Origin of the sequence: Desertivirga arenae (genome assembly GCF_017355785.1) — a bacterium.
GTDB lineage: Bacteria > Bacteroidota > Bacteroidia > Sphingobacteriales > Sphingobacteriaceae > Desertivirga > Desertivirga arenae.
In genome coordinates, this window is record NZ_JAFEWE010000009.1 from 57,672 (window position 1) to 173,014 (window position 115,343).

Below are 115,343 nucleotides of genomic sequence, written 5' to 3' on the forward strand. Positions count from 1 at the left end.
ACACAGGTATGGGCTAAAAAATCCCCCCCGGGAAAACTGTCCTCTGTTAAGATCTCATCCGCTCGATTTCCATAATAACCTACTCCGGATGCTGATATTACTGCTTCTACCCGATGATCAGTCATTTCCCTCATTAGGCCGTAAATTAACTTTATCGACTTTGTGCGGCTTTCAATTATTTCTTTTTTCTGTCTGTTGGTCCATGGACGGGACCCAATGCCTTCACCTGCCAGATGTATAATTGCACCGACGTTTTCCAGGCAGGCGGGGTCTATTCTATCCTCCTGGATATTCCATTCAAAGGTTTTGACTCCTTCAATACCAGAGCTTTTACTTCTACTAAGATGATGTACGCTATATCCCTTAGCAAGTAATGCTTTTGTAAGAGGCATTCCGATGAGGCCTGTCCCCCCTGTTATGAGAACTGTTTTATTCATTAGCTGTTCTGATAATATTCTTACTTTTGATATATGTTGTATAAGAAACACATTTTTATTTGCACTAATCAGCGACCAGAAGGTGCAAGGATGAGTTGCGGAGAAAGTCACGGACTAGCGTTAGTGGCCGCATTTAAAAAGCATATTAAAGATAAAAACTTAAACGCTGAAATAAGAGCGCAGAAAGCAGGCTGTTTAGAAGCATGTGAAGCTGGCCCAAGTATAGTCATATATCCAGAAGGCGTATTTTATGGTAATGTTCAAGTAACAGATGTGGAGGAAATTGTTTCGGAACATTTAGAAAATGACAGAGTTGTAGAACGCCTGGTTTTGGATTTTAACAAGCTTCCCTGGTATGCCAAGCTAAATAAATAAATAAATAGATTTACGACTTACGATTCCTTCTTTCTCGTATTTCGTAAATCTATGACTAACGGGTGGAAGAGGAAGTACATCTATCCGTAGATATAGTTCTCAAGATACTCAATAGTTGATTTTTGAGATTCTATAATATTCTTAACAACGTCACCAATAGAGATAATTCCCACAACTTCTCCGTTTTCAAGCACAGGAAGGTGACGAATGTGACTGTCTGTCATAACTTTCATACAATACTCAATTGTATCTTTCAGTGTTACGCTGAGTATGCTGGATGTCATTACGTCTTTTACCCGGGTTTCTTTTGAAGATCGTTCTTTCAAAATTATCTTTCTTGCATAATCACGCTCTGTAAAAATTCCGTGCAAGATCTTTCCATCCATCACCAATACAGAACTAATATTTTTCCTTTCCATTAATTCAAGCGCATTGTACACGTAGGTTTGAGGAGTAACGGAATAAATAGCATTGATCTTTCCTTGAAGGATTTGTTTTACTGTTTTCATAATTAGCTGGTTAGATAGTTAAAGATAGGTTTTTTTATTGAAGATAGCCAGTAAAAAAACCGAAATTACCGGGCTTTTTTGAATGTCTATTGCATGTAATTATTGGAAGTTAGAGGCCGCGTGACTATAATTTTATAGAAGAAAAATGAGTATTTTGCAAGATTTATAAAAAGGTTTTATGAGTGGGAAAACCATATTAGTTTGGTTTAGGAATGATTTAAGGGTTCACGATAATGAAATTCTACTTGAGGCGGTAAAACGGTCTGAACAAATTATACCAGTTTACTGCTTTGATCCACGCTACTTCGAGCTTTCAAGGTATGGTACCAGAAAGACGGGTGTTCTTAGAGCAAAGTTCCTTTTGGAAAGTGTACTCAGCTTGAGGGAATCATTGAAGCAATTGGGTGGAGACCTGGTCATTAAGACTGGTAAACCAGAAGAAATCCTTCCTGAGATCTGCAGTACTTACGATGTTTCTGAAGTTTATCACCATCGGGAAGTTGCTTCAATGGAAACAGATATTTCGGCTATTGTAGAAGAGGCTTTATGGAAGAAAAGGATCAATTTAAAGCATTTTATCGGCCATACCTTATATCATAAAGAGGACCTGCCTTTCCCTATTAAGAATATCCCTAACGACTTCGCTACTTTTCGAAAAAAAATTGAGCGAGACAGTACAGTAAAGCCTTGTTTTGATACTCCTAACGTAATTCGTGTTCCTCAGAATTTAGAAAGAGGAGAGTTACCCTCTCTGAATGATCTGAATGTTGACCCTGAAGACTTGAGCCATCATGAAGTGAATTTCACCGGGGGAGAGCAGGAAGGATTACAGCGATTAAATGAATTGGTGTTCAGTGACGAACCTAAGGGCAAAGCTGCCAAGAGCGGCATCCTGTCATCCAAGCTATCTCCATGGCTGTCACTGGGATGTTTATCTTCCCGGGAGGTCTATTGGGCAGTAAAGAAGCATAAGGTTAAACAGGCAGGGAACGATTCTGCCACCAGAATAATTACGGAACTGCAATGGAGAGATTTTTTCCGGTTTATGCTTAAGAAGTATGGCAATACGTCACTTAACGAAATAGAGCCGGAAAGAGAGCTTGAAAGTGCTGAACAGAAAGCATTTTTAAAGTGGCAAAAAGGAGAGACGGGTGTAGCCTTAGTTGATGCTTGCATGAGGGAATTAAACACTTCCGGCCTCCTTAGTGATAAAGTAAAACAATATGTTTCCTCTTTTCTTTATAAAGAATTAGGTGTAACCTGGCGAGCAGGAGCCGCTTACTTCGAAGAAAAATCAGTCGATTATTCACCTGCGAGCGATTGGGGTAACTGGGCTTACCTTGTTGGAGGGGAAATTATGTCTTCAAATCGTCCATTAACAGCTAAATCTGAAGAGATTATAGAAGATTTAAGTATTAGGAGATGGTTTTTGGAGCAAAGTGCTTTGAATTGATGTAAAAAGCATATTGTAGATCATACAAAATTCAATTAAAATAAAATAAGTGGCTTATTATAAGGTTAAACTTTTATTTTTGCCGCTACCTTTAGAATAATAAATACATGGATAGTTTGTCTTATCTTAGTAATGCAGATTCTGCTTATATAGATTCTCTTTACCAGTCGTACAAAGAAGATCCCGAATCGGTGGATTTTGGTTGGAGAAAATTTTTCGAAGGCTTTGATTTTGGGCAGGGAGCAGGTGGTCAGACTGTTTCAGTTAGCGAGAATCCGGAGCAATTATTAAAAGAAATCAAGGTTTTAAATATGATTAATGGCTATCGCGACAGAGGCCATTTGTTTACCAAAACAAATCCTGTTCGTGAACGCCGTAAGTACTACCCAGGCAAAGAGCTTGAAACTTTTGGCTTAGGCAATGGGGATTTAGAAACAGTATTTAATGCAGGTGTAGAGGTTGGTTTAGGGCCAGCAAAATTAAAAGATATCTTAGCACTTCTAGAGGAAACTTATTGTCAGTCTATTGGTGCTGAATTCACTTATATCCGTAACCCTGAGAAGGTTAAATGGTTTCAGGAGCGGTTGGAGAAAGAACGTACTAAGCCAAACTTCTCAATAGATACTAAAAAACGCATCCTTAAGAAATTAAATCAGGCTGTGGTTTTTGAAAACTTCCTTGGTACTAAGTTCTTAGGTCAGAAGCGTTTTTCTCTTGAAGGGGCTGAAGGTGTGATCCCAGCTCTTGACTCAGTTATTGAAAAAGGTGCTGAATCAGGAATTGAGGAGTTTGTGATTGGTATGGCTCACCGCGGTCGTTTGAACGTGCTGGCGAATATCATGGGCAAAACCTATAAGGACATTTTCGCTGAGTTTGAAGGTAAGGGTTATGATGAGTCTAAACCATTTGACGGGGATGTTAAATATCACTTAGGTTTCTCTACTGATGTAACTACTGAAACTGGTAAGAAAGTTCATTTAAGCCTTTGTCCTAATCCATCTCACCTTGAAACAGTAGATCCTATTGTTGAAGGTATCTGTCGTTCGAAGATTGATTTCAAGTACCAGGGAGATAACACTCGTCTTGCACCAATCCTGATCCACGGAGATGCTTCTGTTGCAGGACAAGGTGTAGTATATGAAGTATTGCAAATGGCGAAACTTGATGGTTACAAAACAGGTGGAACTATCCACTTAGTGATCAATAACCAGGTTGGTTTCACTACAAACTATAAAGACGCACGTTCGTCAACCTATTGTACAGATATTGCTAAAGTTACTTTATCGCCCGTGTTCCACGTGAACGGCGACGATGTGGAAGCATTAGTTTATGCTGTTAATATGGCGGTTGAGTATCGCCAACGGTACCATAACGACGTGTTCATTGACGTTCTTTGTTATCGTCGCTACGGACACAACGAGTCTGACGAGCCTAAGTTCACTCAACCCCTGCTATATAAAGCAATTGAGTCTCACCCGAATCCACGTGAGATCTATAACAAGAAATTGATGGAGCAGGGTAGTGTTGATGCAAACCTTGCTGTTGAGATGGAAAAAAGCTTCCGTGCATTATTGCAGGAACGCTTAAACGAATCTAAAGAGAGTAATGAGTATGCTCCAAACCCAATGTTCTCAGGAGCCTGGGCTGGTTTACGTCCGGGAACGGCTGAAGACTTCGAATTAAAATCGCAGACAGCTGTAACTGAGGAGGATTTACTTAAAGTTGCTGCAACCCTTACGCATCTTCCAGAAGGCAAGAAATTTTTCAAGAAGATTGAGAAGTTGTTCGAAGACCGTAAGAAAATGGTTGAGAACAGGAAGTTTGATTGGGCGATGGGCGAGTTGATGGCTTATGGTACTTTATTAAGCGAAGGACACCGGGTTCGCTTGAGCGGTCAGGATGTTGAACGCGGTACATTCTCTCATCGTCACGCTGTAGTGAAAATGGAGGATTCTGAAGAAGAGTACATCCCATTAGCACAAATCAAGAAAGGTGATGCACAAGCCAAATTTGATATCTATAACTCGCACTTATCTGAGTATGGTGTTTTAGGTTTTGAATATGGCTATGCCTTAGCAAATCCTCAATCTCTTACTATTTGGGAGGCTCAGTTTGGTGACTTCTTTAACGGTGCTCAAATTATTGTTGACCAGTATCTGGTAAGTGCTGAGACAAAGTGGCAACGTTCGAACGGTTTGGTAATGTTATTGCCACATGGTTATGAGGGACAAGGCCCAGAGCACTCCTCTGCCCGTCCGGAGCGTTTCCTTGAGCTATGTGCAAATTTCAATATCCAGGTAGCGAATATCACTACACCTGGTAACTACTTCCACTTATTACGCCGTCAGTTGAAGCGTGATTTCCGTAAGCCTTTGGTTGTATTTACTCCGAAGAGCTTACTACGCCACCCACTGTGTGTAAGTACTATTGATGAATTTACTCAAGGGGCGTTCCAAGAAGTTATTGATGATACTTACGCTACTGCAGAAGATGTTAAACGAGTATTATTCTGTACTGGTAAGATTTACTACGATCTATTAGAGAAACAACAAGCTGATCAGCGTAAAGATGTAGCTATTGTGCGGGTTGAGCAATTGTATCCTACTCCGATCACCCAGCTTCGCGAATTGAAAAATAAATACGTGAATGCCGAGTTCTTCTGGGTACAGGAAGAGCCTGAAAATATGGGAGCATGGCCATATATCTGCCGTAAGTTCAGGAAGTCTGAGCTAAATCTTGAAGTAATTTCAAGAAAAGAGGCAAGCAGTACAGCAACAGGTTACGCTAAACAACACATTTCCCAGCAACTTTACATTGTAGGAAAAGCATTTGAAGATGTAGCTGGAAAAGAGGTTAAGAAAGCAGTTGTTAAAACAACAAAGAAAGTAGTAAACGTAGATTAACAGAATTTAAAGAAGATAAAAAACTATGAGTTTAGAGATCAAGGTTCCGCCGGTAGGCGAATCAATTTCAGAAGTAACATTGTCCCGTTGGATTAAGAAGGATGGTGACCAGGTTGAAATGGATGAAGTTATCGCTGAACTTGAATCTGATAAAGCCACTTTTGAGCTAACAGCTGAAAAGGCAGGAACTTTAAAAACGATTGCTGCTGAAGGCGATACATTAGCAATTGGTGCCATTGTAGCATCAGTTGAAGAGAGTGGCGCTGCAGCTGCTGCGGCTCCTTCTTTGTCAGAAGAGGTAGTTGGTGGCCAGGAGCCTGTAGCTATGGAAAGCAGAGTTGTTGAAGTGAAAGTTCCGCCAGTGGGCGAATCAATCACTGAGGTTACTCTTTCAAGATGGTTAAAGGCTGAAGGTGAAGTTGTTGCAATGGATGAGCAGATTGCCGAACTGGAGTCTGACAAAGCTACATTTGAATTAACTGCAGAAGTTGCAGGTACTTTGAAGTATGTAGCTAAAGAAGGTGATACTTTAGAGATCGGTGCTATTGTTTGTCAGATTGCTTCTGGTGCTGCCGCTCCCGCTGCTAAGCCAGCAGCGAGTTCAGCTCCTGAGGCAAAAGCATCAACAGCAGCATCGTCTGCAAATTCTTACGCTGCGGGAACTCCGTCTCCTTCTGCTGCTAAAATTTTGGCTGAAAAAGGGGTAGATGCAGCTTCTGTTAGCGGAACAGGTGTTGGTGGCCGTATCACAAAGGACGATGCAGTAAACGCACAGGCACCTAAAGTTCAGGCTGCTGCTGCACCGGCACCTAAAGCTGCTGCACCTGCTGCTCCGGCTAGTTTTGGAGGAGCAAGAAACGAGCGTCCTGAAAAGATGTCGAACTTACGTAAGACTATCGCAAAACGTTTGGTTGCAGTTAAGAATGAAACGGCTATGCTTACCACTTTTAATGAAGTGGATATGAAGCCGATCATGGATATTCGCGCTAAGTACAAGGATAAGTTTAAAGAAACTCATGGCGTAGGCCTGGGCTTTATGTCTTTCTTTACTAAGGCAGTTTGCGAGGCAATGAAAGAGTTTCCTGCTGTTAATGCTCGCATTGACGGGGATTCGATCATTTACAGTGATTTCGTAGATGTATCCATTGCTGTATCTGCTCCAAAAGGTCTGGTTGTTCCAATTATTCGTAATGCAGAACAATTATCTCTAGCGGGTATCGAAAAAGCAGTGATAACACTGGCTGGAAAGGCGAGAGAGAACAAGCTTACTATTGATGAAATGACAGGAGGAACATTCACTATCACCAATGGCGGAGTGTTTGGATCAATGATGTCAACCCCAATCATCAATGCTCCACAATCAGCAATTTTAGGTATGCACAATATTGTTGAGCGTCCGGTGGCAATTGGTGGGCAGGTGGTTATTCGCCCGATGATGTACGTCGCTCTTTCTTATGATCACCGTATCATTGACGGTCGCGAATCGGTAGGGTTCCTTGTTAAAGTGAAACAACTTCTTGAAGATCCAACAAGATTATTGTTAGGAGTATAAAAAAGTTTAAATCATAAAAAAGTCCCGCTGGTAAACAGCGGGACTTTTTCTTTTAAAGCCGTATGAGTTAAACCTCGCTTCAATAGTTTAGCCTCCGAAAGTTACTTTACAGGCTTGACGCTGTTTTGGTTTGAAGTTTTGAACTTGTTAATGTTTGTTTCTCAAGCTCTTCTTTAAGCTTATTTAATCCCATCTGATAATCTTCCCCCACCATCTGGTCGTAGAAAAGGCTCTTCCACTTATCTAAAGTAGTCTTATTCTCTCCGCAGAATGCCCAGGTAACAATAATCCCCTTATAAGTTTTAGTAAAATACATGTAATTGAGGAAAGAGCCCTCAAAAGGTCTCTCGTAGGTTAACTTCTGATAAATTGCTTTGTAGCGTTCGTTTCCAACAAATTCGAATTTGCCGCTCCCTACTTCTTCCCCATGCCAGGAGAATGAATATCCTGCTGTGCCAGGGCTACCACTTATTTTATATCTGGCTTTGGGTTCTTTTTCGTAAAAGGGATTCCAGCTATTGAAGTGCTTATAATTAGAGGCATAATCAAATGCAGCAGTATCTGAAGCTTCAATAAAGACACTTCGTTGAATGAAGAAATTTTTGGCAATAAAGAAACTGCCCATGAAAAAGGCGGTAATAATAAGGATGCCTCCGGTTAATACCAATTTATAATATTTCATTTAGATAAGGGATCGTTGATGTTCTTTATACGCAGGTTAAGGAAATTGTTTACAAGTTTTTAATAATAGTTTTTGAAGTTAAAAAATTGAAGAATGAAAGTAATATTTTATACCTGCACTTGCTTGATTATGAGCATAGAACGTTCTGACTGTCCTATCATCTCAAGGATCTGTCGACCATCAGTTTTACTAAACAATAATTAAAATTCTACTTTTTTAAGCTATGTTTGCGCGATGAGCGTATTGATGTAGCTCAATCTACAATTTAAGCTTCAATGTCCAGGCTAGACGAGATCAAAAAACCGATAGAAAAGGAACTTGATGTATTTGAAGAGAAATTTAAATCTTCAATGAAGAGTTCTGTGCCTTTGCTCGACCGTATAACCCATTATATCGTTAAGAGGAAGGGGAAGCAGATCCGTCCAATGTTTGTGTTCTTCTCGGCCAGCTTATGCGGAACAATTGACGAGGCTACACATAGGGGAGCTGCTCTTGTGGAACTATTACATACCGCTACCCTTGTACATGATGACGTTGTTGACAATTCTTATGAGCGAAGAGGGTTCTTTTCGGTAAATGCCTTGTGGAAGAATAAAGTAGCTGTTCTGGTTGGTGACTTTTTACTTGCAAAAGGGATGCAGCTTTCGCTGGCCAATGATGACTTTGGTTTATTGAAGATCGTTAACGAAGCTGTTCAGCAGATGAGCGAAGGGGAGTTGTTACAGATGGAAAAGGCCCGGAAGCTGGATATTAATGAGAATATTTATTACGAAGTGATCAGGCAAAAGACTGCCTCTCTGATAGCGTCATGTTGTGCAGTAGGAGCCGCATCTGTTAATAAGGATGCAGTTGTGATAGAGAAAATGCGATCTTTTGGCGAGAAAGTGGGCATGGCTTTTCAAATAAAAGACGACTTGTTCGATTTTGGAACAGACGACGTAGGGAAGCCTTTAGGTATTGATATAAAAGAGAAAAAAATAACACTACCATTAATCTACGCGTTAAGTAAGTCTGGTAAGACTGAAAAACATCATATCATCAATCTTGTTAAGAATCATAATGAGAATTCGGCAAAGGTTGAAGAAGTAATTTCCTTTGTAAGAAACAGTGGGGGATTGGCCTATGCAGAAATGCAAATGCACCGCTTTCAGGATGAAGCCTTTGAGATACTAGGAAGCTTCCCGGAAAGTGAAGCAAGGACTGGCCTTGAGCAGTTAGTGCGTTTTACTACCGAACGTAAAAAGTAAGATCTATGTCCAATGAAGTTCTGTTTTTCGGAGGGTTCCTACTCTTCGTTGTCCTTATGTTAGCTATCGACCTTGGTCTGTTTAACCGAAAAGAGCATGCGGTTAAGCTTCGGGAAGCTGCAATTATGAGCGCCGTCTGGGTTGCTTTTGCTGTAGGGTTTTACTTTATTCTTAAATTTGAAGGAGACCAGTTGCATGGGATCACTTCTTTCGCACAACTGGAAGCAATAACCAGGGAGAACCTTCACAATATCAAAATTAATCCCGCCGATTATGAAGGTAGCTTAAGGATCTATAAAAATAACTTAGCTATAGAGTTTATTACAGGTTATGTAGTAGAGTATGCCTTATCCGTTGACAATATCTTTGTTATGGTGCTGGTCTTTTCAGCTTTTGGCGTTGAAGAAAAGTACTATCATAGAGTGCTGTTTTGGGGAATTGTGGGTGCAGTGCTGATGCGGTTCCTTTTTATTTTCCTGGGCGCTACATTAATTAGTGAGTTTGGCTGGATACTCTATTTGTTCGGAGCGTTCCTGGTTTACACCGGCATCATGATGTTCGTGAACAGGAATGTGGAAGATAAGATCGATCCTGAGAACCACGCGGTTGTTAAGTTTGCTTCAAAATTTGTTTCTGTATATCCGGAATTTGCCGGTAAGCGTTTCTTTATTCAGCGGAATGGTAAAAGGTTCGTAACCCCTTTATTTATTGTTCTACTGATTATTGAGTTTACAGATCTGATATTTGCTGTCGACTCCATCCCCGCGATTTTTGCAGTTACCAAAGATCCCTATATTGTTTTCTTCTCAAATATCTTTGCAATTTTAGGTTTACGGTCTATGTTCTTCCTATTGGTGAACATTATCCACAAATTCCATTATCTGAAAGTAGGACTCTCTTTTCTACTGGTGTTTATTGGATTGAAGATGCTGGCTCATCATTGGTTACAAACCTGGGGTTTCACTACTACCCACTCACTTTTTGTTATTCTGCTTATTCTTACCATCAGCGTGGTTGCGTCCTTATTATTTCCGAAAAAACTAGGTCATCCGGAGAACGAGAAGCATCTGTAGTAGTGTTTAAAGGAGTTGGAGGAAGGTCTTAACCAGTTGTGAGAGGAAGTCAGGTATAAATCAGCTCTAAAACAACTTTGAGTATTTTTAGAGCTGATCGGTTTTTATCAATTAAAAGCAGGGGAGCCTTCCCTCATTGCGAGGATCTCCTCCACGTATTTGCGTTCGTTTGCAAGTCTTGGGACCTTATGTTGTCCTCCAAGTTTTCCTTTTGTTTTAAGCCAATTGTAGAACGTGCCCTCCTGGGCCACGTGAATCAGCGGTCTTCGAAGAGCCATATCCTTAAAACGCTTCGCGTCATAATCTGAATTGATCTCCCTGAGCGTATTATCAAGAATGTCGGTGAACCTATCTATGTCACTTGGGTGTTGCTCGAATTCTATGATCCATTCATGCCCTCCGGCTTCGTTCTCATTGAAATAGATAGGACAGGCGGTATAGTCTTTGATAATGGCTCCAGTCTCGCCGCAAGCCTTCGTTAAAGCATTTTCAGCGTTGTCTATGATCACTTCTTCACCGAACGCATTGATGAAATGCTTCGTTCGCCCGGTTATCTGAATACGATAAGGAGAGAGAGATGTGAATTTGATAGTATCTCCGATCATGTAGCGCCATAGGCCTCCATTGGTAGAAATAATCAAAGCGTAATTCTTATTAACCTCCACTTCATGAAGCCCAAGTGTTTTGGGATTCTCCTGCCCGAAAGATTCCATCGGTAAAAACTCATAGAAGATGCCATAGTCCAGCATCAGGAGCATTTCGTCGGAATCTGACTGATCCTGGATGCCAAAGAAACCTTCAGAGGCATTGTAGGTTTCCAGGTAGTACATTGTACCGGATGGTATCAATTGCCTGAATTGCTCTTTGTAAGGAGTGAATTTGACAGCACCATGGATATATAGCTCCAGGTTTGGCCATACTTCGAGAAGGTTTTTCTTGCCTGTGATCTCCAGTAAATGTTTCGCTAATACAACCGTCCATGTAGGAACACCTGATATATTAGTTACGTTCACATCCATAGTAGCTCTGGCCATTTTCTCGATCTTTTCCTCGTAATTATCCATAAGAGTGATGGACATATCGGGAGTGCGATAGAATTCAGCCCAGATTGGAAGGTTTTTTATTAGAACTGCAGAAAGATCGCCATAGTAGATATCGCCGCTAGCCTGATTCACCTGATGACTTCCACCAAGTGCTAAAGACTTTCCGGTGAAGATCTGAGCATCCGGCCTGTTATTACAATAGATGGAAAGCATGTCTTTACCACCTTTGTAGTGGCATTCTTCCAATGATTCTTTACTAACTGGAATAAACTTGCTCCTGTCATTTGTAGTGCCGGAAGATTTGGCAAACCATTGTATCTCTGTTCCCCAAAGAACGTTCTGCTCTCCATTGAGCATGCGTTCTATATAAGGTTTTAATGTTTCGTACGTTTGAATAGGAACGCGTTCTTTAAACTGCTCCTGGTTATGTATGGAATTATAATCGTATAATTTACCCCACTCGGTATTGCGAGCTCCTGATAGCAAATTTCTGAAAACTTCATCCTGAACATCATGTGGGTACTTGATGAAAAGTTCAATCTGATGCATTCGCTTCTTCATGAACCAGGTGAATATGGAGTTTACAATGGTCATATCGGGTTAGTATCTGACTTTTTTTTGCGTAGTTCGAAGTGTTGACCGAGATAGAATTTACGAGCCATTTCATTGTTCGCAATTTCGGTCGGAGTGCCGGTAAGCATTATTTTTCCTTCAGTAAGTAAGTATGCCCTATCAGTAATTGAAAGGGTTTCCTGTACATTGTGGTCGGTGATCAGGATACCAATATTGCGGTGCTTTAATTTTCCTACAATAGACTGGATCTCTTCTACAGCGATGGGGTCTACACCGGCGAAAGGTTCATCAAGCAATATAAAACTTGGATCTGCTGCTAAAGCCCGGGCGATCTCCGTTCTCCTGCGTTCTCCACCTGAAAGCAGATCTCCGCGGTTTTTCCTTACCCGGTGCAAGCTAAATTCGGTTAAGAGCTCTTCCAATTTTTCATTTTGCTGCTCTTTACTCAATTTTCGCATCTCCAGCACAGCCAGGATATTGTCTTCAACAGAAAGTTTTCTGAAAACAGAGGCTTCCTGAGCCAGGTATCCAATTCCTTTTTGCGCGCGGCGAAACATCGCATCTTCTGTTATATCTTCATCTTCAAGGAACACATGACCCTCCGTTGGTTTTATCAGTCCGACGATCATATAGAAAGATGTGGTTTTTCCTGCACCGTTCGGCCCAAGTAATCCTACAATCTCGCCTTGTTCTACGTGAAAGGAAACGTTGTTAACAACAGTCCGTTGTTTATATTTCTTAACAAGATTTTCTGCTTTTAATATCATTCTGAATATGTTAAACCACGCTTCTTATCCCCTTAACACACAGTTGGATAGAGCGTTTTTCTTTCCAGATATTTTCTTCTATAGTGTAACAAATATCAAACGGATAACCATTGTTTATAAGTGGTACATACTGGCCTAGTCCAAATCCAATGCAGTCAAAGATAGGGGACTTTCCCTGGTAAATATTCATTTTGATATGATTATTTCCAACAAAACTAGCCTTTCCTGCTACCTTAACATTCTTTGATACGAATATTGGTGCAGGGTTTTGAGGCCCAAAAGGACCGAACTGGTTCAGTACCCGAAAAAACTTCGAATTGATCTTCTCCAGATTAAGCTCTGCATCAATACCTATTTCCTGTATTAATAATTCCTCAGGGATAGTTTGCGCTACTACTTCCTCAAAACGTTGTTGCAATGCTGGTATGTTTTCGGGCTTCAACGTAAGTCCCGCGGCATATTTATGCCCCCCAAACTGTTCCAGTAAATCGCTGCAAGAGCTTAGTGCTTCATAGAGATCAAAGCCGATAACAGAACGTGCAGAACCAGCAACATGACCGTTTGAACTAGTAAGAACGATGGTTGGACGGTAATATTTTTCCGTGAGTCGCGACGCAACAATGCCGATAACACCCTTGTGCCAGCCTTCATTATAAACCACGGTAGTTTTACGACTTTGGAGGTCTGGGTCTGAATCGATCATTGCAAGTGCCTGCTCAGTTATATTCAGATCGTGTTCTTTTCTTTCTGTATTTTTTAAATTGATCAGTAAACTTTGGTTTTTCGCAACTTCTTCATCGGAAGCGATCAACAAACTAACTGAGTGTTTCGCATCGTCAATACGTCCGGCTGCATTTATTCTCGGGCCGATCATAAAGACAATGTCTGATATGGTGTACTGTTTTTTTCCCGAGATCTCTATAAGAGCCGCTAGTCCGTTACATGGAGCTTCATTCAGCCTTTTCAATCCATACCAGGCCAGTACCCGGTTTTCTCCGGTTATTGGTACTATGTCTGATGCGATACTTACTGCTACCAGGTCCAGGTAACAACAAATGTCATCAAAAGCGATATCATTTTTCTGCGCATAGGCCTGAACAAGCTTGAAACCTATCCCGCAACCTGATAGTTCTTTATAGGGATAATGGCAGTCAGGTCTCTTAGGGTCAAGAACAGCAACTGCAGCAGGTAGAATGCTTCCGGGAAGGTGGTGATCGCAAATGATAAAGTCGATACCCAAGGAATTGGCATAATCGATCTTATCAACCGACTTAATACCGCAATCAAGAGCGATGATCAGCGAATATCCGTTTTGTTTGGCATGATCAATTCCCTGTATAGAAATTCCGTACCCTTCCTTATACCTGTCGGGAATATAATAGTCGATCGATGAGTGGAGCTTCTTGAAAAAGCTGTACACTAAAGACACAGCTGTGGTACCATCAACATCATAATCGCCATAGATAAGGATACTCTCCTTTCGGGCGATGGCTATTTCAATTCTGGAAATGGCTGTCGCCATGTCCTTCATCAGAAAAGGATCGTGCAAATGGCAAAGCTCGGGACGGAAAAAACAACGAGCGTCTTCAAAGGAGGTAATGCCGCGGTTAACAAGTAACGAAGCCAGCACCTCATCGATGTTAAGTTGACTTTTTAGATCTTCTACTGCTTCAATATTAGTAACAACCTGCTCTGCCCACCTTTTTTGCATATCTTTGTTAGGTTTTATACCCGCTTTGAATTCATTGTTTTACGGGTTTAAGGGGTAAATATAACACTAAATATAGTATTTGTCCGTACCTGCTTTTGTAAGCATTTCATTATCAGTGAACATTTTTATTAAGGTGACTGAACGATGAAGGAGCAAGTTATATTGTTAGTAAACACGCGTTAATTCAGCAAGACACATGAAGGTATTTCCATTATACGAGGGTTCTTATTCTGTAGACATATCTAAAAAATTCATTCCCTTCGACCCGAACATTCACGATTATAAAGACAGGCCCGGTTCGCTGTTTGTTTACGTGCAGCCCTTTCTTGTCGAAACGTCCAGCCATCTTATTGTTATTGATACTGGCTTGGGTTTTAAAACAGAACGCGGAGAATTGCTTATTCATGAGAATATAAAAAAAGCAGGCTATGATCCAAGTGATGTAGATCTTGTATTAATGTCTCATCTGCATTTTGACCATTCTGCAGGAATGGTATTTGAAGGGGATGGGAAATGGCAATTGAGCTTTCCCAATGCTGAATATGTAATTAACAGGGGTGAGTGGGAAAGTGCATACAGTAGCCCATCAAAGTCATACCGGACGGAGATCTTTGATATAGTGCAGAGAAGTGGAAGTGTTAATTTTATAGAAGGTGCCGGACGGCTAAATAACCAGGTGACCTATGAATTAACCGGAGGCCACTGCGAGTACCATCAGGTATTCTTAATCGAGGATGGGGACGAGAAAGTGTTTTTTGGAGGAGATATACTTCCAGAGCCTGAACAACTTCTAAGGAAATTTAAGGCGAAGTACGACTTCGATCCTACCAAGGCAATGGAGCTTCGTGATCACTACGGAAAATTAGCAGCTGAGAATAATTGGCTCTGCTTGTTTTATCATGCGAAAAGCCAGGCAACAGGAAGGGTAGAAATGAAGGGAGATGCCTTTAGGATCCTTTAGAAAAAGATTTACGAAGTACGAAAGAAGTTCGCTTCGTAAATCTTAACATGTAACACTCTATTTCCTACAAACGAGATTAATATTAAGTATGAACTCGTCGTCTATAGCTTTATCACCGATGTCACCGAAAAAGCTTTTGGAACGATAGCGGATATCATATTTTGTACGATCTACTTTTACATCTCTTGCCAGGGCAGTTAAGCCGTTCTTCTGCTTTTTCAAACTAGCCGGAAAGCTTATGCTGTTGGTAATTCCTTTAATGGTAAGATTGCCTGTAATAGTGGCTTTATCCGGAGCGTTTTGAGTTACCTTAGTAATTGTAAAAGATGATGCAGGGAATTTCTCAATAGCGAAGAAATCTTCACCGCGAAGGTGTCCCAATAGGTTCTGGGCTGAGCTGCCCTTCAAGTCGGTAACAGTCATTGATTTCATATCAATAGTAAAGGAACCGCCTTTTAGATTGGTATTATCCATAATTAAGGAGCCGTTGCTTAGCTTGACGAGTCCCCGGTGCTCGCCAGCTACCTTGCCTGCAATCCATTCGATGGAGCTTTTTTGCGTATCTGCTTTGAAAACATCTTCAGTTCTTCTTTTTTTAAAAGAGAAGGCAGTGATGGCCAATAACAGGATTAAAAGTGCTTTTATTTTCATCAGTGTTTTTTAGTGTAAAAGTAAGGATTAGAGCTTTTAAACTAAAAAAGGATTAAACTGTATGATAAAATATGAGAAACCTTCTTCTGCAATCTTTTATCGTATTCTCTTTATTGGTTTCTTGTAAAGAAACACCTCACCCTCAGGTTAGGCAAGATCCACCCCGGAATGTTTTTCCAGGCTTGTTTGACACCGTGCAACTTTCAGGGGTTTTTCCTGACAGCAAGACCTTTCCTGATTGTGTTCCTTTAAAGTCGCCACAGGAAATTATGGAAGCTTACCAAAGTAGTAAAGGTGCTGCAGCGTTTAATCTTAAAGATTTTGTTAGTCAAAACTTTCGTTTGCCAGCTGTTACTAACAAACCTTTCAAGACACTTAATAAATCAGATGTAGAAGGTCACATTAACGAGCTTTGGGAGGTATTGACGCGGAATCCCACGGAAGTGCCGGTTAATAGCTCTTTACTCCAATTACCCAAGCCGTATGTTGTTCCCGGAGGGCGTTTCAGGGAGATCTATTACTGGGATTCCTATTTCACTATGCTCGGTTTAGCTCATAGCGGCAGACATGACCTTATTGAAAATATGGTTAATAATTTCGCATCGCTGATCAGAACTTATGGCTTTATTCCCAATGGAAACCGCACCTATTACTTAACCCGCTCTCAACCTCCATTTTTCTCATTAATGGTACGCTTGCTGATGGAGGTAAAGAAGGAGAAAGCAGACTCTATCCTTAAAGCAAACCGGGACGCGTTGGAGAAAGAGTACAAATTCTGGATGGATGACCGGGGAATTAAAAAAGGGGCGGTTGGACATGTAGTGCATCTTCCGGATGGAAGTGTCTTGAACCGGTATTGCGATAAAGGCGACTGGCCAAGGGAGGAAGCATTTAAAGAGGATGTAAAAACTGCAAAAGAGAGCCAAAAAGTATCTGGCAAAGTTTACAGGGATTTAAGGTCGGGAGCTGAATCAGGCTGGGATTTCAGCAGCAGATGGTTCGCAGACGGAAAGAACTTGAGCACCATTCAAACTACCGATATTATTGCCGTCGATCTGAACTGTCTTCTTTATCATCTCGAACAAACCCTTGCTATGGCTTATACCAGGAAGAAAGATGATTTAAAACGGACTTACATGTTAGAGTTAGCAGAGAGACGAAAAATCGCGCTGGATCGATTCTGCTGGGACAGAGGCTTAGGTTATTTCCGAGATTATAATTGGAGAACCCTCACCCAAACACCCCAACTCTCCCTAGCCGGAATGTATCCTTTGTATTTCAAAATGGTTAAGCAAAACAGGGCAAACGCGATCGCAGTGCAATTGCAACGCACCTTCCTGCAGCCTGGCGGTTTGCTTACTACGCCAGTTAATACCGGCCAACAATGGGATGCACCCAATGGCTGGGCTCCCTTGCAATGGTTGGCTATTTCTGGCCTGAATAAGTATGGGAATAAAAAGCTGGCCATGGAAATCTCCAGAAGATGGGTAAGCTTAAATATTAAGGTGTTTAATAGATCTGGTAAGTTAATGGAAAAATATAATGTAGTAGACACTACCCAGGTGGCAGGAGGGGGAGAGTATCCAACGCAAGACGGATTCGGCTGGACCAATGGAGTTTTATTGAGCTTGTTGAAGACTGAGCTTAATGACTAACAATCCTCTATCTTGTGTCCCGAATACAAGTGAAGATTTGTTTAGCTCAGGTTAACAAAAAAGTTTGAGTAAACCACATTAATGGAAGCTTGTTGATAGTTAACCATGGTAGACGAAAATATTTTAATAATTGGAGCTGGCGCATCCGGACTGATGGCAGCCAGAGAACTTGCCAGAGAGGGCAGACGGGTTACGGTGCTGGAGGCAAAAGAAAAAACCGGAGGACGTATACTTGATATTCCGGCATCTGGCAGCACTATTCCTTTTATGCTTGGCGCGGAATTTATACATGGGAATGCTGAACTTACCTTTGAACTTTTAAAAGAGGCTGGAATAGAGTTTAGTAATATTTCGGGCAAAAGTTACTTTTCAAGGGATGGTAAGCTTGAGGATTATGGCTCAGACCAGGAGTTCTGGCCTGAGTTTAATGAAAAGCTAGACCTCCTTACGGAAGATATCACATTGACTGAGTTTTTAGATAGATATTTCAAAGAAGAACAGCACAAAGAGTTACGAGAATCCGTCATCCGCTTTGCCGAGGGCTACGATGCTGCAGACGCTAATAGAGTTAGTGTTTTGAGTCTAAAAAAAGAGTGGGAGCAGGATGATCAGGAGCATCAGTACCGGGTTGAAGGTGGATATAGTAAATTGATCGAGCACCTGGAAAATGAGTGTCTGGACGCTGGTGTTGTAATTGTTACAGGTAAAGTTGTCTCTCATTTCAACTGGTCCCGTGGTTTCGTAGAAGCTATAACCATTGACGGAGAGCGCTACGCTGCCCGTAAAGTTATCATCACCATTCCCTTAGGTGTCCTCCAGATTAAAGACGGCAGTGCAGGTGCTGTTAACTTTACTCCGCCCTTGCCTATAAGGATGGGAGCTGTTAGGGCCATGGGCTTTGGCTCTGTGATAAAAGTTGTCCTGGAATTTGATCAATGCTTTTGGCCAGAGGATGCAGGTTTTATTTTCTCAAATGAAATTATTCCTGTTTGGTGGACGCAAAATCCATCTCCTTCCAAAGTATTAACGGGCTGGCTTGCCGGACCTTCCGTGGAAAAGCTAAAGGATAAACCAGAAAGTGAGCTAATTGAGATAGCATTAGATGCTTTAAGTAAAATCTTCGAGTTGGATTCAAAGCTGTTAGGTGCGGGACTGAAGCATGCTCATGCCTGCAATTGGACCAATAATCCATTTTCAAGAGGGGCCTATACTTATACCACGGTAGAAGAACCTAATGCGGCAGCTGTTTTAGGGAATGCAGTTCAGGAAACGCTCTATTTTGCAGGAGAAGGAATTTATCACGGACCCCAGATTGGAACAGTGGAAGCTGCACTTATGAGTGGGCGAGAGGCTGCAAGAAGGGTGCTGAGCGGTTATTGAAATGACAGGGTGCGGAGCCTTATTCCCTCTGAATAAGCTATCTTTGTCAGATGCACTATCTGCGCCTGTTTTTGTATCCTTTATCTGTTCTATACGGAGTAATCGTCTTTCTCAGGAATTTGGCTTACGATGCTGGTGTTTTTAAGTCGAAGAAATATCCGGTTCCAGTGATTGGTATCGGTAATCTGGCTGTAGGAGGATCAGGCAAAAGTCCGATGGCCGAATATATCATCCGCTTACTAAAAGGCGAAAAAAGGGTAGCTGTTTTAAGTCGCGGTTACGGGCGAAAAACTCAAGGCTTTCGTTTTGTAGAGGTACAGGATTCACCAAAAGATGCGGGAGATGAACCTTTACAGTTCCGTAAAAAATTTAAGGATATCACCGTAGCTGTAGCAGAAAAGAGAGTGACCGGATTGGATATACTAGAGTGGGACCATGATGTAGTTATTCTGGATGACGCTTTTCAGCACCGGGCAGTAGAGGCGGGGCTTAACCTATTATTATTTGATTATTCCCGGCTGGACGAACCTTTTATTGTGTTTCCTGCAGGTAATTTTCGGGAGCCTTTCGCCGGTAGAAAACGTGCACAGGTTATTATTGTCACAAAAACCCCTAAAACCCTTGAGCAAGAGGAACGGGAGATCATTTTGAAGCGGATCAAACCCTTTTCTCATCAAAAAGTATTTTATTCATTTTTGGACTACGGAGATCTTATACCTGTATTCGGCGAAAATAAGCCAACAGCCCTGGCGTCACTGTCTTCGGAAACTGTCGTTTATCTTCTTTCCGGGATAGCTAATCCTGGTCCTCTGGTTGACAAGCTGGAAAGTCTTTTCAAGAATGTTAAACATCATGAATATCCCGACCATCACCCTTTTACAATAAAAAATATTACTAAACTTGTAGATGATTTCAAGTCGGGTGCAGGATTTGAAAAAATTATTATCACTACAGAGAAAGATGCTCAGCGATTACAGGAAGCTGGCCTTAAAGAACTTTTAAACGAGTTTCCGGTTTATTACCTGCCGGTAGCAGCAAGGATACATTCACCAGATGCTGACGGGTTTGACAATTTAATTAAGGAATATGTTGGTTGATATTTATAGTACTACGGAATATATAAAAAGGCGTATTGGAGATTTCGTTCCGGAAATCGGGATCATACTGGGAACCGGCTTAGGTGGGCTGGTATCAGAAATAGAGATTCAACATAAGTTGATGTACTCCAATATCCCAAATTTCCCTATTTCTACGCTTGAATTCCATTCAGGGCGGTTGATCTTTGGAACTTTAAAGGGGAAGAATGTAGTGGCAATGCAGGGACGCCTTCACCATTATGAGGGCTATGATATGAAGCAAATAACCTTCCCGGTGAGAGTAATGAAGATGCTTGGAATTAAACATTTGTTTGTATCAAATGCCAGCGGCGCTTTAAATCCTGATATTAAGACGGGAGATCTGATGATCATTGAGGATCATATCAATTTGCAGCACGACAATCCCTTAAGAGGAAGAAATTACGATGACCTGGGTCCTCGTTTTCCTGATATGAGTCAACCTTACAGCAAGGAAATGATTGCAAAAGCTGCACAAGTTGCTAAAGAAAATAACATCAGGTGCCATACAGGCGTTTACGTTTCTGTTGCCGGGCCGAACCTTGAAACGAAGGCGGAGTACAGGTTTTTAAGGATCATAGGGGGAGATGCAGTTGGAATGAGTACCGTGCCCGAAGTTATCGTTGCCAAGCATATGGGGCTTCCGGTCTTTGCTATATCAGTGATAACAGATGAAGGATATCATGACGAACTGGAACCTGTATCTGTTGAACAAATTTTAAAAGTAGCCGAAGAAGCAGAGCCGAAAATGACCCTTATATTAAAAGAACTGCTGTCCTCTTTATAATGAAATATTATTCGCTCCTCATAGGTTTAATTCTGACCTGCATAACCTCGGTATATGCTCAGGTTCGTCCTGCTAATCCACCAACAGGCCGGAGTGCCGACAAGGAACTTGACTCGCTGAGAAAGCGGGAGGAAGAGAAACTGGATACGGTTATTTTTACGGCAAAGTACATTCGGTACACGACTGTGGGTTTGCTAAAAGATAGCACGCGAACTGTTTTTCTAGATACATTATTGACCCATTTCCATCATTATAATCCGTTGATATCTCCGGAGCGACCTACTATAAATCTAGGGAATATAGGTCAGCCTGCAAGGGAAATGCTTTTTAATCCCAGGAAGACAATCGGTTTTGACCCTGGTTTCCATTCGCTGGATTTTTACCGGTTAAACCAGGATTCTATTCGATATTATAGAGCCCGTACTCCGTTTACCTCGTTATATTACGTGAACGGAACCTCAAGGGAACAGATCTTCAGAGTCACTCACTCTCAGAATATTAAACCAAACTGGAATTTTGGGGCAAATTATTTCAGGGTTAATAATGAAGGTTTTTACCTGAATCAAAATACGAGCAATTTAAATGCAAGTGTTTTTACCTGGTATGAAGGGCCTAAGAAGCGGTATAATTTACTGGTGAATGGTTTGTTTAATACGCTCAAAAATGCCGAGAACGGCTCAGTAGTGGATGAAAACATCTTTGAAGAGAAAGAGGATAATGGAATTTCATCTACCGTACGTTTGGGTGGAAACCCTCCCGTCAGGAACGTATGGAAGCAAAAGGAATACTTTATCAAGCAGTTTTACTATATAGGCAGGTTGGATACCGTTAAAACTGCTGATTCGGTGATTGCGAGTGTGCGACCTACTCAACGGTTCTCGCATCAGTTCACTTATGCTAATGATGCCTACACTTTTGATAAGCCTATAGCAGGCGCACAAAGTGTGTTTCCTTCTATGGTTGCTGATACACTTGCTTTTAAAGATTCAACTACAGTTAAAAGGATCAGTAATGAATTCAGGTATAGTTTCTATTTACGGGGACGATCTTTAAGCTTTGTGAAGAATGAGTTGAAGCTTGATGTTGGACTACAGCATGATCTGTATAAGTACCAGCAGTTACCGCTTGACAGAGAAGGTTTTCAAAACGTAACGTTGAAGGGGGATTTGGGCTATCGTTTCAGTGACAGGGTGTATGTGAATGGCTCAATTAACCAGATCACTGTTGGACGGAATGCTGGTGATTACCTTTACGAAGCACAAAGTGAGATCCAGTTAAGTAAATCAGTAGGAAGGGTGATAATAGGAGCATATATTCAAAATAAATCTCCGGAAGCTCTATATGAGAGATCAACGTATTTCTATCACAACTGGAATGAATCTTTCGATAATACAAAAATTAACAACCTGTCATTTACATACCTGAATCCAAAGTATAACTTCAGAGCGAAAGCTGAGTATTTCCTGATGTCGAAGTATCTGTACTATGAAAGATCTGATAGTAGTAGTTTGCAAATAAAGCCGATGCAGGCTGATAATCTTATCAACATGCTTAAGATCACCGGGCGTAAAGATTTCCACTTTGGTCGTTTCAATCTTGAGAGTTATCTTGTTCTCCAAAAATCAGATTTTCAAGATCTTCTGCAAACGCCTGAGATCTATACCTTCCATAGCTTCTATTATAAAAGGAGATTTTCTCCTTCAGTTGCAGCTCATGCCGGATTTGATCTGCGCTGGAATTCTCAATATAATGCTCCCTCCTACGCTATTAACGTTAGTCAGTTCTACGTTGGAAATGATGTTCGATTTTCATCCTATCCTATTGTAGACGTGTGGGGCGAATTTGCACTGAAAAGAGCAAATATATTCTTGAGGTACGACTATGCCAATCAGGGGCTCTTGTCGAAAGGTTACTATACTGTTAATCGTTATCCAATGCCCGGATCTCTGCTGAGATTTGGGGTACAATGGAATTTCTACGATTAGAAGCGGCATTTTAAATCGAATGGTTGTTTCTAATTCTGAGTTAGGTTTTTTGCTTCTTTTTCTTTGCTGCCGGAAACAGGACGTTGTTAAGGATTAAACGGTATCCAGGAGAATTAGGATGCAAACTCAGGTCTGTTTGGGGATCACCTACCGCATGTTGGTAATCCTCGGGATCGTGTCCACCATAAAAGGTCCATTGGCCTTTACCAAATTCCCCATGAATATAGCGGGCTTCGTTGGCCACCTTGGTTTCACCCATAACTAATACATCTGGTTTCAGCAGATCTTTTTTAAATGCAGTGGTTTGTCCCATAAAACCTTTAACTACTTTATCATGGCTCTGTGTAAGCATTGTTGGTACAATATCCCACTTCGCTGAAAAGTCGAACAAGGTAAAGAAGTCGTTCTGCTGGACAAGATTGCGGGTTGGAGTAGCATCTATATTCGAAAATTCATAATTGTAAGGATTCATGTCCAGTTTGAAATTTTGGAAGGCGAAGGTCTTACTGAAGTCGAGCTTAGATTGTGCAGAAGCATCAACTCCGTCTCCATCAAACATGCTTTCACAAATGTCTAAACCTTCAGCAGAAAGCGCTATATCAAAACTATCAGTTCCTGAACACATGGCAAAGAGAAAGCCACCGCCTGAACAAAAATCCCTGATGCTTTTGGCTACTGCTAATTTCATTTGAGATACCTTTTTAAAGCCCATTTTTCTCGCAGTAGCTTCCTGCAGTTTAACATCTTCCATGTACCAGCTGGCAGATCTGAAGGTTGACCAGAAGCGTCCATACTGGCCGGTAAAGTCTTCGTGGTGCAGGTGTAGCCAATCGTATTTCGGAAGGTTGCCTTTCAATACTTCTTCGTCATAAACAATATCATAGGGTATCTCGGCGTAGGTTAAGACCATGGTAACTGCATCATCCCAGGGAAGCTTATTTTTGGGAGAATAAACAGCGATCTTCGGAGCTTTTTCCAACTTGACCACATCCATATTAACGGATGGATCGGCAAGTTCTGTAAGGATGCTATTTACTTTTGTATCCGTGATCACTTCGTAAGAGACTCCTCTTACCTTACATTCGTTCTCCAATGATTGCGCGTATTTGATTAGAAAACTTCCCCCACGGTAGTTGAGGAGCCAGTCGGCTTCTGCTCCACTTTTTAGTGTCCAAAATGCGATTCCATAGGCTTTAAGATGGTTTTTCTGATCTTCGTCCATTGGAATAAGTATTGAGGCCGCCCGTGACAGCATCGATACCAGTAATAAAATAAGCGTAATACCTAATTTTGGCATGCTTAAATAACGCAAATAATCCTGAGAAGTTATAGGGGAGGGTGGAATGAAATAATTAACTTTGCCACCTTTAACATTAAACAGAAAGACATGAGCAAAGCGATTATAAAAACAGAGAAAGGCGACATGACCGTACAATTTTACGATAAAGATGCGCCTAATACCGTAGCTAACTTCCTTAAATTAGCTAAAGAGGGATTTTATGACGGCGTTACTTTTCATCGTGTAATTCCTGATTTCGTTATCCAGGGTGGAGATCCAACTGGTACTGGAGCAGGTGGTTCTGGCACTCGTATTAAGTGTGAATTAACAGGTGAAAATCAATATCATGACAGGGGCGTTTTGTCAATGGCTCATGCTGGCCGCGATACAGGAAGTTCCCAATTCTTTATTTGTCATAGCCGTAAAAATACAGCTCACCTTGATCGCAACCATACCTGCTTTGGTAAAGTAGTGGAGAATGTTGATGTTGTGGATGCAATCCGTCAGGGAGACAAGATTTTAGGTATTGATATTCTGGAAGAAGACGCGAAATAAGAAATAACAATGGGACGTTCCTGTCCCATTTTTATTTTGGTAATCGTAAATCTAAATTAAGATGAATTTAAGAGGAATAGTAGCAGTTTCCGGAAAACCGGGATTATACAAGGTGATAGGACAGAACAAGTCGGGATTCGTGCTTGAAAGCCTGGATGCTCAGAAGTTAAAGCTAGTAGTAAATCTAAGCACGGCTAAGCTTGCGTCACTTGAAGATATTACAGTTTTTGGTGAAGATGATGATCTGAAACTGGTAGAGATACTTGAAAAAATAAAAAATAGTGCCTCTGTGCCTGATGCCAAAGCTGACGGAAAAACATTACGTGAATTTTTCCGCGAAGTAGCGCCAACCCATGATGAGGATAGGGTGTATGGGTCAGATATGAAAAAGATCATTACCTGGTTTAATATTCTGAAAGACCTTCCTTTATTCAATGAGGAACCAGCAGTAGGGGAAGAAGGAACTCAAGAAGATGTGGTTGAAACCGAGCCTGTAGCGCAGGAAGAAAAACCCGCTGCAAAAGCGAAAAAATCTAAAAAGGCTGAGTAATCAGCCTTTCTTGTTTAGAAGAAATATATTATTATAGCCAGGAATGCAATCCCGATTAAAAATGCCAACCAAAAATGGTTTTTTTCGCTTCCCGTATCAGCTCCCTTGAAGCGGTAATTACGGGGTTTGAATCCTTCAATCATAATCTGAACGTTTATTATTAATAGTTAACGTTTTTCTATTCGTGGTGATATGGCTCTCCCTTCAAAATTGTGAAAGCCCTGTATAATTGCTCGACGAAAAATAACCTTACCATCTGGTGCGAGAATGTCATTTTAGAAAGAGACAATTTATCCTTGGCCAAGGTTTGCAAGGATTGATCAAAGCCGTAAGGACCGCCTACAATAAAAACAAGGTTGTGTACGCTACTGAGCATTTTTTTATTTATAAAACCAGCGAACTGGACCGAGGTGAATTCGTGCCCGTGTTCATCCAATAATATAACCTGATCCTGAGGACTTAAGAATTTATTTAGAAGCTCTGCTTCTTTAACCTTTTGCTGGTCTTCCGTCAGACTTTTCGTATTCTTCAATTCTGGTATTTCCTGTAGCTCAAATTTGATGTAATGCTTCAAGCGCTTGAGATATTTTTCAATACCTTCCTTCAGATATTTATCCTCGGTTTTACCAATAACAAGTAACGTAACTTTCATTAATTGTGCTTTACCTCTTTAGAAGCCTCTCTTTATGTTCAAAGTTATGGCTATTATTGATATCTGCTGTGATAATGATAATGTAAAAAATCCACTTGCGTCAAGCTTCCGTATATTCAGGTATCTTACAATAGCGTTATCTTTAATAAATATATGAAAACCTTAGGTATTTTAGGCTGTCTTCTGTTTGTCGCACTTACTTCTTGCGGACAGGAAAAGAAACAAGCACAGTCAACTGAAAACTCAAAGAACAAGATGGAATATAATAAATTAACACCTGAAGAAGAAAGAGTAATTGTTCACAAAGGAACGGAATATCCTGGTACGGGGAAGCTTTTGAATAATAAGGAAAAGGGCACTTACGTATGCCGCCGTTGTAATGCTCCGCTTTACCGTTCAGAAGATAAGTTTGATTCACACTGCGGCTGGCCAAGCTTTGATGATGAAATTCAGGGTGCAGTGAAACATGTACCTGATGTGGACGGCATGAGGACAGAGATAGTGTGCGCGAAATGTGGGGGACATTTAGGCCATGTGTTTCTAGGGGAAGGCTTTACTAATAAAAATACTCGTCACTGTGTCAATTCAGTTTCAATGGCTTTTATCCCAGCTGAAAAAAAGTAGCATGGTCGTAATTAATACATAAGGGTAGGGGTGTAACTTATAGACAATCTGTCCCTAATGTATTTTGAAAGCTCCACTATGTTTATATATTTGTGTATATGAAACGGACCGTTGGGATCATTAGTAATAAATATTTTCTTGTATCGGCATTCTTTGTTGCATGGATGCTGTTTTTTGACAGGAATGATTTATTTTCCCAATATGAGTATCGTAAGCAACTTCATAAGCTAGAGGAAGAAAGGGACTTTTATACTACTGAAACCGAAAGGGTTAAGACGGATTTAAAAGAGCTGACCACTAATCAGGAGATGCTTGAGAAATTTGCCCGGGAAAAGTATTTGATGAAAAAAGACAACGAGGACGTATATGTGATCATCAAAGAGAAGGAGAAAGAAAAGAGCTCATTCTTCTAATATATACTAATCTATAGCTGCCTGTGCGGAAATTATGCTTTTATAGCGTTTTGTTGTCAGTATTATTATATGCTGAATCTCCACTCGTTTTTGCCGGGCAGGAAATCCCTTTGCAAACAGACAGGATCGAGGAAAAGTTATCTTTTATTGGAGAGGTTAAAGGGCGTTCTTATATCAAGATTGAGCTTCGCCCCTTGAAAAAGGCAAACGAGTTTGTTTCAGAGAACGATACCTATTTAAGGTACCATGGCAGCTATTTCGAGTCAGTGAGCGGGAAAAAATATGTTATGACTGCCGATTTTAGTGCAGAAGAAAGGTCATGGATCTTTAGATGTTTTAATTCTTCCAACCGCTTAGTCTATATCCTGAAAGGTAAACAGAAACAGGACGGCGATATTGATGGCACTTGCAAAAGCAAGACAAAATCCTCTTCGTTTTATTTGCGGCCACAGTAGTTCATCACAGCTCTCCGTTCCTTTTTCTATTTAACCATTCCAGACTTAGTAGGAAAAGAATTACAAAGAAGAGCCATTTCAAATTGATCATGTCTTCGTACCGCCGGTTTTCATAGGAGATATTCTTGACCAGCTCATTGTTTTTAATTTTCTCCTTTAGAAGTCCGATCTGCTCGGGAAACACAAGTTCGCCATTGCTCTGCTTTGCAATATTATATAGTATCTGGTGATTTGCGGTTGTTTGTCGTAACTCTGTAAGTTCCCGGGTGATCATAAAACGTCCTGTTGATTTATACTTGTTGTTACCAAGCCGGGTTGTACCAGTAAAAGTATATTCACCAAAAGGCAAAGTTCCCGCATCCAATACGTAGGAATTACCAGTTCTTGAAAATTGAAATGAAAAAGTTTTTCCTTTATTGTTCACCAGATTAAGCGAGACTTCCGGGGAATTGATCAACTCATAGGCATTATTATATAATTCGGCATTTAAGATGATATGCTCATTCTCATCAAAAGTGTTTTTTGCTGCATAGACCCTGAACTTTCGTTTGTCTTCCTTGCTTGAGATAAATTGAACAGTTTTAGTAAGTAATTCATCTACTGCCTGATGTGAACCATTCTCTTTAAAGTCTTCCAAGCGCCAACGCCAAATTCCTTCTCCTGCAAGAACGGCCGACCGTTGTTCTCCTTCTTCCGAAAATATAAGCAATGGCCTGTCTGTTGCAACCTTACCAATTTGCTGGCTAAAAAGTGTTGTTGCATTAGTTTTAATGGTATAATTACCAAAGGGTGTAATTAATGGAGGAAAATGACTGATCTTTGTTTTTGAAGCTTCGCTTAAAACAAAGTCGTAAAAATTAGGATTGGCTTTTGCATAGGCCTCCTGACTATTTCCCGTGCTTACGATTGTTAAAAGATCTTGAACGGATGAGAAGGCGCTGATATTTGTTTGCTCTCCTACAATAAAAAGTGCGTTTTTACCATTGATCCACTGCTTTAAAATTGAAGGGGGAACAGCTTGTGAAGGCAGTTGATGAAGGATAAGAAGGTTACTTTTTGCTATATCCTCCCGATCGGGGCTTCCGGCGAATTGAACCTTTACCTCGTAATTCTTATTTGTTTCAATGCTTTGTTTAATAGCTGCAATATCAGGATGAGGGGAGTTGGCCAGAATCAACACTTTTTGGCGGCCATCTATAACTTCAACAAAAAAACTGTAGGTGTTATTCTCTTTTGATAGCTCTCCCTGTACAGGACTGAGGTTAACCGTATATTTTTGAATCCCTTTTTGTTTAGCAGATAGAGTAACTGGAACGCGTTGCTTGTATTCGGCTGTAGAGATAGGAAGAGATTTATCAAATACCTGACCTGATCTGTCAGTTATACTTATGCGAGTAGCGCTTCCTTTGCTTTGATAGGCCTCCAATTCCACCTCTATCTGAAAATCATTACCCAGGTAAACAATATTATTATAGTTTACATTAGCAATCAGGAGATCCTTTCTCGGTACGGTGTCGCCAAGCGCTATTGTATAAACGGGAGATTTTAGACTTTGAGCCTCGTACTGTGGGTTGCTTCCCCGGTTATAAATACCGTCACTGGCCAGGATCACAGCCCCAATATTTCTATTTGCAAAACGATCATTAATGTAACTTAAGGCCTCCCCAATATTTGTTACCTTATCAGTATAAGAAGGCTTATTGTATGGTTTTACAGCAGAACCAAAGGTCAGGGCTTTTACCTCGTAATTCTCTGATAATTCTTTGATCAATTGGCTTAAAGATCTATTATAATTATTGAGATTGAAGTTTGCCTGCTTTGAAGCTGTGATGGATGCTGAATTATCCAGCAATAAAAAAATTAAGGGTTTTTCTACTGTTTTATCTTCAGTTCTTATAAGAGGGGCGAGCAGGAGAAAGGTGATAAGAGCTACAGCTATTGTGCGTAAGGTGAACAGTAGTCGTTTTATTGGCTCTGGTAGCTGACTTTTTTTGGTATACAGTAAGAAGGCATAAGCTAAGCCAATCATTAGGCTAAGCAGAACCCAAATACCAGAGAGCGAAGTAAATTGTATTTGAAATAAAAATGGCATATGTACTGAAGGTAAATATGCCATTTTCATTTAATTATTTTGCTTTTTACAGGCAAAGAAGCTATCATGGATAAAACGATTATTTATTAAATAACGTAAAATCAGCACCTGATAGTTTTATATAATTAGGAATTCCTTTGATCTTAAAGCATACCGCCGTCAACGGCAATAACCTGGCCTGTGATGTAAGTTGCTAAATCAGAAGCAAGAAACACACATGCGTTTGCTACATCTTCTGTTTCTCCGGCACGTTTTAATGGAATTCCGGCTTCCCAGCCTTCCACTACCTTCGGATCCAGAACTTCAGTCATTTCTGTTTTAATAAATCCAGGAGCAACAACGTTCGTACGAATGTTTCTTGAACCTAGTTCTTTTGCCATAGATTTAGAGAAACCAATGATACCAGCTTTAGAGGCAGCATAATTACCCTGACCGGCATTACCCTGAACACCCACAACTGAACTCATATTGATAAAGACTCCTTTACGGTTTTTCATCATGATCTTAGAAGCAGCCTTAGTAACGTTGAAAATTGATTTCAGGTTCACCTCAAGTACTTCATCCCATTGTTGTTCCGTCATTCTAAGTAACAGACCATCTTTGGTAATTCCTGCATTATTAACAACGATATCAATAGTGCCAAAATCAGCAACAATATCAGTAATTAATTTCTCAGCTTCATCAAATTTAGATGCATCAGAACGATAGCCTTTAACTTTAGTGCCGGCAGCCTGAAGCTCTTGCTCTAAAGCCTGACCTTTTTCTACAGATGATAAATATGTAAAAGCAACATTAGCACCCTGCTCAGCAAATTTTTCAGCTATTTTACGGCCAATGCCTTTTGATGCTCCGGTAACTAAAGCGGTTTTTCCTTCAAGTAATTTCATTGTTATCTATTTGAGGTCGTGAAGTTATAGAAATTTACAGAAAGTAGAAATCGACAATATAGCATTACATAGTAGCCAATTACTGCTGTAATCCTAGTTTTTGCAAATGCTCAGTAATAGAAACAGGTTTCTTAGTAGCGGCATCAATGGCAACAAATGTTAAAACACCATGAATTGCTAAATCACGGCTTTCTTCATACATCTGCTCAATAAAAATGTCTACAGAGACCTTGACGCTTGTACGACCTACGTCTGTAACTTTCGCCACTACTTCCACGATAGTGCCTTCAGGGATAGGCTTGGTAAAGTTGATTCGATCAGAAGATACTGTAACCACAGGAAGCCTCGTGAAACGTGTTGCGGCAATGAAAGCCGTATCATCCATCAATTTCATTGCTACCCCTCCATGGAGGGTATTATAATGGTTCGTATCTGTAGCAAATACAGGTTTGAATATCTTAGTTTCTGATAAGGATTTTCGTTCTTCAAGAGTCATAGTCACCGTTTTCAATCAAAGTTAAGTATTCTTGTTTCAGCTCTGTTAAACAATTCGCACAAAGACAGCCCTCAAAACGCTCACTGACAAATTGGACTTCGTTTAAATTAAGATGAATGCTGCTGCATTGGCATTGCGTGAAGTTGTTAGCCTTGCACTCTATTCTCGTACGGCATCGTTCACAACTGATTATTTCATGCTTGGTCAAAATGATTGCAAGTTTACTATTTCAACAAAAATAGCTAAATAATCTTGATCGATGGCGGAGAGGTTGTATTCGGATAGTCTATTGTTTTAGTAGGATTTGTATTCTTTTTATTTTAACGTTACTTTTGCTCCTGGTTATGGAATACAATTATCTGGCTTTTGGATTACCAGCTTTCTTTCTTTTTGTGGGGCTGGAATATATAGCGGCGCTTAGAAAAAACAAGAAGCACCTTTTCAAGTACGATAGCTCCGTAGCAAATCTGAGTATCGGAATAGCAGAACGTTTGATGAACCTATTTATTTCTGGTAGTTTTTTCGAGCTTTTCAACTATATCTATGAACATCACTCCCTGACGCATATACCCAACGTATGGTATGTATGGGTTTTACTACTCCTGGCAACTGATTTCGTTTGGTATTGGTACCACCGGCTGGGGCATGAGATTAACTTGTTATGGGGAGCCCATATTGTACACCATCAAAGCGAAGAATTTAATTATACAGCTTCTGCCCGTATTACAACATTTCAAGCTTTAATACGAAATATTTTCTGGTGTGTACTTCCTTTTGTTGGCTTTCACCCCAGTTTAGTAATGACAATCCTGGTTGTTCATGGAGCCTATTCATTCTTCACGCACACCCAAATAATTGGTAAGCTTGGCTGGTTTGAATACATTTTTATAAGTCCGTCTTTACATGGTGTTCACCATGCCTCCAATGAAAAGTATCTCAATAAAAATTATGGTGATCTATTCGTGTTTTGGGATAAGTTATTCGGCACTTATATGGAGGAAGATGAAAAGCCGGTCTACGGTCTTACTCATCAACTAAATAGTTATAGTTTTATGTGGCAGCATTTTCATTATTTCATGGAACTTGCTGAGGCATGCAGGAGAGTTGATGGAATTTGGAATAAATTAAAGATTGTATTTGGCAGTCCTGAAGATCTTGATCAGGATATACGGCCAGAGTTGGAAAGACGGTTTCTTCCCAATAAAGGAACAAAAGAGCTTAGTGCCCGATTTAAGTTATATGTAAGTCTGCAAATCGTGCTCTCCATTGCACTCTTATTTCTAATAACTCTTTTATTTAAAAACCTTAATTTAGAAGACAAGGTATTCGGTTCCCTTTTTATAATGGTTACATTGATATATGTTGGGGCTTTGCTTGAACAGCGCAAATGGATATACTACCTGGAATATGTTAGATTCCTTATCCTTGGCGGATATCTTAGTTCAGTTTTTGATACTTATGGATTCCTTACCGCAGCAGTATTCGTGCTGTTTATTCTTAATAACACCGCTCCGCTGAAGGAATTATACTTGCGCCTGATCTATCAATCTGAATACGGCAGGTTTTCTCTTAAAAAGAAATAGATGATTTGCTAAGAGAAAGAGAGCATGTTTGGATAACCATGCTCTCTTTCTTTTAACAAAAATGACCCCTATAATGTGTAGTTAGTTCTTTTTGCGGTTCTTTGACCCTTTTCTATTGTCATAGACACCGTAATCGTCAAAATCGCGATCTCTATTCAAGTCAGGATAGTTGGGAGAATAAGACTGCTGCATCTTCTTCCTTTGTCCCGGCGGCATTCCATGAGGATGCTTTCCTGCCCAGCCTTTTTGTCCTTGACCGTACGGGCTATTCGGGTACCTGTTATAAACTTTAACCTGCTGGCTTCGTGTCTCATAATGACCTGGAATGGTTCTTCCGCCTACTCCGAAGATTCCGCCAACCCGTTGTTCCGGTACCCAAACTTGCTGGTCACGGGTTTCATAATGATATTCCCCTTGCTGATCCCGATATACTCCATCCTGAGCATTGGCGCTTACAAATCCGGTTGCAGCTACCAAAAGGGTTAATATTACCTTTTTCATTTGTGTGTGTTTAGTAATTGGAATACGAAGATGATTAAAGGTTTAGTCGGCATAATTTTGTAACTAAATTGAGCAGAGCTCGTATATCCCATTCCATTTAAAAGATAACATGCATTTTAAATCTTTTTCAGATGACGTTAAAATTAGCGGACAAGCCATTTTAGCCTCGCTTCAAGCTTTGTCCGAATATTCTCTTTCCATTAACGAACTCCTAGCAAAATATGGATTGGAGAATATTATTGAAGGGCAGTGGTATGATTTTCAGCGCTGGTTAGACGTTTTGAAAGACGTTTCCAATAAATACGGACCAAATACAATCTTCGCACTTGGAAAAGGTGTTGCCAATAATGTTCCCGATCTAAAGCTTGATTTTAAATCTCTACTAGCTAGTATTGACGGTGGGTACAAAATGAATCATGTTGGAGGGGACGTAGGATTTATCGAGCTCGAATCTTTTGATGAGAACGCACGATCTGCCCGTTTAAAAAATCGTACTCCTTATCCCGGAGTGTATGGAAGGGGAGTGTTAGTTGGTCTTATCAGGAAGTTCAGACCTGTACCAGGTGCTGTACCAAAAGTAGAGATAGAGACCACAGAGGATGAGGAAGTGGTTTATTTGAATGTCTACTGGTAGTTCGGCTTTCTAATAATATTCTTAGTAAAAAACCTGATGCACTGTTCAGATACAGTATCAGGTTTTTTTGTGATTGAACACCTCGTGTTTCAAATGCCAGAAAAAGTTTGAGTGAGCTTTTATTCCCTATCGTGGGTTTTAAACTAGCTAATCTGTTTTGTAGTTTTTGGGCTTTCCCCTGCGCTGTATCGAAGCAAGCTGTAACTAAAAGCTGTACATTTAGTATAAATTTTGTAACCATTTATCAAGCCTCAAGATGTTATTATGAGTAGAAAAGCTTCACTCAGTATGCATGCCTATCTATATATCCTGTTAATCCCGGCTATACTACTGGCCTATTCGGTGAAGGCTCAGGATTTCCAACGTTTGAGTAGCTTGGATGGATTGTCACAAAGTAATGTGACATCAGTTGTTCAGGATAAAAAGGGCTTCGTTTGGATAGGAACTTCTGATGGGCTTAATCAATACGACGGATATAAGTTTAAGGTATTTCGTCATGATAATACAAAGAAGGGTAGTCTAAGTAATAGCAGTATTGTTACCAGCTTTGTAGATAAAGCAGGGGTGGTTTATATAGGTACTCATGAAGGCGGATTAAATATTTATAGTTATGAAACTAATTCTTTTACTTCCTATCGTCACGATCCTAAAGTATCCTCCAGTATAAGTTCTGATCGCGTTACTGCCATATTTGAGGATCATAAGGGAGATTTGTGGGTTGGAACCGAAAGAGGCCTCGATATTTTTGACCGAAAGAAGAAAGCTTTTATTCACTTTAAAGGCAGGGTTGTCAGCAATCTTATCAGAGCGATTACTGAAGATAAAAGTAATAACCTTTGGATTGGGACAGAGGATGGAATATCTGTTTTAAATGCAGATCGTAATACTTCGACTAATTACAAAAATATTCCAGGGGATGAAAAGAGTTTAAGTGCTAATGGAATCAGAGCCCTGTTTACGGATAGCCGTGGCAATGTATGGATAGGCACTGCATTCGGAGGACTTAATGTATTAAGAAGGAAGTCAAAGAACTTTATTCATTATAAACACAGTAAAGACGATAGCTCGAGTTTACTAGGAGATTATGTACCAGGTATCTGTGAATCCAGAGATGGTAAGATCTGGGTGGCGACGAACTGGGGGGTTAGTGTTTTAAATGAGAACGAAAATTCTTTTGAAAATTACATCTCTGATCCATATGACAGCAAGTCGCTTATTGATAATGGATTGAATGGAATCTATTGCGATCTGGAGGGTAACATCTGGGTTAGTAGCATAGTAGGACTTTCAGTAAAAGACTTTCATCCACCCAAATTTGCACATTATAAGAACCTGCCGGGAAAAGCTAAGAGCCTTGGAAGTAAGGAAGTTTTTTGTTTTTACGAAGATTCGCAGCAAAGGATATGGATTGGACTAAGGGAAGGATTTGATCAGTTTGATCGCAAAACAAATACGTTCTCTCATCATAGGATCAAGCCAGGGGGGCAACGTGTTGGAACGGTCACATCTTTCCTGGAGGATAGCAGAAATAATTTTTGGATCGGAACTTTTGACGAAGGCTTGCAGCTTTATGATCGGGAAAAAGGGACTTACAAGTCTTTGAAAGCCTATCATTCAGTCACCAAACAGGAAATTCCGCTTCGAGATATATGGTATATAGTTGAGGGCACCAGAGGGGATATATACATTTCCACCTTTACCACAGGTGTATTCAAATACAATGTTAGAGACAATTGCTTTTATTCTTTATCCTGGCCTGGAAAAACCATACCTGAAAGAGGTGTGTCGGCTTTGCATATCGATAAGAACGAAACGCTTTTCATCGGAACAAACATAAACGGCCTTTATAAAATAAATTTACAGAAAGGGATCTATCAACAGTATTCTCATAATGCCAGCCGACGTTCGACTATTAGCAGTAATAATATTATTCATCTGCACGAGGACGTAAAGGGTAGATTGTGGATAGGGACAAATAATGGTCTTAATTTAATGAAGCCTTCGGGCGAGTTCGAAGTATTCCAAGAGCCCGAAGGTTTATCTAATAATACGATCAATAGTATTGAAGAAGATTATCAGGGAAGTTTGTGGTTAGGAACAAACAAAGGAATCACCCGCTTCAAACCCGATACCCGGTCGTTCAAAATTTTCAGCGTTAAAGACGGGTTGCAGCACAATGATTTTCTTCCACGGTCTTCTTTCGCTCTTTACAAAGGGGAACTGGTCTTTGGAGGCTTAAACGGCTTCAATTTATTTAATCCTGCGCGCATAAATGTTAATACGTCTGTTCCTCCTGTTTATATTACAAATTTTCAGTTATTTAATAAACCTGTCCCTTTAGGTGAAAAGGGATCGCCTTTGACAAAAAGCATGATCGAAACAAATAGGATTGTGCTTAAGTACTGGCAGTCTGTTTTCTCTTTCGAATTTGTCTCTCTGGATTTCAGTGGTATAAAGAACATACAGTACGCTTACAAGCTGGAGGGCTTTGAAAAGGACTGGAACTTTGTTGGAACAGAAAATAAAGCTTCATACACGAATTTGGATCCGGGAGAGTACACCTTTCTAGTAAAGTCTACTAATACTGATGGAGTTTGGAGTAAACATCCTACCCGACTAAGCATTGTAATTACTCCCCCTTTCTGGATGACATGGTGGTTCAAAGCTCTGGTATTTGTTGTGATAGCCGGGGGCATATATTCTATTTATCTCTACAGGATAAATAAGATAAAGGCACAAAAAGCTGAACTAGAAAAGCAGGTAGAGGAACGTACTGCAGAAGTGCGGCAGCAGGCGAGTGAACTTCAGAATATGAACGAGGAACTGCAGGTGCAGGCAGAAGAACTTACCGTTCAAACCGAAGAGCTGCAGAATCAATCTGAGCATTTGCACGTTTTGAATGAAGAACTGCATCTGCAAAGAGAAAATGAGCAAAAAGCCCGTGAGGAGGCTGAGAAAGCGAATTTGGCTAAAAGTACTTTCCTTGCCACGATGAGCCATGAAATCAGGACACCAATGAATGGAGTTCTTGGAATGGCGGCCCTATTGTCTGAGACTGACTTAAACGAGGAACAGCGCGAGTACACAGATACCATAAGAAATAGCGGCGACGCTTTACTAAGTGTGATCAACGACATCCTGGACTTTTCAAAAATTGAGTCAGGAAGCCTGGAAATAGATCCTCACGATTTTTCGCTTCGCCAGTGTGTAGAAGATGTAATGGATGTCTTTTCTGCCAAGGCTGCTACGATCGGTATTGACCTCGTAAGCTTTATCGATCCAGCTGTGCCGGCTCAGATAGTAGGAGATAGCATGCGATTAAGGCAGGTGCTTATTAATTTGATCGGTAATGCCATCAAGTTTACGCAGAAAGGTGAAGTGTACCTAAGCGTTAGCCTGAAGAAACAGGTTATCGGTAATTCTTACGAGCTGCTGTTTCAGGTTAGGGACACCGGTATAGGAATTCCAAAAGATAAGGTTAACAGACTTTTTAGAGCCTTTTCTCAGGTCGACTCGTCAACAACAAGAAAGTACGGTGGTACGGGCCTGGGTCTGGTAATAAGTCAGCGGTTGATCGAACTGATGGGCGGCGAAATCAGTGTGAGAAGCCATGAAGGCGAAGGAACAACTTTTGAGTTTTTTATAAATGTTGAAGGAAGTTCCGTTCCAATTGCTGCAGGTCCGGAGATATCTTTGGAAGAATGTGCAGGAAAAAAGGTATTGGTTATAGACGATAATCATACAAACCTCCGTATCCTGAAGCTTCAACTGGAACAGTGGAGGCTTGTTCCTGAAACCGTCGCTTCTGGTACAGAAGCCCTTCGGCTCTTGTCAGGAGACACGATATTCGATTTGGTCATCAGCGATATGCAGATGCCAGAAATGGATGGGGTAGAGTTGTGTCAGCAGATAAGGTCAAAGTTTCCAAAGGTTCCTATTATTTTACTTAGTTCGATTGGAGACGAGACAAAAAAGAAGTACCCTGATCTGTTTAATGCGATACTTACCAAGCCCATAAAGCAGCAGCAGTTAGGGAAGGTTGTTAAGGAAACACTTACCTCTGTTGTGCGGGAATCCTTATCTCAGCCCCAGGCTACTTTACTTAATTCAGATTTTGCTGGTAAACATCCCTTAAATATCCTTATAGCAGAGGATAATCTTATTAATCAAAAGCTGATAACGAGGGTACTTAATAAGCTAGGCTACGAACCCCAGCTGGTTGAGAATGGAGTGCAGGTAATAGAAAAGGCGCGGGAAATGAAACCTGATGTTATTTTCATGGATGTTCATATGCCGGAGATGGATGGACTGCAGGCAACCAGGGCAATAAGAGCAAGCTTTAAGGATCAGCCAATGATTGTAGCGATGACGGCCAATGCAATGGCAGAGGACAAAGAAGAGTGTTTGGCTTCAGGTATGGATGATTATATATCAAAACCTATAAAGATGGAGGAACTTCTGTCTATGCTGCAAAAGCTATCTTCAAAGGCATTGGATAAAAAATAAAGAGAACATTGACGAAAAAAAAGCTCCGCGTTTAAAACGGAGCTTTTCTTTTTAGATCTTATTTAAACAGTATCCTTAAAATAAGACCTGTAGGATTTATTCCTTATGCTTCTTCCAGATTAGCGCCAGTAACTGCTTCTCTGATCTTAGCTTCAAGTTCGTCCATTAAATCGGGATTATCGAGGATCAACTGTTTCACTGCATCACGTCCTTGTCCAAGTTTAGTATCATTATAGCTAAACCATGATCCTGATTTGCGTATGATCTCATACTCAACACCTAGGTCAATAATTTCACCTGCTTTTGAAATCCCTTCGCCAAACATTATATCAAATTCAGCCAGGCGGAAAGGAGGGGCGACCTTATTTTTGACAATCTTAACTTTCACACGGTTTCCGGAAACCTCGTCGGAGTCTTTGATCTGAGAGATACGACGAACATCCAAACGTACTGAAGAGTAAAATTTCAGCGCGTTACCACCTGTCGTTGTTTCAGGATTACCAAACATAACACCTATCTTATCACGTAATTGGTTGATGAAGATACAGCAACATCCTGTTTTTGAAATTGTACCGGTTAGCTTACGTAATGCTTGAGACATTAAGCGCGCCTGAAGACCCATTTTAGAATCTCCCATTTCTCCTTCAATTTCACCTTTTGGTACTAACGCTGCAACAGAGTCAATAACGATAATATCAATTGCACCTGAACGAATTAAGTTATCAGCAATTTCTAATGCCTGTTCTCCATTGTCTGGTTGAGAAATAAGTAAGTTTTCAATATCTACGCCAAGTTTTCTCGCGTAGAATCTGTCAAACGCATGTTCCGCATCAATAAAAGCAGCTATGCCGCCTTTCTTTTGTGCTTCAGCGATAGCGTGTATAGCTAAAGTAGTTTTACCGGAAGATTCAGGACCATAGATTTCTATTATACGACCCTTCGGCAAGCCACCGATTCCTAATGCAATGTCAAGACTGATCGATCCTGTTGAAATCGCATCAATAGGTTCTACGGCAGTATCTCCCAGCTTCATAATCGTGCCCTTACCGTATGATTTTTCTAATTTATCCAGCGTCAGCTGTAACGCTTTTAGTTTATCTGCGTTGCTCATTATTTTAGTTAATGTAGTTACGAAAGTAATGAAATAAGTTTAATTGCTAAAAATTTTATCAAAATAATTAAATCCCTTAGCGAGAATAAAATTATTCTTTTACTTCGTATTTTTTAAGTGTGAGGGAAAGTTTATTTGCTTTTTTTCGTTGTTGTACTTCCCGCTCTTTTTTTCTTAGTATTACCTCTGCTTTCTTCAGCGCAGTAGCAGTTTGCTGTTGTTCGTAGTACTTACAGAAATGAGTTATTGGACAAATATCACATTTCGGGCTCCTTGCAACACAGATATATCTACCATGTAAAATAAGCCAGTGGTGTGCATGCCTGATGGTTTCTTCTGGCAGGTATTGTACCAGTTGCTTTTCAACAGCGAGAGGGGTAGTGGCATTTCTGGTTAGGCCTAGGCGGTTTGCTACTCTAAATACATGAGTGTCAACAGCAAGTGCAGGAGCTTCAAAAACAATAGAAGTGATCACATTTGCTGTTTTTCTTCCAACACCCGGCAGTTTTTGCAGATCTTCCATAGATGAGGGGACCTCTCCGTTGAATTGTTCCACCAGGATCTTCGACATTCCTGCCAAATGCTTTGCCTTATTGTTTGGATAACTTACAGACCTAATATATTCAAAGATTTCCTCTACACTAGCTTTAGAAAGAGCAAAGGCATCGGGAAACCGTTCAAATAACTTTGGGGTAATTTGATTAATACGTTTGTCTGTACACTGCGCAGACAAACTAACCGCAACTAATAATTCGTAGGGGTTCGTATAATTAAGTTCGGTTTTAGCTTCGGGATTGTTTCTGGAGAAATAGTCCACGAATGCTTTAAAACGTTCTTTTCTAAGCATGAATGATTAAAGAGCAGATATTAAGCTACATATTTTTTGAGTAGGCCATAATCCTTTCGATCGTAGAAGGATGTGGATCCCGGGTTTCTTTATTCAACTCTTTTTTAATGGAGTTATAAAACTTTTCGTCCTCAGGGGAAAGAGAACAGATAGGCTCCTCTAAATTCTCAAGGAGTAAATGGTAATGGTCTTGTGTAGAAATTTGAATCATAAGCAACGCCGTTTTTTAATAAATATATCAAATAAACGGCGTTGCAAAACCTAATATTTTACTTATTCCAAATTATTTTTGAAATCAAGTAAGTCGAAGGCTTAATTCCTTAGTCTGCAACATCTTGCGTAAGTTGTTTAAGGCATAACGCATACGGCCAAGGGCAGTATTGATACTAACATTAGTTACATCTGCAATTTCCTTAAAGCTCATCTCGCCATAATGACGCATAATAAGCACTTCCTTTTGTTCTGAAGGTAGCAGTTGGATCAATGCTTTCAGATCTTTGTGTGTCTGTTCGCGCACTATTTTGTCTTCAATACTTTCATCGTAAAATCCAAGTACATCAAAGATGTCGAAACCGTCGCCGTTAGTGATTACCGGAGTACGTTTCTCCTTTCTAAAGAAATCGATTACCAGGTTGTGCGCAATACGTAAAACCCAAGGCAGAAATTTACCTTCCTCATTATACCGGCCCGATTTTAAAGTATTAATTACCTTGATGAAGGTATCCTGAAAAATATCTTCAGCAAGGAACTCGTCCTTAACGAGCATATAAATAGAAGTATAAATTTTGGTTTTATGGCGCCTGATGAGTTCTGACAGAGCGGCCTCTTTACCCGCAATGTAAAGCTCTACCAGTTCTTGATCATTTTTATTTTGAAACATCATAGGACTCTCTCGTTTAATTCCCTCTTAACTAATTCGTGTACAATAATTTGAGTAGAGTTTTAGCCTATAGTTTAATCTCCTTTAAAAAATAATTTATGAATGGAATGTGTGTGTGTTGCAATTCAAATTTAGCTACAAAAAAATTAATGTGCAAACATTTATCTAAAAATGTAAGCTTGATTGATAGTACTTTTGCGCTTCGTCCAAATCCATATCTAAAGTCAAAAATCAAAAAAATGGACAATCAGCGATAGTGCAGCGAGTAATTATGAAAACGTCATGCTACTTTTGCTGTTATATCGTTTACTTTACTTACGATATATAAAGCACTCCGGTTTTCAATGAGTACAGAAGCAGAAAAAGATCCCCAGAAGCATATAATAATTAAGGGAGCACGCGTTCATAATCTAAAGAATATAGACGTTGCAATCCCGAAGAACAAACTGGTAGTCATTACAGGAATGTCCGGATCGGGCAAATCGTCTTTGGCTTTTGATACCTTGTATGCTGAAGGACAGCGACGTTACGTTGAAAGTCTTTCTTCCTATGCCCGTCAGTTTATGGGAAGGATGAATAAGCCGGATGTTGATTATATAAAGGGGATAGCTCCGGCTATTGCTATTGAGCAAAAGGTAATTACAAGTAATCCCAGGTCGACCGTAGGTACTTCAACGGAGATTTACGATTACCTTAAATTGTTATTTTCAAGGATCGGTAAGACCTATTCCCCTGTATCTGGAAAAGAGGTGAAACGGGATAATGTTACCGATGTGGTTAACTTTATCACTGCCTTACCTGAAGACACCACCGTTACAGTATCATGCCCTTTGCATCCTCATAATAATCGTGCAGTTAAAGAGGAACTTGCTGTGCTTCTGCAGAAGGGCTTCCAACGCGTTTATTACAAGGGACAGCTGTCCAGGATAGAATCATTACTGGAGGACAAATCGATAAAGAACGATAAGCTTGAAGATTCTGAGACACTTCGCATTGTTATAGACCGGATATCTGTAAACCAGGAGGAGGAAACTTTGAGCCGCATGGCAGATTCTGTTCAGACTGCTTTTTTTGAAGGTAAGGGCGACTGCTATGTGGAAGAGAATGAGACGGAGCATTTCTTTTGTGATCGATTCGAGCTTGATGGAATGCGGTTTGAAGAGCCTAATCCTAATTTCTTCAGCTTCAATAATCCCTATGGTGCCTGTCGACGCTGTGAGGGATATGGGAAAGTGATCGGAATAGATGAAGATCTGGTTATTCCTGATAAAAGCAAATCGGTGTATGATGGAGCTATTGCTCCATGGCGCGGAGAGAAGATGCGGGAGTGGTTGCACGAGTTAATTAAAAGTGCTCTGAAATTTGATTTTCCTGTTCATCGTTCTTATAATCAGTTAACCGAGGATCAGAGAAATTTGGTTTGGACAGGGAACAAGTATTTCAGGGGCCTTGATGCATTTTTCAGGCATTTGGAAGAGCAAACCTATAAGATACAATACCGGGTAATGTTATCACGTTATCGAGGGAAAACAACCTGTCCCGATTGTAAGGGGAGTCGACTTCGAAAAGATGCTTCTTACGTTAAAGTAGCTGGAAAGTCTATCACAGATATTGTGCTGATGCCATTAGATGCTGCACTTGCATTTTTTCAGGCGCTGGAACTTACAGAAAGTGAAGCCAAGATATCCAAGCGGCTCTTGCTGGAAATTTCTAACCGCATCAAGTTTTTAACCGACGTGGGTTTGAGTTATCTGACACTAAATCGCCTAAGTAATACGCTGTCTGGTGGAGAATCTCAACGAATTAATCTTGCAACTTCGCTCGGTAGCTCGCTGGTTGGGTCTGTTTATGTCCTTGATGAGCCTAGTATTGGTTTGCATCCACGCGACACACACCGTCTTATAGGTGTGTTAAAATCTCTGAGGGATGTGGGTAATACTGTCCTCGTTGTGGAGCACGAGGAGGAAGTAATGAAAGCTGCCGACCATCTTATAGATATAGGGCCAGCAGCGGGAACACATGGCGGAGACCTGATCTTTACCGGAATTTATGAAGAGATTGTAAAGGATGATGCGAGTTTAACCGGTCAGTATCTGAGTGGAAAGGAAGAGATTGAAATTCCCAAAATCAGAAGAAAGTGGAATGACTTCATTGAGGTAAAGGGAGCTCGCGAGAATAATCTTAAAAATATTGATGTAAAATTCCCATTGAACGTTTTAACCTGCGTTACTGGTGTTTCGGGCTCAGGTAAGACGTCCCTTGTAAAACGGATCTTGCAACCCGCTATACAGAAAGCTATAGGAAATTATTCCGGCGAACAAACAGGAGCGTATGATGAACTTGTTGGTGATATAGATAAGATACAGCAGGTGGAATTGGTGGATCAGAATCCGATTGGCAGGTCTTCCCGTTCTAATCCGGTTACTTATGTGAAAGCCTGGGACGATATCCGGAACCTTTATGCCTCTCAAACCTCGGCAAAAGCGGCAGGATTGAAACCCGCAGCATTTTCATTTAATGTTGAGGGAGGCCGATGTGATGTCTGTCAGGGAGAAGGAGAGGTAAAAATAGAAATGCAGTTTATGGCCGATATCTTCCTTCCTTGTGAATCATGTAACGGAAAGCGATTCAAACAACATGTACTTGATGTTACATACAAAGAAAAAAGCGTATCAGAAGTACTCGATCTGACGATTGAGGAAGCGCTTGAATTTTTTAAGGATGAAACAAAGATAGTTAATAAACTTCAACCCCTGGCTGACGTTGGTCTTGGCTACGTTCATCTTGGCCAGTCTTCCAATACCTTATCAGGAGGAGAAGCGCAGCGAATTAAGCTTGCTTCCTTTCTTATCAAAGGAAATAATAGTAGTAAAACCTTGTTTATTTTTGATGAACCGACTACCGGACTTCATTTTCATGATATTAAAAAGTTATTGAAATCACTCAATGCGCTTCTTGACCAGGGAAACTCTATCCTTGTGATAGAACATAACATGGACGTAGTGAAGTGTGCAGACTGGGTAATTGATATTGGTCCTGAAGGGGGAGATAGAGGAGGTGATCTTGTATTCGAAGGCATTCCTGAAGAGTTAGTGAAGCATAAAGAGTCATACACTGGTACTTTTTTAAAAGATCATCTGAAATAGTTTAAAAATAAATCTATAGATGCTATATGCTTTGTATTTTTGCCCTCTTAACATAAGATAGCATTCATTATGAATAATGAAAATCCGGTTGAGGAGCCGGAAGTTTACACAGACGAGGATGTTACAGTAAATAAGAAGGAGCAATCAAAGCTTAGGATCGTTTTTAACTTTATTGGGTTATTGGTTATTTGCCTGGCTATAGGACTGCTATGGAACTATGTACCAGCCTTTAGATCAACGTTTACGGATATTTCTCCTACGTTTTATTATTTCCTTATTGCCGGTTTCATCTTCGCAATGATAGATGGTGCAATAGGGATGTCATACGGAGTTACCTCTACAGCTTTCAGTATATCTATGGGTATCCCTCCGGCATCTGCAAGTACAGCCGTTCACCTTTCCGAAATTTTAAGTAACGGAATAGCTGGTATAATGCATTATCGCATGGGTAATGTAAATAAAAAGCTCTTTTGGCTGCTTGTTATTCCAGGAATTGTAGGTTCTGTAAGTGGGGCTTACATTTTATCATCGTTAGAGCATTACAGTAAATATACTAAGCCCGTTGTATCCGTTTATACGCTAATTCTTGGTATTGTAATATTACGAAAAGCGTATGCCATGATCCAGAAAAAGAAGAAAACGGCAAGCGGAGAATCAAGCCAGAACAACGGGAAAATTAAAAATATAAGAGCTCTGGGATTATTTGGAGGGTTTGTTGATGCTGTTGGTGGTGGAGGATGGGGGTCTATTGTGCTTTCAACCCTTATAGCCGGAGGAAGGCACGCAAGGTTCTCTCTGGGAGCTGTTAAGGCCTCTCGCTTTTTCGTTGCCTTTATGAGTTCCCTTACGTTTATCACCATGTTAGAGCATTTGCATTGGGATGCAATTGGTGGTTTGATTTTAGGAAGCGCGGTTGCTTCTCCGATAGCAGCGAAGGTTGCTAATAAGATCTCGGCTAAATCTATCATGGTAGCAGTTGGGATTATTGTTATTTTGGTCAGCCTTAGGTCTATTTTAAAGTTTGTGCTGTCTGTAATCTAGGGAGAATCGTTATTTTGATCCAATTGATATTACCACCGGGTTCTCTAATGAACCCTAATACTATATTTTAATGAAAGAACAATCGAGATTAATACGTAATCAGGCAGAGCGCACCCATAACCGCGAGCACTCTGTTCCCTTGTATCTTACCTCAAGTTTCATATTTGACGATGCCGAGCAGGGCAGGGCTATCTTTGCTGACGAAATGGAGGGAAATATTTATTCCCGTTATTCCAACCCTAATACTACCGAGTTTATCAATAAAGTTTGTGATCTGGAAGGTGCAGAGGCAGGATTAGCGTTCTCTTCAGGTATGGCAGCTATTTTTGCTTCTTTCGCAGGCTTACTCAGAAGTGGTGATCATATTATAGCCTGTCGTTCTGTATTCGGTTCAACTCACCAGTTATTGAATCAGTTGTTCCCTCGCTGGGGAATCACCTACACCTATGTAGATGCAGGGAAACCAGAAGAATGGGAATCTGCAATCCGTTCGGAAACTAAAATGATATTCCTGGAAACGCCTTCAAATCCAGGATTGGAGTTAGTTGACCTTGAATGGTTAGGAGAACTGAAGAAGAAATATCCGCATATTATTTTTAATATCGATAACTGCTTTGCAACTCCTTATATTCAGAAGCCACTACAGTACGGAATCGACCTGGTAGTACACTCGGCAACGAAATATATGGATGGGCAGGGGCGTGTACTAGGCGGTGTAATTGCAGGAAAAGCCTCCATAATTAAAGAACTTATGTTCTTCATTCGGCATACTGGTCCGGCAATGTCGGCTTTTAATGCATGGTTGCTTTCTAAAAGTTTAGAAACACTTACCTTAAGGATGGACAGGCATTGTGGTAATGCACTGAAATTGGCAGAAATGTTAGAAGAGCATCCTGAAATTGAGTTAGTGCGTTATCCGCACTTACCGTCGCATCCCCAATATGCATTGGCGAAGAAGCAGATGAAGCTTGGAGGAGGTATCGTTACATTTATCGTTAAAGGCGGGTTTGAGAGAGCTAAACGGTTCCTGGACGCTTTGCAAATGATCTTATTCACATCGAACCTGGGAGATTCCCGTTCTATTGCTACCCATCCGGCATCTACAACTCATTCTAAGTTAACGGAAGAAGAGAGAGGATTATTAGGCATCCAGCCAAGTTCTATCCGTATATCTGTAGGGCTTGAAGACATCGACGATATTCTGGAAGATGTGCAACAGGCTTTGGAAAATTCTAAATAATTTACAGAAGATAAAGTATAAAGCTTTTACTTTTAACTTTGTGAAAGGGTAAATAAGACGTATGAAAGTAGAATTAAAAAGAGTTAATGACGCTGTGCACTTTGAAGCAAGCGGCATGACTGACGTAAAAGTAAGTATAGATGGTTCCCCTGAAATTGGTGGGCAAGGTTTGGGGGCGCGCCCAATGGAGCTGGTACTGATGGCTCTTGGCTCATGTAGCTCTCTTGATCTATTATCTATACTGAAAAAACAACGTCAGGATATTCAGGACGTAAATGTTTCTATAAATGGTGAAAGAGCGGATAAGATACCTGCTGTATTCACAAAGATCCATATGAACTTTGACCTTATCGGAAATATTGATGAGGCAAAAGCAGAAAAGGCAGCTGAACTGGCGGTGAAAAAGTATTGCTCTGTCCACGATATGCTTGCTGCAGGCGGGGTTGATATCACTTATTCGGTGAATGTAAAAGCTGTACAGGAAGCTGCAAAATAGTCTTAGTTAACAGAAATAATATTGAGAAAGGCGGATACTGGTTATTCGCCTTTTTTGTGAAAGTCCATAATAGAGGTTTTATTCCGCTAATTAGCTATCGTTCAGCTTTGCTGTTTCTGATTTTTTAGCTCCTTTTAAATTCCATATTCGCTCTGCGCGGCTCCCAATTAACCAAAATGATAGTGCAAGGATGGAAAAGAACAAAGCCTTGTTGGTAATATCCCAAAAATATTCGAAGTACCTCGTATAGATGTTGATCAGCAAGAAGCTGATACCGAATTCGCGGGCAATAGAATCGTTCTTTTTCAAACCATAGAACATTATGCCTAGAGAGAAGAGAGCAGATAATAGTCCCCAATAAAGAAGTTCCTTTTGCTTCACTTTCAGCCAGTCTTCCATATTTCCAAAGTTTCCAAAAATGGAAAGTAGCCAAAGGGATACGAAAAGATAGAACAAGCCTATAACGTAGGTTATGTTTTTAAAGAGAGTAAAGCGTGGGATGCGCGCCATCAAAATAGCCAGAGCCGATAGAAAAACTCCGAAGAAAACAAAACGGAGCGGATAGTTCATTCTTAAAAAATAGTCCCCCCAATGCGTTTGATACCCTGTTTCTGTTCCAAACCAACTCCCAAGCGAGAACAGCGCAAAAGCCCAAATGAGTTGTGAGCTGAACCTCAGAGCTAGTATCCCATAAATGAATACCGAAAGAAGGAAAAGCAGTGAGAAATGTCCCTTACCGTTATCTATTACTTTTCCAAGGAAAGCAATAGCACTTGCAGTAAACAGTACCCCAATAAACAAGATAGCTTCGTTGCTGAAAACTCGTTCCGGGTTAGAATTCTTACGTTTCTGTCCAATGAAATAAAAATAGGTGGCCAGAACAGCAGAAATAATACTGATGATAATGTCAGGAGTATCTGATAGTTTTGCTATCAAGTCTAATATAGCATCGTCTATAACCAGGGAAGCGAATGCGATCAGCCCGCATGCTAAAGCTATCCAGATGCTGTATTGAGCTAATCTCCTCCAGTCAAATTGTTTGACCTCATAGGATTGCAAAAGATTATTGCTGGTTGTTTCATCCAGCAATCCTTCTGTTTTCCAATGATGGATGGTTTGATTAAGGAAGTCGGCTTCTTGTTTATCCAGATTAAGTTTTGCCACCCTGTTGTTCTTTGGTTCCTTCCAAGATAACAAATTAGGACTCGCTTAGTTCTGATCCATGCCGCTTGTCTCAGTAAAGCAACTTTAGCACGGCCTGCTTATCCTTTTCGATTTGTTTCTGAAGCTCGTCCATATTGTTAAATCGCATATCATGACGAACGAAATTCTTGAAATGAACCCTGATATATTGCCGGTAGATCTCCTTGTCGAAATCAAATATGTTGACTTCGATATTGCGGGTCATCCCGTTAATAGTAGGCCTGTTACCTATGTAAGCCATACCTTTTAAAATACTTGCATTTTCAGATGGCTTAGGAGTTATCAAAGGCTGGTCGAGGGGATATGCACCCTGTTTTTCCAATATCTCCACTTCAACTGCGTAAATTCCATCTGAGGGAACTAGTTTGTAGCTTTCTTCAATGAGGAGATTAGCGGTAGGAAATCCCATCTGTCTTCCAAGACGATCTCCTTTGATCACCTTACCTGTCAGAAAAAATGGATATCCAAGAAAGTCTTCAGCAGTTTCAACATCACCACAGAGCAAAGACTCTCTGATCTGTGTAGAACTCACCTTCACCTCGTGAATATCCTGTTCCGGAATTTCTTCTACCTCATACTTATATTGAGGAGCATGCTTTTGTAATTCCGCCAGGTTCCCTTTACGATCTTTGCCAAAGCGATGATCAAAGCCTATAATGATCTTTTTGGTGCCGATCTTTTCTACAAGGATTTGTTGAATATACGTTTCTGCAGAAAGATTAGAAAAATCCCTTGTGAAGGGGGTTATAATAAGGTGATCAACACCCAGCTTCTCTATAAGTTCTGCTTTTTCGTCGATTGTAGTTATCAACTTAAGCGAAGAGTTCTCTGGTTGCAGGATCATCCTGGGATGCGGAAAAAAGGTAAGGATAACACTTTCGCCGCCTGACTGGGAAGCAACCTCGGTAAGGCGATTAATTATCTTACGATGTCCAAAGTGTACACCGTCGAAAGTGCCTATTGTTACAATCGCATTACTAAGTTTTTGAAATTCGTTAATGTGTCTGTAAACTTTCATCTGCGTTGTAAAAATATAAAAGATGCTTTATTTAAGGGCAGGTTCTTCTTTGTCTTTAAGCCCTCTGATATGGTTTACTAATTCCATCACTTCAAAGGCATCATCTACCTTAAAATCTCCGCTTCTAGTCCTTCTAAGCTTGGAAAGGTAGGCTCCAGAGTTCAACGCTTTTCCGAAGTCGAAAACCAGGGATCTGATATAAGTTCCTTTGCTGCAAACTACCCGGAAATCCACTTCAGGAAGTTCTATCCTGGTAATTTCAAACTCCGTAATGCTAACCTTACGCGATTTTAACTCAACATCTTCTCCACGGCGGGCTTTCTCGTATAACCGCTCACCGTTCACTTTAACTGCAGAGTGCGCAGGTGGAAATTGTTCAATGTCTCCAAGAAATAACTTACATGCTTCTGTAATAGTCTCATTATTCAGGTGACTAATATCAAAGGTCTGGTCAACTTCAGTCTCAAGGTCATAAGAAGGAGTAGTCGCACCAAGTACAAAAGTTCCTGTATATTCTTTTTCCTGGGCCTGAAAGTTATCAATTTGCTTAGTCATTTTGCCGGTGCAGATCACCAGTAGACCCGTGGCAAGAGGATCAAGAGTTCCTGCATGTCCCACCTTCAATTTTAGCGGCTTAAAAGAATTTCTGATTTTTACGACTACGTCGAAGCTTGTCCAATGATAGGGTTTGTTAACTAGCAGAAGTTCTCCCTCTGCAAAATTAAACTCCCTGAATTTTGTATCTCCCACAACTATATCCGTAGAATAAAAATGATCTTAAATGATTTCCAGGCTATGACCTGATAACAGGAAAGCCAGAATTACAAGTCCCACAACAATACGGTACCAGCCAAAGATTTGAAAGCCTCTCTTTTGAAGGAAGGTAATGAAGGATTTAATAGCTAGCATAGCTACGATAAAAGCAATTACATTGCCTATAGCTAAAAGCTTAATCTCTTCTCCGGTAATTACATATCCATCTTTATAAAAGTCATAGATCTTTTTGGCTGTTGCCCCGAACATGGTAGGAACCGCAAGAAAAAAAGAAAATTCTGCAGCGACTGTGCGGGTCATGTTCTGCGACATTCCCCCTACAATGGTAGAAGCAGAACGGGAGGTACCAGGAATCATTGCCAGGCATTGAAAAACGCCGGTAATAAATGCAGCCTTATAGTCAATATTCCTTGAATCACGAATACTATTGCGCTGGAAAAACTTGTCAATAAATAGAAGAATCACCCCTCCAACTACCAGTGCTATTGCAACAGTCGTTGGACTTTCCAATAGTTCGTCGATCTTATCGCTGAAAAGTAAACCTGCAATGGCTGAGGGGATAAAGGCTACTAAAAGCTTGAAGTAGAAATCAAGGGTTTGGAAAAAACGTTTCCAGTAAAGAACAAGCACTGAAAGGATCGCTCCCAATTGAATAACTACTGTATAAAGTTTTACGAAGTCGTTAGACTGGATTCCCATCAATGATGATCCTATGATCATATGGCCGGTTGAAGAAACGGGAAGAAACTCAGTAATACCTTCGATTATCGCGAGGATAATGGCCTGGATAATGCTCATTAATTATCGCGTTTTTTAAGGATAGAATAAAACCCGATACCAAAACCCACCAACACTACCACTGGAGCAAGTACAGTTTTTCGAAAATCGTAAATGTCCGTTTCTCCTATCATCAGAATAAATCCTAAGACAATCACTGCTATTGCCAGCAGCATTAGCCTGTAGTTGCTTTTACCGAATACAAATTGTACCGGTGTATTTGTAGACGAAGTTTTCTTTAATGCCATTATCTGTAAAGGTTATTAACTTTTAATCTTAAGTATTTGGTTACTGCAAAGTAGGTGCTCAACCCAGCGATCAGGATACCTATTGCCACCACACCTGCAAATACTAATGCAAATTCGTACCAATTTTTTAATATAACTAACTCTGGAATTTGCTGCTGTGCCAGGTACAGCGCGCCCAAGAGCAAAATAATAGCTATAAGCGATCCTAATAGTCCGTGTATAATTCCATATCCGATAAAAGGAGCGCGGATAAAGTTCTTTGTAGCGCCTACCAATTGCATTGATTTGATCAGGAAACGCTGGGAGTAAATTGCAAGACGTATGGTGTTATTGATAAGAGCAATTGCGATAATTAATAAGGTACCGGCAAAAGCCAGGATCACCAGACTTATAACTTTGATATTTTGATTCACCATATCTATCAGTGACTTCTGATAAATAACCTCTTTTACCAAAGGGTTTTTGGATAACTGACGGGTGAAATTTTCGATGCTGGCGTTATTGGCATATTCCTCCTTCATGTATACATCTATTGACGAGAGGAGGGGATTATAGCCAAGGAATTGTACGAACTCTTCTCCCAAGTCTTTCTGCAAGTTACGTGCAGCAATTTCTTTACTAACATATTGAGATCGGAGTACATAAGGGTGCGTATCTAATTGTTTTTGAAGCGCAAGCACGTCCACCTCTTTAGCGCCATCACTTACAATAATATTTAGAACAATATTTTCTTTAACGTATTTAGAAAGATTGCGAGCATGAACCATGATCAGTCCAAGCAGGCCAATCATTAACAAAACCAATGCAATACTAATCACAGTTGAAATATATACTGGTTTAGTTTTCTTTGCAGCGGTGCTTCCTTCAAATTCTTCCATAGCCTGTTTAATTACGCGAAAATAACTATTTAACTAAAGTCCTTAACGTAAAATTGAATATTTAGATATTTTTAACAAAGAAAGAGGGGGGGATTTGCGATTTACGAATTACGAATTACGATTTCCGGGATGCCAATGCGATACGTTGGTGGGTGGGGGGAGGCATAATAGAGTTACAGAATGTAATGTAAATGTCAGGCTTTATTAAAGCACTAAGTTTTCGTAACCTTCTGTTTTTTAGTGCGTAATAATCATCAAATACCAAATTGAAAAACATGAGAAAGCAAGCATCTATCCTGATTGAAGGAATATTAAATCAGATCTTTGGCTTAAAGCCGCAAGCAGTAGCAGTTTTGAAAAATGGAAGGCAAGTTGTTGTTCCGGTTCGGAGATAACTTGGTTGCAAAATATAGTTTAGAATAAGGGTTTAGTTTTATTTAGTGTATTTTTTAGGTTAAAGGTTGATTGTTAAGAGGCTGTTCCAGGAAAGAACAGCCTCTTTGTTATTAATGCCTATTCGAAGGACACTGTATAACTTGAGTTTAAAGCATTTTTTAATTGCTTATATAATTCGGTGTTCGAAGTAGGGCTGATTATAATCTTATTTCCAGTGGGGGTAGCCGTTGGTAGCTTAGAAAAATCCATTGCGGCAAAAAGTTTATTCACTTCCATCTTTACAACTGCAATGTAGTTATCTCGTCTGATCTTAGCCCATAGGTTTTTTACATTAATGTGCAGAGCAGCCTCGTCATTAAAGTAAAATTCAACTGGAACAACTGCTCCAGATGGAAGAGTTACCAAAGCTTTTAATGTAAGGGGAGGATGTTCTGCAGATGGTTTAAGGTACAGTATTCCATCAATTTCATCAAATTTATTGTAGGTCCTGAAAGTGATCGTAAATAAATCGTTATTATCTGCCAGCATATTCACGTTCCAAAGACCCTCCATCGCATTGCCTCCTACTACCGTTCCGCTGTTCTTCAATTTCACATCAAAGCTTGCCAGGTTCAGCCAGGCATACGTCCATTCAACAGACGGGACAGCAGAGGTGGTGGTACCCGACGATAGTGAAGTTTCAGCTTTAAATTTAAAGTCTATCGTCTGTTCTTCCTGTTGTTCTTCTTTCTTACAGCCGGAAAATGCAACAGCGCTCATTAGCAGAGCAAAAAAGCTAAGTTTTAAATGTTTTATCATGGTAGTAAAAGTTTTACATTTTATTAGTTAGTCAATCGTGATACCTAAAATCAAGTGAGAAGAGCTGAGAATTGTTTCTGGAAACTTGAAAATGTTGTTTGCCTCCTATTAATCCGAACCTTAACAATTACTAATCGGTGGGAATTTGTATTTTCGCACCCCAAGTATTAGTACAATGGATTACCAGTATAAAGAGATTGAGAAAAAATGGCAGGATTTCTGGGCTGAGAACCAGACTTACAAGGTTGAAAACAACTCTGAAAAGCCAAAATATTATGTCCTTGATATGTTCCCTTATCCTTCAGGTGCAGGTTTACATGTCGGACATCCGCTGGGATATATTGCGTCAGATATTTTTGCCAGATATAAGCGATTGAAAGGGTTTAATGTATTGCACCCAATGGGATATGATTCTTTCGGATTGCCCGCGGAACAATATGCTATCCAAACTGGGCAGCATCCTGCGCTTACTACAGAGCAGAACATATCTACCTATCGTCGCCAATTAGACCAGATCGGTTTCTCTTTTGATTGGAGTCGTGAAGTACGGACAAGCGATCCAGAGTATTATAAATGGACTCAATGGATCTTTATGCAGCTTTTCAACTCCTGGTATAATCTGGAAGCTGAAAAAGCGGAGCCAATTGAGGCTTTAGTCAAACGTTTTGAAGTAACAGGAAGCGCTGGGATTAAGGCTGTTTCAGATGAAGATGTACTTAGTTTTAGTGCAGAAGAATGGAATAGCTTTAGTGAAAGCCAGAAGCAGGAAGAACTGCTGAAATACCGTTTAACCTATCTGAAGGAAAGTACGGTGAACTGGTGTGCTGCCCTGGGAACTGTTTTAGCTAATGATGAAGTTAAAGACGGTGTTTCAGAACGTGGTGGTTATCCTGTGGAACAAAAGAAAATGATGCAATGGAGCATGCGTATCACTGCTTATGCAGATCGTTTGCTCCAGGGATTGGATACTATTGACTGGCCTGAGCCTCTAAAAGAAATGCAGAGGAACTGGATAGGGAAAAGTACCGGAGCCTCCGTTGTATTCCCTCTCGAAAATGGGGGGGGAAGTATTGAGGTGTTCACCACCCGTGTCGATACTATTTTCGGAGTTAGCTTTTTAGTGATTGCTCCTGAACATGAACTGGTAACATCTCTGACTACTTCTGAGCAAAAAGAGGAGATCGAATCCTATATCTCTCAAACTAAGAAGAAATCAGAGCTGGATAGAATGGCCGATACAAAAACAGTATCAGGTGCATTTACCGGTAGCTATGCCTTAAATCCTTTAGACGGAACTAAAATCCCCGTTTGGATTGCCGATTATGTATTGGCTGGTTATGGAACCGGTGCTGTGATGGCCGTTCCTTCCGGCGATCAGCGCGACTTCCTGTTTGCAAAACATTTCAACCTTCCAATTATTCAGATCCTCGACGGGCAACAAGATATCGAGCATCAGGCGGATCCAACCAAAGAAGGAAAATATATTAACTCTGGTTTTATCAACGGTCTTACTCACCAGGAAGCTATCCCTGCTTTGATCTCCAAATTAGAGGAATTGAATGCAGGAAAAGCGAAGATCCAATACCGGATGCGCGACGCTATTTTCGGACGCCAGCGTTATTGGGGAGAGCCCGTTCCCGTGTACTTCAAGGATGGACTTCCTCACCTAATCGAGGAAAGTGAACTGCCTTTGTTACTGCCGGAAGTAGATAAATATCTTCCGACTGAAACAGGAGAGCCTCCGCTGGGGCGTGCAACAGATTGGAAATATAATGGCGAAGCATCTTATGAGCTGAGCACTATGCCGGGCTGGGCTGGATCCAGTTGGTATTGGTACCGCTATATGGCTTCGGCAGAAGATCGTAAAGAAACTGCTTTCGCTCCAAAAACTGTCATAGAGTACTGGAAAGACGTCGACCTGTATATAGGAGGTTCAGAGCATGCTACAGGCCACTTGCTATACAGTCGTTTCTGGAATAAATTCCTCAAAGACCTTGGTTATGTAGTAGAGGAAGAACCATTCAAGAAGCTGATCAACCAAGGTATGATCCAGGGTCGGTCCAACTTCGTTTATCGTGTGTTGGATGAAGAAGGAAAAGGCACAAACAGGTTTGTTTCTTACAACCTGAAGGACGAGTACAAAACCACTCCCCTTCATGTAGATGTTAATATCGTGGAGAATGATGTGCTGGATCTTGATAGGTTTAAAAAATTCAGGGCAGAATTTGAAAATGCTGAGTTCATCCTGGAGAACGGGAAATACGTTTGCGGGGTGGAGGTAGAGAAGATGTCTAAATCCAAATTCAATGTTGTTAACCCTGATGACATCATTGAACGTTACGGTGCGGATACCCTTCGCCTGTACGAAATGTTCTTAGGACCTCTGGAACAAAGCAAGCCCTGGAATACTAATGGTATAGAAGGTGTGTTTAAGTTCCTACGTAAGTTCTGGAAGTTATTTCACAACGATAAATTCGAGCTTTCGATCTCAGACGAAGAGCCAACCAAAGCAGAGTACAAAGCTTTGCACAAAATCATCCGAAAGGTAGAAGAAGACATCGAGAGATTCTCTTTCAATACCTCGGTTTCAAGCTTTATGATCTGTGTGAACGAGCTTCAGGAACTGAAGTGTAACAAGCGCAAGATCCTTCAGGACCTTGTAATAGTACTTGCACCTTATGCTCCGCATATCACAGAAGAGCTATGGTCACTTTTAGGAAATCGTTCAGGGGCCTTGTCGTACGCCCAGTATCCTAAATTCAATCCGGACTACCTGGTGGAAGATGAGTTTGCGTATCCTATCTCGGTGAACGGTAAGATGAGAATGAACTTAAATATTTCTTTAACCTTAGAAGCGGCCGATATTGAGAAGCTTGTTCTTAGCAATGAGGACGTTCAAAAATATCTCGACGGCAAAAATCCTAAAAAGGTAGTAGTGGTAAAAGGAAGGATTGTAAATATCGTTATTTAATAAATTAGTAAATATCTTGATACAGAAAAAGGCGGAGACGAATGTTTTCCGCCTTTTTTCGCAGTTAGCAATGGGGTTCAATCGATTTCGGTAAGAAAAAAGTGACCCGAAGTGGTCTTCTCAAGGCTTTCAAAAAATGGATTAATTTCCACAGCACCTTGTAACAAAGGATATACCTTTGCGACTAATTAAAAAGTCTTATTCATCCATGTTTAAGGCTCTTAACAAATATATTCAATGAAACATTTATTCATAGCCTTATCAACATTCTTTCTTATTAATTCTGCTCTTGCGCAAGTGCCGGTAGGGGGGGCGACTATAACAGGCCGTATTTCAGGAACTGTACTCGATTCGCTGACTAAAAAGCCAGTTGACTACGCGTCAGTAGGACTGGGAAGAGCCAGCTCAAACAAAAGTACTAATGGCTCGATCACAGATTCAAAGGGCGTATTTAAAATAGATAATATTTCTCCAGGAAAGTACAAGTTAACAATAAGCTTTATCGGCTATCATACGAAGGTTATCACTGGTATTGAAACTACTCCTGGAAAGCCAGATGCCAATCTGGGAAGAATAATGCTTTCTCCTTCTGCTAATGCTCTAAAAGAGGTGACCGTAACCGGGCAGGCTGCTATTATTGAGAACCGGGTAGATAAAGTGGTTTACAATGCAGAAAAGGACGCGACGGTTTCAGGAGGGAATGCCGGTGATGTGCTGCGTAAAGTTCCAATGGTTACAGTAGATCAGGATGGTAATGTTGCATTACGTGGAAGTCAGAATGTTAGAGTTCTGATCAATGGAAAGCCTTCAGGAGCGGTTGCAAGTAGTTTAGCAGACGCGATGAAGATGCTTCCAGCCGACCAGATTAAGAACGTGGAAGTAATTACCAGTCCTTCTGCTAAATATGATGCTGAAGGTTCAGCTGGTATCATCAACATTATTACCAAGAAAAAGGAAATGTCTGGTGTAAGTGGTTCAGTGAGCGGAGGTTTGGGTACCAGGCAGAACAATGGTAATGCAAATCTTAACATCAATAAAAACCGCTTAAGTTTTACAGGGAATTTTGGAGGAAATCTTACCTGGCCTCAAACTTCTCTTACCGATATATTTATCGCTACAAATGATTCTACTCACAGTCAAGCCGGGGAGACTCGTTTGAAGCGTTATGGCTTTTCTACTTCAGGGAACTTGAGTTATGACTTTAATGCTAATAATAGCATTTCCTCCGGTATCAGATATAATCAGGGCGGCTTTTCTACAGACGGGGCTTCTACGAAGATCAGCAGTGCTATCGGAAGCTCATTAGCCCCAAATTCTGAAATTATCGATAATGAGAATGATAATAAGTTCCAGGGCTTTGACTGGAATGCTGACTTTACGCATAAATTTAAAAAGCCTGGTCATGAATGGAGCGTTGCAGGTCAGTGGACAGAACTGAAGTCAAATACTGATTTCGAAACTTTAAATAGCCGGATTATCAAGAATGATCAAATCGGTAAAAATACCGGGATAAATGATGAATATACAGCCCAATCCGATTATTCATTACCAGTTTCGGCTAAGGTGAAGCTGGAGCTAGGAGGTAAGGTGATTGCAAGAAGGATTGACAGTGATTACGATTTCGATAAAAGAGAGGGAGGGGATTTTGTCAGAAATAGTGCACTATCGAATATCTACCATTACAATCAGGATGTTTATTCCGGATATTCGGTTTGGACTTTTACTCTTAAGAACAACTGGGGCCTTCAAGCTGGAGGAAGATATGAGCATACCAAGATATCAGGGCAGGTGGAAAATGACGATCAGAACTTAGATCCACTAAACAACGATTACGATAATTTCATTCCGAGTTTATCTATATCCAAAAACATCAAGACTAATTCGTTCCGGCTAAGTTACAGTAAGCGAATTCAGCGCCCAAGCCTGCAATATCTTAATCCTTTCAGAAACACCAGTAATCCGCTAACGCACACTGTGGGAAATCCAGAACTTAGCCCGGAAGTTTCTCAAAGCGTAGAGTTTAATTTCTCTACTTTTATTAAGACTTCCGTGATCAATGCTTCGGTTTATTTCAGACATACTGATGATGTCATCGAGAATTTTGTGGAGCGTGAAGCTTATCAGTTTTCTGATGGAGTAACCAGAGATGTTTCTGTATCTACCTTCCAAAACATAGGAAACAATAATTCATTAGGAGCTTCATTTTTCGGCCAAATTCAGCCTGTTAAAAAGCTGACTTTAAGAGGAAATGTGAATCTTTATACCTATAAGCCAACTGTGAGTAGAACCTTTGCTTCAGCTGCGTCTAACAACAATGAAACTTATCTAATGTACAATGGATTCTTGGGGGGATCTTACACCATTGCTAAAGGATTTTTAATGGAAACGTTCGCTATTGTTAATGCACCTCGCCGTACAGCCCAGGGACGCAACCCTTCTTTCAACATGTGGCAGTTGTCTTTTAATAAGGAAATTCTGAACAAGAAAGGTAAGTTAGGCTTGAATATGGTCGATCCCTTTAATGAGCGAAAGAGTTTCAATAGCAGCTTTGTAGGTAACGGAATAACACAGCAAAGTTCTTTCTCTGTACCATTCCGTTCTATTGGGATAAACTTTAGTTATCAATTTGGTAAAATGAACTTTGCACCGCAGCAACCTAAAAAGAAACGCGGTGTGAATAATGATGATTTGAAACAAGACACTGGACAGGGAGGTCAGGGAACAGGAATGTAAGTCTTTTAAAATATAAGAATGAAAGACCGGTAATTTTCATTGCCGGTCTTTTTTTTGGCCCAACCGATTTATTAGGTTATTTTATTTACAATTGATATTAACTTTGGCGCCAAAATAAAAGCAATGTCCTCTAAAAAAATTGTATCGCTTCTGCCATCATCTACGGAAATCATTTATGCACTCGGCCTTGAAGAGCAGTTGGTAGGGCGATCGCACGAGTGCGATTTTCCAGAGGCGGTAAAGGCTCTGCCAGAATGTTCTTCAGCATTGATCGAAGAAGGAGGAACCAGCCGGGAAATTGATACGATAGTGAGGCAATCTGTAGCTGATGCATTATCCGTTTACAAGGTTGACGCAGATCTTCTTAGAAAACTAAGCCCTGATGTAATCATCACTCAAGCTCAATGTGAAGTCTGTGCGGTTAGCCTGACTGATGTTGAAAAGGCTATAGGAGATGATTTAAACAGAGCAGTTGAAGTGATCTCTTTAAGTCCTGAAACCTTAGACCAGATCCTGTCCGACATTGCAACAGTTGCCCAGAAACTTGAGGTTCAGGAGAGAGGTAAAAATCTGATCGAAGAACTGGAAGAGCGACGTGATCTGATTAAACATAAGTTGAAGTTTGTAGAGAGCAAGCCTAAGGTAGCCTGTATTGAGTGGTTAGATCCACTGATGACTGCAGGAAACTGGACGCCCGAGCTTATTGAAATAGCAGGAGGTGTGCCTGTTCTCGCTATTACTGGCTCTCATTCCCCATATATTAAACCAGAAGACCTTGTTGAAGCAAACCCTGATATTATTGTTGTAGCCGCTTGTGGGTTTTCCATTGAAAGAAGCCTCCAGGAAATTTCCCTGTTAATGCAGCTTCCCGGTTGGAATGAACTAGAGGCGGTGAAAAACAACAAGTTGTTCATCGCCGACGGAAACCATTATTTCAATCGTCCGGGTCCAAGGATCATTGATACTATTGAGATACTTGCGGAGATCATTAATCCTAAGCAGTTTATTTTTGGTTACGAGGGCCAGGGTTGGGTAAAGTTCGACTTGCTATAGTCAAATTACCTGAAAGCTGATCCATAAAAACAAAGGCTGAAGTGCTTTGTCTTTATCGCACAATAAATATCAGGTTATGAGCTTGCTTTTTAGTCCCTTGAGAATTAGGGAAGTTGAATTTAAAAATCGTATTGGTGTTTCACCTATGTGCCAGTATTCCAGCGAAGATGGCTATGTAAATGATTGGCATCTTGTTCACCTGGGGAGCAGGGCGGTAGGGGGAGCAGGTCTGATTATTATTGAGGCAGCGGCTATTGCACCAGAGGGCAGAATAACTCCAAAGGACCTGGGAATCTGGAGCGATGATCATATCAAAGGCTTAAAACAAATAGTGGATTTCATACATGGGCAGGGAAGCGTAGCTGGTATCCAGTTAGCCCATGCGGGTAGAAAGGCCAGCACAAGGGAACCCTGGAACGGAAGTGCGTCTATTCCGTTGGAGGAAGGTGGATGGCAGACATTGGCGCCTAGTGCAATTCCCTTTTCTGAAGATCACAATACACCCCGGTCATTATCTTCTGAAGATCTTGAACAAATTAAAATAGAATTTCAGTCTGCTGCTAAAAGGGCTTTTGATGCAGGATTTAAAGTTGTTGAGATACATGCTGCGCACGGATACCTTCTTCATGAATTCCTGTCGCCACTCTCCAATAACCGCGCGGATACCTATGGCGGCTCATTTGAGAACAGGATTAAATTTCTACTGGAAGTTGTGGAAACCGTAAGGCTAGTATGGCCGGCAGACCTGCCTTTATTTGTTAGGATATCGGCAACCGACTGGGTGCAGGGTGGTTGGACGAAGGAAGACTCGATAAGGCTTGGAGAGATCCTGAAAACAAAAGAAGTCGATCTGCTAGATTGCTCTACCGGAGGAAATGTTCCGAAAGCTGATATACCTGCAGGTCCGGGCTATCAGGTGGAGTTTTCAGAGGCAGTCAGAAAGACTGGTATTCTTACAGCAGCAGTAGGTATCATAACTTCCCCTGAACAAGCAGAATCTATTATCAGTAAAGGAAAAGCTGATCTTGTCCTGCTTGCACGTGAAATGCTTCGAGATCCTTATTTTCCATTGCATGCTGCTAAAGTATTAGGGGTAGATATCCCCTGGCCGGTACAATACGAAAGGGCGAAACGATAAAAATAAAAGACCTCTGAACATTTCGTCCAGAGGTCTCCTTTTGGTATATCTAGCTACTACTACTACTACTACTACTACTACTAAAATTTAATTCCTTTAGGGCTAAAGATACGTTCTACAGTCACTGTTAAAGATGCAACTTATAACACTGCATTTAGCTGAGTTTTATTTTTATTAAAAGTATTTACAGCTAATCCTTCATCAAGAAAAGTTGAAGCATATGCTTTAGATGAAGGGCCATTGATAAATAAGGTGGTCCCTCCTTTTATAGCTTCAATGATAGAAGGAGTTAGCTCAACCGGAACTGCCGGGCAACCATGGCTGCGACCTAAACGACCATGTTGATTTATGAAGCTTTGGCTTACATACTCAGCACCATGTACTACCACCGCTCTGTTTAGAGCATTAGTATTATAGCCATTGTCCATACCGTTCAACTTTAAAGACAATCCATGTTTTCCAAAATACGTATTGCTTGTAATGTAAAAACCAAGGCTGCTTTGATGAGAGTTCGTAAGGTTTGAAAAACTGGTAGCAAAATTATCTCCGCTTCCTTGTCCATGTGCCACTAAAGTATTGAATAATACTTTTCTAGATCCCAGATCAATAATCCAAAGACGTTTTTTAGTGCTGGCCCTTGTAAAATCTACAATAGATATCACTTCCTTCGAAGTAGATACCAGATTAGAGTTTTTAAAATTATAGTATCCTGTTACTGCCTTTTTGAACACATCGAAGTCAAGACCAGAATCATCTAATTGTGCAGCATCATAAATTTCAGAAATGTGTTTGTTAAAAAGCGTTGCAGCAGAAATTGTTTCTGTAGGAGCAACAGGCGACTCGATAACAGCGGTATCTTTGGCGATGGCAGCCTTAACATCAGTAGGATCGTTTAAACTCCATCCGATAGCAGGTAAACTTAATGCCAAAAGAGCTAAGCTTGCCCCGCGAAAAATCCTTTTCCTCATAATCTTTCCCTCAGTAAATTAAGTAGAGTTTATACGATAGATGTTGTTTTAAGTTTCTCTGGTTTTGTGCTACAAAGGTAACACCTTTTTATGGAATGTCAATGATTGAAGAATTTATATTTGTCATATTAGTTTAATTAATCTCTTATTACTACCTCTCCTTTAGGTGTGAAGTTATAGCGTATAAAAATTCGCCAGGTTTACAAAGGAAGATTTGCCAAAACCAAGGTAACTATACCGAGTTCAAAAATAGAGCCTTAATCAATCAATCTTATTTAGTTAAATACTTTTCTGAAAAATCTCCAACCCTATGAAACGACGTGTAAACTTGCTAATTCTACTTGGTTTTTGTGTTAGCATCTCTAATTGTAAGAATCAAATGAAAGAAGGAAATGCTGTGGAAGAAGCAGTAAGTTCCGAAAGAAAGATTTCATCTATTATGGATGAAGCCTTTGCCTGTACACCTAAACCTAAACTACATTATGTTTCAACCTATGCCGGAACGGCTCAGTCGGGTTCTCGGGATGGTCAAAGGCAAGTGGCAAGCTTTAATTACATTAAAGGTCTGGCTATAGATAAATATGGGAACTTAATTGTAGCTGATGCTCTTAATCATAAGATTCGAAAGATAAATACTTCAGGATTTGTAACAACTGTAGCTGGCAATGGAACGGAAGGAAGTATGGATGGTCCGGTTTCAATCGCGACATTTTATCAACCGGAGGGTGTTACGGTTGATCGCTATGGCAATATTTATGTTTCAGATCAAGGCAATAAGATCAGAAAGATAAGTACCACTGGCCATGTAACAACCTACGCAGGAAGTGGCAATTACGGATCGAATGATGGGCCCGCTAAGCAAGCAAGTTTTAAGTATGCAGGAGACATGGCATTTGATGCCGAAGGAAATTTATTTATAGCAGATGTTCAGGGATATAAAATCAGGAAAGTAAGCCCGGAGGGGATGGTTTCTACTTTTGCGGGAACAGGAGAACCGGGAGCGAAAGATGGCCCTGCAAACAAGGCCACTTTTCTGGAGCCTTTGGGGATCGCCGTAGATCAGGCAGGAAATGTCTATGTATCTGATGGGAATCACAAGATTAGGAAGATCACCAGGAAAGGGCTTGTTTCGACCTATGCCGGTACCGGCAAGCCCTTTTCTGCAGATGGTTCTGCCCATAGAGCTAGTTTTTATTTGCCGGGAAGTCTGGCTTTAGATGAGTATGGGAACCTTTATGTATCAGAAGGCGGTGCCTACAAAGTCAGGAAGGTGAGTCCTGAAGGTTTTGTATTTACAATAGCCGGAAGTGGTGAACGTGGAGATAAAGATGGGGCAGGCAACAAGGCTAATTTTGATGGCCCGACTGGAATTGCCTTCGACAGGTTCGGGAATATTTTTGTTGGGGATGGGTTTAATAATAAAGTGAAACTGGTAAGTCCTAAACGCCCGGCAAATGAGAGGGAGATCTTAACAAGTATCACAAATTGAACATACTCTTACTTGAGTAAGAACCTTCATTGTCGCTTCTCCCCTAATAAAGAAGGCGATACAGAGTTGAAAGGTGTAAATGAACAAAGCCGTTCTAATGAACGGCTTTGTTAGATTATGAACTGGGTTCCTGATTTTAACTGAGTAAATTTTTCCAGCTAACCATGTTTCCAATGATCTGATCCAATTGCTCAATAGCAACGCGTTCCTGTGCCATCGTATCGCGATGACGAATAGTAACGGTATTATCTTCCAAACTCTGGTGGTCAACGGTGATACAGAAAGGTGTTCCTATGGCATCCTGGCGACGATAACGTTTACCAATGGCATCTTTCTCCTCGTAAACTACATTATGATCAAGCTTCAGCCTGTTCATGATCTCACGGGCCTTTTCAGGCAGTCCGTCTTTTTTAGTCAGAGGGAATATCGCGGCTTTTACCGGAGCCAGGCAAGGATGCAGCCTCAAAACAGTACGACTGTCTTTTTTGTCGCCCTCACTCAGGTCTTCTTCCTCGAAGCAATTAATTAAGGTTAGTAGGAACATCCGGTCAAGACCGATCGACGTTTCGATAACGTAAGGCACATAATTCTGATTGATTTCAGGATCGAAATACTGAAGTTTTTTACCAGAAAATTTCTGATGCTGACTCAAATCAAAATCTCCACGGCTATGGATACCTTCCACCTCTTTAAATCCAAATGGGAATTCAAACTCAATATCTACTGCGGCATTTGCGTAGTGGGCTAACTTCGTATGATCATGGAAGCGATATTTCTCAGGGTTTGTACCCAGAGCTTTATGCCATTTTAAACGGGTTTGTTTCCAGTAATCGTACCATTCCATTTCCGTGCCAGGACGAACGAAGAATTGCAACTCCATCTGTTCAAACTCACGCATACGCATAATGAATTGGCGGGCAATTACCTCATTACGGAAAGCTTTACCTATTTGAGCAATCCCGAAAGGAATTTTCATCCTGCCGGTTTTTTGTACGTTAAGGTAGTTAACGAAAATACCTTGAGCTGTTTCCGGACGAAGATAGATCTTATCAGATTCTTCTGCGATAGCACCAATCTGTGTAGAGAACATCAGGTTGAACTGACGCACATCTGTCCAGTTGCGAGTTCCAGATACAGGGCAGGCAATCTCATGCTCCAGGATCAGATCCCGTAAAGCAGTAAGGTTATCACTTTTCAAAGCCTCGTCCATTGCCTGTTGGAGCTCTGCAGCCTTAGCAGTTTTTCCGTCTTTTTCGTAACGTGCTATCTTGTCTTCCAAAAGCTGGTCAGCACGATAACGTTTTTTGGAGTCCTTGTTATCGATCATCGGATCATTAAATCCGTCGACGTGTCCAGAGGCTTTCCAGGTGGTTGGGTGCATGAAAATTGCAGCATCGATACCCACAATGTTCTCGTGCATTTGCACCATTGATTTCCACCAATATGTTTTTATGTTGTTTTTTAATTCAGAACCGTTCTGTCCGTAGTCATACACGGCACTTAAGCCGTCGTAAATCTCACTGGATTGAAATACAAAGCCATACTCTTTAGCATGGGATATAACGTTTTTAAAAAGCTCGTCGTTATTTTTGCTCATGATGCTGCAAATATAAATTGATTTGTCAATTGTGAACAGGATTTACCGAATTTGTTCAATACACAATCTTCCTTGCAGTGGTCGAGTGGATACATGTTAAATAATAACTCACTGTTTGAGCTAATTCTGCTGTATAGGACCTCCCTGTCTTCCGACTCAAACACCTTCCTTTTATAAAATCTTTTTTAGCCTTATCCTTGTATTATATTTCAACCCTTTTAACTATGAGCGTAAAAGTAGAACAGCTTACCAAAATATACGGAGAGCAAAAGGCAATTGATACTATCTCTTTTTCTGCTGAGCCTGGTAAGATCCTCGGTTTCCTAGGTCCGAATGGTGCTGGTAAGTCTACTACAATGAAGATCGTCTCATGCTTTATTCCGCCGAGCTCAGGAAAGGCAAGCCTCTGCGGATACGATGTTGCTGAAAATCCTATAGAGGTTAGGCGCAACTTAGGTTACTTGCCAGAGCATAATCCACTATACCTGGATATGTATGTTAAAGAGACCTTAACCTTTATTGCTGACATTCATGGCCTATCAAACATTAAGAGACGTATTGACGAGGTGATAGAGCTAACAGGATTGGGTTTAGAGCAGCATAAGAAGGTTGGAGCCCTGTCAAAAGGATACCGTCAACGGGTGGGCATAGCTCAGGCGATCATTCATGATCCCCAGGTTCTGATCCTGGATGAACCTACTTCCGGTTTAGATCCGAATCAGTTGATAGAGATCCGCGGTCTGATCAAGGAGTTGGGTAAGAAAAAAACCGTCATCCTATCAACCCATATTATGCAGGAGGTGGAAGCCATCTGCGACAGTGTTGTTATAATCAATAGAGGTCAAATTGTTGCAGATAGCACTTTGAGTGACCTGCGTTACAAATTCTCAAATCAGTCTTTAGAACAGGTTTTTTTACAAGTAACAAGAGGTTAATTTTTAATATTGCGTAGCTCGTCAGTAACACTGATAAAAAGGGGACGTTGAATAGGTCAAAGATTACCTGATACTTTTAATTAAGGAGAAAAAGTAGGCAGCCTTGTCTATGTACTATTGTTGCCCAACCAGTATAAAACAGGGACATAACCCGGGATTAGCCCGGACTTAACCCGGTAATTTCCATGTGAAGACCAGGTTGTTTCCTGGTAGTCCTATTGTTAACTGTAAGTTAATGTTGGCGCGGGTAGGATACTATCCTCCTGCTTATAGAAACTATTTAGATGACCATTTTTTCAATATTAAATCAGAGGATTTAGGCGGAGTATACTGTTGCTCTGTAAACTTTCTTGGCTTTTTTCTGTCTTTTTATTTTTGATGTCAAATAGTAACGTTACACTTACCCAATTACATTTATGAAAAAACTACTATTATTGATAGCTATGGCTGGGACCTCATTTTCTTCATGGGCCCAAATTGAACCAATGAGAACCAGATACGGAATTGCTTTAGAAGCCGGCCTTCCTGTTGGAAAATCTGGAGATGTTTATAGTCTTGCCATTGGCGGGTCATTGTTTCTGGATTATCCTGTATCGCCAACATTTAACGTTTCGGGTTCAGCAGGGTTTACCAATCTAACTATAAAGGAAGAAATAAGCTGGCTAGGGGATAACCCAAGTTTTATTCCACTAAAAGTGGGAGCAAAATATTTTTTCCTTAACAATTTATTTGCTCAGGCTGAGGTTGGGGCTGCGGTTGCAGCCACTAAAGGTAGGTCTACTGCTGCTATTATTGCTCCTGGATTAGGTTTATCTTACCCTGTTTCAGGAAGAACTAATTTTGAAGCAGGCGTTCGTTATGAGAGCTGGGCAGCTGATGGAGGTTCTGTAGACCAGGTTGCCTTCAAGGCAGCGTTAAAATTCTAAAGCTGGTATCGATCATATTATTTAATTTTCACAATAGCTCAATCAAAAAAATAAATCTCCCGTTAGTCTAACTAGCGGGATTTTTATTGTAATCCTGCATGAACAAAAACTTTAGCATTATTTGTTTATGCTTTTAAAGCATTAGCTAGTACAGTTTTTGTTTAACGAAATATTTGTCACTAATTTCGGCAATCTATTATGCTTTCAGTTTTCAATAAAGAGATCGGTAGTTTTTTTAGTTCCCTTGTGGCTTATATTACCATAGGTGTCTTTTTATTGGTAATGGGTTTGTTCCTTTGGGTGTTTCCTGATTCGAGTATTCTTGAATACGGATATGCTGGATTGGACAGTCTTTTTAGCACGGCACCTTATATTTTCATGTTCCTTATACCAGCTATTACCATGCGTTCGCTGGCTGAAGAAAGGAAGGAAGGGACATTTGAACTGCTTGCAACAAGGCCCCTAACTGATTGGCAGATCGTTTTGGGAAAATACTTTGCCTGTCTCTTAATCGTACTTTTTGCCCTGCTGCCCACCCTGATCTATTATTTAACAGTTTACCAATTAGGCGTACCTAAAGGTAACATTGATACCGGAGCTGTTATTGGATCTTACATAGGTCTGTTTCTGCTTGGCGCATCGTTTGTTGCCATAGGTATTTTTGCCTCGTCACTTACAAAAAATCAGATCATAGCTTTTACTATCGCTGTTTTTTTAAGCTTCATTGCCTTCAGTGGCTTTGATTCAGTTAGCAGAATATTATCGCTGCAGTCCCTGGAGACTTATCTAACTGCAATTGGAATTAATGAACATTACGAATCGATTAGCAGGGGTGTATTGGATACCCGCGATCTGGTATATTTTCTGAGCTTCATTGCAGTCTTTCTGGTAATAACAAAAACGATCTTAGGAGGTAGAAAATGGTAAACAGAAGGAAAAAAGATTTAGGCTATCTGGCTGTATTCATTCTGGCCTTAATCTTACTGAATTTTCTGTCCTCTTTCTTTTTTACAAGGTTTGACTTTACTTTTGAAAAGAGGTATACCCTTTCCAACATTACCCGGAATGAACTTGATCATCTGGGTGATGATATCCTGGTTACGGTTTACCTGGAGGGAGACTTCCCTGCAGCGTTTAAGCGACTAAGGAATTCAACACGCGAGTTGCTCTCTGATTATAAATCCTATTCAAATGGAAGGCTTAGGTTTGATTTTGTAAATCCCCTGACTGGAAATGAACAAGAACAGCAGAGCGCTTATCAGGATCTTATAGCGAAGGGCCTTGAACCGACGAATCTAAGTGTGAAAACAGAGGATGGTCTGACACAAAAGATAATTTTTCCATCCGCTTTAATCACCTATCAGGGGCGACAAATGCCGGTTAGTCTTTTTCAGAACAGAGAGGGCCTGCCACCAGAACAAGTACTTAATAATTCTATCCAAAATCTGGAATATGCTTTTACAAGTGCAATAAAAAAGGTGACCAGCGGAGGAAAGCCTCGCATTGGATTTACAGAAGGGCATAATGAATTAAACGATCTGCAGCTGGCTGATGCTATGAACACCTTGCAGTCAGGATACGAAGTAGGCAGGGTAGATCTTAGAAGCATAACGTTTGAGGGCCTCTCGAAATTAAAGGTGTTGATAGTTCCTAAACCAGACAAAGAGTTTTCAGAAGCAGAAAAATATAAGATTGACTACTTACTGATGAATGGCTGCCGGGTTTTCTTTGCACTGGATAACGTTAACGCAGAATTAGACAGCCTGAGAGGTGCAGGAAGTCAGCTAGCCTTTCCGAAGAAGCTGAACCTGGACGATATGTTGTTTAAATATGGCGTTAGGATAAATTACGACCTGATAGCAGATATGAGTTGTTCTCAGATCCCCCTAAATGTTGGAAACGTTGGAGGGCAAGCACAAATGCAAATGGTTCCATGGTTGTTCTATCCCATCTTCGTTCCGGTATCTAAGCACCCTCTTGTGAAGAACCTGGACGGCATCAGGAGTGAATTCGCCAGTACGATAGATACTATTGCGTTAAAAGGGTTAAGGAAGACTGTTATATTAGCAAGTTCTCCTTTTAACCGGACGTTAAAAACGCCTAATGTGATCTCCCTTCAGATGGCAGCAGAGGAGCCTGATCCACGAGCATTCAGAAGTCAGCCGAAGCCGGTAGGAGTGTTGCTTGAGGGTTCATTCTCGTCGAACTTTGTCAACCGTCCTGTACCAGAAGGTATAGAAGCAGGACATAGCCTTCCCGAAAAAAGTAAACCGACAAAGATAGTTGTGGTTTCTGACGGCGACATTTTAAAAAATCAGGTCAGCTCGCAGGATGGTTCGCATTTTCCCTTGGGGTACGACCGATATTCACAAAAGCAATATGGGAACAAAAATTTTTTGTTGAACATTGCTGATTTCCTTACCGATGAAAGTGGAATTATTGAGCTACGTAATAAGGAGATCAAGGTTAGGTTACTTGACCGGGCCAAGATTAAATCTGAAAAAACCTTTTGGCAGGTAATTAATATTGTCCTTCCGATTGTTTTGCTGTTGATATTTGCTATTGGAGGGCAGTATTATCGCAAACGAAAGTATGCAAGCTAAGAATTTGTATTTCAAATACGATAAATCTTGCGGATTCTGCTTTTCCACACTATATTTTAGAATGTTAGGATTTTTCTTTCCTGTATGGTTCAGCTTTTTCTATTTTTGGTCTTTGCTGGCGTGTCCAATAAATGCCGGTCACATTATTCAGATTTTTAAGATATCAATTATATGAGATTCATCGTTTCGACGTCGACTTTATTAAAGCAGTTGCAGGCAGTTAACGGAGCATCAAGCAGTAGCACTGTTTTGCCGATACTCGAAAATTTTCTTTTTGAAATAAGAGATGGGATTTTAACTATTTCCGCGACCGACTTGCAGACTAGTATGACCACTTCCTTGCCTGTTGAATCAAAAGAAGAAGGTAAGATTGCTATACCTGCTAAGATCCTGATGGAAACCTTGAAGACCTTACCTGATCAGCCTATTGCTTTCAATATCGATGAAAACACTTTCGCTATAGAAATTAACGCGGGTGATGGAAAATATAAATTGAGCGGAGAGAATGGAGATGATTTTCCTAAGATTCCAACCGTTGAAAATGCTTCTGCTGTAAATCTTCCGGCATCTGTTCTTTCAGAGGCTATCAACAAAACGATCTTCGCTGTAAGTAATGATGAACTAAGACCTGCAATGACCGGGGTGTACTGCCAGTTAACTCCTCAGCATCTTACTTTTGTTTCTACAGATGCTCATAAATTGGTTCGTTACAGAAGAAAGGATGCAAGGTCTGAAACAAATACCTCTTTTATCCTTCCTAAAAAGGCATTGACCCTGTTAAAGTCTTCGCTTCCTTCAGATGATGTGAATGTTTCCGTAGAGTACAATTCAACAAGTGCATTCTTTCGTTTCGGGAATATTAACCTTATTTGTCGCTTAATCGACGAAAGGTACCCTGATTATGAAGCGGTAATTCCTCAGAATAATACGAACCAGTTAAGTATTGACAGAGCTTTGTTCTTAAACTCGCTACGCCGCGTGGTGATCTTTGCTAATAAAACCACCCATCAGGTGCGTTTAAAGATCACTGGAAGTGAATTGAATATTTCTTCTGAAGATATCGATTTCTCTAACGAAGCACATGAGCGTTTAAGCTGCCAGTATGAGGGCGAAGATATGGAAATAGGCTTCAACGCACGTTTTCTGATTGAGATGTTGAATAACCTGAGCGGGGAGGAAGTTACTTTGCAAATGAGTACTCCTAATCGTGCCGGACTATTAATTCCGCAAACGAATGACGAGCGAGAAGATGTACTTATGCTGGTAATGCCGGTGATGTTGAACAGCTACGCTTAGTGTGTAAGATTTAGTACGTTCTTTTAATAAAAATAAAAAGGAATCCCCGCGTTTATCAGTGCGGGGATTCCTTTTTAGCCTAATGTTAAACAATTGGAATGATAGTCGAGCCGAGAGTTATTAAAACGCAGATTTTGGCGGGACTTTTGTTAATACTAATCTCTCTAACTAATGCTTCAACACTATGAATAACATACCTTTACGATCTAGAAAAAATCAAGGATATTTTTTAGTAACTCTATTAGCACTGTTCTTTGTCTCTGTTCTTTCCTCCTGTAAGAAAGACGATGATGAAATGGTTAGTCCGGATGTTTCTTTTATTACCTTCATTCACTCTTCGCCCCAATATCCGGCAACACCTTTAGATTTTTATATCGGGGGAGTGAGAAGCACGTCGGCTTTAATGTTTACTGAGACCTCAGCCCGGTATACAGGAACTCCTTATTTCGGTATTTATTCAGGTTCTTATTATATTCAGGTGGGACTTGGTGGCACGACTACGCAAATTCTGGCAGGTAACATGGATTTCAAAGCGAATGAGACTTATTCCTTTTTCGTTACAACAAAAAGCCCTACCATAGACTCAGCTAGTGCAATTATAACTACTGATAATCTTTCTGCACCATCAACCGGTAAAGCTAAGGTTAGATTTGTAAACGTTTCAAGATCCGCGACGGCCCTTGATCTGGCTTTACAAGGAGGTCAGGCATTATTTACTAATAAGGCTTATAATTCTTATACAGATTTCATGGAGGTTAACCCGGGGTCTTTGACTTTCCAGGCTAAAGACACAGGTACAAGTAACGTACGCGCTACTTCTTCGGCTTTAAACATTGAAGCTGGCAAGATCTATACCATTTGGGCAAGCGGAGCTACCGGAGCTTACGAATTGCAGATGATGGTTAATAAATAATTAAAATTACAAATAGGAATGTCAGACTTGAACTGATATTCCTATTTTTGGGCGATACCAAAACAAATTGCCTTGGAAGTTATCCAATCTATCATCGACTTTATTCTACATATTGATAAACATCTTGTTGATATTGTAAGCGAATATAAAACCTGGACCTATTTAATTCTTTTCCTGATCATTTTTGCTGAAACAGGTTTTGTGGTAACTCCATTCCTTCCCGGAGATTCTTTGCTTTTCGCTGCGGGGGCTTTAATTGCAACTGGTGATACCGGACTTGACATATACCTTATGGGATTAATTTTAACTGTTGCGGCCATTTCCGGTGATTCAGTTAATTATTTTATGGGTAAGTCGATTGGTTTGAGGGTATTCAAGCCAGGTAATAAGATCCTTAAAGTTGAATATTATCAGCAGACCTCTGCTTTCTTCAATAAACATGGAGGAAAAGCGGTTATGTTCAGTAGGTTCCTGCCTATTATTCGTACCGTGGCTCCCTTTGTAGCGGGAGTAGGCCATATGCCCTTTCATCGTTTTACGATGTATAATATCATTGGCGGAATTTTTTGGATTATCAGCTTTTTGGGTTTGGGGTACGCCTTTGGTAACATACCTGTAGTGAAGGAAAACTTCACTCTTGTAGTGTTTGCTATTATAATAATTTCGGTGATCCCTCCGGTATATGCTGCTGTTTCCGCTAAGCTAAAAAAAGCGACGGTTTAATATTCAGGGCGTCCCATTGCTGCGTCTTCTTTGTAAAGAGCCTCAGCCTTTTCGAGGCTGTCTTTTTCTATAAGGCTTTCAGTGCTGAATTTGAATTTGGAAAGCTCCGGTTGTCCGGCGTCTACCCAGGCCGAATACCAATAGCTGCCTATAGAGAGTACAGAACTGCGCATCTGACGTTCTACCATGCCGTCAAGAAGTTTGTGATATTCTTCCGAGTATTCTTCGGAATACTGTTTAATTGCCTTTCCGTTATTATTGAAGTAGGAGTATTTCCGGTCAGAAGGAAAGGTCCTGAAGAGTTTCGCTTCTATTAAAAGCACTGAGTCTTTCAGGCTAAAGGTGTGTTTTATTATTTTCCAGGCTTCTTTCAATGGGTCTTCTATATAAACAGCTCTGCCGGTAAAAAAATCATAATCCTGCGAAAAGAGTACAGGTAATCTGGTTTCCCAGAATGCATGGATCCCCACTTGATTAGTAAGCTGGCCGTTATGATTCTGCGTGGTATGTAAAGGAACATGGGCATCAGCTATATAATGCCCAAGGTCTGAGGAATACCTAAGAATCTTTACTGAATCCCGATCTTTGAAAGCCTTAGTAAGTGAAGCGTAAGTTCTTTGAATTTGCCAAGGTAACAGACCATGTTGTTTTAAAGTATCGAGCGTGTATTTTTTTACTGCCTCGTTCCATTTCATGGGTAGGCTATCAAAAGGGGATGATCCGTAATGGTCCGAGTCAAGGTAATGGCGGGGAGCTTCGGAAGGATCAATATACCTGCGTTTATCCGGGTCGCTGGCATGTTCGGTGATATAGGAGATATTATTCTTATAGAACTTTATCATTGCTTGAGGTAAAGTGAAGACAGCCAGGTGACTTATTTTTCTATGAGCAAAAAATCCCCAGGAGCCGAAAAGTAAGGTCATTGTCGTAAGAGCTAGGAGGATTACTGTTTTCCTGTACATTGTTGTCGTAATAAGGTGCTTGAAGTTAATACATTAGCTGTAGAAATAAAGGAGAAAATTTTAAATAAAAGTTTTGTAGTTAAAATAGATCGTCCTATATTTGCAGTCCGAAAAATAGAAGTTAAAAAGCTTACAAATGGCAAATCATAAATCAGCGATTAAGAGAATCAGAGCGAATGCTACTAAGCGCTTACGTAACCGCTACCAGGCGAAAACTACACGTAACGCAATTAAAAAATTACGTGGAACTACATCTAAAGAAGAGGCAACTCCACTTTTAGCTAAAGTTTCGTCAATGCTTGATCGCCTTGCAAAGAAAAATGTAATCCACAAAAATAAAGCTGCTAACAACAAATCTAAGTTAACAAAATTTGTTAACGGCTTAGCTTAAGATATTTTTATTACAAGTAGGAAAGGGATGTATTGCATCCCTTTTTTGTTTTTTATAAAGGTTTTCATAGCTTTAAACCACTATGGAACCTTATAATCAAAAGATCACAATTAAATCCTGGGCGGAAGAAGATCGGCCTCGGGAGAAACTGCTTTCTCAAGGCAGGAGAAGTTTAACTGATGCTGAACTTATCGCTATCCTCATCGGTTCGGGTAGCAGAGATGAAACCGCGGTTGAGCTAAGTAAACGAATACTACACTCTTTAGATAATGATCTGGATAAACTTGGCAGGCTTTCGGTCTCAGAATTATCCAAGTTTAAGGGGATTGGTGAAGCAAAAGCGATAACGATCATTGCAGCCTTAGAGTTAGGCAGGAGGAGGCGTGATTCTGATAAACCTAAAAATCCTGCTATTACCTGTAGTAAGGATATTTTCAATTTGCTGCACCGGCAATTCCGGGATCTGAATCATGAAGAGTTTTGGATTCTTCTGCTCAACAGGGCTAATATTGTTATTTCTCAGCATTTGATCAGCAAGGGTGGTCAGGCCGGTACCATAGCTGATCCCAAGATCATTTATAAAACCGCTTTGGAAAACAACGCTGCTTCCATTATTCTTGCCCATAATCATCCCTCCGGAAATTTGAAGCCCAGTCAGGCAGATCTAAATTTGACCCGGAAACTTCGTGAAGGAGGAGGTTTGCTGGATATTACTGTTCTCGATCATTTGATCTTTACAGATTCTGCATATTTAAGCTTTGCCGACGAGGGAATAATTTAAAGTTATTCACTTTACATCTGTTGCTCGTTTTAAACTCTCCCCTTGAAAGGGTTGGGCAGGTTTATCTTTTTCCTATCTTTGCCGCTATTACCTTTATAGCATACAATGAAGATATCCTACAACTGGTTAACACAGTTTATAAATACTGAAAAAACTCCTGAGGAAATATCCCAGATCCTTACGGCCATTGGTCTTGAGGTGGAAAGCCTGGAGAAAGTTCAAACTATCCCAGGTGGATTAGAAGGTCTGGTGGTTGGTCTTGTTAAGGAATGTGCACAGCACCCAAATGCCGACCGGTTAAGGGTAACTAAAGTAGATATAGGTATAGGTCAGGATCTTGATGTTGTTTGCGGCGCACCAAACGTTGCTGCGGGACAGAAAGTTGTGGTAGCTACGGTTGGAACAACTGTACATCCTACTAATGGCGAGCCCTTTAAGATTAATAAATCAAAGATTAGAGGCGAGGTTTCAGAGGGAATGTTATGCGGAGAAGATGAAGTGGGTTTAGGTAATTCTCATGCGGGTATCCTGGTACTGGATGAGAATGCTGTAATAGGCACACCTGTAAAGGATTATTTTGGAGTAAAGGACGATTTTCTATTTGAAATTGGCCTGACTCCCAACCGTGCTGATGCAGCATCTCATTTAGGTGTTGCACGCGACCTGGCTGCTTACTTAAGAACTTCGATAAGTCTTCCTGAGGTTGCCGGTTTTAAACCAGATAATCTCCACAGACCTATTCCTGTTACTGTAGAAAACGAACAGGCTTGTCCACGGTATTCTTCTTTAACTATAAGCGGTGTTGAAGTCAAGGAATCACCCGATTGGTTGAAGGATAAATTGAAGGTGATCGGTGTTCGGACGATCAATAATATTGTCGATGTAACGAACTATGTACTTCACGAGTTGGGTCAGCCTTTACACGCTTTCGATGCAGACCAGATAGCCGGAGGAAAAGTAGTGGTTAAAAATTGCCCTGAAGGAACTCCTTTTACCACACTGGATGAGGTGGAGCGTAAGCTTTCATCAGAAGATCTGATGATCTGTAACGCTGAAGAAGCTATGTGCATTGCAGGTGTATTTGGAGGTACTAAGTCGGGTGTTACAGAAAACACGAAAGCAGTATTCCTGGAAAGTGCCTATTTTAATTCGGTCTCAGTGCGTAAAACGGCTAAGAGGCATGGTTTGAAAACAGATGCTTCATTCCGCTTTGAAAGAGGAACAGATCCTGAAATTACTGTTTTTGCCCTGAAGAGGGCTGCATTGCTGATTAAGGAAGTTGCCGGGGGAGAAATTTCTTCAGAGATCGCCGACTTTTATCCCGCTCCGATTGCTCCTTTCAATGTTTCTATCTCCTATGCTAATGTTAAGCGCCTTATCGGTGCTGAAATACCGGCAGAAACGATAAGAGAAATTGTGAAGGCTCTAGCAATTGAAGTACTAAGTGAAACATCAGAGGGTCTGGAACTGCAGGTTCCAACCTATAAGGTAGATGTTACCCGTGAAGTAGATGTTATCGAAGAGATCCTTCGTATTTACGGTTATAATAATATTGCTATTCCAACTCAGATACGTGCTTCTTTAAATTATGCGATTAAACCGGATAAAGAGGTGGTGATGAACCAGGTAGCAGATATGCTTTCTGCTAATGGATATTCCGAGATCTTATCCAACTCTCTAACCAAATCGGCTTATACAGAAGATCAGGCTACTGCTGTTAAAATATTGAATCCGTTAAGCAGTGATCTGGATACTATGCGTCAAAGCATGCTCTATTCAGGTCTTGAAGCTATTGCCTATAATCAGAACAGAAAAAATGCTGATTTGAAGTTGTACGAGTTTGGCAAGATCTATTCTACTACGGAGACAGGATATAATGAAAGTTCAAGGTTAGCAGTTTTTGTAAGTGGTGCAAAGCAATCACAGCAATGGAACCACGATAAGATACAAAGCTCTTTTTATAATCTTAAAGCCGCGGTAGATGCAATCGTTAAGCGACTGAATATTCCCGGATTGCTTCAGGAAGATTTCGAGGCTAAGGATTTCCAGCAGGCTGTACAGTATAAGAAGGGTTCGAAGACCCTGGTATACTTTGGAGCCGTTTCAAAGAGTGTTCTAAAGAAGCTGGATATAGACAAAGATGTTTTTTATGCAGATTTTGACTGGGACGAGGTCTTAAAAGCTATCCGGAAAAACAAAATCGTTTATCAGGAGGTTGCAAAAATTCCGGCAGTGAGGAGAGATCTGTCCATGTTGATCGATCAGAATGTAACATTCAATCAGTTGAAGCAGTTGGCTCAGAAGACTGAAAGAGGCCTACTGAAAGAAGTGAACGTGTTCGATGTTTATGAAGGTGATAAACTTCCGTCAGGAAAAAAATCCTACGCTTTAAGCTTTTTGCTGCAAGATGAGGAGAAAACGCTAACCGACAAACAGATCGATGCAGTAATGAGCAAATTAATTACTAATTTCGAAAAGGAACTCGGAGCGGAAGTTAGAAAATAAGAAAAGGAATGAATGAGTGAATGAGAGAATGAGAGAATAAATCATTCCTTCTATCCTTCAATCCTTCAATCATTAAAAAAAATGGCTGTAACTGATCAGTTAAATAACGTACTTGATAAGACACAACGACTGATAGCTTTATGCGAGGCTCTTAGAGAAGAGAATGATCTGCTTAGGCTTGAAAATCAGTCGCTCCAGGTAGCTGTAGACGCTGGGAAGTCGAAGGTTTCTGACCTTGAAGAGAAAGCAAGAGCGCTAAAATTAGCTCGTTCTTTAGAGGAAATCGCGGTTGCTAAACAGGGTACTAATGAAAAAGCTCTTGACATAAAGCAAAAAATTAGCGAATTTGTGCGTGAAATTGATAAGTGCATAGTATTACTGAAAAAGTAATACATTTGTGAAACTAAAGCTCAATAATGGGAGAAATCTCAATAAAAATAAATATTGCTGACCGTATTTACCCCTTAAAGGTTGATATGGAAGAGGAAGAGGTGATAAGAAGGGCAGCTAAACTGATTAATGACCGGATCAAGGAGTATCAGGAAAATTATGAGGTGAAGGATAAGCAGGATTTGCTGGCCATGAGTGTATTGCATTATGCCACTGCTGCACTAACCGCAGAGAAAAAACTGGTAGAAGACGATACGCATGTAGCAGATAAAGTTTACCAATTAGACCGAATGCTTGACGATTTCTTTAAGAAGTAATATACGTTCTTTTAAATATACATAAGAGCACTAAAGATTTAACCGCAGTTAAATTTTCAGGTTTCACTATTTTATAAAACTTAACGCTTCTATATCAGCAGAGTTAAAAAAATGCAAATCATCTGGCGTTGTCCACCTGATTATGATTAATACTCTAAACTTGTTTGCTGAAGTTTTAAAATACTGGGATCTGGATTTTTGACTGCGGTTTTTTTTTAAAATTTAATTTGTTGTTAATGGCCATTAAGAACTTGCAGGGAGTGTGTTATTGCTCGGATTGCAAGCTTCGCGGCAATTTTATTATAAATATATATGGAGGTAGTATTATACATTTTTGTTGGACTGGTTGTCGGGATACTGATAGGAAGGTATCTCTTGCAAAAGCTGCTTAAAAACCAGGAGATTGCAGCTCAGAATAAGGTAAAGAAAATTTTAAAAGACGCTGAAAATAATGCCGAGATCTTAAAGAAGAATAAACTTCTTGAAGCGAAGGAGAAATTCCTTCAAATGAAGGCTGAACACGAGCAGGAAGTAAGCGCCAAGAATAATACGCTTAACCAACGCGAGAACACGATCAAGCAGAAAGAACAATCGCTGAATCAGCGTATGGAGAATGTTAACCGTAAGGAGCAGGATCTGGATAATCAGAAAAAGAACCTTGAAAAGCAACTGGACCTTACGCAAAAGAAACAGGATGAGATCGAACACCTGAAGAATCAGCATATCCAGCAACTGGAGACGATTGCAGGCCTTTCTGCAGAAGAAGCAAAAAATCAACTGGTTGATTCCCTTAGAGAAGAGGCCAGAAGTAAAGCAATGATGCAGATAAAGGACATCGTTGACGAGGCTAAACTTACAGCTACGAAAGAAGCTAAAAAGGTAGTTATCCAAACGATTCAGCGTACAGCTACAGAGTCGGCCATTGAAAACACAGTATCTATTTTCAATATAGAAAATGATGAGATCAAAGGACGTGTGATCGGTCGCGAAGGACGGAATATCCGTGCTCTTGAGGCTGCAACAGGTGTTGAAATCATTGTTGATGATACACCAGAAGCGATCATTTTATCTGGATTCGATCCTGTAAGACGTGAAATTGCACGTTTGGCATTGCATCGTCTTGTTACGGATGGCCGTATTCACCCTGCTCGTATTGAGGAAGTAGTGGCTAAAACCAAGAAGCAGATTGAGGAAGAGATCGTAGAGATCGGTGAACGTACTGTTATCGACCTTGGTATCCATGGTCTGCATCCTGAGCTTATTCGTATGGTAGGTCGTATGCGTTATCGGTCTTCCTATGGGCAGAACTTGTTACAGCACTCTCGTGAAGTAGCTAACTTCTGTGCGGTAATGGCTTCCGAACTTGGATTAAATGTAAAACTTGCAAAACGCGCGGGTCTTTTACATGATATTGGTAAGGTGCCAGACGATAATCCTGAACTTCCACACGCTATTCTGGGAATGCAGTTAGCTGAAAAGTATAAAGAGCACCCTGAAGTATGTAATGCAATTGGAGCACACCACGACGAGATAGAGATGACTTCAATGATCTCTCCGATCGTTCAGGCTTGTGATGCCATTTCAGGTGCGCGTCCAGGTGCACGTCGTGAAGTTGTGGAGAGCTATATCAAACGCTTGAAAGAGCTGGAAGAATTGGCCCTGTCTTATCCAGGCGTAGAGAAAACCTTTGCAATCCAGGCTGGGCGTGAGTTACGTGTAGTTGTTGAAAGCGAGCGTGTTTCAGATGCTCAGGCAGAGATCCTTGCAGCAGATATTTCAAACCGTATTCAAACAGAGATGACGTATCCGGGACAGATCAAAGTAACTGTTATCCGCGAAACAAGATCTGTTTCTTACGCTAAATAAGAACCTTTCTATTCATCCCTCTCCGTCTGGAGAGGGAATTTTTTGTTGTAATGGCCCAAAAAGAACTTCGTCCCATTGATAAAGTTATCAGCGAATATCCAGCTAGTTCGCCTAATGCCAACCCTCTACTGCAATACTTCGCAATCCCATTAGTGCTATTTGGCCTGCTTGGCTTGATCTGGTCAATTCCATTTCCTCATCTTGGTTTTTTAGGCAAGTACAATGGCTTTGTTAACTGGGCGTCTTTTGTGATTGCTTTCAGCATTTATTATTACTATCGTCTTTCTCCTGTTATATCTTATGGCGCATTGCTGTTGGTATTCGCTTTTTCAGCAGGGATAGTAGGATTGGAGAAAGTGCAGAACAACGGTGGTCCTGCAATGGGAAGCATTTGCCTGGTGATTTTTATTTTAGGAATAACACTGCAATATTTTGCCTCGGGGAAAGACGGCGCAGTTTTAAGTCCTAGAAATATTTTAGTATCACCAGTGTGGTTAATATACTCGATTTTCAAAAAGGCGGGATTAAAGATCTGATGTTCAGAGTATGGCAACGTATTTGATACGGTATAGTAAAATACATTGCTATGGAAAACACGAAATATATTGTTCCGGCTATAATTTCAGCAATTATCCCGGGCGTTGGACAGATTGTGAAGGGTGAGTTCGTTAAAGGCCTTCTTATTATAATAGTAGGTGGTACTTTGGGTTTTCTTTTTGCCTGGACATTTATAGTACCAATACTAATTTGGGCATGGAATGTTTTTGATGCCTTTACTTCAGATAGTGAACGTTCAGTAGTTAACGATAAAAGCAGAAGGGTAGGGGTTTAACAACCTACCCTCTTTGAATCAAATACTAGTAAGTTCTTAGTCAATATAAATGTAGAAAAGAGGGGTTAAATCATACTCAGTGGGCTTATTATTGTTAATAATCTTAATTTGAATTTCGGATAAATAGTGGCTATTAACGTCCGGAGTTAGGTAATCAGTGATTGGAAATGTAAATTGCCCATCATTCGTCTGTGCATTTGTAGATATCACGTGTTTTAACTGACCAAATTGGTACAGTTCTAATGTTACGGTAGATGAGGTAATTTGATCTGAGTTCCAGTGTATTGTATAATTGACTCCATAGTCTGAGAGCTGAAGGAGAGTATTAGGATACCGTGTATTTGGGATTGTTATAGTATTGCTAAGAGGATTAGTAGGATATAAAGCTTTGGCCGCAACAATATCATAGTAAGAAAATTGAGTCCATGAAGGAACTCCATTGAAAGCTGATCCTGAATTCATTATAGATTGGCCGTCGCTTGTAGGTGTTCCAGGAATTTGTTCTGTTCCAAAGTTATCATATCCGGGATTATCAGTATGTCTAAATCCGAGGCAATGACCAATTTCATGGGCTAGAATGAAGGTTCTCTGGCCTAGCGAAAGTGGTGAGAATAGATTGGCATCAACACGGATACGAAAGCCAGCTTGTCCATTTTGAGGAAATTCAGCTATTGCATACGCTCCGTAGGCATATTGATTAATTATGTCAATTCTATTATCATTAGTAAAGAGGCCTTTAAATGCATAGAAACTTAGAGTTGTATACGGGATGCTTGACCATTTCTTTAACGCCTCATCAACAGCTGTATGTTCTGTTCCTACCGCAACTTTGATTCTTTCTGAGTTATCGGGGGATATACGGTTAGTAGTTGACCATTGAAGAGTTTCTGCTTTTTGTTTATTTCCCTTTCTTTTATCTAAATTAAAGAAGGTATCTAGATATTTTAGGTCAGTCTTTGTTTTGTTAAACAATAAATCGCCTTCGACAAGATAAGAATCGCCAACATCTTTGATGTCTATCTCTTTAAATCCAGCTTCAATGAGCTTAGAATATAAGCTATTTTCCTGTAAGGTTACTTTCGATTCTAATTTGTCGATTTCCTTTTTACAACCTATAAGAATTGCCGCAATAAGAATGAACACCACTGCTGTTTGAAAGATTTTTTTTGTGAAATTTATCATAGTTAGATTTTTTTTCAAATTAGATAAGGCTTGTTAATCTTATGTGTAGATAAAGTTGTCTTTCTATTACTTTGCATATATTTTTTTCTAGTAGTGCCCGTGTTTTATGGTTGTTAATATTCTCTTAACGAAAGCCTGACCTTTCCTTAATTAACACCTAACATCTACCTAACATTGCCATAATACTTTTGCGTTAAATAAATATAGCAAAAGTGAAAAATAATCTAATTTTCAGAATCTTAACCCTTGCTCTCTTGATAGGGTTAATTACTCTTGAAACTTTCGCCCAGGGCACTGGAAAGATTGTTGGTAAAGTTACCGACAAGAAAACCGGCGAAACCCTGATCGGCCTAAACGTTAAAATAGTTGGCCAAACTAAAGGCGCATCTACTGACGTGGAAGGTCGCTACGTAATCTCTGGCCTTGCTGCTGGCAAATATTCTATACAGTTTAGTTATGTTGGATATGCAACTAAGACTATTTCTGATGTGGCTGTTTCAGCTGGGACAGTGACGACATTAAACACTCTTATGGAAGAGGGTGGCTCTAATCAGCTAAAAGCTGTTGTTGTAAATGTTACCGCAAGGGCTGAAAATACAAGCGCATTATATGCGTCTCAGAAGTCAAGTGTAAGAGTTTCTGATGGAGTGTCTGCAGATCAAATAAAGCGATCTCCCGATAGAAGCACGGGGGAGGTTTTAAAACGGGTAAGTGGTACAAGTATTCAGGATAACAAATTTGTAGTGGTAAGAGGACTTAGCGATAGGTATAATACCACGCTTATGAATAACGCGCCTATGCCTAGTTCTGAGCCAGATAGAAAAGCATTTTCTTTTGATATAGTACCATCTAATTTAATAGACCAGGTGGTAATTAATAAGACAGCTGCAGCTGATTTACCTGGAGACTTCGCCGGTGGTGCAGTGCAAATGAAAACAAAGGATTTTCCTGATCAAAAAGTTATCGATGTTAGTTATTCTGTTGGCTACAATTCACTAGCTACCTTTAATAATTTCAATTATGGATCTAGGGGAAAGTTTGATTTTCTTTCATTTGACGATGGTAGCAGAGCGCTTCCTTCTTCTTTTCCAAGCACAAGAACAGCTTTTATAAATGCGGGCACTGATCAGCGATTCGCCTATTCGAGGTCCTTTAATAATTCTTGGGGTGTAAGTCAGGGAACAAGTATTCCAAGTCAGAGCTTTCAAGTAGTTTTCGGTAATTCTTATGTGAAAGAAAACAACAATAAACTGGGTGTTCTTCTTTCTCTAAGTTATCGTTACAATAACGGGTATACTAGACAACGCCGGGCGGATTTTAATGAGCAGGATTTGGGATACATTTTTGATTATAATGATAATGTATACACTAATTCTGCAACTTTAGGTGGCTTAGCTAACTTCACCTATAGTTACAAGAAGTCAAAGTTATCGTTGAAAAACCTCTATAATCGCAGTTTTGAAGATGCTTATACCTCAAGAACAGGTTTTTCTTATGAAGCAGGAGTTAGTACTCCTGACGAGGAGCAGAGAAATTCACAGTTTCAACTTACTCAAAAAGCAATTTCAAACTCTACCTTGGAAGGTGAACATTTATTAGGTAATAATAAGTCTAAAGTAGATTGGAATTTGTCCTTTAGTTCAAGTAGCAGAAATCAGCCTGACCTACGTAGAATTTATTATGCAAAAGAGTACGGTTCCTCAGAAGATTTAGCTGCTGCTGTTCCTGTAGGTTCTGCTAGCCCTAAAAATGCTGGCCGCTTCTTCCAGGAATTACAAGACTATATTTATGGAGCTTCCGTAAACTTCTCAACACCGTTCAAGTGGAAGGAAAAATCTCAGAACTTGAAAATTGGTTTGTGGAATCAATATAGGTCACGTGATTATTCTCTAAGGCAATTAGGGTATAAGCAATCCAATTCTGAAACCTTTGACAGGTCTTTTCTATATCTTCCCGAGGATCAAATATTTTCATCTGCAACTATTGGTCCTAATGGGTTTGTCCTGGATGATATTACCAATCCTAATAATGCTTATGATGCAACGGGACTTTTAAATGCAGGATACATTATGACGACTAATGAGCTCTTACCAAAGTTGAAATTAAATTTGGGAGTTCGCGCGGAATCCTACATTGAAGATTTAAACGCAGGCGGTTTTAATAAAGAGGAAGATGTCCATAATACTTATTTAGATATTCTCCCTTCTGTAAACTTGATTTATTCGGTTTCAGATAAATCTAATTTTAGATTAAGTTATTCCAATACACTTGCTAGAGCAGAGTTCAGGGAGTTAGCTGAAGTTTCATTCTTTGACTTCGAAACCAATAACGTTGTTAAAGGTAATTCTGATCTTAAACGCTCTAGAATCAATAATTTTGATGCGCGTTTCGAACATTTCCCTTCTGGAGGCCAAATATTATCCGCCTCAGCTTTCTATAAAGATTTTTCTAATGCTATTGAACAGGTTTTTGAGACTGGATCAACCGCTGCTAGTAAGACTGTAAGTTATCAGAATGCGACCAAGGCAAACCTTTTTGGAGTAGAATTAGAGGCTCGTCAAAAGTTAAGCTTTATTGGGGATAAATTTTGGAGTAATGTTTCGGCCTATGCCAATGCATCCTTTATGAAGTCGGATGTTAGTATCGATAAAGATATGTTTCCAAACAATAACAATAGCAGAGCATTGCAAGGCCAGTCACCTTACCTTTTAAACGGAGGATTGTCTTATACAGGAAAGGTATGGAATTTTAATGCGTTGTATAACCGTACAGGAAGAAGAATAAGTACAGTTGGTTTTGGACAGTATCTATCTTCAGGACAGTTTGACTACACCTACAAAGATGTTATGGAGAATCCAAGGGATGTTATTGATTTTCAAATTAGCAGAAGATTGCTTAGAAATAAGGGAGAGTTCAAATTAAATATCAACGATATTTTAAATCAAAGTAGCATCCTTTATCAAGATATGAATGATGATGGTAAGTACAATAAGGGAACCGACCATACCTTGTCTTCGAGAACCTTTGGTACTAATGTTAACTTATCCTTTACATATCGGCTTTAATACTTAAAGATTACTTAACACAAAATTAAACAATAAGAAAAAACACAAGCTTAGGTTTGCACAAATTAAATTGATTATGAAAAGTCTTAAATTTTTAATTCTTGCTCTTTTTACAGCATCAGTAGTTGTAACTTCTTGTAGTAAAGATGAAGAAGGTGGAGAAACAAAAGCTCCTGAAACTCTTTCAGGACAAATCACAAGTAATACGACATTAACTTCAGACAAAGTTTGGGTTCTGCAAGGTTATGTAAGAGTAATGAGTGGAGCAACTTTGACTATTCAGCCAGGAACAGTAATAAAAGGAGATAAAGCTTCTAACGCAGCACTTATTGTTGAACGTGGTGCAAGGATTAACGCTGTCGGAACAGCAGAAAGACCAATTGTATTTACATCGAATCAGGAAGCTGGACAAAGAAATGTAGGTGATTGGTCTGGAGTAGTTATTTGTGGAAAAGCACCAATCAATCAAACGGGAGGTGAAGCTCAATACGAAAACGGAATCTTAGGCACAGATGTGGCTAAATATGGAGGTACTGATGCAACTGATAATTCAGGGACTTTGAAATTTGTAAGAATTGAGTACGCAGGAATTGCCATTCAGCAAGATCGTGAAATTAATAGTTTAACTTTAGCGGGTGTTGGTTCAGGTACAACTATCGAGAATGTTCAAGCATCATATGGCGGCGACGATGCGTTTGAATTCTTTGGAGGTACAGTAAATTGCAAAAATCTTATAGCATACAGATGTACTGATGACGATTTTGACTTTGAATTTGGTTATGTAGGTCGCATTCAATTTGCTGTGTCTATTAAAGATCCTAACATTTACGATGCATCTTCAAGCGGCGCTTCAAACGGTATCGAATCTGATAATGGTAGTACTGTAAGTGATGTTCCTGCTAATAAACCTATGTTGTCAAACTTTACTTTCATTGGTCCGGGAGCGAACGCAAACGCAAAACATAATGCAGGTGTTCTTTTTCGTAAAGGAACTCGTTTTGTTCTACGTAACTCTATCATCATAGATCATCTTAAATCTGCATTCGAACTTGCAACAGTAGAAGCCGGAGATCGTCTTTTTGCAGGTGAATCAGAATTTAAAAATAATCTTGTTTGGGGAAATCAAGCAACTTATAAAGTAAGTACTGCAGGTGCAAACTTTGCAGATGCTACTGCTTTATCCAACTTTGCAGGTCTTGCAGCTAACGCAAACACCACTTTAGCAAATGCAGCAGCTGCTGGTATCACAAGCACTAATTTAACTAGTCCTAACCTAACTTTAGCTACAGGTTCAGTTGCCAAAACTGGAGCAAGCTTTACTGGTTTAACCGGTTTCGAAACAGTTGCTTATAGAGGTGCAATGGATACCAACAATTGGGCTTCTGGTTGGGCAAATTGGAATCCTAATAACACAGCTTATTAATTTAAGTATAAATCACTAGAAAGGTCCTGTACTATTGCAGGACCTTTTTTATATAACTTAATGAAAAGACCTAAGTTATCTATTTGTTTACCTTATATTACATTAACCCACCTACCACTCTTATTACTCTCAACAATTGCTTCAATAACCTTCATATTATTAATTGCATCCTCAAAATCTGTTTGTAATTCAGTCCCTTCAATAATTGCCTTCGAAAATGCATCTCCCTGAAGTGTGTATTGATTTACTGCTTCAAAAGCTATCTCTTCTGTTGGCTGACCAGCTTTATGAAGAAAGATTCGTGCTGGAGTATCCGGAGGTGCATTAACCGGAATCTCAATTTCGATACTTCCTTTAGTGCCAAAGACATGAAAGCGCTGGAATGGATTAAGTTGGGTTGAACAGGTAAATGTTGCAGTTGCATTACCGAAGTCTAAAATTCCTGAAGCTAAGCGATCGGTATGAGTGGAGGGGTCATACTCTACAATCCCCAGTACCCTTGAAGGTTCCGAACCTAAGATATATCTTGACTGCGAGATGCAATAACATCCAATATCCATAAGGCCCCCACCTCCAACTTCTTTAATATTCCTGATGTTATTAGGGTCTGCATTAAAATAGGAGAAAAAGGTCTGGATGGTTTTTACTTCTCCTATTGCTCCTTGTTCTGCCAGCTCTTTTGCTTTCTGCCACTGGGGATGGTAGCGATACATGAACGCTTCTGCCAGTTGTAGTGAGGGATAGTGAGTTTTTGTATCCGCGAGTTTCTCTGCTTCCGCGACAGATAAGGCAATCGGTTTTTCACACAAAACATGTTTCCCGTTTTTTAATGCAAGTTCGGCATAAGGAACATGCATGTGATTTGGAAGGGGAATATAGATTGCGTCGACCTCCTTGCTTTGTAGTAGCTCCTCGTAAGTACTAAAGACAAGGGGGATATTAAGCTTCGCCGCTGCCTCTTCTGCCTTTCCTTTATCTCGTGAAGCTATCGCGACAATATCACAATATTCACCCTGTTGCATCGCCGGAATAACTTTCTGTAATCCAATCCTGGCAGTGCTAAGTATTCCCCATTTAATTTTTTTCATAACAACTAGTTTTTGTGAAGATAGCCTTCCTGTAAGTTTGAATCAACCTTCATTTAGCATTTCGTTTTTACAAAAGCATAATACCTGGTTTACACCTCTTAAATATTCTGTTCTTAGATTGGGAATAGATAGGATGCAGCTAAATAGCACCTCATGATCTTTTAATCATTATTCCATTCAGACTCCCAAGAAATCAATGAAAGTTATTACAGAACAAGAATTTGCAAGAGCTACAAAGCTTGATAAAGTGCCTGTTCCAGGTCTTACTTCCTTTTTAATGGAGGTGACAAAAATAAATGAAGTGAACAATTTGCTTGCCGAGGTTAAGAATTTGGAAGGGCTGGAATTTGTTGACAGGATCCTGGAAATACTAAACATCGAGCTGGATTTTAATAAGAGCGAATTGAAGAACATCCCTTTGTCGGGCGCATTTATTGCTATGGCTAACCATCCCTATGGAGGATTGGAAGGCTTAATCCTGCTGAAGTTGCTAGGACTTATAAGGCCAGAGACGCGTCTGATGGCCAACTTTCTGCTAAATAAGATTGAGAATATTAAGAAGCTTTTAATAGCCGTAAATCCTTTTGAAAATATAGTAAACGGTACAAGTATCAGCGGAGTAAAGTTTTCCTTAAAGATGTTGAAGGCTGGTGTCCCATTAGCCATTTTTCCAGCAGGGGAAGTGTCTGCTTTTCAACCTGAGGTTCAACAGGTGACCGATAAGCAGTGGCACCCGGTTGTGGGTAAATTAGTGGCTAAAGCCGCTGTCCCTGTTCTCCCTATATATTTCCACGGTGGCAATGGAATTCTGTTTAATCTGCTTGGCCTGATCCATCCCATGTTGAGAACTGCAAAGTTACCTTCAGAACTATTTAATAAGAAAGGACATGTGGTGAAGGTTAGAATTGGTAAACCTATATCACAGGAGGAAATTGCCGGTTTCAATAGTCCTGCCAAACTTCTTAATTATTTAAGGGCGAGGACCTATGTTTTGGGAGCCGGTTTGGAGAACCAGAAGAAGCTCTTAAACGATAGTCAGCTTTTTAAAATTAAGAAACGGGTAGAGGATATTATAAATCCGGTTCCCGCCCTAATCCTTCAAAAGGAAATAGATCTTATTTCTGAAACGGCGAAAGTTTGCGAAGAGAAGCATTACGAAGTTTTTATTGCTCATTCTGATCAAATCCCGAATATACTTAGAGAAATAGGCCGGTTACGTGAGGTGACCTTCAGGGAGATTGGTGAGGGGACAAATAAGTCAATAGATGTTGATCGTTATGATATTTATTATAATCATCTATTTATCTGGGATAGGAATGCTTGTGTTATTGTCGGAGCATATCGTATTGGTAAAGGAGATGAGATCTATTATAGTTATGGAAAGAAGGGTTTTTATCTGGCGGAGCTATTTAAGGTTGACAAGGAGCTTAATCCTTTGCTGAGCACAAGTTTGGAATTAGGCCGCTCCTGGGTGCGTAAGGAATATCAGCAAAAGCCACTTCCTTTATTTTTATTATGGAAAGGAATCATGCGGTATTTAATGAAATATCCACAATATAAATATCTCGTGGGGCCTGTTAGTATCAGTAATAGTTTCTCCAAGTTTTCGAAGTCTTTAATGGTTAACTATATCCTTGATCATCATTTCGATAATCAATTAGCAAAGTACGTTAAACCAAGAAAAAAGTTTAAAGTTGATTTTTCGAAGATAAATGGCGCTTTACTGTTGGAAAATAGACGCTCTCTAAAAGACGTAGATGCATTGATCGCTGATCTGGAGCAGGCTAATCGCAAAATACCTGTATTGCTTCGTCAATATATAAGTCTGAATGCCAAGATCATCTGTTTTAATATAGATCCCAAATTTTCTGATAGCCTTGACGGATTTCTAGTTTTAAATTTGGAGAAAGTGCCGAAAGAGATGTTAAACAGATTGGACAATTAGAAAAGGCAGAGGCACTCTTGGAGTTTAATAATTTGTTGGTAATTACCCATAATTATACGAAAGAATTGTGCGGCTAAAGCTCTTGCTTTATTAAGCCTTGTCATAAACATAAATATTTACTTCTTTCAATTTTATATATTTGGAGACTACAAATGTTTTCCTTTAAATAATGTTAAAAGAAGAGCGTCAGGCATATATCATTAAGCAAATTAACTTACACAATAAAGTATTGTCATCCGATCTCAGTACTGAGTTGAATGTTTCTGAGGATACAGTCAGGCGTGATTTGAACGAATTGGCAGAATCAGGCAAGATCATCAAAGTTTATGGAGGGGCTCTGTCAAAGTCATTCCATTATCCCTTCACGGAAAAAGAGACTTATGCCAAAGACTCAAAAAAGGAAATAGCAAAAAAAGCTTTGTCTCTTATAAAGGATGAGATGGTGCTTTTGGTAGGCGGTGGTACCACAATGATCGAGATTGCCAGAATGGTGCCAAAAAATCTAAGAGCGACCTTTTTCACTGTAAGTCCTTTGGTTGCTTTAGAACTTGTAGAAAACTCTAATATTAATGTTATTCTTTTAGGGGGGCAGCTTTCTCCAAATGCTCATATTTCCGTAGGCTCTATGGTGGTCAACCAGCTTTCAGAGATTCATGTTGATTTATGCTTTTTAGGTACTAACGGTTTATCATTGGAGGCTGGAATTTCTGATTCAGATATGGAAGTGGTACAGGTAAAAAAAGCAATGCTAAAGGCTGCCAAGAGAACGGCTATCGTTAGCATTGCCGAGAAGCTTGATTCTGTTCAGAAAATGAAGGTCTGCAATCTAAGTGCTATCAATTATCTTGTAACCGACCTTGATCCTTCTGATCCAGCTTTGGAAGGGTATTCCAAGTATGTTGAGCTTTTGTAGAAGTTTAGACCTTAATTATAATATTTCTTTTGTACATCATCCACAGGATCAGGAACCATATAGAAACGAAGCAGATCGCCCATGCTAATGATGCATTTAATTCAGAAAAGTAGGGGCTAAAATAGGACTCGTAAAGGAAGGTTTTTAGGGATACTTCTTCTGATCCCTTTATTACCTTAATATTGTTCATGCTTTTAGCAATGATCCCACTCAGAAAGAATACAGTAATGGCATTCAGACCGAAGGCAACAAAAGGAAGGGTCCAATTCTTTCTGCCTTGCACGTCAATTATCCAATAGAGAATTCCAAAAAATATAGCTGCTAATCCTCCAGTATACAATACATAAGAACTGGTCCAAAGCGATTTATTTATGGGAAATACTGAATCCCAAATAAGAGCAATGATTGACGATATGACGCCGGCTGATATGATTCCTAAAAGGTTTTTTTCGATAGTTGTTCCTTTTCGTTGAAGCCACTGAGCGGTAAGGGTTCCGGCAAGACAAGAGCTTACAGCAGGCATGGTGCTCAATATTCCTTCGGGATCCCAGGTCTTTGTTGATTTCCATAAATGTGCTTCCGTTATTATTTTTCTGTCAAGCCAGGCGCCTAAATTTGTTTCTGGTTGCAAGTTAGCGAATCCAATACCAGGAACAGGAATGAAGGTCATTGCCAACCAATAGAGTACGAGTAGCGAGCAAAATATCCAAAACTGCGCTCTGAAATTTGTTTTTAGGAAAATAATCGAGGTGATCAGAAATGCGATAGAAATACGTTGCAGAACACCCGGGATCCTGACAGTTGAAAATTCGAAGGCAGGAAATAATGCTAATAAAAGTCCCAGTAGAAAGAGAATAATAGCCCTTTTTAAAATTTTTAGCAGGAGCTTCTTATGTTGGTTCGTTTCAGGTTTCTTGTTCTGTAGCGAAAATACAATTGATACCCCGACTATGAAGATAAAAAACGGAAAGATCATGTCTGTAGGAGTACAGCCGTTCCACGAAGCGTGCTCAAGAGGGGGATAAATATGTCCCCAACTACCTGGATTATTGACCAGGATCATAGCTGCTACTGTAGCGCCGCGGAATACGTCAAGAGAGAGCAAACGTGTTTTCATGTGAATTTTTAATAAAGGGATCAATAGCTTGTTTTAGTCAAGCGGATTTGACGTGCATAAATCCGCATTTATTTAGGAGTCAATAATCTAATATACTCGTTTAAATCTTATTTTTCAGGTTTCTGCATGTTTGTTTAAAAAATTTTGCGTTTTCTTGCGTTTTATAAATTTCTTTATTAAGTTTGATTTATACTTAAAAGGTAACTAACCAAATTATAAAAACCTAATCATGGCAATGCAGCTGGTGCATTAATGATTATACATCTTGATTTAGCTGTCGCTTGTAATAAGCTGAGTAAATATGCTGCTTTTATCAGGCAGCTCTGCATTGAGAACGATTTTTACAAGCTTGACTAACAGAACTGGTATAAAATAATTTGTAAATAATATTTATGAAAAGATCTCGGTGTTATTTCATGCTATTCTTTCTTTTTTCTACTGTCGTTTTTCCTACAGCAGCAATAGCTGCTAAGACGACAGAGGGAATTAAACAACCAACGATCATTACCGGTGCTGATCAACTTGATAAATATCTTTCCTATTTAAGAGGTAAGCGTATCGGGATGGTAGTAAATCAAACCTCCATTATCGGAAAAAAACATAGTGTAGATAGTCTAAAAGCACTTGGGGTAAATATTGTAAAGGTGTTTGGTCCGGAGCATGGTTTCAGAGGAGACGTTGGAGCCGGTGTTAAGATTTCTGATTCAGTAGATCCAAAGACTGGTATCCAGGTTGTATCCTTATATGGAAAGACCCAGAAGCCGACAGCGCAGATGTTGGAGGACCTGGATCTGGTTGTTTTTGACATACAGGATGTAGGCGCCAGATTTTATACCTATATAATTACTATGCATAGGGTAATGGAAGCATGTGCCGAAAACGGCAAAGAGCTGCTTATCCTGGATCGGCCTAACCCTAACGGTTATCTAATCGATGGCCCCATTCTGGACCCGAACCTTAAATCAGGTATAGGAATTCATCCCGTTCCTATTGCTCATGGAATGACAGTGGGTGAATTTGCACAAATGATAAACGGGGAGGGCTGGCTCGCTAATCATATAAAATGTAAAATTAAAGTTATTCCTGTAGCCAACTACTCTCACGAAATGCCCTATAGGTTGCCTGTTAATCCTTCTCCTAATTTAAATACTCCTCTATCTATCCTGCTTTATCCTTCTACATGTCTTTTTGAGGGAACTGTTATCAGCCAGGGTAGGGGAACAATGCAGCCTTTTACAGTATTGGGAAATCCGGAATTGAAGGGCAAGTACTCATTTTCTTTCACTCCCAAGAGTATAAAAGGGATGAGTGAAACTCCTCTGCATATGGATAAAGCTTGTTTTGGTCGTGATTTGAATCGTATAACTGAACAGGAGTTAAGGGCTGCTAAGCAAATAAACCTAAAATGGCTAAAGGAATTATATGCTGCTTACCCGGAGAAGGAACGCTTTTTCGATTATAGGCAGAGCAAAGAGATTGGGAACTTTGATAAGCTGGCGGGTGTAAGTGATTTAAAGCAACAAATTCAGGCCGGGTGGTCTGAAGCAAAGATCAGGAAAACCTGGAAGGAGGGATTGGAGAAGTTCAAGGCTATTAGAAAGAAATATTTGATCTATTCTTAAGGTTGTGGTGCGTTAAGTTAATTATTTTGGTTTTCAGAGTGGTTGTTGGTGTTTTTCTTAGTTTAATTGCGTTTTTGTGGTGTTCGTTGCTCGATTTCGCTTTTCTGTAGATTTTTTTTGCTCTTTTATGCGTTTTTATGCGTTAAGTTTTTTGAATGCTGCAGTTTTTAGTACTATATTTGATATAGTTACCGGTATTTAGGTGTTAGTGTTGCCTGTTTTTGCTGTGTTTTGCACTTTGTTATTGAATTTACTCAACTATACATAATCATTAATTTAAGTATGAAAAAAAGACTACTCATGTTAAGCTTGGCGATGGTCTTCTTGGTCTTCAAGGTTTTTGCTCAGCAAAGAATAACCGGGAAGGTAACAGCTGAAGAAGATGGACTGCCTCTTCCTGGTGTTTCTGTTAAAATTAAGGGAAGTGCATCAGGGACCAGTACAGGAATGAATGGGGAATTTGCAATTAGTGCCTCTAAAGGGCAGGTCCTTGTGTTTTCTTTTGTAGGGTTTGCTCCACTTGAAAGAACTGTAGGAGATGACGCAGTTATGAATGTAAAGCTCGGGTCTGATACTAAAAGTCTCAACGAAGTGGTTGTTGTTGGATACGGTACACAGAAAAAGGGTAATCTTACAGGTGCTGTTTCAACTATCGATATTAAGAAAACCATAGAGGGGAGACCTGTTGCTGACGCAGGAAGGGCGATTCAAGGTGCTGCTGCAGGGGTGAGTGTAACTATCCCAAGTGGGGAGGTTGGATCTGATCCTATTATCAAAATCAGAGGGCAAATAGGCTCAATAAGAGGGGGATCTTCTCCGCTTATTCTTTTAGATAACGTTGAGATTCCAAGTATCCAATTAGTTAACCCTAATGATATTGCGTCTATAAGTATTCTTAAAGACGCGGCCTCATCATCTATTTATGGTGCTAAGGCTGCTTTTGGAGTGGTTTTAATTACAACAAAACAGGGATCTGGATCGGCAAAGCCACAAGTTAACTTTTCGAGTAATTTTTCTTATCAAAATCCTTGGAAGGACTTACAGATGGCTGATGTAAATGCCCTTAAGTATTCTGTAGATGCTATTGAGCGCGTAGGAGGCACATCGACGGGAGCTTTCTACAAGGTGGATCGCGCTAGTTACAATAAAGCAGTAGAGTGGAAGGAGAAATATGGCAATACAATTGGGGCTGATGATCCTACTGTATTTGGTAGAGATTGGTATGTATTAAACGGTCAGAAGTACGGTGTAAGAACTTATGATCCATATTCAGCAATGGTAAAAGAATGGGCACCCACCCAGCAGCATAATCTATCGGTAGGCGGAACGGTCAATAAGACATCATATAACATCGGCCTTGCTGCATTAAATCAAAGTGGAATGATGAAGCCATCAAAATCAGATGAGTTCAGTAGATATAATGCATCGTTACGGGTATCAAGTGAGATTAACAAATATTTTACTGCCCGTGCTGGAGCTATTTATGCCAGGAGGAATAAAGACTATGCTTATATAACTAATTCTACCACGGCGGATCCTTGGCTTTATATTTACCGTTGGAGTCCTCTATTTCCTCTTGGGAGTGATGAGAATGGCGATCCGATTCGTAGTCCGGCTAGTGAGGCAGCTGCGGCAAATACAGCGAATATTCTTCAGAGCTATATGAATGTGAATTTTGGTGGAACGGTGAATATTTTAAAAAATTGGAAAATAGATGTTGATTATGCCTTTTCAAACCAAAATGAGACCTGGAATCGTCCCGGAACTAGATATACGGCAAGAAATTCTTGGGTAGCGCCCAAGGCAAGAGTGGATGCTGCAGGAAATCCAGTGTACGTAAACTCCCAAGGTCAGGTGGTTGCAAGTACTGAGGCGGGAGCAATGGTCGCATATGATTTATCTATGGATACTTACACTGCAGCGGGTACAAATCCTGACCACCTTTATAGATCAGCAGAGGATTTTAAAAGGCACACTTTGAATGCCTATACAACTTTTGATTATAGTTTAAATAAGGATAATACCTTTAAATTCTTATTAGGCTTAAACCGTGTAGCTGATGATGTAGAGTCTCAATGGACCCAGGTTACAAATCTTAGTGATATTACAAATCCTCAATTCAACTTTGGGGTTGGTACTTATACCGGAGGTGGAGACAAGTTTTGGGAGGCTCAGTTAGGATATTTTAGCAGAATTAATTATGGATTTAAAGACAAGTATCTTTTAGAGGGAAACTTACGATATGACGGGTCCTCGAAATTTCCTACCGATTTACAGTGGCGCTGGTTCCCTTCGTTCTCAGCTGCATGGGTTGTAAGCAAGGAAGGTTTTATGGAATGGTCCAATCCGGTATTAAGTAATTTAAAATTCAGAGGGTCTTGGGGGTCAATTGGCGATCAAACAGTTCCAAATACACTATATCTTCCATTGATGGATAGTGGACCAATTAATTGGATTGGAGGCTCCGGAGCGAAAGCGAATTACGTAGGTTCACCTGCAGCAATCTCTTCTTCTGTTAAGTGGCAAGATATTGAAACGAAAGGTTTAGGCCTTGATGCAAGTTTCTTCAATAGTCGTTTAGGTCTATCTTTTGATGTTTACCAAAGGAATACAAACAATATGATAGTTCCCGCGGAAGGAGTTCCTCTAACACTTGGAGTGTCCGCCCCTGAAAGTAATTATGGATCTTTGGAAACAAAAGGCTGGGAATTCGCAATAGACTTTAATCATAAGTTTAGCAATGGACTTGGAATTAATTTTAGAGGAAATGTCTCCGATGCTAAATCAATTATAACAGCCTATGGAAGCACTAAAGGCGTTAATAGTAACTACGTGGGGAGAACTGTAGGCGAGATTTGGGGTTACAAGACAGATCGTCTGTATCAGTTGGATGATTTTGAGCTAGATGCTAACGGTAACCTACAGTTGATAAATATTACTCCAAATGAAAGTGCCAAGTATGGTAAGAATGATCCCACGGCTTTAAAGGCCTATAAGCTGAAGTCTGGACCGAATGGAGAAAAGCCAGTTTATCAAGTGTTCTTGCAGAATAGTTCTAATTTCCGGTTTGGCCCAGGGGATGTCAAGTTTGTAGATTCAAATGGAGATGGGGAATTGAATAACGGAAATCAATTGATCGACGACTATGGGGATTTAGAAATCATAGGAAATTCTACACCAAGATATGAATATGGATTTCGTTTAGGTGCAGATTTTAAAGGATTTGATGTTAGTGCCTTTTTTCAAGGTGTAGGAAGCCGTAAGATTTGGGGAAATGGATCGACATCTATCGCGGGTTACGCATCTGGTGATGGAGCAATGCCAGAGGCAATTGCAAGTAATTATTGGACTCCTGATAATACTGGTGCCTTTTATCCAAGAGCTTATGATCTGGGTGGGGCTAATACTGGCAATAATATGCAAATCCAAACCCGTTACCTTTTGAACATGGCCTATCTAAGGCTTAAGAACCTTACTGTCGGATATTCATTACCTAAATCGCTACTAAAAAAAGTTAATATAAGTTCACTTAGGGTTTACACGGCTTTGGAAAATTTTATAACATGGGATAAACTTGGAGATTTGCCTATTGATCCTGAGGCTATTAATGGATATTCAATGTGGAATTCAAGTAATTATAATTCGGGTCGTACTGGTGTTGGTGTACCAGCATTTAAAACTGCTTCATTTGGCATACAATTGAATTTTTAAAATAAAGTAAAAATGAAAGTTCTTACGAGATTTATATATAGCATAGTGGCTCTAAGTATTTTAGTCGCATCATGTAAAAAAGATGTTTTAGATCGGCCACCGATTACAAAAGTAATTGACACTGAATTTTGGAGAAATGAGGATGACGTTCGGTTGTTTGCAAATGGATTTTACCTCAATTACTTCCCAGGATACAATTCCGGGTTTGGTACTGACTATGCCCCAGTGAGAGGATATACATTTTCTGACGATTTGACCGCTAAAAATGTGCAAAGTAACTTTGAGAACACTGTTCCTTCAAGTCGGGGGGCAGCATCTGAAACTCCCAGCATGTTAACTCAATACGCTGGGCCATCATGGAACTTTGCTTGGGTAAGAAAATCAAATTTGTTTATCGATAGAGTGGAAAATGTGGCCCAACCAAAATTAACAGCTGAAGCTTATAAACATTGGATGTCTGTTGCGCGCTTTTTTCGAGGTTTTGAATATAGTCGACTGGTAAGTGTATTTGGAGATGTGCCATATTTTGATAGAGTAATAGGCGATAGTGAATGGGATGTATTATATAAGGATCGCGATAACCGTGGCATCGTAATGGACAAGGTTTATGATGATTTCAAATATGTACTTGCTAATATGAGGGAAAATGACGGTACGCAAAATTTGAATAAATACATAGCGGCAGCATTTATCTCAAGATTTATGTTATTTGAGGGCACTTTTGAGCATTACCATAATCTTGATGCGTCAAGATCAAAAAAATATTTGGAATTAGCTGTGGAAGCTTCAGAAGTGGTAATGAATAGCAATAAGTATAATTTTACCCGAGATTTTAAATCCTTATTCTCTTCAGAAAGTCTTGCGGGGCACCCGGAAGTTTTATTGTATAGGACATATGATGCTACTTTAGGTGTAACACATAGTGTTGGCTCTTATCAAAATGGAACTGAGTCAAACGGCGTTGATGCCAACTTAGTTCTTATTAAGTCTTTTCTTGTTAATGATGGAAAGGTATGGCAGAATTCAACTATTCCAAACGCCTCTAGCTTTGCTATTGCTGATCTTATAAAGACGCGCGATCCACGTTTCGAAGCTTCTTTTATTGATAGAGCTCTTGATAAATCAGCTACTTTGCTTTATGGGTATAAGTTTGCATCAAGGGAAGCAATAACTTATATCGGAAAAACCTATCCTCCGGCTTGGGGAAGTAATACCAATACAAGTGACGCACCTATAATTCGACTGGCAGAGGTTGTTCTAAATTGGATAGAGGCAAAAGCAGTGTTAGCGGAATACTTTTCTAGTTCTGCTATTACCCAAGCTGACTTAAACAAATCAATAAATGCCATCCGAAACCGTCCTTTAGACGCTGCTGCTATAGCAAAAGGTGTGCAAAAAACAGCCCCATTAACTTTAGCAGCTCTTCCTGAAGACCCGGCTCGGGATGCCGATGTTCCAGCTTTAATCTGGGAAATTCGCCGCGAAAGACGTATGGAATTTGTCTTTGAGCATACCCGATTGCTCGATCTCAAGCGTTGGAAGAAGATTCAGTATATGGACTTTAGTAAAAACTCTGACTACTTTCTTGGGCCGTGGGTGAATGTAAAGGCTGAGGTGCCCGCCTATCTGACTGCTGCAAATGTTGGAAGAGTGAGAGTAAAGAGGATGGATGGAACGATTATTACTTATAATGGGACTAATGGAGATGCGTTAGTTGGATTTTGGATGGTTGAAAACGCGTCAAATCGTAATGGATTCTCTGATGCAGTATATTTATCTCCAGTTGGTCAAAACCAGATTATTCAATACAAAGAAAGAGGATATAATCTTACTCAAACTGTTAACTGGTAAAGCTCATATCAAGGTTGCTAATATAGAGGAGCTTCGCGCTCTTTTATATTAGCAACTAAATTGCTTTCTAAAACAAAGGATGCATCTTCATTAACATTAGTCTTTGTTTTCGAAATGACGTGCTTGTTTGTGCCTGTTTGTTATTTAATATTGCACAAATGCTTTTTTTCTAAGTTGTCTTTCTAAAATTTCGAGGACATCTTATGCGGATTCGTGCAGTTTTTGGTGTATAGGGCGAGGATTAAGTAAAATTTAAAGAATGAAAATTATTAATAGCGTTATCGCAGGTTGGATTCTAAGTTGGATAACTTTCTCTGCGAATGCACAATCGTTAAAGTTTGCGTTTATATCCGACACTCATATTGGAAATAATACAGCCGCTGAAGATCTTCGTCGTACTGTGTTAGACGTAAATGCTAATTCATCACTCGATTTTGCGGTCATTACTGGAGATGTCACTGAATTCGGCTCGGATGAAGAGTTGAAACTGGCAAAGCAAATCCTTGATAGTTTAAATAAACCCTGGTATGTTATTGCAGGTAACCATGATTCGAACTGGTCTGAAAGTGGTAGTAATAGCTTTAGGAGAATTTTCGGGGGCGAAACGTTCTCCTTTGTAAGAGGCGGTTTCTTGTTTGTTGGAACAAGCTCTGGTCCCAATATGCGTATGGGACCAGGGCAAATTCCAAGAGAAAATGTAGTGTGGCTAGACTCTGTTCTTTCGAATATGCAAGATCCTGCAATGCCTGTTATTTATCTTAATCACTACCCTCAGGATTCTGCGCAAAATAATTGGTATGAAGCTTTAGACCGTTTGAAGAAAAAGAATGTTCAATTGGTATTGTGCGGTCACGGACATGCTAATAGGAGATTTTCAGTTGAAGGTATTCCATCCGTAATGGGGCGCTCTAACTTACGTGCCAAAGACAGTGTTGGAGGATATACCATCGTTACTATTAATAAGGGGAAGGCGACCTTTGAGGAGAAGAAACCGGGATTAGGAGGTCTGAGAACGTGGGCAGAAGTAGAATTGGTTAATCCTCATTTTGACAATGACACTACATCGTATTTCAGACCCTCATTTGCATTAAACAAGAAAAATACTCAGGTTAAGCTACTTTGGGAATATCAGGATCAAAGCGATATTGGTGCAGGTACTGCTGCTTCAAAGAAACTCATATTCGCCACAGATACGAAGGGATGGGTATACGCACTCGATAAGAAGGACGGAAGAAAGGTCTGGGAGTTCAAGACAGGTGGTAAAATTTATTCTACACCAGCAGTAGAGGGAGACTACCTTACAGTAGGTTCTTCAGATAATTTCATTTACTGTCTTTCTGCGTCTTCAGGTAAACTGCTTTGGAAGTACGCTGCAACCAAACCCGTTCTTGGTTCTCCTGTAATAAAGGGGAATCAGATTTTTATAGGTGCCTCAGATGGACATTTTAGATCTCTGGAACTTAAATCCGGGAGGTTATTATGGGACTTTGATGAGGTTAAGGGATTTGTAGTGACAAAACCGTTAATCTATGAGGGGATGATTTATTTTGGATGCTGGGCAAATGATTTTTATGCTCTTGAAATTAAGACAGGCAAACTTGTCTGGAAATGGAATAATGGAGCATCAAATCGTATGTTTTCTCCAGCGGCATGTTATCCTGTAGGTGCATATGGGAGGGTATTTATAGTAGCTCCTGATAGGTATATGACAGCCTTTAATGCTAAAACTGGAGAGGTTTTATGGAGAAAGCAAATGAGAGACGTTAGAGTAAGAGAATCTATGGGTTTATCAGAAGATGGCAGTCTTGTTTTTGTTAAAACAATGGATGGAGAACTTTATGGCATCTCCACTACCGCTTCTGATATGGATTTAGCCTGGAAAGCTGAACTAAAATTGCCTTATGAGCTGACTCCATCAGCCTTAGTTGAAAGTCGAAGTGTTGTCTTTATTCCTTCTCATTCAGGACTTGCTACTGCTCTTGATCGCAAATCGGGAAAGGTTTTGTGGCAATATAAAACCTCCAACTGCCTGATGAATCCTCTAATGCCTCTAGGTAAGGATAAAGTGATTGTAAGTACAATGGATGGCAAGATTGCTTGTTTGGAATACTCCTTAAAATAGTCGTAGTGAAGAAACTCTTATTAAATATTATTCTCTTTTTTGTATGCTTTGAGGTAGCAGCCACAACCCTGGCCGATTCTGCCGGGGTTTGGAAACTGATCAATGAGGTGCAAAAGAAATATGCTGCTGATAAGAGAACCGCTTATTATAAAGTGAATATTGAGAGCTACGAACCTCTTGTATTAAAAGTAGAAAGCTCGGAACCTGCTGCTATTGAGGGATTGAAGTTTGATCTTTATAAACAAGGTCTTAATGCAGTGGTTAGAGAGTCTTTGCTGCCGGTTAAGGACTTAGGAGATAAGACATGGGGGCTGGCTACATTATCAGTATGTAATAATCGTTTCGCTCCTGATAATGCTGCAGAGATGGCTACTCAACTTCTCCTCGGTACACCAGTACAACTATTGAAAAAGGAGAGAGGATACTACCTTGTTCGAAGCCCGGATAACTATCTCTCCTGGACAGACGATACAGGTATAGCAACCTTCAATACCGAAGAGTTTCAGAAGTACCAGACAGCAGAGAAGATTGTGGTACTGGTTGAGTATGGACAGGTTTTCCAAAATGCTACAGAAAAATCGTCTCAGGTATCAGACATCGTCGCCGGTGATATTTTTAGTGTCCTGGAGAAAGATAAGAAGTTTTATAAGGTTCGATATCCTGACAACAGAACTGGTTACATAAGAGTTAAAGATGCGATGCCTTATAAGGATTGGCTGGCAAGACCAGATCCAGGCGCAAAAGAAATTCTTGGGACTGCCCGCTCTTTAATGGGTGTTCCTTATCTGTGGGGAGGTACTTCCTCTAAAGGGTTGGATTGCAGTGGTTTTACTAAAACTTCTTATTTTTTAAACGGGATCATGTTGCCCAGAGATGCTTCACAGCAAGTGTTATGTGGCGACCAAGTTGATGTTTTTCAAGGTGATAGTGTTAGCTTAGAAAAGGCACTTAAGAATTTAAAGGCAGGTGACTTGCTATTCTTTGCGGCAGGAAAAAACCGGGTGGTAAATCCAAGGGTTACGCACACTGCGATTTACATAGGTGAGGGGAAATTTATTCAATCAGCTGGTTTGGTAAGGGTTAGTAGTTTAATAGCCGGAAGCCCTGATTATGATAGCTATCAGTCGCGCACCCTGGTTAACGCAAAAAGAATGCTTACTGTTATAGGTTCGCCGGGAATAACCAGGATTGCAGATCATCCCTTTTACACTCCAGAGAAATAGCAAATGGGCAATAGAAGAGAATTTATAAAAAATACCGGACTATTAATGGGAACATCTTTACTTGCGGATACTGATGCCCTGTTCGCATCAGAGAGGCGAAAGATGAGTGGAAATGGCAGGCTAAGATTACGGTTCAAACCATATACTTTAAATTTGAAACACGCTTTCAACCTGGCCACCAGTTCGCGCACTACTACGCCTGTAGTGCTTACGGAATTAGAGTTTGATGGCATTATTGGCTATGGTGAAGCTTCCATGCCGCCCTACCTGGGTGAATCTCACGAGACTGTAACCAGATTTCTTTCAAAGGTTGATCTTTCCAGGTTTGATGATCCTTTCGAAATGGAAAACATCCTGAATTATATAGATCATCTGGAAGCAGGAAACCGGGCAGCGAAAGCATCAATAGATATCGCGCTTCATGATCTTATAGGTAAGATTATCAAGCAGCCCTGGTATAAGATATGGGGGTATGACCCCGCAAATGCGCCGGTTACTTCTTATACTATTGGTATCGATACTGCAGAAGTGGTTCGTCAAAAAGTTAAGGAGGCGGAACCGTATAAGATACTTAAGGTGAAGCTAGGCAGGGAAACGGATAAGATGATGATTGAAACTATCCGGCAGGTTACAGACAAACCTTTGTGTGTGGATGTGAATCAGGGCTGGAAGGATCGCTCCTTCGCTCTGGAGATGGCAAATTGGCTACACGAAAGGGGTGTAGTTTTTCTTGAGCAAGCTATGCCTAAGGAGCAGATAGAGGATAATGCCTGGCTGACCGAACATAGTCCCATTCCAACTATTGGTGACGAGTCTGTGCAACGTATTGACGATGTTCTAAAGGCTTACAAGGTTTATAGCGGTATTAATATCAAGCTAATGAAGTGCACGGGAATGAGGGAGGCACATAAAATGCTTGATCTGGGAAGAGCTCTGGGTATGAAGATCATGATCGGATGTATGACCGAGACATCCTGTGCCATATCTGCCGCATCTCAATTATCGCCTATGGTTGACTGGGCAGATCTTGATGGTGCCTTGCTTATTAATAACGATGTATATCGCGGGACTGAAGTGATTAACGGAAAAGTGACGCTAAGTAAACTTCCTGGAATTGGCATTAAAAAAATCTGATCTATAACAAGACAGCAGACATGAAATTCTTTAACACAAATATCATAAACAGAAGAAGGATCGCCCGGGTCCTTTTATTCTCACTTTTCATCAGCCCATTGGTAAAGGCAAAAGCTCAGGAGTTTTTACAAAGATCTCCTGATGCTAATGCCTGGGTACAGCAAGAGCTGAGGAAGTTATCGAAGAAGGAAAAAATTGCTCAGCTAATGGTCATCCGTCTTTCAGAAAGAAAGGGGAAGGATGTAGTGTTTTATGATAAAGAGGTTCTTAAGTATTTAAAAAAGTATAACATAGGTTCTGTTTGCCTTTTTCAGGGGAATTCACCACAACAAGCTCTTGTATTAAATAAGTTGCAGGCGAAAGCAAAAAATCCTTTACTTGTTTGTATTGATGGAGAAACCGGATTAGGAATGCGGTTTGGAGATGTACGGCCTTTTCCTGATCAACTAACCATAGGAGCAGTGCCCGATGCTGCAATTGCTTATAAAGTGGGGAGGGCGATCGCGGAGCAATGTAAGCGTGCAGGTATTCATGTAGATTATGCTCCTGTAGTTGATATAAACAATAACCCTCTTAATCCTGTGATAAACTTCCGGTCGTTCGGGGAAGATAAGTACAAGGTGGCTGGATTTGGAGTCCAGATCATGAAGGGTATGCAGGACGGTGGCGTAATGGCTTGTGCTAAACATTTCCCAGGCCATGGTGATGTTGCTGTTGACTCCCACCTTGATCTGCCGGTGATCAATAAATCTCTTGCAGCACTAGATTCGCTTGAACTTTATCCTTTTAAAGAGATGGTTAAAGCCGGTGTTGGGAGTATGATGGTAGCTCACTTATACATCCCATCAATAGATGCCACTCAAAATCAGGCGACATCATTATCCAGAAAAAACGTGACTGAGTTGCTGAGGGATCAGCTGGGATATAAAGGGCTGACTTTTACCGACGCTCTAGAGATGAAGGGGGTAGCGAAATTTTACCCACAGGGTGAGGCCGCTGTTCAATCGCTTATAGCTGGTAATGATATGCTCTGTCTTCCTGGCGATGTGAAAGGTAGTATCAAAAAAGTACGTAAAGCAATAAGAGCAGATAAGTTAAGCTGGGGAGACATTAATGATAAAGTGACACGCGTTCTTTATGCCAAATATAACCTTGGAGCAAATAATTTTAAACCCATTGATACTGTAAATATTGCGGCTGATCTTAATAAGGATGTGAATGCATTAAAGCGCGAAGTTTATGAGAATGCCATAACGCTTCTCAGGCAGACCGATGCGTCACTTTTTCCTTTAAGTTTAAATAAACGGATTGCCTATGTTGGAATTGGAATACCAGCAGAGAACCAATTTGGAAAACTTTTGAAAGAGAAGTATAGAGCCGACTGTTTTTATGCTGACTATAATGCGGACGCGGCAAAACTGGAAAGTATTAAGCAAAGTTTGCTGGGTAAGTATGATGTTATTATTACAGGAATTCATGGGTATAAGAAATATCCCGCCAATAATTTTGGTATTAGTGCAACTTCGATCTATTTCCTGCGTCGTTTAGCTGATAATGCTAACACTATCAATTTTGTGTTTGGAAATCCATATGCTGTAAAAAACCTTAATTCTGCTAAAAATATTGTTGTCTGTTACGAAGATGATCCCTTGATGCAGGAAGTTGCCGTAAGTTTCCTTAAAGGTGAAATTATAGCTAAAGGTAAACTGCCTGTAACGGTTTCGCCAGATTTTACCTACGGTACGGGAATTAACTCGGGAGGATTGAAGGCTGCAAATCCCGAAACTGTAGGTTTGAACAGTAGGATCTTAAATAAGATAGATTCGGTAGCCCTGGACGCTATCTCTAAAGGAGCTACCCCGGGAGCTGTTGTTCTGGTAGCCCGGAAGGGAAAAATTGCTTTTGAAAGGGCCTATGGGACTTTGAATACGGATAGGAAGGAAGCTGTAAGTACAAGCACAGTTTATGATCTTGCATCTGTTACTAAGATCTCGGCAACTACCCTGAGTGTGATGAAGCTCTATGAAGAGGGCAGGTTGGATTTGAATAATACACTGGCTGATTACCTTCCCTGGACTAAAGGGTCTGATAAAGCAAACCTCAAACTAAGGGATATTCTCTTACACCAGGCTGGCCTTGTCTCTTTTATTCCTTTTTACAAAGAAACTCTGGAAAAGTCCGGAAGACCTAAGGCAGGGGCTTATAGTGAAACACAAACTGCGCTTTATCCTATAAGGGTTGCCGAGAATATGTACATGCCTGTAACCCGTATTGATAGCATGTATCATAAGATTTTGAGCAGTAAGCTAGGCCCATCCAATAAGTATGTTTATAGTGACAACGATTTTATTTTTCTTGGTAAGATTGTTGAACAAATTACCGGACAGAGCCTCGACCAATATACCAGAAATACGTTCTATCTTCCTTTGGGAATGGCCACCACCATGTTCAAGCCACTGGAACATCTTTCTGTCAATCAAATTGCTCCTACTGAGAACGAGAAATACTTTCGTCTTCAACAGTTACGGGGAGATGTACACGATCCCGGAGCTGCTATGTTTGGAGGTGTTGCGGGACATGCCGGCCTTTTTAGCAATGCTGCCGACCTGGCAAAACTATACGTTCTACTACTGAATGGTGGAGAATTAGATAAAATAAGACTCCTAAAGAAGGAGACGATTGATTACTTCACCGCCTACCACAGTGATATAAGCAGGAGGGGACTGGGTTTCGACAAACCTGAAAAGGATAATAAGGATCCAAAAACGGCTTATCCTTGCTTAAGCGCCTCTCCTCAAACATTTGGACACACAGGCTTTACGGGTATTGGAGTATGGGCAGATCCTAAGTATGACCTGCTTTATATTTTCTTGTCTAATCGCGTTTGTCCTGATGGTGAGAATAACAAGCTCTTAAGCATGAGCGTAAGAGGAAAAATTCATGAGTTGATCTATCAGGCAATATTAAATAAGAATTAATGACGCCAAGTCTGAAGCTTATTCTTTTAAAGCAATTGCTTTTAAGCTTATATATTGTTATGAATGTAATTCCGGTCTCCGCTCAAAAGAAGAATGTTATTGATCTGGAGAAACTTCTAAGAACAAATGCATCTTCTGAATTGACAAGCATTCTTAATGATCCACAGCAGTATCAATACCAGATCTTATATACCGAAATTAACAGGGACCGGAATAATAAACCTTTCTTCAAGTATTATCATTTCAATACCGACAGGGAAAAGTACTTTTATCCTGCTTCAACTGTAAAATTGCCAACCGTCCTGGCTACTCTTGAAAAGTTAAACACCCTAAACATTACAGGTCTTGATAAATATGCAGTAATGCTAACGGATAGTGCTTATAGTGGTCAGAGCAGCGTGTTAAAAGATTCGAGTTCTGAAAATCAGCTTCCTTCAATCGGTCATTATATAAAAAAGATCTTTTTAGTTAGTGATAATGACGCGTATAACCGCCTGTATGAATTCAATGGGCAAAAGTATCTGAACGAGATCATGTGGGAAAAGGGATATACCGACGTTCGTATTGTAAAGCGCTTTATTCCGCTGAACGAGGATCAGAACCGCCACACTAATCCTATTCGTTTCTATAAGGATAACAAACTGATCTATGAGCAGAAACCCCAATTTAGCGAGATCGAATTTGATTTTCGTCAAGAGGCGAAGGTAGGCAAGGGTTATATGAAAGGGAAGGAATTGGTAAATGAACCGCTCGATTTCACCAGGCATAATCGTTTCCCGCTGGAAGACCAGCAACAAATGCTTCAGGCGCTCCTATTTCCGGGCTCGACACCGAAGAGGGATTTCAATTTGAAGAAGGAAGATTACGACTTCTTATATAAGTACATGTCGCAATTGCCTTCGGCCAGTACTTACCCTAAATATGACGATAAGGAATACTTCGACAGTTACGCAAAGTTCTTTATGTACAGGGATGGTAAACGGAGCATTCCTGCTAATCTTAAGATATTCAATAAGGCAGGTTGGTCTTATGGATTCCTCACAGACAATTGCTACATAGCGGATCTTGAAAACAAAGTTGAGTTTATGCTCACTGCCGTGATCTATGCGAATAAGGATGATATTCTGAATGATGACAAGTACGATTACGAAGAGGTGGGATATCCATTCTTCCGTGAAGTCGGCGAGATTATATATAAGCACGAATTACAACGTAAAAGAAAACACAAACCTGATTTCTCTTTCGGGAAATAAAATGAATGGGCAGTATGGAAAATAAAGACTTAAATCAAATGGAGATTACTACAGAGAAAGACTCAATCTATAAAGATCTGGATAAGATGAGTGTGACGGAGATCCTTGAGAATATTAACAGGGAAGATCAAACTGTACCGCAAGCAGTTAAGAAATCTATTCCCCAAATAGAAAAACTAGCCATAGCTGTAGCAGAAAAGATGAAGGATGGCGGACGTTTATTCTATATAGGAGCCGGAACCAGTGGAAGGCTGGGGGTAGTTGATGCATCAGAATGTCCTCCAACGTTCGGTGTTCCATTTGATTGGGTGGTGGGAATTATTGCGGGCGGCGATGGGGCTATCCGGAAAGCTGTTGAGTTTGCAGAAGACAACATGGAGCAGGCATGGAAAGACCTTGAAGCATTTGATATAAATGAGAAAGATGCGGTAGTAGGTATTGCCGCGTCCGGAACTACACCCTATGTTATTGGTGGTTTAAGAACAGCTAATGAAAAGGGTATTATAACGGGATGCATTGTTTGTAATTCGGGAAGTCCGGTTGCTGCTGAAGCAAGATTTCCTGTAGAGGTTGTTGTTGGTCCGGAGTTTCTCTCCGGGTCCACCCGAATGAAGTCGGGTACGGCTCAAAAGCTGGTTCTAAATATGCTTTCCACCACCGTGATGATTCAGTTAGGGAGGGTAAAAGGCAACAAGATGGTGGATATGCAGTTGACCAATAACAAGCTTTTCCATCGTGGAGTAAAAATGATCATGAAGGAAACCGGTACAGATCAGCAAACAGCTACTACTCTTCTGGAGCAATTGGGAAGCGTACGTAAAGCGATCAATAGCATTTATCAAGCCTCATAATTTTATCATTATGTCTCCCATTACCCTTCTTTTATTTTTGATAGCCTACTTTGGTGTTCTGATAGGAATTTCTTATCTGACATCCAAAGGCGCTTCAGATAATACCAGCTTTTTTATCGCTAACCGGAATTCCAAATGGTACTTTGTTGCTTTTGGTATGATTGGTACAGCGCTGTCTGGGGTAACTTTCATTTCCGTTCCTGGGGCTGTTGCTAAGAGCGAGTTTGGCTACTTTCAATTTGTACTTGGGAACGCTGTTGGCTTTGTTCTGATAGCTACTGTTTTACTACCACTCTATTACCGGATGAACCTAATCTCTATTTATACATACTTAGAGCAGCGACTGGGATACTGGAGCTATAAAACAGGCGCAGCGATATTCCTTATTTCAAGGGTTATTGGTTCTGCTTTCAGGCTGTACCTGGTTGCTATAGTACTTCAAAAATTTATTTTTGATGCCTGGAACGTTCCTTTTTGGGTTACTATAAGCATTTGCCTGATCCTGATCTGGTCTTACACCTTCAAGGGAGGTTTGAAAACGATCATTATTACCGATACGCTTCAAACAGTATTTCTTCTTACCGCGGTAATGCTTTCGATATGGTTCATCTCCGACAGTCTTAACCTGAATATCGGGCAGACTATTGAAACTGTAAAGAACAGCAGTTACTCGACTATTTTCCATTGGGATAATATCCTTGAAAGTAAGAATCATTTTCTGAAGCAGTTTTTGGGAGGAATATTCGTTACCGTTGCCATGACGGGCCTTGACCAGGATCTGATGCAAAAAAATCTGAGCTGTAAGAATATAGGTGAAGCGCAAAAGAACATGCTGACGTTTACTGCTGTTTTTGTAATTATTAATATCTTCTTTTTAAGTGTGGGGGCATTGTTGTATGAGTTTGCTGCTGCAAATGGTATATCGGTTGCTGATCTTAAAACGCCAGATCATCTTTATCCGGAAATTGCTTTAAATCATCTTAGTACCCTTCCCGCAATAATTTTCATGCTTGGCTTAACCGCAGCCACCTTTGCTACTACAGATTCTGCACTGACCGCTTTAACCACATCTTTTTGTGTTGATTTCCTTGGCTTCGATAAGAAAGCTGACCAGGATAGTAAAAACCTTGTTCGTACCAGGCACACTGTTCACCTGGCATTTTCTTTTGTCATGCTGCTGGTTATTATGATCTTCAAGGTCATTAACGATGAATCGGTTGTAAATGCAATTTTTAAAGCGGCAGGTTATACCTATGGGCCATTATTAGGATTATTTGCTTTTGGTATGGCAACCCGCAGGATGGTTAAAGATAAGATTGTACCTTTAATCTGTCTTATCTCACCTGTTCTGTCTTTTATAATTGATTCGAACTCGTTGGCACTTACAGGCTACTCAATAGGATTTGAACTGATCGTAATAAATGGTCTTATTACCTTTCTTCTCCTCTTGTTGAGCAGTAATAAACAAGCAGAAGTTCAGTTTAATTCACAGGAGCATAGGTCGGGATTAGTACCTGAACTAAGATAGTAATGAACACTGGTAAACTGTTAGAAACAATTCTTCCGTCGGAACGGATAAAAACAAGATTAATAGATCTGGTTGCATACGCAGCTGATGCGGGATTTTATCATTTGCAGCCGAAGGCTGTGGTTCAACCGGTATCAGAAGAGGAGGTTAAATCACTTTTTCAATTTTCTAAAACGCATAAAATACCACTTACATTCCGGACAGGAGGTACAAGCTTGTCAGGACAATCCATAACTGACGGGATACTGGTCGATCTGAGCCAGTATTGGAACAAAATTTTAGTTGAGGAATCAGGAGCTTCTGTAAGGGTACAGCCGGGAATAACCGGAGCAATGGTAAATGCTCATTTGAAAAAGCATTTAAAAAAAATAGGTCCTGATCCTGCAAGTATTAACTCTGCAATGATTGGTGGGATCTTGTCAAATAATGCAAGTGGAATGTGTTGCGGAGTTAGTAAAAACTCGTATCACACTACTAAATACATCCGGTTCATTTTGCCGGATGGCAGATCTTATTCCTCCGAAAACGCGGAAGATTATGTAAGGATCATTACCGAGTTGCCTGATTTGTGTAAAACATTATTGTCCCTTCGGGAACAGATCCTTGGCGACAATTCGCTACTAAATTTGATCCGGAATAAGTATAAGACCAAGAACACGGTAGGGTACTCGGTAAATGCTTTTGTCGATTATCAGAATCCGCTGGATATCCTTGCGCATTTGCTTATCGGAGCAGAAGGAACACTGGGATTTATTGCAGAAGCGGTGATGACAACAGTACCTGATTATCCGGCTAAGTCTACTTCCCTGCTTTTCTTCAGCGATATTTATGCAGCTTGTCAGGCTATTGTGCCATTAACTGTCTCAGGTGCTGAAGCTGTTGAGTTGATGGACCGGGCATCTCTGCGTTCTATAGAACATATGGACGGGGTTCCTGCAGTTATAAAATTCCTTCCTGAGACAGCTGCTGCCCTCTTGGTAGAGTATCAGGCTAATTCTGATGTGGAACTGCAGGCTAAGGTCAAGAGCTTCCATAATCTCGGATCGGAAATTTCACTTCTGCATCCTGCCGAATTCACTACGGATCCGGTGCAGCAAGCCTTTCTCTGGAAGGTCAGAAAAGGTATGTTTCCTGCTGTTGGAGCTGTACGAAAAAGCGGGACTACCGTTATTCTGGAGGACGTTGCTTTCCCTGTTGCCTCTCTGGGAGATGCTATCCTGGATCTGCAGGTATTGTTCAAAAAACATCAGTATGAAAATGCCATCATTTTTGGTCATGCAAAGGATGGTAATATACACTTCGTTGTTACCCAGGCATTCGAAAGTCAGCTAGAAATAGAACGCTACGACAGCTTTTTAAAGGAAGTAGTGACCCTGGTTGTAGAAAAGTATCATGGAACGCTTAAAGCGGAGCATGGTACTGGTAGGAACATGGCTCCATTTGTAGAAACTGAATGGGGAGGCGAAATCTATCAGATCATGAAAACCTTGAAAGAGGCGGTCGATCCTGAAAACCTTCTTAATCCTGGGGTGATCATAAATTCTGATAAGAATGCTCACATAAAGAACCTCAAAGATCTACCTCGGGTGGAAGAAGAGGTTGACAAATGCATGGAATGTGGCTTCTGCGAACACAAATGCCCTAGTCGCGATATAACGCTTACGCCGCGGCGCAGGATTGTGGTAAGAAGAGCGATCCTTAAGCTGAAAAGGCAAGGTGATAAAAAACAGTATAAGGAATTATTGCAGCAGTATCAGTACGATGGACTGGATACCTGTGCAGTTGACGGACTTTGTGCAACTGCTTGTCCTGTTGATATTAATACCGGGATGTTGGTTAAGCGTCTTCGCAGAGAAAATCATAGTGATACCGCTAATTCGCTTGCCTTATTTACGGCCAGGAACTTTAAGCTGGTCGAAAATTCCGTTAAACTTGGAGTAGCTGGGGGCTTGGGAATAAACAGTCTTCTGGGTGATCAGTCTTTACTAAAATTAACTAAAGGGCTTAAGAAGTCTATACCTGCTGTACCGCTTTGGTCAAACCAGATAAAACTTTCTCCAAGCATTGTAAAGAAGCAGCCAAGGCAACTTTCTGCAGGTGGGGTGGTGTATTTCCCGACCTGTATCTCGCGGGTGATGGGTGGCTCTGCAGATAAAAAGAAAAGTACTATTGAAACTTTTATAAGCATTTCAGAAAAGGCAGGAGTTGAGTTTAAGATTCCAGATGATATTCCAGGGACATGCTGCGGTCAGATCTATTCGTCGAAAGGATTCGGAAAGGCATTTGAATATACAGCTAATGAAACGATAGAAAAGTTATGGAGATGGACTGAGCAGGGGAGATTCCCTGTGGTACTTGATATCACTTCATGTACTCATACGCTTCTTACCTGCAGCTCTGTACTAACTGAAGCGAATAAACAAAAATATGATCGTATAAAGATCATTGATAGTATTGATTATGTTCTGGACTACCTTTTACCTAAAGTCGACGTAAAGAAAACCAAGGATAAAATAGTTTTACATCCGGTTTGCTCGCTTCAAAAGATGGGCCTGGAAGGGAAGTTTGTGAAGATAGCGGCACAGCTTGCTAAAGAGGTAAAGGTTCCTATGCATTCAGGATGCTGTGGAATGGCTGGAGACAGGGGCTTTTTATTCCCTGAATTAACAGCTGCTGCAACCAGGCCAGAGGCGCTGGAGGTGCAGCAACAGGAATATGATGGATACTATTCGAGCTCAAAGACTTGTGAGATTGCAATGTCTGAAGCCGTAGGAAAGAATTACGAGTCGATAATGTGTTTGTTGGATGAGTGTATATAAATCTGTCTAAATAACAAATCATCAAAATATGTCGAGATTAAATCTCTTAGAAGAAACCAGATTTGAAAAACTACCTGTATCTATTTTTGCTGATAAAGAAACTGCATCTAAAGCTGTAGCCGCGCGGATAGCGGGTATTATCAGAGTAAAGCAGGAAAAGTCTGAACATGCAATTCTTGGACTGGCAACAGGGGTAACACCCTTGCAAGTGTATGCCGAGTTGATCCGCTTGCATAAGGAGGAAGGTCTTAGCTTCAAAAACGTTATTACTTTCAATCTCGACGAATATTATCCTATGCAGCCAGGTGCTGAGCAGAGCTATGTAAGGTTCATGCACGAGAATTTGTTTGATCATATTGATATTGATCCTGTCAATGTGAATATTCCGAATGGAACCTTGAGTCCCGAGGAAGTGAACGAGTTCTGCCTGCAGTACGAGAAGAAGATCTCCGACCTGGGAGGTTTGGATGTTCAGATCCTTGGTATCGGTCGTACCGGTCACATCGGTTTTAATGAACCTGGTTCTGCACCTAATTCGGGTACCCGTGTAGTAACCCTTCACGACCTTACCCGTCGTGATGCGGCTCATGATTTTGGAGGAAAGGAAAATGTTCCGGTAAAGGCGATCACCATGGGAGTGGGAACGATCTTTAAAGCAAGAGAAATTATCCTGATGGCCTGGAGCGGAAAGAAAGCTCCGATCATCCGAAAGGCAGTAGAAGGGGAGATCTCTTCAGATGTTCCGGCAACCTATCTTCAGCTATCCAATAATGTAGAATTCGTTTTGGATCAGGATGCAGCTGCTGATTTGACCCGCTTCAATACGCCATGGTTAGTGAAAGACATGGTTTGGGATGAGAAGAACATCAGGAAAGCGGTGATCTGGCTGGCTAAGGCGGTAAATAAACCAATCCTTAAACTTACAGAAGAGGATTATAATAATAATGGTATGGCTCAGCTGGCAACTGAACAGGGGCCTGTTTACGATATCAATATCAGGATCTTTAACGCCGTACAGCATACCATTACAGGTTGGCCGGGAGGAAAGCCAAATGCAGATGATTCACAACGGCCAGAGAGAAGGGATCCGGCAAAGAAAAGGGTGCTGTTGTTCTCTCCTCACCCGGATGATGATGTAATTTCTATGGGAGGTACCTTCATCCGCCTGGCTGATCATGGTCACGATGTTCATGTGGCTTATCAAACTTCAGGAAATACAGCCGTATGGGATGATGATGTACTGCGTTTTGTAGAGTTTGCGATAGATTTTGGAGCAGCACAAGGACAGGATACAACGGACCTTAAAGCGTTATATGCAGAAATGAAGGCTTTCTTTGACGAGAAGACTCCCAATCAGGAGGATCTTAAAGAAATCCAGCGGGTGAAAGGATTGATCCGTAAGGGAGAAGCAATTGCCGGAGCCCGTTATGCAGGTCTTCCTGATGATCATATTCATTTCATGGACCTTCCATTCTATGACCGGGCTAAGAAGCAAAAGAAAGTAAGTTACGAAGATGATATCCTTCAAACGATGGAGCTGTTAAAAGAGGTAAAGCCTCATCAGGTGTATGCTGCCGGTGATTTTGCCGATCCGCACGGTACCCATAAGATCTGCTTTAATATTATCCATGAAGCTTTAAAAAGGCTTAAAGCCACAGAGGATTGGATTGCAGATTGCTGGTTGTGGTTATATCGCGGAGCATGGCATGAGTTTGAAATCCATGAAATAGAAATGGCAGTCCCACTTTCGCCACAGGAAGTAGAGCGCAAGCGTATGGCTATCTTCAAACACCAGTCGCAAAAAGACCGTGCCGTATTCCCGGGAGATGATTCAAGGGAGTTCTGGATCAGGGCTGAAGACCGGACCAAAGAGACAGCAAGAGCTTATAACCAACTGGGGCTGGCTGAATATGAAGCAATCGAAGCATTTGTAAGGTTTCATTATTAAACCGGAAGCTTAGTGTTTGCAGTTGCTTGCAGGGGTTGAAAGAAGGCAGAAACGATGAAAATTTGAAGCTAAGATCTTTTCCGGTAATAGGAAATGGGTTCAAGGTTTTATTACTGATTTGAAATTTTCTGAAAGGCTAGTTTCCGTTAAGACAATTTTAACCGATTGTTATCATATTAATTCGCTTAAAAAGATCCAGTATGAGCAGGTATATTTGCTTACGCAATTGGATTTGCAGCGCGTAGAGAGCTGATCAGGCAGTCATAGAAGGTTCGAGTCCTTCCTCTACATCTTTTCATTTTGCTATATCAAAGGAGCCCCGAAAGGGGCTTTATCTGCATATTTGTTTTATGTTTTCTTAACAACCAGTTAATATATTCTTAACGCTTCGGTCCTTAATTTGTAGTATGAGGAGTATGAGCGTTCCAATATATGCAATAGTGGAACTGTTAATTAGATTGGAAGAATATAATCCGAAGATCGGCAACTATAAAGATCACGCTATCACAGAAAAGAATGTTCGAGTAACCACATCGACTGGACATATTTTATTTCCCCTATCCCTGGTCATGAACCAATTTCACAGTCCCGAAGCTATTGATGAAACAACTTTGAAGCTAATGGCTGTCAGTTACAGTCCTATGTAGGAAGTTAAGGAACAAGTTTTCTGATAATTTCACCGTCAAATTCCCATCGTTTACCGAATAAACTAATCATACTGCCTAAATAATATTGTGCTATATTTCCGGTGCCATTACTTTTGGATAAAATTCATATTAGATGAACAACATTAAAGACAAGGGTCCGGAATCAAAGAAGAAGAAGTGGGTAGGAATTATATTTCTTGTTGTAGGCTTATTAATGCTTTCAAAACAGTTAGGAGTTTTTATTCCTGATTGGGTGATAAGCTGGCCGATGTTCTTAATACTTGTGGGAGTTATAAGCGGACGACGTCACAATTACCAGAATCCCGGATCCTACGTAATTATATTAATCGGCGTAGTTTTTCTGCTGGATAAGATATTTGACGGTGTGGATTTTCATGATTTTGCTTTTCCTATAGCAATTATGGGTTTAGGCTTGTACCTCATTCTTGGAAAGAAGAAAAACTTCAGGAAACGCTTTGGTCAGGAGTTTTCACGAACTGAGGAATGGGATAAACGCGTATTTGTTGAGGAAGAACCTATAGACCCAGCCAATGGACCAATAGCAGAGGGTGACGCTGAGCCAATAAAGGAGAAG

General features: G+C 40.4%; 93 protein-coding genes (2 of these 93 cut by a window edge). 62 read left to right on the forward strand and 31 right to left on the reverse strand.

The window, feature by feature from the left end; all coding sequences use genetic code 11:
• Nucleotides 1-437 carry the 5' portion of a TIGR01777 family oxidoreductase gene (locus J4N24_RS17250; protein ID WP_207534963.1) on the reverse strand. The gene continues 490 nt to the left of window position 1, outside the view, so only the first 437 of its 927 coding nucleotides appear in the window; it begins with the start codon at nucleotides 435-437; its stop codon lies off the left edge, out of view.
• A gap of 33 nt (nucleotides 438-470) precedes the next feature.
• Here J4N24_RS17250 and J4N24_RS17255 point away from each other — a divergent pair, with 33 nt between their 5' ends.
• Nucleotides 471-812 (forward strand): (2Fe-2S) ferredoxin domain-containing protein, encoded by a 342-nt coding sequence (locus J4N24_RS17255; RefSeq protein WP_207534964.1) that lies wholly within the window; start codon nucleotides 471-473, stop codon nucleotides 810-812.
• An 80-nt stretch (nucleotides 813-892) separates the two neighbouring features.
• On the opposite strand, the gene J4N24_RS17260 is transcribed toward J4N24_RS17255, so the two are convergent.
• Nucleotides 893-1,321, reverse strand: coding sequence for a CBS domain-containing protein (locus J4N24_RS17260; RefSeq protein ID WP_207534965.1), 429 nt, complete (start codon nucleotides 1,319-1,321; stop codon nucleotides 893-895).
• 178 nt (nucleotides 1,322-1,499) lie between these two features.
• Between J4N24_RS17260 and J4N24_RS17265 the strand changes: the two genes are divergently transcribed.
• From J4N24_RS17265 to odhB, 3 genes are all read left to right on the forward strand, one after another.
• Nucleotides 1,500-2,774, forward strand: a complete 1,275-nt coding sequence (locus J4N24_RS17265; RefSeq protein WP_207534966.1) for a DASH family cryptochrome — start codon at nucleotides 1,500-1,502, stop codon at nucleotides 2,772-2,774.
• 107 nt (nucleotides 2,775-2,881) lie between these two features.
• Nucleotides 2,882-5,677, forward strand: a complete 2,796-nt coding sequence (locus tag J4N24_RS17270; protein ID WP_207534967.1) for a 2-oxoglutarate dehydrogenase E1 component — start codon at nucleotides 2,882-2,884, stop codon at nucleotides 5,675-5,677.
• A 25-nt stretch (nucleotides 5,678-5,702) separates the two neighbouring features.
• Nucleotides 5,703-7,229, forward strand: a complete 1,527-nt coding sequence (odhB, locus tag J4N24_RS17275; RefSeq protein ID WP_207534968.1) for a 2-oxoglutarate dehydrogenase complex dihydrolipoyllysine-residue succinyltransferase — start codon at nucleotides 5,703-5,705, stop codon at nucleotides 7,227-7,229.
• 106 nt (nucleotides 7,230-7,335) lie between these two features.
• On the opposite strand, the gene J4N24_RS17280 is transcribed toward odhB, so the two are convergent.
• Nucleotides 7,336-7,911: an SRPBCC family protein gene (locus J4N24_RS17280; RefSeq protein ID WP_207534969.1), complete on the reverse strand. Its 576-nt coding sequence runs from the start codon at nucleotides 7,909-7,911 to the stop codon at nucleotides 7,336-7,338.
• A 275-nt stretch (nucleotides 7,912-8,186) separates the two neighbouring features.
• On the opposite strand from J4N24_RS17280, the gene J4N24_RS17285 reads away from it, so the two are divergent.
• Together J4N24_RS17285 and J4N24_RS17290 are read left to right on the forward strand one after the other, a co-directional pair.
• Nucleotides 8,187-9,158, forward strand: coding sequence for a polyprenyl synthetase family protein (locus J4N24_RS17285; RefSeq protein WP_207534970.1), 972 nt, complete (start codon nucleotides 8,187-8,189; stop codon nucleotides 9,156-9,158).
• Between the two features lie 5 nt (nucleotides 9,159-9,163).
• Nucleotides 9,164-10,231 (forward strand): TerC family protein, encoded by a 1,068-nt coding sequence (locus J4N24_RS17290; protein ID WP_207534971.1) that lies wholly within the window; start codon nucleotides 9,164-9,166, stop codon nucleotides 10,229-10,231.
• 107 nt (nucleotides 10,232-10,338) lie between these two features.
• Here J4N24_RS17290 and J4N24_RS17295 read toward each other — a convergent pair whose 3' ends face one another.
• Genes J4N24_RS17295 through recJ form a run of 3 tightly spaced genes read right to left on the reverse strand, consistent with a single transcriptional unit; the run spans nucleotide 10,339 to nucleotide 14,325 of the window.
• Entirely contained in the window at nucleotides 10,339-11,868 is a 1,530-nt protein-coding gene (locus J4N24_RS17295) for a GH3 auxin-responsive promoter family protein (protein WP_207534972.1), read from the reverse strand.
• Nucleotides 11,865-12,614, reverse strand: coding sequence for an LPS export ABC transporter ATP-binding protein (lptB, locus tag J4N24_RS17300; RefSeq protein WP_207534973.1), 750 nt, complete (start codon nucleotides 12,612-12,614; stop codon nucleotides 11,865-11,867). The genes J4N24_RS17295 and lptB overlap by 4 nt, the downstream gene beginning before the upstream one ends.
• A 10-nt stretch (nucleotides 12,615-12,624) precedes the next feature.
• Nucleotides 12,625-14,325, reverse strand: a complete 1,701-nt coding sequence (gene recJ / locus J4N24_RS17305; protein ID WP_207534974.1) for a single-stranded-DNA-specific exonuclease RecJ — start codon at nucleotides 14,323-14,325, stop codon at nucleotides 12,625-12,627.
• A gap of 196 nt (nucleotides 14,326-14,521) precedes the next feature.
• Between recJ and J4N24_RS17310 the strand changes: the two genes are divergently transcribed.
• On the forward strand, nucleotides 14,522-15,286 hold the full coding sequence (locus tag J4N24_RS17310) for an MBL fold metallo-hydrolase (protein ID WP_207534975.1): 765 nt from the start codon (nucleotides 14,522-14,524) through the stop codon (nucleotides 15,284-15,286).
• A 57-nt stretch (nucleotides 15,287-15,343) separates the two neighbouring features.
• On the opposite strand, the gene J4N24_RS17315 is transcribed toward J4N24_RS17310, so the two are convergent.
• Entirely contained in the window at nucleotides 15,344-15,937 is a 594-nt protein-coding gene (locus J4N24_RS17315) for a YceI family protein (protein WP_207534976.1), read from the reverse strand.
• A 71-nt stretch (nucleotides 15,938-16,008) separates the two neighbouring features.
• Here J4N24_RS17315 and treF point away from each other — a divergent pair, with 71 nt between their 5' ends.
• The 5 genes from treF (at nucleotide 16,009) to J4N24_RS17340 (ending at nucleotide 22,859) form a co-directional block, all read left to right on the forward strand.
• Nucleotides 16,009-17,592: an alpha,alpha-trehalase TreF gene (treF, locus tag J4N24_RS17320; RefSeq protein ID WP_207534977.1), complete on the forward strand. Its 1,584-nt coding sequence runs from the start codon at nucleotides 16,009-16,011 to the stop codon at nucleotides 17,590-17,592.
• 105 nt (nucleotides 17,593-17,697) lie between these two features.
• Nucleotides 17,698-18,972, forward strand: a complete 1,275-nt coding sequence (locus J4N24_RS17325; protein ID WP_207534978.1) for a flavin monoamine oxidase family protein — start codon at nucleotides 17,698-17,700, stop codon at nucleotides 18,970-18,972.
• 50 nt (nucleotides 18,973-19,022) lie between these two features.
• Complete coding sequence (gene lpxK, locus J4N24_RS17330; protein WP_207534979.1) at nucleotides 19,023-20,069, forward strand: tetraacyldisaccharide 4'-kinase; 1,047 nt, start codon at nucleotides 19,023-19,025, stop codon at nucleotides 20,067-20,069.
• A complete protein-coding gene (locus J4N24_RS17335; RefSeq protein ID WP_207534980.1) occupies nucleotides 20,059-20,874 on the forward strand; it encodes a purine-nucleoside phosphorylase in 816 nt (271 codons plus the stop codon). The genes lpxK and J4N24_RS17335 overlap by 11 nt, the downstream gene beginning before the upstream one ends.
• Nucleotides 20,874-22,859: a putative porin gene (locus tag J4N24_RS17340; RefSeq protein WP_207534981.1), complete on the forward strand. Its 1,986-nt coding sequence runs from the start codon at nucleotides 20,874-20,876 to the stop codon at nucleotides 22,857-22,859. The genes J4N24_RS17335 and J4N24_RS17340 overlap by 1 nt, the downstream gene beginning before the upstream one ends.
• Before the next feature lie 40 nt (nucleotides 22,860-22,899).
• Here J4N24_RS17340 and J4N24_RS17345 read toward each other — a convergent pair whose 3' ends face one another.
• Nucleotides 22,900-24,081 carry an asparagine synthetase B gene (locus J4N24_RS17345; protein ID WP_207535109.1) on the reverse strand — a complete coding sequence of 394 codons (1,182 nt, stop codon included), beginning with the start codon at nucleotides 24,079-24,081 and terminating at the stop codon, nucleotides 22,900-22,902.
• A gap of 165 nt (nucleotides 24,082-24,246) precedes the next feature.
• Here J4N24_RS17345 and J4N24_RS17350 point away from each other — a divergent pair, with 165 nt between their 5' ends.
• Complete coding sequence (locus J4N24_RS17350) at nucleotides 24,247-24,693, forward strand: peptidylprolyl isomerase (RefSeq protein WP_207534982.1); 447 nt, start codon at nucleotides 24,247-24,249, stop codon at nucleotides 24,691-24,693.
• 61 nt (nucleotides 24,694-24,754) lie between these two features.
• Nucleotides 24,755-25,243, forward strand: coding sequence for a DUF5606 family protein (locus J4N24_RS17355; RefSeq protein WP_207534983.1), 489 nt, complete (start codon nucleotides 24,755-24,757; stop codon nucleotides 25,241-25,243).
• A gap of 178 nt (nucleotides 25,244-25,421) precedes the next feature.
• Here the strand turns inward: J4N24_RS17355 and rlmH are convergent, their stop codons facing one another.
• Nucleotides 25,422-25,895 (reverse strand): 23S rRNA (pseudouridine(1915)-N(3))-methyltransferase RlmH, encoded by a 474-nt coding sequence (gene rlmH / locus J4N24_RS17360; RefSeq protein WP_207534984.1) that lies wholly within the window; start codon nucleotides 25,893-25,895, stop codon nucleotides 25,422-25,424.
• A gap of 153 nt (nucleotides 25,896-26,048) precedes the next feature.
• Here rlmH and J4N24_RS17365 point away from each other — a divergent pair, with 153 nt between their 5' ends.
• The 3 genes from J4N24_RS17365 (at nucleotide 26,049) to J4N24_RS17375 (ending at nucleotide 27,387) form a co-directional block, all read left to right on the forward strand.
• A complete protein-coding gene (locus J4N24_RS17365; protein WP_207534985.1) occupies nucleotides 26,049-26,519 on the forward strand; it encodes a methionine-R-sulfoxide reductase in 471 nt (156 codons plus the stop codon).
• A gap of 98 nt (nucleotides 26,520-26,617) precedes the next feature.
• Nucleotides 26,618-26,932 carry an FtsB family cell division protein gene (locus J4N24_RS17370; protein ID WP_207534986.1) on the forward strand — a complete coding sequence of 105 codons (315 nt, stop codon included), beginning with the start codon at nucleotides 26,618-26,620 and terminating at the stop codon, nucleotides 26,930-26,932.
• Between the two features lie 53 nt (nucleotides 26,933-26,985).
• Entirely contained in the window at nucleotides 26,986-27,387 is a 402-nt protein-coding gene (locus tag J4N24_RS17375) for a hypothetical protein (RefSeq protein ID WP_207534987.1), read from the forward strand.
• A 4-nt stretch (nucleotides 27,388-27,391) separates the two neighbouring features.
• On the opposite strand, the gene J4N24_RS17380 is transcribed toward J4N24_RS17375, so the two are convergent.
• The 4 genes from J4N24_RS17380 to J4N24_RS17395 all read right to left on the reverse strand — a co-directional run bounded on the left by J4N24_RS17380 (nucleotide 27,392) and on the right by J4N24_RS17395 (nucleotide 31,070).
• Nucleotides 27,392-29,503 (reverse strand): vWA domain-containing protein, encoded by a 2,112-nt coding sequence (locus J4N24_RS17380; protein WP_207534988.1) that lies wholly within the window; start codon nucleotides 29,501-29,503, stop codon nucleotides 27,392-27,394.
• Between the two features lie 119 nt (nucleotides 29,504-29,622).
• Nucleotides 29,623-30,366, reverse strand: a complete 744-nt coding sequence (fabG, locus tag J4N24_RS17385; RefSeq protein WP_207534989.1) for a 3-oxoacyl-[acyl-carrier-protein] reductase — start codon at nucleotides 30,364-30,366, stop codon at nucleotides 29,623-29,625.
• Nucleotides 30,367-30,445: 79 nt separating this feature from the next.
• A complete protein-coding gene (locus J4N24_RS17390; protein ID WP_207534990.1) occupies nucleotides 30,446-30,862 on the reverse strand; it encodes an acyl-CoA thioesterase in 417 nt (138 codons plus the stop codon).
• Complete coding sequence (locus tag J4N24_RS17395) at nucleotides 30,852-31,070, reverse strand: cysteine-rich CWC family protein (protein WP_207534991.1); 219 nt, start codon at nucleotides 31,068-31,070, stop codon at nucleotides 30,852-30,854. Before J4N24_RS17395 ends, J4N24_RS17390 begins: the two co-directional genes overlap by 11 nt.
• A 136-nt stretch (nucleotides 31,071-31,206) precedes the next feature.
• On the opposite strand from J4N24_RS17395, the gene J4N24_RS17400 reads away from it, so the two are divergent.
• Nucleotides 31,207-32,445, forward strand: a complete 1,239-nt coding sequence (locus J4N24_RS17400; protein WP_207534992.1) for a sterol desaturase family protein — start codon at nucleotides 31,207-31,209, stop codon at nucleotides 32,443-32,445.
• Between the two features lie 81 nt (nucleotides 32,446-32,526).
• Here the strand turns inward: J4N24_RS17400 and J4N24_RS17405 are convergent, their stop codons facing one another.
• Nucleotides 32,527-32,946, reverse strand: a complete 420-nt coding sequence (locus tag J4N24_RS17405) for a hypothetical protein (RefSeq protein WP_207534993.1) — start codon at nucleotides 32,944-32,946, stop codon at nucleotides 32,527-32,529.
• Between the two features lie 109 nt (nucleotides 32,947-33,055).
• Here J4N24_RS17405 and J4N24_RS17410 point away from each other — a divergent pair, with 109 nt between their 5' ends.
• Together J4N24_RS17410 and J4N24_RS17415 are read left to right on the forward strand one after the other, a co-directional pair.
• Nucleotides 33,056-33,580, forward strand: a complete 525-nt coding sequence (locus J4N24_RS17410; protein ID WP_207534994.1) for a hypothetical protein — start codon at nucleotides 33,056-33,058, stop codon at nucleotides 33,578-33,580.
• 264 nt (nucleotides 33,581-33,844) lie between these two features.
• Entirely contained in the window at nucleotides 33,845-38,086 is a 4,242-nt protein-coding gene (locus tag J4N24_RS17415) for a hybrid sensor histidine kinase/response regulator (RefSeq protein ID WP_207534995.1), read from the forward strand.
• A gap of 103 nt (nucleotides 38,087-38,189) precedes the next feature.
• Here J4N24_RS17415 and recA read toward each other — a convergent pair whose 3' ends face one another.
• The 4 genes from recA to J4N24_RS17435 form a co-directional block, all read right to left on the reverse strand.
• Entirely contained in the window at nucleotides 38,190-39,197 is a 1,008-nt protein-coding gene (gene recA, locus J4N24_RS17420) for a recombinase RecA (RefSeq protein WP_207534996.1), read from the reverse strand.
• A gap of 91 nt (nucleotides 39,198-39,288) precedes the next feature.
• Nucleotides 39,289-40,044, reverse strand: a complete 756-nt coding sequence (gene nth / locus J4N24_RS17425) for an endonuclease III (protein WP_207534997.1) — start codon at nucleotides 40,042-40,044, stop codon at nucleotides 39,289-39,291.
• Between the two features lie 25 nt (nucleotides 40,045-40,069).
• Nucleotides 40,070-40,255 (reverse strand): hypothetical protein, encoded by a 186-nt coding sequence (locus J4N24_RS17430; protein WP_207534998.1) that lies wholly within the window; start codon nucleotides 40,253-40,255, stop codon nucleotides 40,070-40,072.
• A gap of 84 nt (nucleotides 40,256-40,339) precedes the next feature.
• On the reverse strand, nucleotides 40,340-40,927 hold the full coding sequence (locus J4N24_RS17435; RefSeq protein WP_207534999.1) for an RNA polymerase sigma factor: 588 nt from the start codon (nucleotides 40,925-40,927) through the stop codon (nucleotides 40,340-40,342).
• A gap of 341 nt (nucleotides 40,928-41,268) precedes the next feature.
• Between J4N24_RS17435 and uvrA the strand changes: the two genes are divergently transcribed.
• The 4 genes from uvrA (at nucleotide 41,269) to J4N24_RS17455 (ending at nucleotide 46,847) form a co-directional block, all read left to right on the forward strand.
• Nucleotides 41,269-44,070: an excinuclease ABC subunit UvrA gene (gene uvrA, locus J4N24_RS17440; protein WP_207535000.1), complete on the forward strand. Its 2,802-nt coding sequence runs from the start codon at nucleotides 41,269-41,271 to the stop codon at nucleotides 44,068-44,070.
• Between the two features lie 69 nt (nucleotides 44,071-44,139).
• Nucleotides 44,140-45,111: a sulfite exporter TauE/SafE family protein gene (locus J4N24_RS17445; protein ID WP_207535001.1), complete on the forward strand. Its 972-nt coding sequence runs from the start codon at nucleotides 44,140-44,142 to the stop codon at nucleotides 45,109-45,111.
• 70 nt (nucleotides 45,112-45,181) lie between these two features.
• On the forward strand, nucleotides 45,182-46,351 hold the full coding sequence (locus J4N24_RS17450; protein ID WP_207535002.1) for a trans-sulfuration enzyme family protein: 1,170 nt from the start codon (nucleotides 45,182-45,184) through the stop codon (nucleotides 46,349-46,351).
• Between the two features lie 61 nt (nucleotides 46,352-46,412).
• The gene (locus tag J4N24_RS17455; protein WP_207535003.1) at nucleotides 46,413-46,847 is read left to right on the forward strand and encodes an OsmC family protein; all 435 of its coding nucleotides are present in this window, start codon (nucleotides 46,413-46,415) and stop codon (nucleotides 46,845-46,847) included.
• Nucleotides 46,848-46,937: 90 nt separating this feature from the next.
• Here the strand turns inward: J4N24_RS17455 and J4N24_RS17460 are convergent, their stop codons facing one another.
• The 7 genes from J4N24_RS17460 to J4N24_RS17490 all read right to left on the reverse strand — a co-directional run bounded on the left by J4N24_RS17460 (nucleotide 46,938) and on the right by J4N24_RS17490 (nucleotide 52,939).
• Nucleotides 46,938-48,011, reverse strand: coding sequence for a DUF2157 domain-containing protein (locus J4N24_RS17460; protein ID WP_207535004.1), 1,074 nt, complete (start codon nucleotides 48,009-48,011; stop codon nucleotides 46,938-46,940).
• A gap of 70 nt (nucleotides 48,012-48,081) precedes the next feature.
• Nucleotides 48,082-49,068: a bifunctional riboflavin kinase/FAD synthetase gene (locus tag J4N24_RS17465; RefSeq protein ID WP_207535005.1), complete on the reverse strand. Its 987-nt coding sequence runs from the start codon at nucleotides 49,066-49,068 to the stop codon at nucleotides 48,082-48,084.
• A gap of 27 nt (nucleotides 49,069-49,095) precedes the next feature.
• The gene (gene truB, locus J4N24_RS17470; protein ID WP_369806238.1) at nucleotides 49,096-49,818 is read right to left on the reverse strand and encodes a tRNA pseudouridine(55) synthase TruB; all 723 of its coding nucleotides are present in this window, start codon (nucleotides 49,816-49,818) and stop codon (nucleotides 49,096-49,098) included.
• Nucleotides 49,819-49,845: 27 nt separating this feature from the next.
• Nucleotides 49,846-50,640, reverse strand: a complete 795-nt coding sequence (locus J4N24_RS17475; protein WP_207535006.1) for an undecaprenyl-diphosphate phosphatase — start codon at nucleotides 50,638-50,640, stop codon at nucleotides 49,846-49,848.
• Entirely contained in the window at nucleotides 50,640-50,867 is a 228-nt protein-coding gene (locus J4N24_RS17480) for a DUF3098 domain-containing protein (RefSeq protein ID WP_207535007.1), read from the reverse strand. The genes J4N24_RS17475 and J4N24_RS17480 overlap by 1 nt, the downstream gene beginning before the upstream one ends.
• Nucleotides 50,867-51,745: a cell division protein FtsX gene (locus J4N24_RS17485; RefSeq protein ID WP_207535008.1), complete on the reverse strand. Its 879-nt coding sequence runs from the start codon at nucleotides 51,743-51,745 to the stop codon at nucleotides 50,867-50,869. The genes J4N24_RS17480 and J4N24_RS17485 overlap by 1 nt, the downstream gene beginning before the upstream one ends.
• Nucleotides 51,746-52,258: 513 nt before the next feature.
• Nucleotides 52,259-52,939, reverse strand: a complete 681-nt coding sequence (locus J4N24_RS17490; RefSeq protein WP_207535009.1) for a hypothetical protein — start codon at nucleotides 52,937-52,939, stop codon at nucleotides 52,259-52,261.
• Nucleotides 52,940-53,114: 175 nt separating this feature from the next.
• Between J4N24_RS17490 and leuS the strand changes: the two genes are divergently transcribed.
• The 4 genes from leuS (at nucleotide 53,115) to J4N24_RS17510 (ending at nucleotide 60,834) form a co-directional block, all read left to right on the forward strand.
• Nucleotides 53,115-55,910: a leucine--tRNA ligase gene (gene leuS / locus J4N24_RS17495; RefSeq protein ID WP_207535010.1), complete on the forward strand. Its 2,796-nt coding sequence runs from the start codon at nucleotides 53,115-53,117 to the stop codon at nucleotides 55,908-55,910.
• Between the two features lie 237 nt (nucleotides 55,911-56,147).
• On the forward strand, nucleotides 56,148-58,643 hold the full coding sequence (locus J4N24_RS17500) for a TonB-dependent receptor (protein WP_207535011.1): 2,496 nt from the start codon (nucleotides 56,148-56,150) through the stop codon (nucleotides 58,641-58,643).
• A gap of 123 nt (nucleotides 58,644-58,766) precedes the next feature.
• Nucleotides 58,767-59,696, forward strand: a complete 930-nt coding sequence (locus J4N24_RS17505) for a cobalamin-binding protein (protein ID WP_207535012.1) — start codon at nucleotides 58,767-58,769, stop codon at nucleotides 59,694-59,696.
• 76 nt (nucleotides 59,697-59,772) lie between these two features.
• Nucleotides 59,773-60,834: an NADH:flavin oxidoreductase/NADH oxidase gene (locus J4N24_RS17510; protein ID WP_207535013.1), complete on the forward strand. Its 1,062-nt coding sequence runs from the start codon at nucleotides 59,773-59,775 to the stop codon at nucleotides 60,832-60,834.
• 140 nt (nucleotides 60,835-60,974) lie between these two features.
• Here the strand turns inward: J4N24_RS17510 and J4N24_RS17515 are convergent, their stop codons facing one another.
• Nucleotides 60,975-61,802, reverse strand: a complete 828-nt coding sequence (locus J4N24_RS17515) for a murein L,D-transpeptidase catalytic domain family protein (RefSeq protein ID WP_207535014.1) — start codon at nucleotides 61,800-61,802, stop codon at nucleotides 60,975-60,977.
• 379 nt (nucleotides 61,803-62,181) lie between these two features.
• On the opposite strand from J4N24_RS17515, the gene J4N24_RS17520 reads away from it, so the two are divergent.
• Nucleotides 62,182-63,291 carry an NHL repeat-containing protein gene (locus J4N24_RS17520; RefSeq protein WP_207535015.1) on the forward strand — a complete coding sequence of 370 codons (1,110 nt, stop codon included), beginning with the start codon at nucleotides 62,182-62,184 and terminating at the stop codon, nucleotides 63,289-63,291.
• Nucleotides 63,292-63,427: 136 nt separating this feature from the next.
• Here the strand turns inward: J4N24_RS17520 and J4N24_RS17525 are convergent, their stop codons facing one another.
• On the reverse strand, nucleotides 63,428-64,888 hold the full coding sequence (locus tag J4N24_RS17525; RefSeq protein WP_207535016.1) for a glycine--tRNA ligase: 1,461 nt from the start codon (nucleotides 64,886-64,888) through the stop codon (nucleotides 63,428-63,430).
• Between the two features lie 224 nt (nucleotides 64,889-65,112).
• On the opposite strand from J4N24_RS17525, the gene J4N24_RS17530 reads away from it, so the two are divergent.
• The 7 genes from J4N24_RS17530 (at nucleotide 65,113) to J4N24_RS17560 (ending at nucleotide 72,284) form a co-directional block, all read left to right on the forward strand.
• Nucleotides 65,113-65,823: an ATP-binding cassette domain-containing protein gene (locus tag J4N24_RS17530; RefSeq protein ID WP_207535017.1), complete on the forward strand. Its 711-nt coding sequence runs from the start codon at nucleotides 65,113-65,115 to the stop codon at nucleotides 65,821-65,823.
• Nucleotides 65,824-66,239: 416 nt separating this feature from the next.
• Nucleotides 66,240-66,749: a hypothetical protein gene (locus J4N24_RS17535; protein ID WP_207535018.1), complete on the forward strand. Its 510-nt coding sequence runs from the start codon at nucleotides 66,240-66,242 to the stop codon at nucleotides 66,747-66,749.
• A 198-nt stretch (nucleotides 66,750-66,947) separates the two neighbouring features.
• Nucleotides 66,948-67,676, forward strand: coding sequence for a gliding motility-associated ABC transporter permease subunit GldF (gene gldF, locus J4N24_RS17540; protein ID WP_207535019.1), 729 nt, complete (start codon nucleotides 66,948-66,950; stop codon nucleotides 67,674-67,676).
• Nucleotides 67,670-69,352, forward strand: coding sequence for a gliding motility-associated ABC transporter substrate-binding protein GldG (gene gldG / locus J4N24_RS17545; RefSeq protein WP_207535020.1), 1,683 nt, complete (start codon nucleotides 67,670-67,672; stop codon nucleotides 69,350-69,352). Before gldF ends, gldG begins: the two co-directional genes overlap by 7 nt.
• 171 nt (nucleotides 69,353-69,523) lie before the next feature.
• Complete coding sequence (dnaN, locus tag J4N24_RS17550) at nucleotides 69,524-70,648, forward strand: DNA polymerase III subunit beta (RefSeq protein ID WP_207535021.1); 1,125 nt, start codon at nucleotides 69,524-69,526, stop codon at nucleotides 70,646-70,648.
• 184 nt (nucleotides 70,649-70,832) lie between these two features.
• Nucleotides 70,833-71,561 (forward strand): DUF4397 domain-containing protein, encoded by a 729-nt coding sequence (locus tag J4N24_RS17555; protein WP_207535022.1) that lies wholly within the window; start codon nucleotides 70,833-70,835, stop codon nucleotides 71,559-71,561.
• 72 nt (nucleotides 71,562-71,633) lie between these two features.
• The gene (locus J4N24_RS17560) at nucleotides 71,634-72,284 is read left to right on the forward strand and encodes a DedA family protein (protein WP_207535023.1); all 651 of its coding nucleotides are present in this window, start codon (nucleotides 71,634-71,636) and stop codon (nucleotides 72,282-72,284) included.
• On the opposite strand, the gene J4N24_RS17565 is transcribed toward J4N24_RS17560, so the two are convergent.
• Nucleotides 72,281-73,207, reverse strand: a complete 927-nt coding sequence (locus tag J4N24_RS17565; RefSeq protein ID WP_242691696.1) for a zinc dependent phospholipase C family protein — start codon at nucleotides 73,205-73,207, stop codon at nucleotides 72,281-72,283. The genes J4N24_RS17560 and J4N24_RS17565 overlap by 4 nt on opposite strands.
• 175 nt (nucleotides 73,208-73,382) lie before the next feature.
• On the opposite strand from J4N24_RS17565, the gene rpsT reads away from it, so the two are divergent.
• The 8 genes from rpsT (at nucleotide 73,383) to J4N24_RS17605 (ending at nucleotide 80,328) form a co-directional block, all read left to right on the forward strand.
• Nucleotides 73,383-73,637 carry a 30S ribosomal protein S20 gene (rpsT, locus tag J4N24_RS17570; protein WP_207535025.1) on the forward strand — a complete coding sequence of 85 codons (255 nt, stop codon included), beginning with the start codon at nucleotides 73,383-73,385 and terminating at the stop codon, nucleotides 73,635-73,637.
• 82 nt (nucleotides 73,638-73,719) lie between these two features.
• Nucleotides 73,720-74,418, forward strand: a complete 699-nt coding sequence (gene radC, locus J4N24_RS17575; protein ID WP_207535026.1) for a RadC family protein — start codon at nucleotides 73,720-73,722, stop codon at nucleotides 74,416-74,418.
• A gap of 105 nt (nucleotides 74,419-74,523) precedes the next feature.
• Nucleotides 74,524-76,923 (forward strand): phenylalanine--tRNA ligase subunit beta, encoded by a 2,400-nt coding sequence (gene pheT / locus J4N24_RS17580; RefSeq protein WP_207535027.1) that lies wholly within the window; start codon nucleotides 74,524-74,526, stop codon nucleotides 76,921-76,923.
• Between the two features lie 81 nt (nucleotides 76,924-77,004).
• Nucleotides 77,005-77,313: a hypothetical protein gene (locus tag J4N24_RS17585; protein WP_207535028.1), complete on the forward strand. Its 309-nt coding sequence runs from the start codon at nucleotides 77,005-77,007 to the stop codon at nucleotides 77,311-77,313.
• A gap of 26 nt (nucleotides 77,314-77,339) precedes the next feature.
• Nucleotides 77,340-77,630 (forward strand): cell division protein ZapA, encoded by a 291-nt coding sequence (locus tag J4N24_RS17590; RefSeq protein WP_207535029.1) that lies wholly within the window; start codon nucleotides 77,340-77,342, stop codon nucleotides 77,628-77,630.
• Nucleotides 77,631-77,942: 312 nt separating this feature from the next.
• On the forward strand, nucleotides 77,943-79,496 hold the full coding sequence (gene rny, locus J4N24_RS17595; RefSeq protein WP_207535030.1) for a ribonuclease Y: 1,554 nt from the start codon (nucleotides 77,943-77,945) through the stop codon (nucleotides 79,494-79,496).
• 50 nt (nucleotides 79,497-79,546) lie between these two features.
• Complete coding sequence (locus tag J4N24_RS17600) at nucleotides 79,547-80,032, forward strand: DUF962 domain-containing protein (protein WP_207535031.1); 486 nt, start codon at nucleotides 79,547-79,549, stop codon at nucleotides 80,030-80,032.
• 50 nt (nucleotides 80,033-80,082) lie between these two features.
• Nucleotides 80,083-80,328, forward strand: coding sequence for a hypothetical protein (locus J4N24_RS17605; protein WP_207535032.1), 246 nt, complete (start codon nucleotides 80,083-80,085; stop codon nucleotides 80,326-80,328).
• Nucleotides 80,329-80,364: 36 nt separating this feature from the next.
• Here the strand turns inward: J4N24_RS17605 and J4N24_RS17610 are convergent, their stop codons facing one another.
• Nucleotides 80,365-81,510, reverse strand: coding sequence for a M57 family metalloprotease (locus J4N24_RS17610; protein WP_207535033.1), 1,146 nt, complete (start codon nucleotides 81,508-81,510; stop codon nucleotides 80,365-80,367).
• A 212-nt stretch (nucleotides 81,511-81,722) separates the two neighbouring features.
• Between J4N24_RS17610 and J4N24_RS17615 the strand changes: the two genes are divergently transcribed.
• Both J4N24_RS17615 and J4N24_RS17620 read left to right on the forward strand, forming a co-directional pair.
• Nucleotides 81,723-84,575, forward strand: coding sequence for a TonB-dependent receptor (locus J4N24_RS17615; RefSeq protein WP_207535034.1), 2,853 nt, complete (start codon nucleotides 81,723-81,725; stop codon nucleotides 84,573-84,575).
• 76 nt (nucleotides 84,576-84,651) lie between these two features.
• Entirely contained in the window at nucleotides 84,652-85,998 is a 1,347-nt protein-coding gene (locus tag J4N24_RS17620) for a beta-helix domain-containing protein (RefSeq protein ID WP_207535035.1), read from the forward strand.
• A gap of 92 nt (nucleotides 85,999-86,090) precedes the next feature.
• Here the strand turns inward: J4N24_RS17620 and J4N24_RS17625 are convergent, their stop codons facing one another.
• Nucleotides 86,091-87,086 (reverse strand): Gfo/Idh/MocA family protein, encoded by a 996-nt coding sequence (locus J4N24_RS17625; RefSeq protein WP_207535036.1) that lies wholly within the window; start codon nucleotides 87,084-87,086, stop codon nucleotides 86,091-86,093.
• A gap of 196 nt (nucleotides 87,087-87,282) precedes the next feature.
• Between J4N24_RS17625 and J4N24_RS17630 the strand changes: the two genes are divergently transcribed.
• Nucleotides 87,283-89,031 (forward strand): bifunctional lysophospholipid acyltransferase family protein/GNAT family N-acetyltransferase, encoded by a 1,749-nt coding sequence (locus J4N24_RS17630; RefSeq protein ID WP_207535037.1) that lies wholly within the window; start codon nucleotides 87,283-87,285, stop codon nucleotides 89,029-89,031.
• Nucleotides 89,032-89,200: 169 nt separating this feature from the next.
• Nucleotides 89,201-89,944: a DeoR/GlpR family DNA-binding transcription regulator gene (locus J4N24_RS17635; RefSeq protein ID WP_207535038.1), complete on the forward strand. Its 744-nt coding sequence runs from the start codon at nucleotides 89,201-89,203 to the stop codon at nucleotides 89,942-89,944.
• A gap of 4 nt (nucleotides 89,945-89,948) precedes the next feature.
• On the opposite strand, the gene J4N24_RS17640 is transcribed toward J4N24_RS17635, so the two are convergent.
• On the reverse strand, nucleotides 89,949-91,061 hold the full coding sequence (locus tag J4N24_RS17640; RefSeq protein WP_207535039.1) for an acyltransferase family protein: 1,113 nt from the start codon (nucleotides 91,059-91,061) through the stop codon (nucleotides 89,949-89,951).
• Between the two features lie 392 nt (nucleotides 91,062-91,453).
• Here J4N24_RS17640 and J4N24_RS17645 point away from each other — a divergent pair, with 392 nt between their 5' ends.
• The 14 genes from J4N24_RS17645 to J4N24_RS17710 all read left to right on the forward strand — a co-directional run.
• Complete coding sequence (locus J4N24_RS17645) at nucleotides 91,454-92,683, forward strand: exo-beta-N-acetylmuramidase NamZ family protein (protein WP_207535040.1); 1,230 nt, start codon at nucleotides 91,454-91,456, stop codon at nucleotides 92,681-92,683.
• Nucleotides 92,684-92,965: 282 nt separating this feature from the next.
• Nucleotides 92,966-96,394 carry a SusC/RagA family TonB-linked outer membrane protein gene (locus J4N24_RS17650; RefSeq protein ID WP_207535041.1) on the forward strand — a complete coding sequence of 1,143 codons (3,429 nt, stop codon included), beginning with the start codon at nucleotides 92,966-92,968 and terminating at the stop codon, nucleotides 96,392-96,394.
• 12 nt (nucleotides 96,395-96,406) lie between these two features.
• Entirely contained in the window at nucleotides 96,407-98,245 is a 1,839-nt protein-coding gene (locus tag J4N24_RS17655; RefSeq protein WP_207535042.1) for a RagB/SusD family nutrient uptake outer membrane protein, read from the forward strand.
• Nucleotides 98,246-98,504: 259 nt separating this feature from the next.
• Complete coding sequence (locus J4N24_RS17660; protein ID WP_207535043.1) at nucleotides 98,505-100,367, forward strand: outer membrane protein assembly factor BamB family protein; 1,863 nt, start codon at nucleotides 98,505-98,507, stop codon at nucleotides 100,365-100,367.
• A gap of 5 nt (nucleotides 100,368-100,372) precedes the next feature.
• A complete protein-coding gene (locus J4N24_RS17665) occupies nucleotides 100,373-101,590 on the forward strand; it encodes a C40 family peptidase (RefSeq protein WP_207535044.1) in 1,218 nt (405 codons plus the stop codon).
• Between the two features lie 3 nt (nucleotides 101,591-101,593).
• A complete protein-coding gene (locus J4N24_RS17670; protein WP_207535045.1) occupies nucleotides 101,594-102,724 on the forward strand; it encodes a dipeptide epimerase in 1,131 nt (376 codons plus the stop codon).
• Nucleotides 102,725-102,744: 20 nt separating this feature from the next.
• Entirely contained in the window at nucleotides 102,745-105,702 is a 2,958-nt protein-coding gene (locus tag J4N24_RS17675; RefSeq protein WP_207535046.1) for a serine hydrolase domain-containing protein, read from the forward strand.
• A complete protein-coding gene (locus J4N24_RS17680; RefSeq protein WP_242691697.1) occupies nucleotides 105,702-106,955 on the forward strand; it encodes a serine hydrolase in 1,254 nt (417 codons plus the stop codon). The genes J4N24_RS17675 and J4N24_RS17680 overlap by 1 nt, the downstream gene beginning before the upstream one ends.
• Nucleotides 106,956-106,993: 38 nt before the next feature.
• Nucleotides 106,994-107,806, forward strand: coding sequence for an N-acetylmuramic acid 6-phosphate etherase (gene murQ / locus J4N24_RS17685; protein ID WP_207535112.1), 813 nt, complete (start codon nucleotides 106,994-106,996; stop codon nucleotides 107,804-107,806).
• A 10-nt stretch (nucleotides 107,807-107,816) separates the two neighbouring features.
• Complete coding sequence (locus J4N24_RS17690; RefSeq protein WP_207535047.1) at nucleotides 107,817-109,334, forward strand: sodium:solute symporter; 1,518 nt, start codon at nucleotides 107,817-107,819, stop codon at nucleotides 109,332-109,334.
• 2 nt (nucleotides 109,335-109,336) lie between these two features.
• Nucleotides 109,337-112,153, forward strand: coding sequence for an FAD-binding and (Fe-S)-binding domain-containing protein (locus J4N24_RS17695; protein WP_207535048.1), 2,817 nt, complete (start codon nucleotides 109,337-109,339; stop codon nucleotides 112,151-112,153).
• Between the two features lie 28 nt (nucleotides 112,154-112,181).
• Nucleotides 112,182-114,101, forward strand: a complete 1,920-nt coding sequence (nagB, locus tag J4N24_RS17700) for a glucosamine-6-phosphate deaminase (protein ID WP_207535049.1) — start codon at nucleotides 112,182-112,184, stop codon at nucleotides 114,099-114,101.
• 416 nt (nucleotides 114,102-114,517) lie between these two features.
• Nucleotides 114,518-114,748 carry a hypothetical protein gene (locus J4N24_RS17705; protein ID WP_207535050.1) on the forward strand — a complete coding sequence of 77 codons (231 nt, stop codon included), beginning with the start codon at nucleotides 114,518-114,520 and terminating at the stop codon, nucleotides 114,746-114,748.
• Nucleotides 114,749-114,881: 133 nt separating this feature from the next.
• On the forward strand, nucleotides 114,882-115,343 hold the 5' portion of the coding sequence (locus tag J4N24_RS17710; RefSeq protein WP_207535051.1) for a LiaF transmembrane domain-containing protein. It continues 366 nt past the right edge of the window; 462 of the gene's 828 nt are visible here — the first part of the coding sequence; it begins with the start codon at nucleotides 114,882-114,884; its stop codon lies beyond the right edge, outside the window.

Bases quoted from the DNA above. Each gene is read 5' to 3' on its own strand.
- recA (WP_207534996.1), bottom strand. From the start codon at position 39,197: ATGAGCAACGCAGATAAACTAAAAGCGTTACAGCTGACGCTGGATAAA.
- J4N24_RS17525 (WP_207535016.1), bottom strand. From the start codon at position 64,888: ATGAGCAAAAATAACGACGAGCTTTTTAAAAACGTTATATCCCATGCT.
- J4N24_RS17630 (WP_207535037.1), top strand. From the start codon at position 87,283: ATGAAAGTTATTACAGAACAAGAATTTGCAAGAGCTACAAAGCTTGAT.
- treF (WP_207534977.1), top strand. From the start codon at position 16,009: ATGAGAAACCTTCTTCTGCAATCTTTTATCGTATTCTCTTTATTGGTT.
- J4N24_RS17690 (WP_207535047.1), top strand. From the start codon at position 107,817: ATGTCTCCCATTACCCTTCTTTTATTTTTGATAGCCTACTTTGGTGTT.
- J4N24_RS17355 (WP_207534983.1), top strand. From the start codon at position 24,755: ATGAATTTAAGAGGAATAGTAGCAGTTTCCGGAAAACCGGGATTATAC.
- J4N24_RS17645 (WP_207535040.1), top strand. From the start codon at position 91,454: ATGAAAAGATCTCGGTGTTATTTCATGCTATTCTTTCTTTTTTCTACT.
- J4N24_RS17455 (WP_207535003.1), top strand. From the start codon at position 46,413: ATGAAAGTAGAATTAAAAAGAGTTAATGACGCTGTGCACTTTGAAGCA.
- J4N24_RS17530 (WP_207535017.1), top strand. From the start codon at position 65,113: ATGAGCGTAAAAGTAGAACAGCTTACCAAAATATACGGAGAGCAAAAG.
- J4N24_RS17450 (WP_207535002.1), top strand. From the start codon at position 45,182: ATGAAAGAACAATCGAGATTAATACGTAATCAGGCAGAGCGCACCCAT.
- J4N24_RS17600 (WP_207535031.1), top strand. From the start codon at position 79,547: ATGGCCCAAAAAGAACTTCGTCCCATTGATAAAGTTATCAGCGAATAT.
- leuS (WP_207535010.1), top strand. From the start codon at position 53,115: ATGGATTACCAGTATAAAGAGATTGAGAAAAAATGGCAGGATTTCTGG.
- J4N24_RS17705 (WP_207535050.1), top strand. From the start codon at position 114,518: ATGAGCGTTCCAATATATGCAATAGTGGAACTGTTAATTAGATTGGAA.
- J4N24_RS17515 (WP_207535014.1), bottom strand. From the start codon at position 61,802: ATGAGGAAAAGGATTTTTCGCGGGGCAAGCTTAGCTCTTTTGGCATTA.
- gldF (WP_207535019.1), top strand. From the start codon at position 66,948: ATGCTTTCAGTTTTCAATAAAGAGATCGGTAGTTTTTTTAGTTCCCTT.
- J4N24_RS17410 (WP_207534994.1), top strand. From the start codon at position 33,056: ATGCATTTTAAATCTTTTTCAGATGACGTTAAAATTAGCGGACAAGCC.
- odhB (WP_207534968.1), top strand. From the start codon at position 5,703: ATGAGTTTAGAGATCAAGGTTCCGCCGGTAGGCGAATCAATTTCAGAA.
- J4N24_RS17650 (WP_207535041.1), top strand. From the start codon at position 92,966: ATGAAAAAAAGACTACTCATGTTAAGCTTGGCGATGGTCTTCTTGGTC.
- J4N24_RS17655 (WP_207535042.1), top strand. From the start codon at position 96,407: ATGAAAGTTCTTACGAGATTTATATATAGCATAGTGGCTCTAAGTATT.
- J4N24_RS17480 (WP_207535007.1), bottom strand. From the start codon at position 50,867: ATGGCATTAAAGAAAACTTCGTCTACAAATACACCGGTACAATTTGTA.
- J4N24_RS17400 (WP_207534992.1), top strand. From the start codon at position 31,207: ATGGAATACAATTATCTGGCTTTTGGATTACCAGCTTTCTTTCTTTTT.
- J4N24_RS17310 (WP_207534975.1), top strand. From the start codon at position 14,522: ATGAAGGTATTTCCATTATACGAGGGTTCTTATTCTGTAGACATATCT.
- J4N24_RS17640 (WP_207535039.1), bottom strand. From the start codon at position 91,061: ATGAAAACACGTTTGCTCTCTCTTGACGTATTCCGCGGCGCTACAGTA.
- J4N24_RS17265 (WP_207534966.1), top strand. From the start codon at position 1,500: ATGAGTGGGAAAACCATATTAGTTTGGTTTAGGAATGATTTAAGGGTT.
- J4N24_RS17635 (WP_207535038.1), top strand. From the start codon at position 89,201: ATGTTAAAAGAAGAGCGTCAGGCATATATCATTAAGCAAATTAACTTA.
- lptB (WP_207534973.1), bottom strand. From the start codon at position 12,614: ATGATATTAAAAGCAGAAAATCTTGTTAAGAAATATAAACAACGGACT.
- nagB (WP_207535049.1), top strand. From the start codon at position 112,182: ATGTCGAGATTAAATCTCTTAGAAGAAACCAGATTTGAAAAACTACCT.
- J4N24_RS17475 (WP_207535006.1), bottom strand. From the start codon at position 50,640: ATGAGCATTATCCAGGCCATTATCCTCGCGATAATCGAAGGTATTACT.
- J4N24_RS17620 (WP_207535035.1), top strand. From the start codon at position 84,652: ATGAAAAGTCTTAAATTTTTAATTCTTGCTCTTTTTACAGCATCAGTA.
- J4N24_RS17465 (WP_207535005.1), bottom strand. From the start codon at position 49,068: ATGAAAGTTTACAGACACATTAACGAATTTCAAAAACTTAGTAATGCG.
- J4N24_RS17555 (WP_207535022.1), top strand. From the start codon at position 70,833: ATGAATAACATACCTTTACGATCTAGAAAAAATCAAGGATATTTTTTA.
- J4N24_RS17285 (WP_207534970.1), top strand. From the start codon at position 8,187: ATGTCCAGGCTAGACGAGATCAAAAAACCGATAGAAAAGGAACTTGAT.
- J4N24_RS17585 (WP_207535028.1), top strand. From the start codon at position 77,005: ATGGCTGTAACTGATCAGTTAAATAACGTACTTGATAAGACACAACGA.
- J4N24_RS17295 (WP_207534972.1), bottom strand. From the start codon at position 11,868: ATGACCATTGTAAACTCCATATTCACCTGGTTCATGAAGAAGCGAATG.
- rny (WP_207535030.1), top strand. From the start codon at position 77,943: ATGGAGGTAGTATTATACATTTTTGTTGGACTGGTTGTCGGGATACTG.
- J4N24_RS17325 (WP_207534978.1), top strand. From the start codon at position 17,698: ATGGTAGACGAAAATATTTTAATAATTGGAGCTGGCGCATCCGGACTG.
- J4N24_RS17500 (WP_207535011.1), top strand. From the start codon at position 56,148: ATGAAACATTTATTCATAGCCTTATCAACATTCTTTCTTATTAATTCT.
- murQ (WP_207535112.1), top strand. From the start codon at position 106,994: ATGGAGATTACTACAGAGAAAGACTCAATCTATAAAGATCTGGATAAG.
- fabG (WP_207534989.1), bottom strand. From the start codon at position 30,366: ATGAAATTACTTGAAGGAAAAACCGCTTTAGTTACCGGAGCATCAAAA.
- J4N24_RS17280 (WP_207534969.1), bottom strand. From the start codon at position 7,911: ATGAAATATTATAAATTGGTATTAACCGGAGGCATCCTTATTATTACC.
- nth (WP_207534997.1), bottom strand. From the start codon at position 40,044: ATGCTTAGAAAAGAACGTTTTAAAGCATTCGTGGACTATTTCTCCAGA.
- rlmH (WP_207534984.1), bottom strand. From the start codon at position 25,895: ATGAAAGTTACGTTACTTGTTATTGGTAAAACCGAGGATAAATATCTG.
- J4N24_RS17340 (WP_207534981.1), top strand. From the start codon at position 20,874: ATGAAATATTATTCGCTCCTCATAGGTTTAATTCTGACCTGCATAACC.
- lpxK (WP_207534979.1), top strand. From the start codon at position 19,023: ATGCACTATCTGCGCCTGTTTTTGTATCCTTTATCTGTTCTATACGGA.
- J4N24_RS17345 (WP_207535109.1), bottom strand. From the start codon at position 24,081: ATGGACGAAGATCAGAAAAACCATCTTAAAGCCTATGGAATCGCATTT.
- J4N24_RS17270 (WP_207534967.1), top strand. From the start codon at position 2,882: ATGGATAGTTTGTCTTATCTTAGTAATGCAGATTCTGCTTATATAGAT.
- J4N24_RS17660 (WP_207535043.1), top strand. From the start codon at position 98,505: ATGAAAATTATTAATAGCGTTATCGCAGGTTGGATTCTAAGTTGGATA.
- J4N24_RS17565 (WP_242691696.1), bottom strand. From the start codon at position 73,207: ATGACCTTACTTTTCGGCTCCTGGGGATTTTTTGCTCATAGAAAAATA.
- radC (WP_207535026.1), top strand. From the start codon at position 73,720: ATGGAACCTTATAATCAAAAGATCACAATTAAATCCTGGGCGGAAGAA.
- J4N24_RS17365 (WP_207534985.1), top strand. From the start codon at position 26,049: ATGAAAACCTTAGGTATTTTAGGCTGTCTTCTGTTTGTCGCACTTACT.
- J4N24_RS17610 (WP_207535033.1), bottom strand. From the start codon at position 81,510: ATGATAAATTTCACAAAAAAAATCTTTCAAACAGCAGTGGTGTTCATT.
- J4N24_RS17695 (WP_207535048.1), top strand. From the start codon at position 109,337: ATGAACACTGGTAAACTGTTAGAAACAATTCTTCCGTCGGAACGGATA.
- J4N24_RS17590 (WP_207535029.1), top strand. From the start codon at position 77,340: ATGGGAGAAATCTCAATAAAAATAAATATTGCTGACCGTATTTACCCC.
- J4N24_RS17390 (WP_207534990.1), bottom strand. From the start codon at position 30,862: ATGACTCTTGAAGAACGAAAATCCTTATCAGAAACTAAGATATTCAAA.
- pheT (WP_207535027.1), top strand. From the start codon at position 74,524: ATGAAGATATCCTACAACTGGTTAACACAGTTTATAAATACTGAAAAA.
- J4N24_RS17370 (WP_207534986.1), top strand. From the start codon at position 26,618: ATGAAACGGACCGTTGGGATCATTAGTAATAAATATTTTCTTGTATCG.
- J4N24_RS17510 (WP_207535013.1), top strand. From the start codon at position 59,773: ATGAGCTTGCTTTTTAGTCCCTTGAGAATTAGGGAAGTTGAATTTAAA.
- J4N24_RS17290 (WP_207534971.1), top strand. From the start codon at position 9,164: ATGTCCAATGAAGTTCTGTTTTTCGGAGGGTTCCTACTCTTCGTTGTC.
- recJ (WP_207534974.1), bottom strand. From the start codon at position 14,325: ATGCAAAAAAGGTGGGCAGAGCAGGTTGTTACTAATATTGAAGCAGTA.
- J4N24_RS17445 (WP_207535001.1), top strand. From the start codon at position 44,140: ATGAATAATGAAAATCCGGTTGAGGAGCCGGAAGTTTACACAGACGAG.
- J4N24_RS17535 (WP_207535018.1), top strand. From the start codon at position 66,240: ATGAAAAAACTACTATTATTGATAGCTATGGCTGGGACCTCATTTTCT.
- uvrA (WP_207535000.1), top strand. From the start codon at position 41,269: ATGAGTACAGAAGCAGAAAAAGATCCCCAGAAGCATATAATAATTAAG.
- J4N24_RS17255 (WP_207534964.1), top strand. From the start codon at position 471: ATGTTGTATAAGAAACACATTTTTATTTGCACTAATCAGCGACCAGAA.
- J4N24_RS17605 (WP_207535032.1), top strand. From the start codon at position 80,083: ATGGAAAACACGAAATATATTGTTCCGGCTATAATTTCAGCAATTATC.
- J4N24_RS17435 (WP_207534999.1), bottom strand. From the start codon at position 40,927: ATGATGTTTCAAAATAAAAATGATCAAGAACTGGTAGAGCTTTACATT.
- J4N24_RS17680 (WP_242691697.1), top strand. From the start codon at position 105,702: ATGACGCCAAGTCTGAAGCTTATTCTTTTAAAGCAATTGCTTTTAAGC.
- J4N24_RS17315 (WP_207534976.1), bottom strand. From the start codon at position 15,937: ATGAAAATAAAAGCACTTTTAATCCTGTTATTGGCCATCACTGCCTTC.
- J4N24_RS17625 (WP_207535036.1), bottom strand. From the start codon at position 87,086: ATGAAAAAAATTAAATGGGGAATACTTAGCACTGCCAGGATTGGATTA.
- gldG (WP_207535020.1), top strand. From the start codon at position 67,670: ATGGTAAACAGAAGGAAAAAAGATTTAGGCTATCTGGCTGTATTCATT.
- J4N24_RS17415 (WP_207534995.1), top strand. From the start codon at position 33,845: ATGAGTAGAAAAGCTTCACTCAGTATGCATGCCTATCTATATATCCTG.
- J4N24_RS17505 (WP_207535012.1), top strand. From the start codon at position 58,767: ATGTCCTCTAAAAAAATTGTATCGCTTCTGCCATCATCTACGGAAATC.
- J4N24_RS17675 (WP_207535046.1), top strand. From the start codon at position 102,745: ATGAAATTCTTTAACACAAATATCATAAACAGAAGAAGGATCGCCCGG.
- dnaN (WP_207535021.1), top strand. From the start codon at position 69,524: ATGAGATTCATCGTTTCGACGTCGACTTTATTAAAGCAGTTGCAGGCA.
- J4N24_RS17350 (WP_207534982.1), top strand. From the start codon at position 24,247: ATGAGCAAAGCGATTATAAAAACAGAGAAAGGCGACATGACCGTACAA.
- J4N24_RS17520 (WP_207535015.1), top strand. From the start codon at position 62,182: ATGAAAGAAGGAAATGCTGTGGAAGAAGCAGTAAGTTCCGAAAGAAAG.
- J4N24_RS17670 (WP_207535045.1), top strand. From the start codon at position 101,594: ATGGGCAATAGAAGAGAATTTATAAAAAATACCGGACTATTAATGGGA.
- J4N24_RS17405 (WP_207534993.1), bottom strand. From the start codon at position 32,946: ATGAAAAAGGTAATATTAACCCTTTTGGTAGCTGCAACCGGATTTGTA.
- J4N24_RS17380 (WP_207534988.1), bottom strand. From the start codon at position 29,503: ATGGCATATTTACCTTCAGTACATATGCCATTTTTATTTCAAATACAA.
- rpsT (WP_207535025.1), top strand. From the start codon at position 73,383: ATGGCAAATCATAAATCAGCGATTAAGAGAATCAGAGCGAATGCTACT.
- J4N24_RS17485 (WP_207535008.1), bottom strand. From the start codon at position 51,745: ATGGAAGAATTTGAAGGAAGCACCGCTGCAAAGAAAACTAAACCAGTA.
- J4N24_RS17490 (WP_207535009.1), bottom strand. From the start codon at position 52,939: ATGATAAAACATTTAAAACTTAGCTTTTTTGCTCTGCTAATGAGCGCT.
- J4N24_RS17430 (WP_207534998.1), bottom strand. From the start codon at position 40,255: ATGATTCAAATTTCTACACAAGACCATTACCATTTACTCCTTGAGAAT.
- J4N24_RS17335 (WP_207534980.1), top strand. From the start codon at position 20,059: ATGTTGGTTGATATTTATAGTACTACGGAATATATAAAAAGGCGTATT.
- J4N24_RS17260 (WP_207534965.1), bottom strand. From the start codon at position 1,321: ATGAAAACAGTAAAACAAATCCTTCAAGGAAAGATCAATGCTATTTAT.